Raw genomic sequence first — 115,343 nt, 5'->3', positions numbered from 1 at the left:
CAGGATCGAACACCCCGTCACCAGGGCACGTGCGATCTCCAGCCGCTTGAGCTGGCCGTAGGAAAGCTCCGAGGCCGGCCGTGCGGAATGGCCCCCAAGCCCGACACGTTCAAGCGCCGAAAGGGCCAGTTCCCGGCTCTTGGCCGTTTCCCGCCGGCTCGACGGCAGGCCGAGCAGGTCGGCCAGAAGGTTGGACGTCTCGCGCAGGTGACAGCCGGTCATGACGTTGTCGAGCGCCGTCATCTGCGGGAAGATCTGCAGGTTCTGGAACGTGCGCGCCATGCCGCGCCGCGCAAGCCGGTGGGGCGGCTCGCCGGTCACGTCCGCGCCCTCGATGCGCACATGGCCGGTGCTGGCGCTGTAGACGCCGCTCACCAGATTGAAGAGCGTCGTCTTGCCGGCGCCGTTCGGGCCGATGATCGACGTCACCTCGCCGGCGGCAGCCGAAAAGGTTACCCCGTCCACCGCCTTGATCCCGCCGAAGGAAATGCCGAGGTTTTCGATTTCGAGACGGTTCATTTCGACCTCCCGCGCCGGGCCAGACGGTTGGCAAGATCGCCCAGCGCCGGCACAAGCCCCCGCCGCATGGCGACCATGGTCGCGACCATCACGCCGCCCAGCACGATGTGCTCGTATTCGGCGACGACGGTGAGGACCTGGGGCAGGGCGGTCAGGATCAGCGAGCCGACGATGGCGCCGTAGACGGTGGTCGCGCCGCCGAGAACCGCCATGGTGACCATTTCCACGGAGTGCATGAAGCCGGCCGTGTCCGGCGTGATGTAGCCGTTGGCAAGCGACAGCAGGGAACCGGCAACCGCCGCATAGACGGCGGAGATCGCGAAGGCCACGACCTTGGCGCGCGCCACGTCGACGCCGAGCGAGGAGGCGGCGACGTCGCTGTCGTGAACGGCCCTGAGCGCGCGGCCCCACGGGCTGTTGCCGAGATTGACCGCGAGCACGACGCCGATGGTCGCGACTAGGCCTGTCAGCCAGTACCAGGCTTCCGTCGATTTCATCTTGATGCCGACAAGCGCGAACCACTGGCGCGGGTTGAAGCCGGAAACGACCATGCCGTCGGGCCCGCCGGTCAGCCACGATTCCTTCGTCAGCACCATCCAGATCAGCATGCCGAGGCCGAGCGTGGCGATGGCGAGGTAATAGCCGGAAAGCCTCAGGATCGGTCGGCCGATGACGATGGCCAGCAGTCCGGCCGCCGCCGCGCCGATGAACAGCGCCGCGCCCGACGGCACGCCGTAGCCCGGCAGCACGGCCACCGCGTAGGCGCCGATGGCGAAGAAGCCGGCATGGCCGAGGCTGACGAGGCCGACATAGCCGAGCAGGACGACGATGCCGGTGACCGAGATCGTGTTGATCCAGATGAGCGAGCCGACGCGGAAGTAGTAACTGGAGGGAAAGATCAGCGCACCCGCGACGACGAGTGCGAGTGTGATGAGAAGCGCCTTCAGGGTCGGGTTCATCATACGCGCTCCGTTGTGCGGCGTCCGAACAGGCCCTGCGGCATGACGAAGAGAACAAGAAGGATGACGATGAAGGCGGCCGCGTCCTTGTAGTCGGAGGAAATGTAGCCGGCCGTCATCGCCTCGATGAGGCCGATGGCGAAGCCGCCGACGAGTGCGCCTGCGGGCGAGCCGACGCCGCCGAGCATGGTCGCCGAAAAGCCCTTCAACGCCATCAGCACGCCTGCGTCGTAGCTGGTGAAGGTGACGGGGGTCGCGAGCACGCCGGCAAGCGCGCCGATGCCGGCCGACAGCGCAAACGACAGGTTCATCGCCCGGCCGGTGTTGATGCCGACCAGCACGGCGGCGAGCCGGTTCGATGCGGTCGCGCGGATGCCGCGGCCCGCATGGGTGTGGCCGATAAACCAGGCAAGGGCTGCGAACACGACGAGGCTGCCGCCGATGATCCAGAGACTTTGCGGCAGCAGCGTCGCGCCCAGGAAGCGCAGTGCGTCGTCGCCGGAAAAGCCCTCGTAGCGGTGGATCTGCTTGTCGAAGACAATCTGCATGACCCCGCGCAGGAAGATACTCGCGCCGATGGTGATGATCACCAGCGAGACGAGCGGCGCCTTGCCGGCCGGCTTGATCGCCAGCCGGTAGAGCGCGATGCCGACGAGCGTTCCGGCAAGAACCGCGATCGGGGCTGCGATGATCACCGGCACGCCGAGCGCGATGAGGGCGGCCGCCGTCATGCCGCCGATCACGACGAACTCTCCTTGCGCGAAGTTCACCACGCCGGACGCGTTGTAGATGAGGGTGAAGCCGAGTGCGACGGCGGCATAGATCGCGCCGACCGTCACACCCGAGAGGACGAACTGGAGGAGCTCGGACAAGGTCGCCCCGTTACTCTACCGGAACCCAGCCGCCTTCCTGGATTTCCAGCATGCGGAAAGCAGTCAGGTCGAGGCCCATATGGTCGGTGGGAGACATGGTGTAGACGCCGGTGACCCCGGCATAGCCCTTGGTCTCCTCGATCCCGTCGCGGATGTCGTTGGGATCGGTGCCCTTGGCCTTGATGGCGGCGACGACCATCTGGAAGGCATCATAGGCGTAGCCGCCGAAGGTGGACGGATCCTCGCCGTAGGCCGCCTTGTATTCCTTGATGTAGCTGACCACCGGCTGCTTCTGCGGATCATTGTCGGCGAGCTGGTCGGGGATCAGCATCGGCGTTGCCGGAAGCCGGACGCCTTCCGCCGCATCGCCGGCAAGGTGGATGAAGCTGTCGGAGGCCACGCCGTGGCTCTGGTAGAAGGGCAGCTTGATGCCGAGCTGGGCGTAGTTGCGCGTCACCACGGCCGGGCCCTGGCCGAAGCCGGGATTGACGATCGCCTCGATGCCGGCGGTGTTGGCGATGTTGGTGAGCTGGGGGGTGACGTCCGCATCGCCGGGGCCGTAGGTCTCGTCGGCGACGATTTCGACACCCGCTTCGCCGGCCACGCCAAGGCACTGCTCGCGCATCGACTTGCCGAAACCGCCGGTGCCGGAAATCAGGCCGACCTTGGACATGCCGCGCTTGGTGATGTCCTCGAAGATCTTGAGGCAGGCCATCCTGTCGGTGTGCGGTGTCTTGAAGACGTATTTCTGGACCGGATCGATGATCACGACCGCACCTGCGAGCGAGATGAACGGGATCTCGGCCTGTGTGAACAGCGGGGCCATCGCCATGGTGGCGCCGGTCGAGGAGCCGCCGATCACCGCGACGACCTCGTCTTCTTCGATGAGGCGGGTGGCGAAGGTACGCGCCTTGTTCGGATCGGCGCCGTCGTCATAGAGGACGAGCTCGACCTCTTCGCCGTTGATGCCGCCGGTGGCGTTCAACTGGTCGACCAGCATCTTGAGGGTCTTGGCTTCCGGATCGCCCAGGAACGAAGCCGGGCCGGTGACGGCCAGCGATGCGCCGATCTTGATCTGCGCGAGCGCCGGTGCAGCTGTAAGCAGGGCGAGCGCCGTCGCGCACGCGCCGAGTTTGGCAAGTGTCATTCTTTCCTCCCAAATCATCACACAACGAGTTCCCAATCTCGAAATATGTGATGTGTTATTTATTGACCGCGCGGTCGGCTTATGCAACATCTTTTTTCCAAGAGGAGTTCGAAGAGGCGATCCGGTCGCAACTTCGGCATCAGATGGGAGGTACCGGAATGAACGAGCCCGGGGCAGCGCCCGTGCTGCTGGAAGAGGTCGTCGACGGCGTCATGACGTTGACGCTGAACCGGCCGGACAAACTCAATTCGTTCACGCCTGAAATGCATGCGCTCCTGCGCGACGCGCTGGCGCGTGCGTCCGAGAGTGCCGGCGTGCGGGTGGTGCTGCTGACCGGGGCGGGCCGCGGCTTCTGCGCGGGGCAGGATCTCGGCGCCCGCCATCCCGACAGCGAAGGCGGGGCGCCGGATCTGGGCGAGACCATCGAGACGCTTTGGAATCCGACGGCCCGCGCCATCCGGGATCTGCCGAAACCGGTCATATGTGCGGTGAACGGCGTGGCAGCAGGGGCGGGCGCCAATCTGGCGTTGCTGTGCGATATCGTTCTGGCTGCCGAGAGCGCGCGCTTCATCCAGTCGTTCGCCAAGCTCGGGTTGGTGCCAGACAGCGGCGGCACCTGGACGATGACCCATCGTCTCGGCGAAGCGCGCGCCATGGCGCTGATGCTCACCGGCGAGCCGCTGCCGGCGCCGAAGGCAGAAGCATGGGGCCTGATCTGGCGCGCTGTGCCCGACGACAAGCTGATGGAGGAGGCGAGGGCACTCGCGGAAGGCTTCGCGCAAGGCCCGACCTTTGGCTACGGCCTCACCAAGCAGGCGGTTCATGCGGCCGGGCATCTGAGTTTCGACGAAAGCCTGGATCTGGAGCGCGATCTCCAGCGCCGCGCAGGCCGCAGCGCCGACTATGCGGAGGGCGTGCGCGCCTTCATGGAAAAGCGCAGCCCCGTCTTCACGGGGGGGGCCGTCATGAGCGCGAACGATCAGGCCGACGTGCTCAACGATCCGCAGGAGATCGCCGAGCGCTGCGCGCAAGCGATGTGGTCCACGGACCACGCCAGCCAGGGGCTCGGCATGGCCATCGTCGCCGTCGGCCCGGGTACCGCGACGCTCACCATGCGGGTGCGCAAGGACATGTTGAACGGGCTCGGCACCTGCCACGGCGGCTTCATGTTCGCGATGGCCGACAGCGCCTTCGCCTTTGCCTGCAACACGCACAACCAGTTCACCGTCGCCCAGCACTGCTCCATTACCTACCATGCGCCTCCGGGCGAGGGCGTGCTGCTGACGGCGACCGCGAAAGAGGTTCACCGGTCCGGCCGTTCCGGCCTCTACGACATCGCCGTCACCGGTGAGGACGGGACGCTCTATGCGACTTTCCGTGGTCATTCGCGGACAGTTCCCGGTAGGCATCTCGGCGACGGCTGAGGCGTTACGAAGAATTCAAAACAGCTCCGGGCGCCGGGAGGGTGCCGCTGAAGGGAGGGAAACCATGCTCGATACAGTCAAGACGAGGCGTGCGCCGCTCGATCCGATCGAGACCGCGTCGCGCGACGAGATTTCCGCGCTGCAGCTCAGCCGCATGAAGGACACGCTGAAGCGCGCTTACGAGGGCTCGCCGTTCTACCGGAAGAAGTTCGACGAGGTCGGCGTCCATCCGGACGATCTGAAGACGCTTTCCGATCTCGCCAAGTTCCCCTTCACGGTGAAGCAGGACCTGCGCGACAACTATCCCTTCGGCATGTTCGCCGTGCCGCAGGACCAGATCGCGCGTCTTCATGCCTCTTCCGGCACGACCGGCAAGCCGACGGTCGTCGCCTACACGAAGAACGATATCGAGATGTGGTCGGAAGTCGTCGCCCGCTCGATCCGGGCCGCAGGCGGCGCGCCGGGCGATATTCTGCACAATGCCTATGGCTATGGCCTGTTCACCGGCGGGCTCGGCGCCCACTACGGGGCGGAAAAGGCGGGCTGCACGGTCATTCCGGTTTCCGGCGGCATGACCGAGCGCCAGGTGACGCTGATCGAGGATCTGAAACCCTCGATCATCATGGTCACGCCGTCCTACATGCTCTCCATTCTCGATGCCTATCGCGCCGCCGGGCTCGACCCGCGCGCCTCGTCGCTGAAGGTCGGCATCTTCGGCGCCGAGCCGTGGACCAACGCCATGCGCGAGGAGATCGAGCAGGCCTTCGACATGGACGCGGTCGATATTTATGGCCTGTCGGAAGTGATCGGCCCGGGCGTTGCCCAGGAATGCGTGGAGACCAAGGACGGCCTGCACATCTGGGAGGATCACTTCTATCCGGAAGTCATCAACCCGGAGACCGGCGAGCCGGTGGCCGAGGGCGAGAAGGGCGAGCTTGTCTTCACCTCGCTCACCAAGGAAGCCTTCCCGATCATCCGCTACCGCACCCGCGATCTCACCCGCCTGCTGCCGGGCACCGCCCGCTCCATGCGCCGCATGGAGAAGGTGACGGGACGTTCGGACGACATGATCATCCTGCGCGGCGTCAACATCTTCCCGACCCAGATCGAGGAACAGATCCTGAAGTGTGCCGGCCTCTCGCCGCATTACGAGATCGTGCTGTCGCGTCAGGGCCGGATGGACACGATGACGGTTCGCTGCGAGTGCAAGGAAGGCGAGAGTGCGGCCCATGTCGCGGGCGAGGCCTCGCGCGAGCTGATGCACCACATCAAGAGCGTGATTGGCGTTTCGTCGCGCGTCGAGGTGGTGGAGCCGGGCGGGGTCATGCGCTCGGTCGGCAAAGCCAAGCGTGTGCGCGATGAACGTCCCGAACGCTGAAGGTGCGACTCCGGATTGAGTGGTGTGGAAGCGCTGGCTAAAAGGGGAGCTTCGCCAGTTCCGGAGTTCTCCATGTCCACCGCACTCATCGACCAGATTCTCGAAAGCTTTCCCGTTCGCGCGGGGGCTTTCATCGTCACGCTATACGGCGATGTGGTTGCCCCGCGCGGCGGCGAGGTCTGGATGGGCAACATCATCGAGGCGTGCAAGGTGGTGGGCATCGGCGAAAGCCGGGTGCGCACGGCGGTCTCAAGGCTGGTGGCCGCTGGTCAGATCGAGGGCGAGAAGGAAGGGCGCAAGAGCTACTACCGGTTGACGGAGCGGGCGAGCGACGAGTTCGGCCGGGCCGCACGGCTCATCTACCGCAGGCCGAACGTGGCGCGGCTCAAGGGCTGGCATCTGGTGCTGCTCCCGCACGGGGCGGAACGCGAGGCGCTGGTCTCCCGGCTGACGCGGCTGCGCTTCGGCATGGCGCTGCCGCATCTGGCGATCCTGCCGGACCGCGGCGAACCCCTGCCGCCGCTGGGCGCACCGCATTTCCTGGCCACCACCGAGGACGATCTCACCGAGGTCGCACGCGGCGCCTGGCACATGGAGGAACTTGAGGAACGGGTCGATCGCTTCGTGACCGGCTTCGCGCCGCTCAAGGGGATCCGCTGCGCGCCGCGCGATGCGCTGGGGCTGCGGCTATTGCTGGTCCACACCTTCCGCCAGATCGCGCTCGCCGATCCGATGCTGCCGGTGCCGATGCTGCCGCAGGACTGGAAGGGGCCGGAAGCCCGCAACCTGTTCGCGCGGCTCTATCTGGAACTGTCGCCGGCCGCCGACGCGGCAATCGCGGAGACCTTCGTCGACCGCGATGGACCACTGACCGCAGACCCGACGCGGATTGCTCGCCGGATCGCGGATCTTTCATACAGCTAGGGGCTTGCAGGCTTTCGCGCAAGCGGCCCATCCTTCGAGACGATCGCTTCGCAATCTCCTCAGGATGACGTTGAGTGTGTGGATGCTTTTGTAAAACTATCAATCAAAACAACGTCATCCTGAGGAGGGCGGAACGCCCGTCTCGAAGGATGGGCAGATTGCCCAAAAAAAGAAAACGATCTGGGGACTTGCCGCAACCGCGAACGGAAAAGGGAGGAATGATCTGACCTTAAATATGTCACACTTTTTTGGATTTATGCCTTGAAATGTGATGTAAAGAGTGTCAAATCAGCGCATGGGAGAAAGGCGTTCGTCGCGTAGGAGGCGTGACGGCGCGCAAACGGGACCGGATCGATGCCCGCCGTTCAAAGGCGCGAGGCTCGTTCAAAGGCGCGAGGCTCCGGCAGTTCATCTCCCCATTGAATTTCCTCCGGAGCGAACCGGCGGCCGTCATTCGGCGGGGCGCCGAAAATTCGGACCTCGGTAAAGGCATTCAGGCGAGGAGTTGAGGCCATGTACGCGCAGCTTGTGGAAACCGAAAAGGCCGGCGGGACGCCGGAGGAACAAGCGTTCCAGAAGCGGATAGACGACGGCATCAAGATCGAGCCCAAGGACTGGATGCCCGAGGGATACCGCAAGACGCTCGTTCGCCAGATCGGCCAGCACGCCCATTCCGAGGTCGTCGGCCAGTTGCCAGAGGGCAACTGGATCACCCGCGCGCCGACGCTGGAGCGCAAGGCCATCCTGCTCGCCAAGGTGCAGGACGAGGCGGGCCACGGGCTCTATCTCTACTGCGCGGCGGAAACGCTCGGCGTTTCGCGCGACGAGATGACGGAGCAGCTTCTCGCCGGCAAGTCGAAATACTCCTCGATCTTCAACTATCCGACGCTGACCTGGGCCGATATCGGCGCCATCGGCTGGCTGGTGGACGGCGCGGCGATCATGAATCAGGTTCAGCTGCAGCGCTGCTCCTACGGGCCCTATTCGCGCGCCATGATCCGCATCTGCAAGGAGGAATCCTTCCACCAGCGCCAGGGCTTCGACATTCTGCGCGTCCTGTGTCAGGGCACCGACGAGCAGAAGGAGATGGCCCAGGACGCGATGAACCGCTGGTGGTGGCCGTCGCTGATGATGTTCGGGCCGTCCGACAAGGATTCCGTCCACACCGCGCAGTCGATGCGCTGGGGCATCAAGCAGGCGACCAACGACGACCTGCGTCAGAAATTCGTCGACCAGACCGTGCCGCAGGCCGACTGGCTGGGCCTGAAGGTTCCCGACCCGGAACTGAAGTGGAACGAGGACAAGGGCGGCTACGACTTCGGCGAGCCCGATTGGAACGAATTCTTCAACGTCATCAAGGGTAACGGCCCCTGCAACAAGGAACGGCTGGAGGCCCGCCGCAAGGCCTGGGACGACGGCGCATGGTTCCGCGACGGGCTGATGGCGCACGCGGAAAAGAAGCGCGCAGCCAAGGTGGCAGCGGAATAGGCCGGGCAACGGCGCCGGAGATCTGGGAGAGTATCGATGAGCACTGAATGGCCCCTTTGGGAAGTCTTCATTCGCGGCCAGCACGGCCTGTCGCACCGCCATGTCGGCAGCCTGCATGCGCCCGACGCCGAAATGGCGATCCGCAATGCCCGCGACGTCTACACGCGCCGCAATGAGGGCATGAGCATCTGGGTGGTGCCGTCGGCCGAGATCACCGCCTCCTCGCCGGAGGAGGCGGGGCCGCTGTTCGAGCCGTCGGAGAGCAAGATCTACCGTCACCCGACCTTCTTCGATATCCCCAAGGAAGTGGGGGCGATGTGATGATGGATCCCTTCGTCACCTTTTGCCTCAGGATGGGCGACAACGCGCTCATTCTCGCCCAACGCACGGGCGAGTGGTGCGGCCACGCGCCGGCGCTGGAAGAGGACATCGCGTTCGCCAACATGGGGCTGGACCTCATCGGCCAGACACAGCTCTGGCTGAAGCTTGGCGGCGAGGCCGAGGGCAAGGGCCGCTCTGCCGACGATCTCGCGTTCCTGCGCACCGAACGGCAGTTCTACAACTGCCAGCTCGTCGAGCAGCCGAACGTCGACTTCGCGCATGCGCTAATGCGGCAATACCTGTTCGACGCCTGGCACCTGCCGATGCTCGACGGGTTGACGCAGTCTTCCGACGAGCGCGTGCGGGCGATTGCGGCCAAGGTCATCAAGGAAGTGCGCTATCACATCGATCGCTCACGCGATCTCGTCATCGGTCTCGGCGACGGCACCGACGAAAGTCGGGCCCGGATGCAGGGCGCGCTCGACGAGCTTTGGCCGTTCACGGCCGATCTTCTGTCGAGCGACGCGATCGACGACGAACTGATCGCCAGGGGCATCCTTCCCGATCCCGCCCCGGTCATCGAGGCGTTCAGGGCCGAGACGGCGGCGACCTTCGCGGCCGCGAGGCTCTCCGTGCCGGATACCGGCCTTACGCGCACCGGCGGGCGCAACGGCATTCACACGGAGCACATGGGGTTCATCCTCGCGGAGATGCAATATCTCCAGCGGACCTATCCCGGTGTGAGCTGGTAGGCCCATGCAAGCCTCTCTCGACACCGTGTGGACATGGCTCGGCGAGATCCCTGACCCCGAAATCCCGGTGATCTCGCTCGCCGACCTCGGCATCATCCGCGACGTCGGCTACGACGACGACAGACTGGTGGTGACGGTGACGCCGACCTACTCCGGCTGCCCCGCGACCTCGATCATCGCGCTCGATATCGAGACCGAGCTTTTGAAGCGCGGCGCGCAGAAGGTGGAGATCCGCCAGCAACTTTCCCCCGCCTGGACCACCGACTGGATCAGCCAAGAGGGCAGGGAGAAGCTGCGCGCCTTCGGCATCGCGCCGCCGGCGATGGCGGCCGCCAATTGCGCCGGCATGCTGAAGGCCCAGAACGTCGCCTGTCCCCATTGCGGGTCCGAGGATACCGAGAACATCAGCCCGCGCGGTTCCACGCCCTGCAAGGCACAGTTCCGCTGCCGCTCCTGCATGGAGCCCTTCGATTATTTCAAGGCGATCTGAGATGAGCGATTTCTATCCCCTGACCGTCACCGACATCGCCCACGACACCCGTGACGCGGTCGTCCTCACGCTGGCCCCGCGCGCGGCCGATGCCGAACGTTTCGCCTTTACGCCCGGCCAGTACCTTACCTTCCGCAAGGATTTTGATGGCGAGGAGCTGCGTCGCAGCTACTCCATCTGCGCCGGCACAGGCGAAGGCGTGCTCAAGGTCGGCATCAAGCGGGTGGGCGGCGGCGCGTTTTCCTCGTTTGCCAAGTCCGAGCTTCATGTCGGCGACACGCTGGAGGCGATGCCTCCGCAAGGCCGCTTCGGCGTGCCGGCGGGCACGAAGGCGCACCGCTATCTGGGCTTTGCCGCAGGCTCCGGCATCACGCCGATCCTTTCCATTGTCAAGTCGGTGCTGGAAGGCGATGCGAATGCCGAGTTCACGCTGGTCTACGGCAACCGCTCGGTCGCGCAAGTGATGTTCCGCCGCGAACTCGGCGACCTGAAAGACCGCTACCTCAACCGGCTCAATGTCATCCATGTCTTCTCCGGCGAGGCGCAGGAGATCGAGCTTTTCTCCGGCCGCATCGACAAGGACAAGTGCAAGGCGCTTTTCGGCCCCTGGGTGCAGCCGGAAAACGCCGATCTCGCCTTTATCTGCGGCCCGCAGGGGATGCGGGAGGAGGTCTCCGCCGCGCTTGAGGAAGCGGGCATGGCGAAGGAGCGGATCAAGTTCGAGCTCTTCGGCGCAGCCCAGCCGGGCCGTGCGAAGATGAAGGCGGATGCTGAGGCCGCGCGCGCGGCCGGCGACATGGTCAAGGCGACCATCATCATCGATGGAAATCCGCACACGTTCGAGATGCCGCGCAAGGGCCAGTCGGTGCTGGAGGCCGCGCGCGAGCACGATATCGACGCGCCGCACTCATGCTGCAACGGCGTCTGCTCCACCTGCATGGCGCGGGTGAAGTCGGGCGAGGTGGAGATGGCGCAGAATTTCGCGCTGGAGGATTACGAGGTGGAGCGCGGCGTCGTGCTGACCTGCCAGTCCTATCCGGTGAGCGACGAAATCACGATCGAATACGAAGGACACTGACATGCTCGAACGCAGCGAGCCGCCGGTACGGCTTGGGAGTTATCTCGCAGGCCGCTGGCAGGAGGGCGCTGGCGAAGGGAGCCTTGTTCACGATGCGGCGACCGGCAGGCCCGTTGCCCGCCTTGGCACCAGTGGCATCGACATGCAGGCCGCGCTTCGATACGGCCGGGAGGTGGGCTCGCCCGCCCTGCGCGCCCTGCGCATTCATCATCGTGCGCTGATGATGAAGGAAATCGGCCTGAAGCTTCTGGAGCTGAAGGAGGAGTTCTACGAGCTTTCCTATGCCACGGGCGCGACGCGGTCCGACAGCTGGGTCGATATCGAGGGCGGTATCGGTACTTTGCTGTCCTACGCCTCGCTCGGTCGCCGCGAATTGCCCAACGGCCACGTCATTCCCGACGGTAAGCCGGAGATCCTGTCGAAGGACGGCAGCTTCATCGGCCAGCATGTCTTCACGTCGATGCAAGGCGTCGCGATCCATATCAACGCGTTCAACTTCCCCGTCTGGGGCATGCTGGAAAAGCTGGCGCCCACGTGGCTTGCCGGCATGCCGGCGATCGTCAAGCCGGCGAGCCAGACGGCCTATCTCACCGAACGCATCGTGCGTCGCATTCTGGAAATGGGCGTTCTGCCCGAGGGCGCGCTGCAGCTCATCTGCGGCTCCACCGGCGACCTGCTCGACCATGTCACGTGTCAGGACGTGGTCACCTTCACCGGTTCGGCCGCGACAGCCAGGAAGCTGCGCCGCACGCCCGCGATCATCGAGAATTCGGTGCGCTTTACGGCGGAGGCCGACAGCCTCAACGCCTCGATCCTGGCGCCCGATGCGGCGCCGGGGACGGACGAATTCGACCTTTACATCAAGGAAGTCCATCGTGAGATGACGGCGAAGGCGGGGCAGAAGTGCACCGCCATCCGCCGCGCCATCGTTCCGGCCGCGCATCTCGATGCCGTCGTTGACGCGCTACGCGCGCGTATCGAAAAGACGACCATCGGCGATCCGTCGGACAAGGATACCCGCATGGGGCCGTTGGCTTCGATGGATCAGCTTGCCGACGTGCGCGCCGCCGTTCGCACGCTCAGCCGCGAGGCCGATATCGTGATCGGCGATCCCGAGACATGCCCGGTGGAAGGTGGAGCCTTCATGGCGCCGTGCGTGCTGGTCTGCAAGGACCCGCTGACCGCGACCGCTCCGCACGAGGTTGAGGCCTTCGGCCCCGTCTGCACGCTGATGCCGTATGAGAGCCTGGAGGATGCGATTGCGATCGCCAATCGGGGGGCCGGCTCGCTGGTCGCTTCGATCTTCACCAACGATGCGGATCATGCCCGCACGCTCGGCCTCGGCATCGCCCGGCTGCATGGCCGCGTCATGTTCGGAAACCGCACATCTGCGAAAACATCGACCGGTCACGGCTCCCCCCTGCCGCAACTTGTCCACGGCGGCCCGGGCCGTGCGGGTGGTGGCGAGGAACTGGGCGGTATCCGGTCCGTCTTCCACTTCATGCAGCGCACAGCGCTTCAGGGAACGCCGGACCTGATCACGGCGGTGGCCGGCAAATGGATGCCGGGCGCGACCTGCAAGAGCGACGGCCCGCATCCGTTCCGCAAGTCGCTTGCGGATCTGGAGATCGGCGACACGATCGTGACCGGCAGCCGCGTGGTGACGCTGGAGGACATCGAGCATTTCGCGAAGTTCACCGGCGACACGTTCTACGCCCACATGGACGAGGAAGCCGCGAAACGGAACCCGTTCTTCGACGGCCGCGTGGCGCATGGCTATCTGATCGTGTCGTTTGCGGCGGGCTTGTTCGTCGAGCCACACGAGGGGCCGGTTCTCGCCAATTACGGTGTCGACAACCTGCGCTTCATGGCCCCGGTCTATCCCGGCAACGCCCTTCAGGTTCAACTGACGTGCAAGCAGATCGTTGAGCGCGAGAGCGAGGATTACGGCGAGGTCCGCTGGGACTGCACCGTGACCCGCGATGGCGGCGAGGTGGTCGCGCAATACGATGTGCTGACCATGGTCGCCAAGACCTGGCCGCGCGCTTAAGGCATTGGGGCGAGGGGCCCCAAGCCCCCTCGCCGACAGGACCCCGCTATTTCCCCGGAAACAGCTCGCTCCAGCGCGCTTCCACGCGCTTGGCGACGTCCTTGTCCATGGTCAGCAACTCGCCCCATTCGCGGGTCGTCTCGCTGCCGATCTTCTTCGTCGCGTCGATCCCGAGCTTGCCGCCGAGGCCCTCCAGCACGGAGGCGAAATCGAGGTGGTCGATCGGTGTGCGGTCGATGGTCATGAGGTCGCGGGAGGGATCCATCCGTGTCGCCACGGCCCACATGATGTCGTCCCAGGAGCGGATGTCGATGTCGTCGTCCACCACGATCAGGAGCTTGGTCATGGTGAACTGCGGCAGCAGGGACCAGAGCCCCATCATCACGCGGCGCGCCTGGCCCGGATAGCGCTTGTCGATGGCGAGAACGGCGATCCGGTAGGAACAGGCCTCCGGCGGCAGCCAGAGGTCCTTGATCTCCGGGATCTGCTGTTTCAGCAGCGGCAGGAAGATGTCGGCCATGGTGTCGCCCATCACGGCAGGCTCGTCCGGCGCCCGGCCGGTGAAGGTCGTGAGATACATGGCGTTCTCACGCATCTTCATGTGCCGGGCGGTGAAGACCGGGTAGGTCTCGGGCGCGTTGTAATAGCCTGTGTGATCGCCAAATGGGCCTTCGAGCGCACTTTCGGTATGCGAGACGGTACCCTCCAGCACGATCTCGGCCCCGGCCGGCACATGCAGCGGGATGGTCTTGCAGGGAACGAGCTGCTGCCTCTGGCCGCCCAGAATACCGGCAAGCGCAAGCTCGCTGATGCCTTCCGGCGCCGGCATGACGGCGGCGAGGATCGTGGCGGGCGCGGCACCGATGACGATGGCTGCAGGGGTATCCTCGCCGGTTTTCGCCCATTGCGCGTGGTGACCGGCACCGCCGCGCATGGAGAGCCAGCGCATGATCGCGCGCTTCTCGTCGAGCACCTGCATCCGATAGATGCCGAGGTTGTACTGGGCTGGATCGTCTGCCCCCGGCGGACGGGTGACGACGATCGCCCATGTGATCAGCGGCCCGGCATCGCCGGGCCAGCAGGTCTGAACCGGCAGGCGGCTCAAATCGGGGGGTAAGTCCACATGCGGCACCGTGTCGCGCACGATCCTGGGGCGCGATTTCAGCCCCGCCCGGGCGGCCGGAAGGAGCTTGCGCGCCTCGGCCAGCGAGGCGGGCGGCTTGGGCGAACGCATCCACGCCATCATCTCGCCGAGCGCGGTCAATCCCGCCTCGTCCGTTCCCATGCCGGCCGCCACCCGGGCACGCGTGCCGAACAGGTTCGCGATCGCTGGAACGTTCGAGATCTGGCCGGAAACGAGCGGTTTGGCAAAGCGCAACACCGGTCCGCCCTCGGCGATCACGCGCCGATGGATTTCGGTCGCCTCCAGCGCCATGTCGACAGGCGCATCGATGGTGGCGACCTCTCCCTGCTCGGAGAGATAATTGATAAAACTGCGTAGGTCGGGGAAGGGGGGGAGGTGACGTCGATACATGCGTGGGGCTTCCGATTTCGGCGCACCCTGCCTTATCGGATTTAATTTCTCTTTGCGATGGCGCATTTACACCCGCCCCCCTCGAGCCTTATCGCAAGGGGGACAGGAGAGTCGCATGCTCGAACATCATTCGCCTGAGCTGCCCCGTTCCGCCCGCCGGCTCGTCGCAGCTCTTCCCTCATGGCCGTTGGAAATGGTGCTGACGCGGGCGCTGCGCGCGCTTGCCGAACGTCGCCCGGAGCTGTTCGAACGCCTGGGCGTCCATTCCCGGTGCGTCTTCGTCGTGCGCCCGACCGACCTCGATTTCGCGTTTTCCGTCGTGCCGCATCGCTGGCAGGGCCGGGTGCGTCTGGTGCGCCCGGAAACGCGCGGCGATGTGCATATCGAGGGGCCTCTGCTGAGCCTTCTGGGGCTGCTCGACGGGACGCTCGACGGCGATGCCCTGTTCTTCAACAGGGTGATCGAGGTGAGCGGGCGTACGGATGCACTGCTGGCCTTGCGCAACGCGATCGAGGAAGCCGAACTCGCCCCGTCCGATCTTCTGGGCGTGACCGGTCGTGCCGGCCGTCTCGCCGATACCGCCATCCTGCGCGCGCTCAAGGCCTTGCAGAATATGGCGGAGCCTGCCGATCCCGCGACCTCCGGAGCAATCTGAATGGCAATTGAACTCGTCTGCCCCGCCGGCACGCCGTCCGCCCTGCGCTCGGCGGTCGATGCCGGGGCGCATGCGGTCTATTGCGGCTTTGCCGACGAGACCAATGCGCGCAACTTCCCCGGCCTGAACTTCTCGCCCGCCGAAATGATCAAGGGCGTGCGCTATGCCCATGATCACGGTGCGAAGGTGCTCGTGGCGATCAACACGTTCCCGAAGGCGGGGTCGTTTGAGCCGTGGCGCAAGGCGCTGGCGGCGGCTGAGGCGGCGGAAGCGGATGCCGTGATCCTCGCCGATATCGCCGTGCTCGATCATGCCGCGATCCACCACCCGAACCTCAGGCTGCATCTCTCCGTGCAGGCGGCGGCCAACACGCCGGAAGCGATCGGGTTCTATGCCGAGACCTTCGGCGTGAAGCGGGTCGTGCTGCCGCGCGTCCTCTCGGTGGAGGAAATCGCCAAGCTCAACAAGGAAATCGATGTCGAGACGGAAGCCTTCGTCTTTGGCGGCCTGTGTCCGATGACGGAAGGCCGCTGCTCGCTTTCCTCCTATGCGACGGGCCGCTCGCCGAACCTGTCTGGCGTCTGCTCGCCGCCCGAACACGTCGAATATGTCCAGGAGGAGGACGGCACCGCCGTGCGCCTCGCCGGTTTCACGATCGACCGTTTCGGCAAGGACGAGGCGGCCGGCTATCCGACGCTGTGCAAGGGCTGCTTCGTCGCCGGCGGCAAGTCCACGCATCTGTTCGAGGATCCCGTCAGCCTGAATGCGGCCGGCCTCGTCGGCCGGCTTGCCGATGCGGGCGTCACCGCACTCAAGATCGAGGGGCGCCAGCGCGGCAAGGGCTACGTGGCGGAGGTCGTGAAGACCTTCCGCGCGGTGGTCGACGCGATCGAGGCCGGGAGCGACCCGGTGGAGGCGGAACGCCTTCTGGCCGGCCTCGTGGAAGGCGGACGCCAGACGTCAGGTGCCTACCGGAAGCAGTGGAGATGAGCGCCATGGATCAAGGCGAGAACCAAATTGGCCTGACGCTGGGCCCGGTGCTTTTCAACTGGAGCGCGGACCGCCTGCGCAAGTTCTACGAGGGGATCGCCAACAGCTCCGCCTTCGACCGGGTGCATGTGGGCGAGGTGGTGTGCGGCAAGCGCATGCCTTTCAACGATCCGGTATGGCCCGATGTCATCGCCATGCTGGAGGATGCGGGCAAGGAGGTCGTGATTTCTGCGCTGGCGCTGCCGTCGACGGTGCGTGAGCGCAAGACTGTCTCCGCGCTTTGCGAAGACGACCATATGGTCGAAATCAACGACGTGACGGCCCTGTCGCAGCGCGGCGGGAAGCCGTTTGTCGTCGGCCCCTTCGTCAACGTCTACAACGAGGGAACGGTCCGGCTGATGGCGTCGCGCGGCGCGCGCACGGTGTGCGTTCCCGTCGAGCTTCCGCTTGCCTCGCTCGCGACCATGGCGAAGAGCTGCCCGGACATCGAGTTTGAGGTCTTTGCCTTCGGCCGGCTTCCGCTGGCGCTTTCGAGCCGCTGCTATCATGCCCGCCTTCACGGGCTGCACAAGGATTCCTGCCGCTTTATCTGCGATCGCGACCCCGATGGGCTCAATGTGGACACCCTCGACGGCCAGCCCTTCCTGGCGGCGAACGGTATCCAGACGCTGTCGCACGGCGTGCAGGCCTTCTGCCCGACCGTGGAAGAGGCGGAGCGTGCCGGCATAAGGCGCCTGCGCCTGTCGCCCCACACCGTGGACATGGTGGCCGCCGGCGATGTCTACCGGTCGTTGCTCGACGGCCGGATCGAGCCCGCCGAAGCGCTCAACCGCCTGCGGGGGCTCGACCTGCCGGGCGAGCTGGTCGACGGGTACCAGCGTGGCCTCGCCGGTTGCGAGGTCGCCGGCACCGCATAAGCGGCAGCCGGCCGGGCATGTCCCGGCGAGCTGCCGTAAGGAAAGTCGGCCGGGAACTTTCTCCTGCGGAACTCGTTGCTTTTGTAGTGGCGAGCAGTGAGGAGACGTTTCTGGCCGATCATGGTTGCGCAGCCGGAAGGCGCGCAGTATCGGCCTTGATCCCGTCCGGGTAATTCTCCTGAAAACGGCCGCGAACCCGTGAAGGTTCGGGCTCATCGTTTGTCGCCACTGCCACGTCAGGGAGCAGGGGAGGCGCATCGATGATTGCCGATACGGCCACGCAGGTCCGCGCTGCCGCAAGGCGTTCGCGAAAGCCGCGCGCAAGCGGTGAAAGTGCTTCGCTCGAACGCCTTCAGCATCTTGCGGAGGCTCGCGTCGCGATCGAGCGTGTCTCCCCCGAGATCGACGGCGGCAGGTTTCCCGCAAAGGCCGTGGTCGGCCAGAATCTCAGGATTGAAGCGGATATCTTCTGCGACGGTCACGACAGGATCGGCGCGGCCGTTCTTTACCGGCACGCCGGTGAGCGCGACTGGCGCGAGGCGTCGATGGCGATTGTCGACAACGATCGCTGGGCGGCACATTTCACCGTGGAGCGGCAAGCCCCGCTCGAATTCACCATCCATGCGTGGCGCGACCTTTTCGCAAGCTGGGCGGCGGAGGTTTCCAAGAAGGCGGGAGCTGGTCAGGATGTGACCGTGGAGCTGAGCGAAGTGCGTCCGCTGCTCGTCTCCGCAATCGAAGGCGAGCGTGGCGATGACGAACATCGCGCGCAGCTTCAGGAAATCCTGCGCCAGTTCGATGCCGACGCGGACGTGAACGCCCGGTTGGCACTGCTTCTTGGAGGTGCGGTGACACGGCTTTATCGCCTTGCCGGTCCGCGCACCAATCTTACCGTCTATGACAAGGTTCTCCGCGTCTGGGTCGACCGGCCCGCTGCGGCGTTTTCCGCCTGGTACGAGCTGATGCCGCGCTCCCAGTCGGGCGACGCCGGTCGCCACGGCACCTTCGACGACGTGATTGCACGGCTGCCCTATGTGCGCGATCTCGGCTTCGATGTCCTCTACATGCCGCCGATCCATCCCATCGGTCACACCAACCGCAAGGGCCGCAACAACGCGGTGAAGGCCGAACCGGACGATCACGGCAGTCCCTATGCGATCGGGTCGGAGGAAGGCGGGCACGACGCCATCCATCCCGAGTTGGGCGATTTTGCGAGCTTTGCACGTCTGGTGAAGGCGGCGCGGGAACACGGGCTTGAGGTGGCGCTCGACTTCGCCATCCAGTGCTCGCCCGACCATCCCTGGATCAAGGAACACAAGGAGTGGTTCGACTGGCGCCCCGACGGTTCGATCCGTTTCGCCGAAAACCCGCCGAAGAAGTACGAGGACATCGTCAACGTCCATTTCTACCGGGATGCGCTGCCGTCGCTGTGGCTGGCGCTGCGCGATATCGTTCTGTTCTGGGCGGAAAAGGGCGTGCGGATCTTCCGCGTCGACAATCCGCACACCAAGCCGCTGCCGTTCTGGGAATGGATGATCGGCGAGGTGCAGGCGCGCTATCCCGACACGATCTTCCTGGCCGAGGCGTTCACGCGCCCGAAGATGATGAAACGCCTGGCGAAACTCGGGTTTACGCAGTCCTACAGCTATTTCACGTGGCGCAACACGAAGCAGGAATTGCGCGACTATCTGAGTGAACTGACGCGCGGCGAGGAGCGGCATTATTTCCGGCCGAACTTCTTCGCCAACACCCCCGACATCAATCCCTTCTACCTGCAGTGGAGCGGACGGCCGGGTTTTCAGGTGCGCCTCGTGCTGGCGGCGCTGCTTAGCGGCAATTACGGCATCTACAGCGGTTTCGAGCTGTGCGAAGCGGCCGCGGTGCCCGGCAAGGAGGAATATCTAGACTCCGAGAAATACGAGATCCGCGCCTGGGACTGGGACAGGCCCGGCAACATCCGCGAAGACGTCGCTCTGGTGAACCGGCTGCGCAACGAGCACGCGGCGCTGAAGGACTTCACCAACGTGGAATTCTACAACGCGTGGAACGACAATATCCTCTATTTCGGCCGCAGGACGCCGGATCTTCAAAGTTTCATTCTGGTCGCGGTCAATCTCGATCCTCATCATCCGCAGGGCGCCGATTTCGAGGTTCCCTTGTGGGAATTCGGCAGGGCCGATCACGAGCAGATTGCGGTTGAGGATCTCGTCACCGGCGCCCGCTTCGACTGGCACGGAAAAATCCAGCACATCGACCTGGATCCGGCAGTCCGGCCCTACGCGATCTGGCGTCTCGACGGGGAGGGAGCCACATCATGAGCGACGTTCTCATCCGTGAAAGGCCTGAGCACCAGCCTGGGCCCGTCGCCCCGCCGCGCGCCATTGGCCACGAAGCCGAATGGTACAAGGACGCGGTCATCTATCAGCTTCACGTCAAGGCGTTCCAGGATGCCTCGGGCGATGGCATCGGCGACTTCAAGGGCCTGATCGAACGACTGGATTATGTCCAGAAACTTGGCGCGACCGCGATCTGGCTGCTGCCGTTCTACCCGTCTCCGCTGCGCGACGACGGCTATGACATTTCCGACTACCGGCGCATCAACCCCGCCTACGGGTCGATGCGCGACTTCCGCCAGTTCGTCAAGGAGGCGCATCGCCGGGGGCTCAGGGTCATCACCGAACTCGTGATCAACCACACCTCCGACCAGCACCCCTGGTTCCAGCGGGCCCGCCACGCAAAGCCCGGTTCTGCGGCGCGCAATTTCTATGTCTGGAGCGATACCGACAAGGCCTATGAGGGCACCCGGATCATCTTTCTGGATACGGAGACCTCCAACTGGACCTGGGATCCGGTCGCCAAGGCGTATTTCTGGCATCGCTTCTATTCCCACCAGCCCGACCTCAACTTCGACAATCCGCAGGTGTTGCGCGAAGTCATCAAGGTGATGCGGTTCTGGCTCGACATGGGCGTGGACGGGCTCAGGCTCGATGCCATCCCCTATCTCATCGAGCGCGAGGGCACGAACAACGAGAACCTGCCGGAAACCCACGAGGTCCTGAAGAAGATCCGCGCGGCGCTCGATGAGCACTACGAGGACAAGATGCTGCTGGCGGAGGCAAACCAGTGGCCGGAGGACACGGCGCCCTATTTCGGCGATGGCGACGAATGCCACATGGCCTTCCACTTCCCGCTCATGCCCCGCATCTACATGGCGCTTGCCCAGGAAGACCGGCATCCGATCTCCGACATCGTGCGCCAGATGCCGGAGATCCCCGACAGCTGCCAATGGGCGATCTTTCTCAGGAACCATGACGAACTGACGCTGGAAATGGTTACGGAGGAGGAGCGCGACTACCTGTGGCGCACCTATGCGGAGGATACGCGGGCGCGCATCAATCTCGGCATCCGCCGCCGACTGGCGCCGCTCATGCAGAACGACCGGCGCAAGATCGAGCTGATGAATGCGCTGCTGCTCTCCATGCCCGGCACGCCCGTGCTCTACTACGGCGACGAACTCGGCATGGGCGACAACTATTTCCTCGGCGACCGCGACGGCGTGCGCACGCCGATGCAATGGACCGCCGACCGCAACGGCGGCTTCTCGCGCGCCAACCCCCAGGCGCTGTACCTGCCGCCGGTCATGGACCCGATCTACGGCTTCCAGGCCATCAACGTCGAGGCGCAGGAGGGGAACCCCTCGTCGCTGCTGCACTGGATGCGCCGCATGGTGGCTGTGCGGCGTCGGCACCGGGCGTTTGGCAGAGGAGAGATCTCGTTTCTCTATCCGCGCAATCGCAAGGTGCTGGCCTACGTGCGCGAACATGAGGGTGAGCAGATCCTCTGCGTCGCCAACCTCTCGCGTTCTCCGCAGGCCGCCGAACTCGATCTTTCCGCCTATCATGACCGTGTGCCGGTGGAACTCGTCAGTCACACGCCGTTCCCGCCGATTGGCGACCTGCCGTATCTGCTGACGCTGACGGCCTACGGCTTTTACTGGTTCATCCTGCGCGACACGTCCGCAACGCCCGATTGGCACGAGAGCCTGCCGGAGATCCAGCCGGAATTCGTCACGCTGACAGCGGCCGATGGCACGATCCAGTCGGTTCTGAAGGGACGCGAGCGCCGCAATCTGGAAAACGACGTTCTGCCATCCTTCCTGCCGCTGCAACGCTGGTTCGCCGACAAGCAGGACGAGATCCGACAGGTCAAGGTCGAGCGGCTGGGTGTGCTCGACAACCCGGACCATGGGCTGACCATCGCGTCCGTGGAGGGGGCGGGCGGCGTCTCGCGCTACTTCCTGCCGCTTTCGATGCTGTGGGGAGAGCAGAACATAAAGCCCGGAGCGCCGTTCCTCTCGCACACGCTTGCGAAGGTGCGCAAAGGACCGAAGCTCGGGGCGTTGATGGACGGTGCCTTCGACGACCGGCTTGCGCTTGCGCTGATGAAGGAGATCCGCAAGGGCGAACCGCGCGCGACGGATGCCGGCCGGATGGAATTTCAGGCGACCGACGCGCTTCGCGCCATGGACGCGCCGCAGACCGCCAGACGGATGAGCGGGGAGCAGTCGAACGTGTCGGTCGTCATCGACGATGCGATAGTGCTCAAGATTTACCGCCGTCTGCGGTCTGGGCTGCAGCCGGACGTGGAGGTCGGGCGCTTCCTGACCGAGGTCGCGGGCTTTGACGGCACGCCGCCCTATCTCGGCTCCGCCACACTCCTGGATGAGAACGGCGAGCCCGTCACGCTCGCGAGCGCCTTTGCTTTTGCCTACAACCAGGGCGATGCGTGGTCCGGCCTTCTGGAAGCGCTCACGCACGATCTGGAGCTTGAAGCCCTCTCGCAAGACGACAGGGACGAGACTTTCGCCTATCCGCTGATGCTCGGCAGCATTCTCGGGCGGCGCACGGCCGAACTCCATCTGGCCTTCGCCCATCCGACAGATGATCCGGCCTTCTCCAGTGAGCCGGTGACGGCAGACAGTCTGGAAGCGTGGAGCGACGAGACGGCCGGCGATATCGGCAAGGCCATCACGGTCATCAGGCGGTATTTGCGGAACCTGCCGGAAGACGAGGGCGACGACATGCGTGCGCTCGTGGCCGGCGAGGCGGAGCTGATGGCCCGGGTTCATGCCGTGAAGGCCATGGTGCCGGCCGGCCACATGTCGCGCATTCACGGCGACTATCATCTAGGCCAGGTGCTGCTTTGCCAGGACGACGTGATGATCGTCGATTTCGAAGGCGAACCGCATCGCACGCTGGACGAGCGGCGGCGCAAGTCCTCTCCGTTGCGCGACGTCGCGGGCATGCTGCGTTCTTTCGACTACCTGACCCATGTCGCGCTCGATCGGCGCCGGGTTATGGCCGGAACCCTCTCGGAAGCGGAGCGGCTTCGCGCGATGGGCTGGCGCAGGGAAACGACGAGCGCCTTCCTCGATGCCTATTTCGCCGTTGCAGGCGGGGAGAAGCCCGATGCCAATGCGCTGTCTCGCGCATTGCTCGATCTTTTTACGCTGCAAAAGGCCGCCTACGAGGTCGTCTACGAAGCTGCCAACCGTCCCGCATGGCTGTCCATACCCGTCAGCGGAATCCTCGATATCCTGAAGCAGGACCCGTCGTGACCATGACCACCACCACTTCCGCTCCGGCGCGCGCCGACGCTCTTTCGCCCCAACTCGACGCGACCGAAATAGAAGCCCTGGTGACCGGGGCGCATGGCGATCCGTTTTCGGTTCTGGGGATGCACGGCGGCGGCGACGAGCCGGTGAGCGTGCGTGTCTTCGCGCCCGAGGCCGACAGGGTCGAGGTCATCGATGCGCGCAACGCGCGTTCCGTCGCTGAGCTTCCCCGCGTGCACGAGGCCGGGTTCTTTGCGGGCTCCCTGCCGCGCCGCAAGTCGCGCTTTCTCTACTATCTGCGCAAGACCCACGGCGAGTGCAGCTGGGAGATCGACGATCCCTATCGCTTCCCGCCGCTTCTCGGCGATCTCGACATCCATCTGATGGGCGAAGGCAGCCATCGCCAGCTCTACCGCCATATGGGAGCCCACCCGCGCGAATTCGGCGGCGTCGACGGGGTGAGCTTCGCGGTCTGGGCACCGAATGCCGCGCGTGTCTCGGTGGTCGGCGAATTCAATGCGTGGGATGGCCGCCGCCATCCGATGCGCAAGCGTCATGATGCCGGCGTGTGGGAGATCTTCATTCCGGGCCTTTCGCGTGGCATCGTTTACAAATACGAGATCATCAGCGCATCGGGCCACCGTCTGCCGCTCAAGGCGGATCCTTTTTCCTTCGAACAGGAACTGACGCCGGCCACCGGGTCCCGCATTCACGGTCTGGTGGACCACGGCTGGGCCGACGACGCCTGGATCGCGCGCCGGCGCGAGACGATCTGCACGTCCGCGCCCGTTTCCATCTACGAGGTGCACGCCGGGTCGTGGAGGCGCGGGCCCGACGGGCGCATGCTCGACTACGACGAACTCGCCGACGACCTCATCGAGCATGTCACCGACATGGGGTTCACCCACGTCGAATTCATGCCGATTGCCGAGCATCCTTTTACGGGCTCCTGGGGTTACCAGCCTATCGGTCTCTTCGCTCCGACAAGCCGTTTCGGATCGCCGGAAGGCTTCGCACGTCTCGTCGACCGGCTGCACAATGCCGGTATCGGCGTGATCGTCGACTGGGTTCCCGCACACTTTCCCTCCGACGCGCACGGTCTCGCCCGTTTCGACGGAACCGCGCTTTACGAGCACGAGGACCCGCGCCTCGGCTTCCACAAGGACTGGAACACGCTGATCTACAATTTCGGCCGCCGCGAGGTTTCCAACTTCCTGCAGTCGAATGCCCTGTTCTGGCTCGAGGAGTTTCATGTCGATGCCCTGCGCGTCGATGCTGTCGCATCGATGCTTTATCTCGACTATTCGCGCGAGCAGGGCGAATGGGTGCCCAACATTCACGGCGGGCGGGAAAACCTGGAAGCGATCGAGCTTTTGCGATCAACCAACGGCGCGATCCGGTCGGAAGTGCCGGGAGCGTTGGCGATCGCGGAGGAATCGACCGCGTGGCCCGGTGTCAGCCGTCCGGTCGAGGATGGCGGGCTCGGCTTCGGCTACAAGTGGAACATGGGCTGGATGCACGACACGCTCGGCTACATGGCGAAGGAGCCGGTTCACCGGCGCTATCACCACCACGACATGACCTTCGGCCTGCACTACGCCTTCTCTGAGAACTTCGTGCTGCCGCTCTCTCACGACGAGGTCGTCTACGGCAAGGGATCGCTGATCGACAAGATGCCGGGCGATCGCTGGCAGAAGTTTGCGAACCTGCGGGCCCATTACGCGTTCATGTGGACCCATCCGGGCAAGAAGCTGCTGTTCATGGGCGGGGAGTTCGCCCAGGAACGCGAATGGAACCACGATACATCGCTCGACTGGCATCTTTGCGAAGAGCCGATGCATGGCGGCGTGATGCAGGTGATCCGCGATCTCAACCGGCTCTATCGCGAGATCCCGGCGCTGCATGTGCTCGATTGTGATCCGGCGGGATTTGCCTGGATCGATGGCGGAAACGCCGAACAGAGCGTGTTCGCCTATCTGAGGAAAGGGGCGGGGGGAGATGCGCCGGTTCTGGTCGTCCTGAATTTCACGCCTGTCGTGCGCGAGCGTCATCGCATCGGCGTGCCCATCGCGGGCACCTGGCGGGAGGTCCTCAACACCGATGCCGGACTCTATGGTGGCTCCAACGTCGGCAATGGCGGCGCCGTGGAGGCCGAGAGCGTGCCCGCCCATGGTCACGCGCATTCGCTGGAAATGGTGTTGCCGCCGCTGGGCGCTCTGATCCTCGTGCCTGACGATGGGAGCCGCGATGTATAGCCGCCTCAGCGGCGGCCAGCCGCATCCGCTCGGCGCCACATGGGACGGCTCCGGCGTCAACTTCGCGTTTTTCTCCAGGCATGCGGAGAAGGTGGAGCTCTGTCTGTTCGAGCACACCGGACGGCGCGAGATCCACCGCATCCCGTTGCCCGAATACACGCACGAGGTCTGGCACGGATACCTGCACGATGTCCGCCCCGGTCAGCTTTACGGCTACCGGGTCCACGGTCCCTACGATCCGGCGAACGGTCACCGGTTCAATCCGAACAAGTTGCTGCTCGACCCTTACGCCAAGGCGTATCAGGGCGAGTTGCGATGGCACGATGCCGCCTTCGGCTATCGTGTCGGCCACCAGCGCGCCGACCTGACGATGGACCGGCGGAATTCCGCGTTCGTCATGCCGAAATGCGTTGTGATCGACCCGGCGGTGACCTGGGGGCCGGACATCCGCCCTCGCATCCCGTGGGCGGAGACGATCATCTACGAGGCGCATGTGAAGGGCATGACGGCTCTCCACCCGGACGTGCCGCCCGCCTTGCGCGGAACCTTCGCCGGCCTCGCGGATCCCGCGGCCATCGATTATCTCGTGAAGCTCGGCGTTACCGCGGTGGAACTGCTGCCGATCCAGGCGTTCTTCGACGATCGCTATCTGGTCGAGAAAGGGCTGGTGAACTACTGGGGCTACAACACCATCGGCTTCTTCGCGCCTGCGACGCGCTACATCTCTCCCTATGGGGACCTGCACGAATTCAAACTGATGGTCCGCCGCCTGCACGAGGCGGGCATCGAGGTGATCCTCGACGTGGTCTACAACCACACGGCCGAGGGCAATCATCTGGGGCCGACGCTGTCCTTCCGGGGAGCGGACAATGCCAGCTATTACATCCTCGACAGCGATCCCCGCTACTATTTCGATGTGACGGGCTGCGGCAACACGCTCAACCTGAAGAACTCCCGTGTTCTCCAGATGGTGATGGACTCGCTGCGCTACTGGGTGGAAGACGCCCACGTGGACGGTTTCCGCTTCGATCTGGCGACGGCGCTGGGGCGGGAACGCGAGGCCTTCGACCAGCATGCGGTGTTCTTCGAGGCCGTGCGGCAGGATCCGACGCTGTCCGACGTCAAGCTGATCGCCGAGCCCTGGGATATCGGGCCGGACGGCTATCAGCTGGGGGCCTTCCCACCGGGATTTGCGGAATGGAACGGCCAGTACCGCGATGGCGTACGCACCTTCTGGAAGGGCGAGGAGGGCGGCATGCCCGACATGGCGCGCGGATTGCTCGGCTGGGCGCCGCTTTTCGACCATTCCGGCCGAAGGCCATGGTCCAGCATCAACTTCGTCACCGCTCACGACGGTTTCACGCTGACCGATCTCGTCTCCTACAGCGAAAAGCACAACGAGGCGAACCAGGAGGACAATCAGGACGGCCACGACGACAACCGGTCCTGGAACTGGGGGGCGGAGGGCGCCACGGACGATCCGGAAATCCTGGATCTGCGCGACCGGATGCGGCGCAACCTGCTTGCCACGCTGCTGTTCTCGCAAGGCACGCCGATGCTGCTGATGGGCGACGAGCGCGGCCGCACGCAGGCAGGCAACAACAACGGTTATTGCCAGGACAACGAGATGTCATGGCTCGACTGGAAAGGGGAGAACGAACGCGACGCACGCTTTCTGGAATTCGTGCGTGCGCTCATCCACATCCGCCGCTCTACCGCCTTGTTGCGCGAGACCTCTTTTCTGCACGGACGGCAGGTGAATGCGACACATATTCCCGATGTCGTCTGGCTTCGCCCCGACGGGCAGGAGATGGGAGAGGATGACTGGAACAACCCCCTCAGCAAGAGCATCGGCCTGCTGTTTTGCGATGAGGAACGCCGACGCCTGTTGATGCTGATCAACGCCCATCACGAGACAGTGGCCTTCACGCTGCCGGGCCGCGAAACCGCAGCGTGCTGGCGTGTGATGGTTGGGACGGCGGACGGCACGGCGTTTCCGGCCGAGCCGGAGCCCGCGGCCGATGAGGTCTTCGACCTGCCGGCGCGCTCTCTTTTCCTCCTTCAGGCGCAAGCGGAGGCGAAATGACCCGCAGCTTCTCCTATCGACGGCATTGGGGCGCGGAAATCGTCGAGGGCGGCGTCCGCGTCTCCCTGTGGGCGCCGAGGCTCGATCACCTCACGCTGGTCGCGAGAGGCCGGCCGGTCGACATGCTGCGTTCGCCGGACGGGTGGTTCTCGGTCGAAACAGACCTGCTGGGGCCGGGTGATGCCTATGCCTTCCAGTTGCCTGATGATACCGCCGTCCCGGACCCCGCTGCCCGGGCGCAGGTCGGCGATGTGCATGGACCGTCCTTGCTGGTCGATCCCACAGCCTACCGCTGGAACGTTCTGGATTGGCGCGGCCAATCATGGGAAGAGGCGGTGATCCTTGAAGTGCATACCGGGACATTCTCGCCGGAGGGAACCTTTGCGGGCATTGCCGCGAAGCTCGATCACCTTTGCGAGGTGGGGATTTCAGCCATCGAGCTCATGCCCGTCGCCCAGTTCGGCGGCAATCGCGGCTGGGGCTATGACGGAGTGCTGCACTACGCCCCCCATCCGGCTTACGGGACGCCCGACGACCTGAAGGCCCTTGTGGATGCGGCCCACGCCCGTGGCCTGATGGTGCTTCTGGATGTCGTCTACAACCATTTCGGGCCGGACGGGAACTATCTTCATCTCTATGCGCCGGAGTTCTTCACCGACGCGCGCCAGACGCCATGGGGGGCGGCGATCGCCTATGAACGCCAGCCGGTGCGCGATTTCTTCATCGACAATGCTTTGTATTGGCTGGAAGAGTACCGTTTCGACGGTCTCCGGCTCGACGCCGTCAACGAGATTCAGGACACGTCGGAAGTCCCGCTTCTGGAAGAGATTGCCAGGACGGTGCGGGCCCGCATCGGCGATCGCTCCATTCATCTGACGACCGAGGACGACCGCAACATAACCCGCTTCCACCAGCGCGACAGCGCGGGCAGGCCGCGTCTCTATACGGCGGAGTGGAACGATGACTTCCACCACGCGGCCCATGTCGCCGCAACCGGGGAGAAAGAAGGTTACTATGTCGATTATGGCGACGACCCGGTGGGTGATCTCGCAAGGGCCCTTGCGGAAGGATACGTCTATCAGGGGGAGATCTCGCAATTCTGGGAGAATGCTCCACGTGGCGAGCCGAGCGCCGATCTGCCGCCGGTCGCGATGGTCAATTTCCTGCAGAACCACGACCAGATCGGCAATCGCGCGTTCAACGAACGTCTCGCCGCTCTCGTGCCGGCAAACCGGCTCGAAGCGCTGACGGCAATTCTGCTCTTGTCGCCGCAGATCCCCCTCATCTTCATGGGCGAGGAATGGGGCGAGACCAACCCCTTTGGCTTCTTCACCGATTTCGACGGAGAACTGGCGGACGCCGTGCGCGAAGGGCGTCGGCGCGAGTTCAAGCGGTTCGAGCGTTTCGCCGATCCGGCCAACCGCGAGAAGATCGCTGATCCGAATGCGCTTGAAACCTTCGAGGCCTCCCGCATCGATTGGCGCAAACGTGAGGAACCCGCCGGCAAGGCGCGTCTCGATCTCTTCCGTCGGCTGCTTGCCATTCGCCGCAGCGAAATCGTGCCGAGGCTGGTGGGCATGAGCACACACAATGGCGAGGCGACCGTCGCCGGCAGGGCTTTCGCCGTTTCCTGGCGGCTTGGCGACGGCTCCAGCCTGATGATGACGGCCAATCTCGACGACGCGCCCGCGAAGCTTCCCGCGGGGGCTCCGGCCGGAAGGGTGCTCTATCGCAGTGACGGCGTCGATGGGGACACAATGTTGCCGCCCTGGTTCGTGTCCGTCTTCCTGGATGCGTCATGAGCGAGCGTGCTTTCGACCGCCTGTGTGAGGCTTATGGGCTTCAGCTCGGCTACGAGACAGGAACCGGCGAGACCGTGCGTTCCTCGCCCGAGGCGCGACGCGCCGTGCTGTCGGCCATGTCGGTCAGCGCGGCAACGCCGGAAGAAGTCCTGCGGAACCTGGAAGCGGCGCCGAAGCGCGACGCGGCTGACGATCCGGTCGCGGTGGCGCGCAGCTACATGCCGAACTGGCTCGCCGAGGGGCGGTGCTGGGGCGTCACCTGCCAGCTCTACGGTCTGCGCACCAAGCGCAATCACGGCATCGGCGATTTCGAGGATCTGGCGCGCCTTGCCGAACAGGTGGCTGCGGATGGCGCCGATTTCGTCGGCGTGAACCCGCTGCATGCGCTCTTTTCCGCCGATCCGGAACGCTGCAGCCCGTTCTCGCCGTCCAACCGGCTGTTTCTCAACCCGCTTTACATCGCAATTGATGCCATCCCGGGATTGCAGGAGCCGCCGCCCGTCGAAACCGAAGAGGCGGCGCGTCTGCGCGATGCGGACTGGGTGGATTACACTTCTGTGGCGAGGCTGAAGCTGGCGACGCTGCGCGCCTGCTGGGATGACCTCTGTGAAGCGCCCGCACTCTGGCAGGAGCAGGCCCGCGCCTCTTTCGACCGCTTTGTGGCCGAAGGCGGCGAGGCCTTGCGCCTTCATGTGCTTTTCGAGGCGCTTTCCGCTCATCTCGCGGCCGACTTCGGTGCCGGGTGGCGCGATTGGCCGGAGGACTACAGAAGTCCGAGAACCGATGCCGTCGCCCGGTTCGCGCAGGATCATGGTCACGAGGTCGGCTATCAGTTCTGGCTGCAATGGGTCGCGGATCGCCAGCTCGCGCGTGCCGCGGAGAGGGCGCGGGGCGCGGGAATGCGCATCGGGCTCTATCTCGATGTGGCCGTTGGAACCGCACCCGACGGTTCCGCGACATGGAGCGATCCCGATCTGGTGGTTCCGGGCGCAAATGTCGGGGCGCCGCCGGATGCCTTCTTCACCGGTGGTCAGGACTGGGGGCTCGCGCCGATGTCGCCGCGCGCGCTGCATGAACGGGACTACCAGCCCTTGCGCGATGTGCTGGAGGCCGTGTCGCGTCACGCCGGCGCCATCCGGATCGATCATGCGATGAGCCTGACCCGGCTGTTCTGGATCCCGGAAGGATTTCCCGCGACCGACGGCTGCTACGTCCACTATCCGCTGGCGTCGATGCTCCGGACCTTGAGCGACGTTTCAAACAGGTACGGGACCATCATCATCGGCGAGGATCTGGGAACCGTGCCAAAGGGGTTCGGCCGCATCATGCGGGACGCCGACCTCCAGTCCTATCGCGTGCTCTATTTCGAATGGGTTCGAAACGCATTCCGGGCAGCATCCTCCTACAGGCGGCAGGCTTTCGTGACCGTCTCCACCCACGATCTGCCTCCGTTTCGCGGCTGGTGGGCGGGAAGCGATATCGATCTTTTCCAGGAGCTCGGACTGCTCGGGCAGGGGGATGCGGATGCCCGGCGGGAGGGCCGCGCACGCGATCGCGCCGCGCTCATCGACCGGCTCCGGCGAGATCTTCCCCCGCGCTGCGCCCGGACACTCGCATCTGCGGACGTGGACGAGATTGCAACGGCCGCGCACGTCTTTCTCGCGCGCACGCCTTCGCGGCTTTTCGGCGTGCAGGTGGAAGATCTTTGCGAGGCCGCAAGGCCCGTCAACGTGCCGGGCACGTGGAAGGAATATCCGAACTGGCGTCTGCGCACTGCATCTGCGGTGGAGGAGGCGTCCGCGCGCCCCGCATGGAGGACGGTTGTCGACGCCGTGACCAGGGAGCGCGCGAAATGACCACACCATTCACGGCGACGTATCGTCTGCAATTCCGCAATGGCATGACGTTCGAGCGTGCGGCGGACCTCGCCGGCTATCTCGCCGCTCTCGGCATCAGCCATCTTTACGCCCCCCCGATCTTCGCCGCTGCCCCGGGCTCAACGCACGGCTATGACGTTGCGCGAAACGACCGCTTCGACGACGCGCTCGGCGGGGAGGAGGGGTTCGTTCGCCTGTCGGACGCGCTGAAGCGCGAGGGGCTCGGGCTCATCCTCGATTTCGTTCCGAACCACATGGCGGCAAACGAGGCCAATCCGTGGTGGCACTCGGTACTGGAATGGGGTCGACAGAGCCCGTATGCGCGGCATTTCGATATCGACTGGTCCGCGCCTCGGCTGCTCCTGCCGGTGCTGGGCGAACCCTATGGCACAATGATCGAGCGCGGCGAATTCGCCGTGACGCAGGCCCCCGGGGCGGGGGGCTTCGATCTTGCCTTTTACGACCGCACGCTGCCGCTGACGCCACCGAGCTATGCCCGGATCCTCGATCGCGTCGATCACCGGGAAGCGAAAGCGCTCGGAGAGGCTTTTGCCGAAACGACGGCCGGGAGCGCGGCGGAGCTGAAAGGCGAACTTGCCCGACTGGCAGGCGACCAGGCATTTCGCGCGAAGATCGACGAAACCCTCGACGCTCTGTCCGCGCAGGATATCCATGCCCTGCATGAAGCGCAGCCGTGGCGGCTCGCCCATTGGCGGTTGGGGCGCGAGGCGCTGTCCTATCGGCGGTTCTTCGAGATTTCCGATCTCGTCTGTCTGCGTGTCGAGGATCCCGCTGTCTTCGAGGACGTGCACGCTCGGTTGCGCGTTCTGATCGACGAGGGCCGGGTCGATGGTCTGCGGATCGATCACATCGATGGTCTTGCCGACCCGAAAGGCTATCTGGAACGGCTTCGCGGGCTCTGCCCCGGCAAGGCGTTTCCCGTGTTTGTGGAGAAAATTCTGGAGGGGAGCGAGGAGCCGCGCCGCGACTGGCCGATGAGCGGCACCACGGGATACGAGTTCATTACCGCGCTCGCCAGGCTTTTCGTCGATCGCGCGCAGCGCGCGGACATGACCGAGGCCTACGAGGGCTTCACGGGGGACCGGGTTGCCTTCGACCGCCAGATCGCGGAGTGCAAGCGGGAAATCCTGTCGCGCAATCTCGCAAGCGAACTGGATGTCCTGACCGAACGCGCGGTTGCGATTGCCTCTGGTTCCCTGAAGACGCGCGATCTCGGGCGGGATTCGTTGCGCCAGGCGATTGTCGAGTTCATTGCCGCGCTGCCCGTCTATCGCACCTACGTGGATGGCAACGGCATCGATCCGCTGGACCGCGTCCTGATCGGGCAGGCGGCGAGGTCCGCCCGGACCGCCCGCCGCATCGACAATCCCGCCGCCATCGATTTCATCGAACGTCTGGCGCTCCTCGAACCTCCGGAACCTTCGCTGAAGGACGAGGTCGAGGCCTTTGCCGTCCGGTTGCAGCAGACGAGCGGGCCGGTCATGGCGAAAGGGGCGGAGGATACGGTCTATTATCGCTACAACAGATTGATTGCGCTGAACGAAGTGGGCGGCGCCCCGGATGTCTTCGGCGCATCCTGCGAGGTCTTTCATGTCGCCATGGCTCGACGGCAGGCGAATGAACCGGACGGCTTGTCGGCCACGGCGACGCACGACACCAAACGCGGCGAGGATGCCCGGGCCCGGCTCTACGCGCTGAGCGAGATGCCGCAACAATGGTGTGCCGCGACCGAGCGATGGTCCGCAATGAACGCCGCTTTCCGCCGGCGTTTGGAGGGGGGCGTCGCGCCTGACCGGGCGGACGAATGGCTATTTTATCAGGCGCTTGCAGGCGTATGGCCGGCGGAACTGATTGGCGAGGAGCGCCCGGATCTCGAACCGTTGTGCGCGCGCATGCGCGCCTTCATGGAAAAGGCGTTGCGCGAGGCCAAGCGCCGCACGAGCTGGACCGATCAGGCAGCCGCCTATGAGGAAGCGGTCACGGAATTCGTCCGGCAGGCGCTTTCGTGGTCGACAGGTGCTGCGTTCCTGAGCGACTTCGCAGCCACCTGCGCTCCGCTCTGGCGGGCCGGTGCGCTGAACGGTCTTTCGCAACTTGCCATCAAGCTCACGGCTCCCGGAGTGCCCGACATCTATCAGGGCAGCGAGGTCTGGGATTTCAGCCTGGTTGATCCGGACAACCGCCGGCCTGTCGATTTTACAAGGCTCGCGGAAATGGCCGAAGCCTCAACGGCCACGACGGACCCGATGAATGACTGGCAATCGGGCGCGCCGAAGTTCGCGCTGCTGCGGGCCGGCTTGCGGCTGCGGGGCGAGCGTCCGGAACTCTTTTCCCAAGGCGTCTACCGGGCCCTGAAGGTGCGCGGCCGCTTTGCCGATAACGTCCTGGCTTTTGCACGGCTGAAGGGGCCGGACATGGCGATCACCGTCGTGCCGCGCCTTGCCCTGTCGCTTCTCGCGGGCGCCCGCCACCCGCACATCGAGCCATCTCGCTGGCAGGATACCGTGGTGGAATTGCCGGGCTCAGCCGCCGGCCGGGAATTCGTAGACGTCGTTACGGGCGAAACGATGGAAATCAACGGGCCTGTGGCGGTCGAGCGTATGCTCGCCCGGTTCCCGGTCGCGATTTTGGCCAGCGCCGGCTGACGAATGCGGGAGAGGCCGACAAAAGTCAGGAGAAGGAAACGCAATGTGGAGGGGGGAGGAGTGGTACGCCCAAGGGGAATCGAACCCCTGTTTCCGCCGTGAAAGGGCGGCGTCCTAACCGCTAGACGATGGGCGCACGCTGCATGTCCTCTGCCGCGTGGGCCGCAGGAACAGCTTGTGGGTCGGCTTATAGTTGCGTTTTCCGCGCACCGCAAGAGGGCACGCCACAATCCCCATGATGTTTTCCAAGGAGAAATTGACGTACCGATCGGACCGCCCTTGCGCGGCATGCGCGCGCGCCTGAGGTAAGCCCCGGGACGCACGCAAATGCGATGTCAGTCGGTGCCGGCAGGGCTCACCATTCGCCGGTGTTGCCCATGGAGGCCCAGGGTTCCTGCGGCGGCAGTGCGTCGCCTTTTTGCAGGAGCTCAATGGAAATATTGTCGGGGGAGCGGATGAAGGCCATGCGGCCATCGCGCGGGGGGCGGTTGATCGTCACGCCGTTGCTCCGCAGCTTCTCGCAGGTCTCGTAGATGTCGTCGACCTCGTAGGCGAGGTGACCGAAATTGCGCCCGCCGGTATAGGTTTCCGGATCCCAGTTGTAGGTAAGCTCCAGAAGGGGCGCCGCCTTTTCCTTGCCCGCAGCCTCATCGCCGGGGGCGGCCAGGAAGATCAGCGTGAACCGACCCGCCTCGCTTTCCGTCCGGCGGACTTCCTTCAGGCCAAACTTGTTGCAATAGAAATCGAGTGCCGCATCAATGTCGGAAATCCGGACCATCGTGTGAAGATATCGCATCATGTCTTCTCTTGATTTGGAGGAGGTTCGGGCGGATGACTGGTCTCAGGAAGGGTAGCTGGGCATCATGGCCGCCTTGAACCGGGAATTGGAAAACCGAAATACAAGATATGACCCTTGTCTGTGACATCAATGCCGGCCGGGAGAGTTTGTCCCGGCTGATCGACATGAGCCGGCAGTGCATCGTCTTTACCGGAGCCGGCATGTCGACCGAATCCGGCATCCCCGATTTTCGAAGTCCCGGCGGGATATGGTCGCGGATGGCGCCCATCGAATTCGATGACTTCGTCTCCGACGAGGCGATCCGGCTGGAGGACTGGCGCCGCCGGTTCGAGATGAACGAGCAGTTCCTGGCGGCAAAGCCCAACGCCGGACATATCGCCATCGCCACACTCGCGGGGCAGGGCAAGGTGGCCGCGGTTATCACGCAGAACATCGACGGCCTGCACCAGCGCGCGGGGTGCGCGCGAGAGAGCGTGATCGAATTGCACGGCAACGCGACATTCGGTGCCTGCCTCAATTGCGGCACACGACACGAGCTTGACGAGGTTCGCGCCATAATAAAGAGATCGGGCACCTCGCCGCGCTGCGATTCCTGCGGCGGGCTGGTCAAGTCTGCGGTGATCAATTTCGGGCAGGCGATGCCGGTCGAGGCAATGGAGCGGGCGCTCCAGCTCGCCGAATCGTGCGATCTCTTCGTTGTGGCAGGCTCATCCCTTGCCGTGCAGCCGGCGGCGTCGCTGCCGCTGGTCGCGGAGCGGCAGGGCGCGCGGCTCGTTATCATCAACCGCGATCCGACGCCGCTCGATGACGCTGCGGAACTTGTTCTGCGTGGAAATATCGGGGATTTTCTCGCGGGCATTGCGTAAAATGCCGTATTAACAATGAAAAATTTGCGATTTTTTCACGATTTGCTCTGGCGGTTCAGGACTTGAATGTTATCCTTCAAGACAGGAATCGGTTAGCCGAGCTGTTTGTAGATTACGGTGTGGATACGAGGCAGAGACCAAATGGGGGCCAAGCTAGCTTCGGACTTGCGTCCATTTGAGGACCGGGCGGAGATCGAAGAATCTCCCGTCGACGTTCTCGAGGTCGCCGGAACCATCAAATGGTTCGATGTCGGCAAGGGATACGGCTTTATCGTTCCCGACGACGGCGGCGAGGACGTTCTGCTACATGTGACCTGCCTCCGGCGCGACGGATTCCAGACGGCCTACGAGGGGGCTCGCGTGGTGTGCGAGGTGCTCAGCCGTCCGAAGGGTCTGCAGGCCTTTCGTGTCCTGTCGATGGACGAGTCGACCGCAATTCATCCCTCGCAGCTTCCCCCCTCGCGCACTCACGTTCAGGTGACGCCATCCGGCGGTTTTGAGCGGGCGACTGTCAAGTGGTTCAACCGGGTCAAGGGCTACGGCTTCCTGACGCGCGGCGATGGCACGCCGGACATCTTCGTCCACATGGAAACGCTGCGCCGCTTCGGTCTGGCCGAACTGCGCCCCGGACAGACCGTCATGGTCCGTTTCGGCGAAGGCCCCAAGGGGCTCATGGTCGCCGAAATCCGTCCGGAAGGCCCGAGCCACATTCCCCAGTCGCATTGAGTCAGACGCGGATCTGGCGAAACGGGGCGTTGCACGTGCAACGGGCGCCTTTTCTTTTCCCTTTTCAGATAACGCAGTCTGACCTCGGGCCTGGGCTGGACGGGGGCGAACCTAAGCTGCCTGGGCCAAGGCTGGCAGGTACCTTGAGTCAAAGTGCGGAGCAAATACCGACAAGACCGATTGTCCAGCAATCGAACGCGAGCATCGGCCATCTCGTCGTAACCGGATGCTGGAGCCATGGTAGGGGAAGTGGGGTGGTTCGCTTAAGTGCGGAGCGAATTCTAAGGCCGCAATAATACGAGGCTGCGCCGGCCGTCACGAAGAACACCGGCCAGTCCGTCGCCACGTATGCCCACATTAAAATAGTGTCGATAAAGATAAATGGAATTACGAGCCTGTAAGTGGGCTCCATGTTGGAAAAGAGGTTTCGATAGAGAGGGGGGAATCCTATACTTAGCTGAGCGGTTATGATCAAGTAAGTAAAGCCCAACCACGAGAGTTGGAGCAATGCTGGGTGATTCAAAGGGATGCTTCGAAGTGGGCGTAGGCAGGAATTTTACTGCGTTCTTCTAATCCGGCGTCCAGTCGAACAGTAATGTGCATTTGATCGGTCATGCACAGCGGGATGTGGCTCAGCCTGCCATTTCTGAGGGCATGACGCAATTTTCTGGATTTTTTGTTTTTACTGTTTCTGGGAGCGTAAAACAAAAATGCGGCGGCATGCCGGGGAACATGCCGCCGCGGGGGTCAGGAAATCCGTCGCGAGGTGCGGCGGATCACTGCTCAATCCGGCGCTTGACCAAAGTGGTCGTGTTCGCGCCGTCTTGAAGGGCCGTGGTCTCGTAGGACACACCGGGTTTCGTCCACGGGGAGCGGCTGGCGAGTGTCTCGCATCCGCCTCCGGCATCGGAAACGACGTCGGAGCCGCAAGCGACAGTGATTTCCATTCTCAACCGATCGCTCTTTCTGACGACGCCGTTATCGGATCCCGAGAAGCTTCCGATCGCGGCGAACGTCAGAGCCGATCCGCCGATGGCGACGGCATATGCCATGCGCCTTGCGTTGCTCTTCATTTTCGCCTCCCTGGCATTATCGCAACACCATATCATATTCCGAAGAGGAAGGCAGGAAAAAGTTTGTGTGTTGCGTTGCGACAACTGTCGTGAGGGTGAAGGAAACCTTCAGGAGGCGCTTGCGGGTTGCCGCCTTCGCTCTATTGACGATATCCCCATTGTCTCCCTGCGGAGAGGTCGATAGAGAGGACGCATGACACGCACCGCCCTTTACCCCGGATCTTTCGATCCGATCACCAACGGCCATATCGACATTCTCGGTCATGCGCTTTCTCTCGCGGACCGGGTCGTCGTCGCCATAGGCATCCATCCCGGCAAGAAGCCGATGTTCACGCTCGAAGAGCGGCGCGCCATGATCCGGGAGGTGACGGCGGCACGTTTCGGCGAGGATGCCGGCCGGATCGATGTCGTTGCCTTCGACACGCTGGTGGTGGAGGCCGCGCGCGCACACGGCGCCAACATCCTCATCAGAGGTCTGCGTGACGGCACCGATCTCGATTACGAGATGCAGATGGCCGGCACCAACGGGGCGATTGCGCCGGATATTCTGACGGTTTTTCTTCCCGCCTCGCCGGACGTTCGCCATATCGCCGCCACGCTTGTGCGTCAGATCGCGGCGATGGGCGGAAACGTTTCCCCCTTCGTGCCGGAGAACGTGGCGCGAGAGCTTGGTCGCAAGGGTACGGCGGGTTAGCGGCCTTTCGCACCGGCACCCGACATGCGGCGGTCCTTTCAACTCAAGGAGACATCTTCGTGCTGCGCACCCTTCTCTTCGCTGCCGCGCTGGCAACCGCTTTCGCGGGCGCCGTCCGCGCCCAGGACACCGACCCGGAAAACACGCTGATCCTGCAGCTGAAGTCGGGTCCGGTCGTGATCAAGATGCTGCCCGACGTGGCGCCCAAACATGTCGCCCAGATCAAGAAACTGGTGCGCGACAAGTTCTACGACGGCATCATCTTTCACCGCGTGATCGACGGCTTCATGGCCCAGACGGGCGACCCGACCGGCACCGGTGCCGGCGGATCGGATCTCCCGGACATTCCGGCGGAATTCTCCAAGGTTCCGTTCGAGCGCGGCACGGTGGGCATGGCGCGGACGAACGATCCCAACAGCGCCAATTCGCAGTTCTTCATCATGTTCGCGCCGGGCGCCTTCCTGAACGGGAAGTACACCGTTTGGGGGCAGGTCGTTTCCGGCATGGACAATGTCGACAAGATCGCCAAGGGCGAGCCGCCGGCCAATCCTGACAAGATCATCAGCTTGCGCGTAGCCGCCGACGTGAAGTAAGGCCGGTGCGATCAACGCTTCATACCGACTATCTGCAATACGAGAGGAAATGGCTTTGGCCGACATCAAGGATCCCGAAAACACGCTGCTCATGGAAACCTCCAAGGGCCCCGTCGTCATCGAAATGCGTCCGGACCTTGCTCCCGAGCACGTCAAGCGGATCAAGGAGCTGGTGCGCGAGGGCTTTTACGACGGTATCGTCTTCCACCGCGTGATCGATGGCTTCATGGCCCAGACCGGCTGCCCGCACGGCACCGGCACCGGCGGTTCCGGCAAGAAGCTGAAGGCGGAGTTTTCCAAGGAGCCGCATGTGCGCGGGACCGTCTCCATGGCGCGCGCGGCCGATCCCAATTCCGGCGACAGCCAGTTCTTCATCTGTTTTGCCGACTCGGTCTGGCTGAATGGCCAGTACACGGTCTGGGGCAAGGTCATCGAGGGCATGGAGAACGTCGACCAGATCAAGCGCGGCGAGCCCGTGCGCGATCCCGACAACATCGTCTCGGTCAAGGTCGCGGCCGACGCGGCCTGAACCTCGAACGTGGTCTGATACGGATTGTTGGCGGCGGTGCGGGATCTCTCGCGCCGCCGTCTTCGTGTCCGGCGCAAGTTGACCGCTCCGGCCCTGCGGCCTAAACAGCGGCCCTGATCCCGCGCCGCTCCCCGGCTCCGTTCCCGCGGCATGTGCCGCCCCGCAATCCAGTTCAGGCGCACCAATGCGTGTCGACGATTTCGATTTCGAGCTTCCCGAGGACCGCATCGCGCTGAGGCCCGCGCGGCCGCGCGACAGCGCCCGCCAGCTCATCGTGCATCCAGGCGGCGAGCCGGAGCTTTCCGACGACATCGTGGCCAACCTTGCCGCTCATCTGAGACCGGGAGATGCGCTCGTCTTCAACGACACCAAGGTGATCCCGGCTCAGCTTGAGGGCACGCGCGAGCGCGACGGGGCCATTGCACACATCGGCGTGACGCTGCACATGCGGGTTGCCGCCGACCGCTGGCGCGCCTTCGTGCGGCCCGCGAAAAAGCTGCGCGTCGGCGAGCGGGTGCGTTTCGGGACCCACGACGGCACGATGTGCTCCGCCGGCTTGCTCGACGCGACCGTTGCAGAAAAGGGCGAGGGCGGCGAGGTCGAGCTCGCCTTTGATCTCTCCGGCCCCGATCTCGACATCGCGATTGCGACCGCCGGCCACGTGCCGTTGCCGCCCTACATCGCCTCCAAGCGCGGCGAGGACGAGCAGGACCGCAAGGACTACCAGACCGTCTACGCGCGCCATGAAGGCGCAGTCGCTGCGCCCACGGGCGGACTGCATTTCACCGAAGATCTTCTCGCGCGCCTGCGAGCCCACGGCGTGGAGGAGCATTTCGTGACGCTGCACGTGGGGGCGGGAACCTTCCTGCCGGTGAAGGTCGACGACATCGCCGACCACAAGATGCACTCGGAGCTGTGCGAGGTGAGCGCGGAGACGGCCGAGGCTCTCAACGCGGTTCGCGCGCGTGGGGGGCGGGTCGTGGCGGTGGGCACCACCAGCCTCCGGCTTCTGGAAAGCGCGGCGACCCTGGACGGCGTCATCCATCCCATGCGCGCGCCGACGGATATCTTCATCACGCCGGGATACAGGTTCCGCGCGGTCGACATCCTGATGACGAACTTCCACCTGCCGCGTTCCACGCTGTTCATGCTGGTCTCGGCCTTCGCGGGGTTCGAGACCATGCACCGTGCCTATGCGCATGCCATCGCGAGCGGCTACCGCTTCTATTCCTACGGCGATTCCTCGCTGCTTTTCCCCCAGGAACGTACATGACCACCGAGGCCTTTTCCTTCTCCCTGCTTGCCACCGACGGCATGGCGCGTCGCGGTTTGGTGAAGACCCCGCACGGGCTCGTTCGCACGCCCGCCTTCATGCCGGTGGGCACGCAGGCGACCGTCAAGGCGATGTATCCGGAACAGGTGCGCGAGCTTGGCGCCGACGTGGTGCTGGGCAACACCTACCATCTGATGCTGCGCCCGACGGCGGAGCGCGTCGCCCGGCTTGGCGGCCTGCATAAGTTCATGAACTGGCCGCACACGATCCTCACCGATTCAGGCGGGTTCCAGGTCATGTCGCTCGCCCAGATCCGCAAGCTTTCGGAAAAGGGAGTGACGTTCCAGAGCCACATCGACGGCTCTCGCCACGAGATGACGCCGGAACGCTCCATCGAGATCCAGGGGCTTCTCGGCTCCGACATCCAGATGCAGCTCGACGAGTGTCTCAGGCTCCCCGCGCCGCGTGAAGAGGTCGAGCGGGCCATGCAGCTGTCGCTTCGCTGGGCGGAGCGTTCGCGCCAGCAGTTCGAGAAGATGGGCGGCCCGGGCAAGGGGCAGGGGCTTTACGGCATCGTGCAGGGCGGCGACGTGGCCGATCTGCGCGTGGCATCGGCCGAGGCGCTGTCGCAGATGCCGCTCGAGGGCTACTCGATCGGTGGGCTCGCGGTCGGCGAGCCGCAGGACGTGATGCTGCGGATGCTCGAGATCACGACGCCGGTGCTGCCGAAAACGAAACCGCGCTATCTGATGGGGGTGGGAACGCCCGACGACATCGTGGAATCGGTCGCGCGCGGCGTGGACATGTTCGACTGCGTGATGCCGACGCGCGCCGGCCGGCACGGACTTGCCTACACCCGCTTCGGCAAGATCAACCTGAAGAACGCCCGCCATGCGGACGATCCGCGCCCGCTCGACGAGACATCGTCGTGCCCGGCCGCGCGCACCTATTCGCGCGCCTACCTGCATCATCTGGTGCGTGCGGGCGAGGGCCTTGCCGGCATGCTGCTCACCTGGAACAATCTCGCCTATTACCAGAGCCTGATGCAGGGCATCCGCGACGCGATCGAGCAGGGTCGTTTCCAGGACTTCAAGGCAGAGGTGAAAGAAGGTTGGGCGAAGGGCGACTTGCCCGCGCTGTGATCGCCCGGGCCCGGCTGAAGGAGCGCGCGCAGGTGGTGCCGGCCGGGCAGGCTACAGCCTCCACAGCGTGACCCCGTCGGGCTTCGTCTCGCGCGGCAGGATGGCCGGGATGTCGGCGACGACGCCCACGCCGGATTTCAGGAAGCTTCCTACCAGCGCCCAGTCCGGCCGCCGGTTCGCAAAGGCATCATGCGGCACGGCGAGGATCACCGCATCGGCCGGAGCAACCGCATCGCCGGACAGCAGGTCCAGACCGTATTCCTCTCGAACCTGTTGCGGGTCCGCGAGCGGATCGATCACCTGGACGCGGACGGAGAATTTCTCCAGTTCGCGCACGAGGTTGACCACCTTGGAGTTGCGCGTGTCCGGCACGTTCGCCTTGTAGGTCACGCCCAGCACCGTGACCGTCAACGGGCCGCAACGCCCCAATGCGGCCGCCTCCTGCACGACGCTCGTCGCCACAAATCCGGCCATGTATTCGTTGATGCCGCGCCCGGCCAGAACGACCTGTGGCGTATGTCCGGCTGCCAGCGCCTTGTGGGTCAGATAGTACGGATCGACGCCAATGCAGTGTCCGCCCACGAGACCGGGCTGGAAATTCAGGAAGTTCCACTTGGTGCCGGCGGCTTCCAGCACGTCGCGCGTGTCGATGCCGAGCGTATGGAAGAGGACCGAAAGCTCGTTCATCAGCGCGATGTTGAGATCGCGCTGGGTGTTCTCGATGACCTTCGCCGCCTCCGCAACGCGGATCGACGGCGCAACGTGGATTGGCGCCGTCACCACCGAACCATAAAGCGCGGCAAGCCGTTGCGCGACCTCCGGCGTGCTGCCCGACACGACCTTTGCGATCGTCGAGAATTCCCGCGCCGGATCGCCCGGATTGATGCGCTCCGGCGAATATCCGACCTCGAAGTCCTTGCCAAAGACGAGCCCGGAACCGGCTTCCAGAACCGGTACGATTACTTCTTCTGTGGCCCCGGGATAGACGGTCGATTCGAAAACGAGGAGCGCACCCGGCTTGATCTGCTTCGCAAGCGTGCGTGCGGCTGCGACGAGAGGACGCAGGTCGGGCTGCTTGGCGCCGTCGATGGGGGTGGGGACGGCGACGATGTGGATATCGACATCGCGGAGGCTCTCCGGATCGCATGACAGGATCAGCCTGTCGTTTGCGAGCGCTTGACAGTCGATCGATCCCGTCCGGTCGCGACCGGATTTGAGTTCGGCGACGCGGGCCTCGTCGATGTCGAAGCCGACGACGGAGAAGCCGGCACTTGCGAAGGCCGCGGCCACCGGAAGGCCGACATAGCCGAGGCCGATGACAGAGAGGTGCCAACGGCGAGGATCAGACGTCATAATAGCTCCGATACCAGTCGACGAACGCCTTGACGCCGGTTTCCACCGGCGTTGCCGGCTTGAACCCGGTGGCAGTCTCAAGATCGCGCGTGTCCGCCCATGTGGCTGCCACGTCGCCCGGCTGCATCGGCATCAGGTTGCGGATCGCAGGCTTGCCGAGGGCTTTCTCGATCGCCTCGAGATAGACCATGAGCTGGACCGGCTGGGAGTTGCCGATGTTGAAAATACGATAGGGGGCCGAACTGACCGCCGGGTCCAGCGCTTCCGGATCCCAGTTTTCACAAGGGGATGCGGGCTTTTCCGCAATGCGCACAATGCCTTCGACGATATCATCGATGAAGGTGAAATCGCGCACCATATCGCCGTTGTTGTAGAGATCGACGGGCTCGCCGGCAAGGATCGCCTTGGTGAACTTGAACAGCGCCATGTCCGGCCGGCCCCACGGTCCGTAGACGGTGAAAAAGCGCAGTCCCGTCAGCGGAATCCGGAAGAGATGCGCATAGGAATGCGCCATCGCCTCGTTGGCCTTCTTCGTGGCCGCGTAAAAGGAGACAGGGTGATTGCCGCCGCGATGTTCGCTGAGGGGCATGGCACCGTCGAGGCCGTAGACCGAGGAGGTGGAGGCGAAGACGACATGCGCCGGCTGGTGGGCGCGAGCGGCTTCCAGAATGGAGAGAAAGCCGGTGATGTTTGAATCGACGTAGGCCTGCGGCGCTTCCAGCGAGTAGCGGACGCCCGCCTGCGCGGCCAGATGAATGACGCGGTCCGGCTTGTGCCGTTCGAAGAGGGACAACACCTTGTCGCGCTCTTCCAGCGATATCCGTTCCTCGATGAAGTTGTCGCTTGCCTTGAGGCGGGCAAGACGCGCTTCCTTCAGGGCCGGGTCGTAATAGCCGTTGAGATTGTCGAGACCGATGACGGTTTCTCCCGTCGAAAGCAGTCTTTTGGCCACGTGGTAGCCAATGAAACCGGCCGAGCCGGTTACCAGTACGCGTGCCATTCGAGCGAAGCTCCCGTCGATCCTGAATTTGTTTCCGGCGATCGAATTGGCTCGACTCGATCGCAAAGTGCCTGCCCGTGCAGGGGCCGGGGCGCATTGATGTGCCCTGGGCTCATCCCGATCGCGGGTTCGGACCGCATCGACCTATGCCGAGACTCGCCGAAAAATCAACGTCTGATGGTGACCGTGGATGGGGCGATACGCTAGGCGAGGATCTTGTTCCGGAAGACCCGCTCCAGAACGAGGGCAAGGAACAACCCGCCGAATGTGAAGGACAGCACGTAATCGACATTCACGAACGTGCTTTGAAAACCCGGAAAGAAGCCAGAGCGCAGCCATTCGATGCAATGCATCATCGGGTTCCAGGAGAGCACGGTGCGCACCTCGTTGGGCATGGAATCCGCCACGAAGAAGATGCCCGACAGGATGAACAGGGGGCGCGAGATGACACCCCAGATCTGCTCCCAGGCATGAAAATACGACATGATCACGCAGTTGATGATGCCGACGTTGAATCCCATGATCGCGAGCAACAGGAAGGGGATGATCACGTTGATCCAGTCCGCGTGCGGCATGGCTTTGTAGACAAAGCTGTGGGTGCCGACGATGATGGCGAAGATCGTGATCTGGGTGAGCGTTTCAAGGACCGCGCGCGAGACGAACGTATCGATCGGCTTGATGATCGGGAAGAACAGCAGCGGCTTGTTCTGCCTTATTGCGGTGCGCACCACGTTGCCGGTGTCCTTGAACGCCGAAAACGGCACGAGGCCCGTCGAAAAGAAGAGAACGAAGCTGTCGCCGACCGGCGGCACGTGCGATCCCATCGCCATGAAGATCATCGACATCATCAGCACCCAGCCGAGCGGTTCGACGAGCGCCCAGACATAACTGAGCTTCTGTTCGCCAAACTTTGAGCGCATTTCGCGCAAGACCATCGATGACGTGTTGCGAACGAAGATCTCTAGGGGTGAGCCAAGGCTGTTCATCGATTGTATGCGCTCGATCGGGTTGGTCGGTGCGGTCGTGATCGCTTTTGCGGGGCCAGTTTACACCATCCCGCGTGGCGAAATGGAAACCCTTTTCGCCGTGCTTCGCCCTCCATGCCATTGCGCAGCTGAGGGCTGCGCGGTATCAGTCCGGGCGTCGCGACGCGCACGCACGATATGCAGTCATGAAAGGCAGACTTGTGACGCACTGCAATGCCACCGTCGAGATCGGATCCGTCCGTTTTTCGAACACTCTTCCGCTCTCGCTGATCTGCGGTCCGTGTCAGATGGAAAGCCGCGATCACGCCATGGAAATGGCCTCCGCGATCAAGGAGATCGCCGAAAGTCTGGGCATGGGCCTCGTTTTCAAGACGTCCTTTGACAAGGCCAATCGCACCAGCCTTACCGGCGCCAGGGGGCTTGGCTTCGAAAAGGCGATGCCCGTTTTCGCCGAAATCAAGGAAACGCTGGGCCTGCCGGTTCTCACCGACGTTCACGAGCCCGAGCAATGCGCGGCGGTTGCCGAAGTTGTCGACGTGCTGCAGATCCCGGCCTTCCTCTGCAGGCAGACCGACCTTTTGGTCGCCGCAGCGAAGACAGGACGCGTGATCAACGTCAAGAAAGGCCAGTTCCTCGCCCCATGGGACATGCGCAACGTGGTCGCGAAACTGGTCGGTTCCGGTAATCCGAACGTGCTGCAGACCGAGCGCGGGGCGAGTTTCGGATACAACACGCTCGTATCCGACATGCGGGCGCTGCCGATCATGGCGCAGAACGGCGCACCCGTTATTTTCGACGCGACTCACTCGGTCCAGCAGCCGGGCGGGCAGGGGGCATCGTCGGGCGGGCAGCGCGAGTTCGTCCCGGTACTGGCGCGCGCTGCCGCGGCCGTCGGCGTCGCCGGCGTCTTCATCGAGACGCATCAGGATCCGGACAAGGCTCCCTCGGACGGCCCCAACATGGTGCCGCTCCATGAATTGAAGGACCTGCTCAAGACGCTGCAGGCGCTCGACGGGGTCGCCAAGGCGACCGTCTAGCGCGCGGGCTGGCGAGCGGGCCCGCCAGGCTGCGCTCGCAGCCTGGCGCATTGTTTCAGCCTCCATGCGGGGCGTAAAATCGTACCAATCCCCTGGGGGTTTTCATGCGCGTGACGATGATTGGAACCGGCTATGTTGGTCTGGTTTCCGGCGTGTGCTTCTCCGAGTTCGGTTTCGACGTGACCTGCGTCGACATCGACGAAACGAAGATTGCAACACTCAACGAACTTAAATCGCCGATCTACGAGCCCGGTCTCGATGAACTGATCGAACGCAACTACAAGGCCGGCCGGCTCACCTTCACCACGGATTTCGACAAGGCAGTGGCCGAGGCCGATGTGGTCTTCGTGGCTGTCGGAACGCCGTCCCGGCGCGGCGATGGCGAGGCGGACCTCAGCTATGTGTTCGAGGCCGCAAAGCGCATCGCCCACGCCATGCGCCCCGAGACGGTGATCGTCATCAAGTCGACTGTCGTCGTGGGAACCTGCCGCAAGGTGCACGATATCATCGCCGCCGAACGCCCCGGCGTCGCCTTCTCGATCGCTTCAAACCCGGAATTCCTGCGCGAGGGGTCCGCGATCGAGGATTTCATGCGGCCCGACCGGGTCATCGTCGGCGTCGAGGACGAGCGCGGCGAAAAGGCTCTTCGCCATCTCTACCGGCCGCTTTACCTGCGCGAAACGCCGATCATGGTGACCTCGCTGGAAAATGCCGAGATCACCAAATACGCGGCCAATGCCTTCCTGGCGATGAAGATCACCTTCATCAACGAGATCGCAAACCTGTGCGAGAAGGTTGGCGGCGACGTGCAGCAGATCGCTACCGGCATCGGTCTCGACAAGCGCATCGGGCCAAAATTCCTTCATGCCGGACCCGGCTACGGCGGCTCGTGCTTTCCCAAGGACACCAATGCGTTCGCCGCCACGGGCCGCAAGGCGGGAGCGCCGCAGCTTCTGGTGGAGACGACGATCGAGGTCAACGAGGCCCGCAAGCGTGCCATGGCCGATCGCATCCTGGAGGCGCTGGGCCCCAACCCGGCCGGCAAGGCCGTCGGTGTTCTCGGCATTGCCTTCAAGCCGAACACCGACGACGTCCGTGACGCGCCGAGCCTCGTTATCGTCCCGCGGCTCGTCGGTGCCGGCGTGAAGGTTCGCGCGCACGATCCGGAAGCGCGCGAGCAGGCTACGCCGCTGTTGCCCGGCCTGGAGTGGTGCGATCAGCCCTACGATGTCGCAAGGGATGCCGATGTCATCGTCGTGTTGACGGAGTGGAACGTCTATCGCGGCCTTGATCTCAGGCGCATAGCTGCGGCCATGGCGGGCAAGACGATCGTCGACCTGCGCAACATCTATCGTCCTCAGGACGTGGAAGATGCGGGGCTCGGCTACGTGAGCGTCGGCAAGAAAGGCATGTCCAGCGCTTGCTGACATGGCACCGATGAGGATCGGGCGGTCGGTCTTGCGACCGCCTCTGCGAACGGAATGCCGGCGACGTCAGGACGTCGGAGAGGCTTTAGGAACGGGAGTGCTTCATGACCGCTATCATCGATATTATCGGCCGCGAGATCCTCGACAGCCGCGGAAATCCGACCGTCGAGGTTGACGTCCTGCTGGAAGACGGCAGCAAGGGCCGGGCGGCTGTGCCGTCCGGGGCATCCACGGGCGTGCACGAAGCGGTCGAGCTGCGCGACGGCGGGGACCGCTACGGCGGCAAGGGCGTTCGCAACGCCGTCGAAGCCGTATCCGGTGAGATCTTCGAAGCGTTGATCGGCATGGATGCGGAGGTGCAGGTCGCGGTCGACGAAACGATGATCGATCTCGACGGAACCGCCAACAAGAGCCGGCTGGGCGCCAATGCGATCCTCGGCGTTTCGCTCGCGGTCGCCAAGGCGGCGGCCGAGGCGAGCGGGCTGCCGCTCTATCGCTATGTGGGCGGCACCGGTGCGCGGATCCTGCCTGTGCCGATGATGAACATCATCAACGGCGGCGTGCACGCCGACAATCCGATCGACTTCCAGGAATTCATGATCATGCCCGTCGGCGCCGACAGCATTGCGGAAGCCGTGCGCATGGGGGCGGAGGTCTTCCACACGCTGAAGAAGTCGCTGAAGGACGCCGGGCACAACACCAACGTGGGCGACGAGGGCGGTTTCGCGCCTGGGCTTGCCTCGGCCGACGAGGCCATCGGTTTCATCCTGAAGGCGATCGAGAAGGCCGGTTACACGCCGGGCGACGATATCTGCCTCGCGCTCGATCCGGCCTCCAGCGAGTTCTTCAAGGATGGCAAGTACCATCTGACAGGCGAGGGCAAGGTTCTGGCCCCGCAGGAGATGGCGGCCGTCTACGCCGACCTTGCCAAGCGCTATCCGATCATCTCGATCGAGGACGGCATGGCGGAAGACGACTGGGAAGGCTGGAAGGCCCTGACCGACATGGTCGGCGACAAGGTGCAACTGGTGGGCGACGATCTGTTCGTCACCAATTCCGAGCGCCTGCGCCAGGGCATCGAGAAGGGGGTCGCCAATTCCATCCTGATCAAGGTGAACCAGATCGGATCGCTGACGGAGACGCTGGACGCGATCCACACCGCGCACACCGCCGGCTACACGGCCGTCATGTCGCACCGTTCGGGCGAGACCGAGGACTCGACCATCGCCGATCTCGCCGTCGCGACCAATTGCGGGCAGATCAAGACCGGCTCTCTGGCACGCTCCGACCGGCTGGCCAAGTACAACCAGCTTATCCGGATCGAAGAAGAACTCGGCGCACAGGCCCGCTTCGCAGGCCGCTCGGTCCGCAAAAGCTGAGCACGGACGGGCGTCGAGCGCGTTCCCGCAGGGATGCCGGCCATCACATCGCGCTGGTGGCCGGTTCCCTGCTGGAGGACGCCGCTGCCGCCGCATTGCGGATCGCAGCCGCAAGGTTTTCCGGCGTTTCCGCTCCCATCAGCGCGTATTTTCCGTCGATGATGAAGCACGGAACACCCGTAACGCCCATGCGATGCGCCGTCTCGATCTCGGCCTGGGTCTCGGCGACGTCGGCGTCACTGTTCAGGAGTTCGGTAACGAGCTGCGCATCCATGCCGACCTCGCCCGCAAGTGCGATAAGGCCTTCGCGCCGGGTCAGGTCTATCCCTTCGAGGAAGTAGGCGGAAAACAGCCGCTCCACCAAGGCGTCCTGTTTGCCATCGTGGCGTGCCCATCGCACGAGCCTGTGGCAGTCGAGCGTGTTGGGAGAGCGGGCGATGCGGTCGAAGGCAAAAGTGATGCCGCTGTCCCGGCCTGCGGCGCTGATCCTGGCATAAATTGCCTGCGCGCGTTCCTCGCCGCCGAACTTCTCGCGAAGATAAAGCGCGCGATCCTTTCCGTCTGCAGGGAGGCTCGGGTCCAGCTGATAGGGGCGCCAGCGAACGTCCAGCGGCACCTCCACGAGCGTGCGGGCTTCCTCAAGCCGTCGTTTGCCGATGTAGCACCATGGACACATGATGTCCGAGATGACGTCGATCGTAAGCGTATGTCCGTGCATGCCGGAGCTCCCTTGGCATGGCTCTGGGCCGTTGCTTGCTCTCTCCTCCCGGCGTCATGTCTCGTTCTTTGTTGGCGAGATTATCGCATCTTTCGAACAATCTAGTGACTCGCGGCGCTCTGCCAATCCGGGTAAACGCAGTTTCGCAGCACGAATGATTGATGTGAGTGAGCCGTATCGCCGCGCCGCCCGGAATTATCGGGAGCGCCAGCGAGGCCGATTGCATCGCGTTGGAGCGATAACATGTTCATTAAAATGGAGTTTATGCCGCCGGGTCGAAAACCGTGACCCTTGCGGAGGCATCTAGCCGCAGGGGCGACGCACCGTTGTCGAGCGAGATCGGTGTGTTGCGAATTATCCCGCGGATGCGGCCGAGGGTGCGTTCCGTGTCTTCGGCACTGCTGTCTGGAAAGACCGTGACGAGGCCGCTGTCCTGAACGATCAGGGTCAGATCCTCGATACGGACCAGGCGCCGGATCAGCCTCAGCAACGGTCTATGAACCTCAAGTGCCTGCGCTGCGCTCAAGGTGCCGCAGTCGGCTTCGATCACCAGTCTGGTGACCGTCAGCGTCGCGTTCCGACGCGTCGCGGTCACGCTGGCGTGCTCAAGGTAACGTTGGAAGGTGCTCGCGGGAATGGTGCCGTCCGCTCCTGTCAGCGCATCCTGGCTGCGTAGAAGCATCTCCTGGGTCTGATGATCGAGGCGTCGCGTGCGGATGGCGCATGTCAACCGGACGAGCAGATCCGCGCGGGACGCTCGCAGGCTCACGACGTCGCTGGCGTGAGCCGCATAGGCCCGCTCCGCCATCGCCTTGTCGAAGTCTTCGGCGAGCACGATAATGGGCAGATCGTGGTGGACCGGATTGGACCGCAACAGCTGCAGCGTGTCGATTGCCTCGAACGGTGCCTGGTCGAGGACAACCGCGTCAAACGCCTGCCAGCCGAGATAGAGATTGGCCATGTCCGCTGTAAGGGCGGCGACGGTGTGAACCTCGGCGCCGAGAATGGATTCGATCTGGGAAAAACGGCCTCGGGTTCCGACCACCAGAATGGAGGGTCGGTCGCTGATCTGGTCGCAGGTCTCGTCTCCGGCCTGATCGCCGGGGATCTGCATGACGGGCGGGGCAACGGCGATGCCGGCCTCGCGCAGGGCGACAAGGCGAACAGCGACCTCGGCCTCCCTGGCTTTTGCGCGATTGAGCGAGCCGATCTGCCGAATAACGGCGGCAGGCGGTACCGGGTGGGTGAGAATTGCATCCGCGCGGATCGCCGCGACATCGGCGAAGGAACGGGAGGCGAGACAGACAAGCGGAATGTTTCTGTCGCCGATCGCCCGCTCGGCCGCCTCGATCCGGGAGACCAAATCCTCGTCCGACATGCCGGAGCAGTCGGCGACGACCGCGAGAATAATGGTGCTGTCGCGCAGAATGTCGTTGAGATCGGCTGGATCCGAACACGGATGCAACCGCTCGACCTCGCCGCGCAAGGCCTCCCGGAAACGCTCATCGCTGTCTGAAGCGGCATGCAGAGCTACGACTGTGCCCGTCAGCGACATCTCGCTCTTGCCCCGTCCTGTTCAACCCGGGCACAACCTGTCACCGGGCGATTAAGATGGGGCTAATAACGGGGCGCGGTGCGCGATGACTCTCCAACAGGAAAACGATCCTCCGTACGCCGATGGATCCGCACCCTAGATGGCTGTCCGCACCTCATGAAGCTGGACTTCCAGCGCCTTTCTGTTGACGAAGCCGTTGTCGGAGCGCGGGATCATATCGACCTCGACGAAACCTGCCGGTCGTCCCTGAAGGCCTATCTTGCGATCGGCGAGATAATTTTCGAAACCGGTCCGGTCGAAGGGCCTGGCGGACTTGCGCACGAGCGCTGCGTAGAGCCGTGTTCCCAGAACCGGATCCTCGGTCAGAAAGGCGGCTGCATCCTCGATCTCTTCGTATTCCCGGTAGAGCGCGTCGAGCGCGGCAAGGTCGAGGCTGACGCCTCCCACCAGGCCCGAATTGCCGAGGAACGGATTGACGTCGATATGCGTGATGCAATGCGCCTCGCCGAGCCCAATCAGCCGAGTGCGCAGAAAACCGTCGGCGGCGTCGGGCCAGTCTTCACGAGGCGCGCCCGGCCAGCCGCACTCGGGCACCATGGCGCCACGCACCAGCAGGCTGGCGGCGCCTGAACCGCGTGAGGCGCCACCGTCCGGGGTATCGAGCTTCAGTTCCGCAACCGAGATGCCACCCGCACCCTGACTGAGGCCGAGCGGCAGGGTTTGCACGTAGCTTGCTCCCTCACGCCGCTGCGCAATGGCCGCGAATTCCTGGATCAGCGTGACGTCGACAACGGTGTGGCCGGAAACGGGCTCCCCTTGCCGCTCCATGCCGGACTGCCAGACGGCGGCCAGGGTTGTGGGCGAGGTCAGGCGCTTCGCGGTGCTTGCCGCGAGCTGCCCCGGCACGACGACCAGATCCGCCTCCACGCTGGTTGCATGGCGGGTCATTCCGGAAAGGTTCTCGGGGTGATGGAGGTGCAGGGTGCCGGCCGCAAGAAGCCAGGGCACGAGACCGCATCCGAGCCCCGCGAGCCCCGTCATCGAATAGGGCAGAAGAATGCGCGCACCGTCGCCAATGCGACTTTCCAGCATGGTTGCGAGCCCGGCGGCCACCCAGTGATTGTGCGTGCGCGGGACGGGAAGAGGGCGCCCGGAGGCTCCCACCGTCCATGTCAGCGTCGCCAGATGGTCCGCAGCCTTTTCGCCCCGGACGATGTCGGCCGGAGGAATTTCGTCGCCGACCTCGGCAAGAACCGTTGAGAGGGAAATCAGCCCATCGGGCAGATCGTCGCCGAGGCCGAGCACGTAGCGCAGGCCGAAGACCTCCACTGCGGCATCGCGCATCCAGTCGGCCGCCGCCGCTCCCTCCAGCCGGTCGGTGGTGATCACCGCCTTGGCGCCCACTGTGGAAAGAGCGTCCGCGATCTCGCGTCCGCGCCAGACGAGCGGGATCGGCGAAACGATGAGGCCGGCGCGCAGAGCCGCCAGGATGATGACAGCCGCATCGGTCGTGTTCGGCAGTTGCAGGCCGATGACGCTGTCGGGCGCAAGCCCGAGCGCCTTGAACAGACCGGCAAGACGGGAAATCTCCTGGTCCGCCTCCTGATAGGTCAGGCTGCGCGCCGCGCCGCTTGTCCACGTGGCGCGGTTCGGCTCATCGACGAGCGCAATCCTGTCGGGATGCTTCTTGGCCGTCTTGCGGAACAGCGCGTCGAGCGCCACCCGGCCCCAGACGCCGGAGGCGTGATTGCGCTCGATCGTCGACGCGGACGAGAGGATCATGCGCCCCTCCTCAACAATGGGTTTGCGCTCATTGAACCGTGTCATCATGCCACCAGGTGTCCAGGCGATAGCCCGTTAGCGGGGTGATCTCGGTCGGTACGATGCGACGCCATCTGGCGATCCAGTCGGCGGGCAGATGAAAGAGCGGCACGGCATAGGACCCCGAGATCAGCACCCGGTCCAGTGCACGCACGGCAGTCACGAAATCCTCGCGCGTGCGTGCGTTCAGCAGCGCGGCGATCATCGCATCGAGCGCCGGTTCGCGCGCGCCGGCGAAATTGAACGAGCCTTCCTCGTCCGCGCTCGCAACGGACCAGCGCAGCGTCTGCTCGTTGCCGGGCGAGAGCGACGCGGTCCATGTCGCCACCGTCATGTCGTAGTCAAAGGCGATCCGCCGCCGCTCGTACTGCGCGGAATCGACCGTTCGCACGGAGACCTCGATGCCGATCCGCTTGAGCGTGCGGGCGTAGGAAAGCGCCAGCCGCTCCTCGTCGGATGATCGCGTCAGGATTTCGAAGGACAACGGCTGACCGGTCTCCTGATTGACCATCGTCCCGTTCGAGATGGTCCAGCCGGCCTCGTGCAGCATCTTGACGGCGCGCGCGAGCGGGGCCCGGTCGGTTCCGCTGCCGTCGGTGTGCGGCGGATGCCAGGTGCCGTTCATCACATCCGGCTGCACGGCATCGGGGAACGGGGCGAGCAGGGTTTTTTCCGCCGCGGAGGCGGGGCGCCCGATCGCGGAAAGGTCGGATCCGTCGAAATAGCCTTCGGTGCGCTTGTAGAGCCCGAAGTAGAGATTCTTGTTCACCCACTCGAAATCGAAAAGCTGCACGAGAGCGCGGCGCACGCGGACATCGGCGAAGATCGGCCGCCGCGTGTTGAAGACGAAGCCTGTCATTCCCGCAGGCTGGTTGTTGGTAAAGCTCTGCTTGACCACGTCGCTCTTCTCAACGGCCGGAAAGTCGTAGCTCTGGGCCCAGCGCTTGGGGTCGGTCTCGATCAGCAGGTCGACGATGCCCTTCTTGAAGGCCTCGAAGAGCGAATTGCGATCGCGGAAATATTCGAATCGGATCTCGTCGAAATTGTCGTGCCCGATCTTTGCCGGCACCTTCGCGCCCCAGTAGTCCGGATTGCGCTTGAACACGATGGAACTGCCCGGATCGACCTTGGCAACCGTGTAGGGGCCGGAGCCGACAGGAATGTCCAGCGAGGATTTGTCGAAGGTCGCGGGATCGATCGCGTGTTGCGGCAGGATGGGGGCGAGACCGATCAGCAGCGGCAGTTCCCGGTCCTTGCCATCTTCGAAGATGAGCCGCACGGTGCGCGCGTCACGGCTTTCCATGCGCACGATCTTGCGAAACCAGGTGCGGTAGTGCGGCCGGCCGGAATCGCGCAGCAGCGCCAGCGAGAAGATCACGTCCTCGGCGGTAACCGGAGTGCCGTCGGAGAATCTGGCTTCCTTGCGCAGCCGGAATTCGACCCAGTCGCGTTCCGGTGGTGTTTCCACGCTTTCTGCAAGCAGTCCGTAGACGGTGAAGGGTTCGTCGCGGTTGCGGACCAGAAGGCTCTCGTAGACGTTGTTTCCGAACTGGATATCCCACAGTCCGCGCGCCGCTACACCCTTGATGATGAAGGGGTTGAGGCTGTCGAACGTGCCCTGGACGCCATAGGTGATGCTTCCGCCCTTCGGTGCCTGCGGATTGACGTATGGAAAATGCGTAAAGCCGGCGGGCAGCGCCGGTTCGCCGTGCATCGCAAGACCTTCGGCTGGAGCGGCATGGCCCGGCAGCACGGCAAGTCCGCAGAAGAGCACGGCGATCAGGGCAAGCAGCAGGAGAGGCAGGGTGCTTGAATGCGGGCCGGGCACTTCTGTGGCCAGCGATGTTTGTGTGGCCAGCGACGTTTGGCCCGGGCGCGGCCGCCGCACCCTGTACGCGAAAGCATTTACCATAAACAGCGTCGCCGTCATGTCTAACGCACGGTCTTCTGCCCGGAGGACCGGGTATAGACCGGCGATCTGCGAAAAAAGCGTTGATTCTGACGCTCATCCTATCACACAAGGAGGCCGCCCGGTCCTTCGTAGTAGTCAGAATGACTGGCAATTGATGGAGTGAGCCGTTATTCATGCGGCGCAGGACAAGGGCAGTCACCGTCTCGCCGCAATTGCCGGCGATGGAGGGCCCAGGATTTTGGGGCGGTCCCGCTGAGCGGGGACCGGACGGGACGGCCCGCCGGGAAACAGGGAAGCAAGGACGAATTCGTATGGCCAATAGGTACTCCGGAGTTCGAGCCGTGGCGCAGGGAGCGTTCGCCGCGCTGGCCGTGCTCGGCTTCACCACCATCGCATCGGCGCAGTCCTCGGACGCGCCTGCGGCTCAACCCGGCGCCGAGTCCGCTTGGACGAAGGTTTGTAACACCGATCCCAAGAGCAAGAAAAAGATCTGCATGACTTTGCAGAACAAGGCGACCGACACCGGTCAGCTGCTCGCTCAGGTCGCCATTCGCGAGATCGAAGGCGAGGATCGCAAGTCGATGGCGGTTATCGTTCCGCCGGGAATGCTCATCCAGCCGGGCCTGCGCGTGCAGATCGATGGCGGCCAGCAGAAGGCCGGCAAGTACAACATCTGCTTCTCCAACGGCTGCGTCGGCGAGTTCCTGATCGATGATGCGTTCATCGATGCCCTGAAGAAGGGCAACAACCTCGTTCTGACGACGCTGAACCAGCAGAACAAGCCCGTGCAGCTGGAGCTGACGCTCGTCGGCTTCACCAAGGTTTATGAAGGCGCCGGCCTGAGCCCGCAGGATCTTCAGGCCAAGCAGGAAAAACTGCAGCAGGAGCTTCAGAAGCGCGCCGAAGACGCCCGTCAGAAGCTGATCGAGCAGCAGAAGAAGGCGACCCAGTCCGAGTGATCTCGGACCATCGGGGTTCTTGAAGACAAGAAAACGGCGGCGGTCCGAACGGGACCGCCGCCGTTTTCGTTTGTTGGTTATCTGAGGGCGGAGAGAACCGTCAGCCGCGCGCCGCGTTGAAGGCGGCGAAGCCGCGCTCCAGATCGGCCATCAGGTCGGCGGGATCCTCAAGGCCGATGTGCAGGCGCAGCAGCGCGCCCTCGGCATCCCAGCTGGTCGCGGTGCGGATCGACTTCGGCCGCGGCCAGGTGAGCAGGCTTTCAAAGCCGCCCCACGAATAGCCGAGCCCGAACATCTCCAGGGCATTGATGAAGGCCTCGACCGCCGCGTCCGGGGCGGGGGCGAGCTCCACCGCGAACAGGCCGCTCGCTCCATCGAAGTCCCGCTTCCAGATGTCGTGACCGGGCGCGCCGGGAAGGGCCGGGTAGAGGACGCGGGCGACGTCGTCCCTGCGCGACAGCCAGTCGGCCACCTGCAGCGCATTCTTCATGTGCCGCTCCAGCCGCACGCCCATCGTGCGCAATCCACGCAGGGCGAGGTAAATATCGTCCGGCCCCACGCACATGCCCATGTCGCCGTGCGTCTTCTCCAGTGCCTTCCACGCCCGTTCACTGGCGGCAATGGTTCCGATCATCACGTCGGAATGGCCGACGATGTACTTGGTGCCGGCCTGGATCGACAGATCGACCCCATGCTCGATCGGCTTGAAGTAGAGGGGAGAGGCCCAGGTGTTGTCGTTGAGGACGATCGCGTCGCGCTTGTGGGCCATCTCCGCAATCGCGGGAATGTCCTGCATCTCGAACGTGAGGGAGCCGGGCGCCTCGGTGAAGACGGCACGCGTCTCGGGCCGGAAGGCCGCTTCAAGGGCGTCGAGATCGGTCGGATCGTAGTAGCTGACGGAAACGCCGAAGCGAGCCAGCACCGAATTGCAGAAATTGCGGCACGGCCCGTAGACGGAATCCGCCACGAGAAGGTGGTCGCCGGCCGACAGGCACGACTGCAGCGCAACGGCGATGGCGGCAAGGCCCGACGGGGCAAGGCGTGTACCGGCCGCCCCTTCCAGCGTCGTCACCGCTTCTTCGAGCGCGTCCGACGTCGGCGTGCCGCGCCGGGCATAGGTATAGCGCTGGCCGCCGGTGGACATCGTCTCGATATCGGGGAACAGGACGGTAGAGGCATGAATGACGGGCGGATTGACGAAGCCATGGTTTTCCGCCGGATGGCGCCCGACATGGGCGAGCAGGGTGTCGGGATTTGTCTGAGTGTCTGGCTTTTTCTTGGTCATGTTCACGTTCTGTGCAAATGCAAATGGATGTTGTTTGGGCAGATGTGACGGGTCTGGAGACCGAGGCGGGAGGATGCTCTTGACCGAACTTTCCAAATGTCCTCGAATAAGTCCTTGGGGCGAATACAACCGCGCCGTATGGGTGGAGAAGGTCGTACAGGCAAGCGGGCTCGTTCTGATTGTAAGAGTTTATACTTATTCGCCCCCAATACGCTAACGCATCAACCGGGCAACAGAAAAGGCTTCAATCGATGACCAATAAATTTTTGCCGCTCGTCTTGGGAGCGGCGCTTGGAATGGCCGTTACGGCCGCCAGCGGCGCAACGCTGGACGATGTCAAGGCGAAGGGGTTCGTTCAGTGCGGCATGAGCCAGGGGTTGCCTGGCTTCTCCAATCCCGATTCCAGCGGCAACTGGTCCGGCCTCGACGTGGACTTCTGCAAGGCCATGGCCGCCGCGATCTTTGGCGACGCGTCCGCCGCGAAGTACACGCCGCTCTCCGCCAAGGAACGCTTCACCGCGTTGCAGTCGGGTGAAATCGACGTGCTGCCGCGCAACACGACCTGGACGATGACCCGCGACACCACGCTGGGTCTGAACTTCGTCGGCGTGAACTACTATGACGGCCAGGGCTTCATGGTCCGCAAGGCTCTCGGCGTGTCCTCGGCGCTGGAACTCTCCGGCGCCTCGATCTGCACCAACACGGGCACGACGACGGAACTCAACGTCGCCGACTATTTCCGTGCCAACAACATGCCCTACGAAATCGTGGCATTCGAAAAGTCGGATGAAGTCGTGCAGGCCTATGATTCCGGCCGCTGCGACGTCTATACGACCGATGCCTCGGGCCTTTACGCCCAGCGCCTGAAGCTGACCAATCCGGACGAGCACATGGTGCTGCCGGAAATCATCTCCAAGGAGCCGCTCGGGCCCGTCGTGCGTCAGGGCGACGACCAGTGGTTCAACATTGCCAAGTGGACGCTCTTCGCGATGGTCAACGCGGAGGAACTCGGCGTGACGAAGGCCAATGTCGACGAGATGAAGTCGTCCGACAATCCGGCGATCAAGCGGCTGCTCGGTCTTGAGGGGTCCTTCGGCGAGAACCTCGGTCTGTCGAACGACTGGGCCTACAACATCATCAAGGCCGTGGGCAATTACGGCGAGAGCTTCGACAACAATGTCGGGCCCAAGACGCCGCTCGGCATTTCCCGAGGCCTCAATGCGCTGTGGTCCAAGGGCGGGATCATGTACGCCCCGCCGATCCGCTAGCGGTTCTTCGCGCCCGGCCGGAAGCCAACCGGCCGGGCGTCTCGTATCCGGGCACACGTCAAGCAAGCTGGGCTGATGGGGGGCGGTCGCGAATGCGGCCGGGCACCCTTTGGGATGGCGTATGCCGAATTGCGGGAGCACATGGCCGGCCGCAACCTCATTCGGGGCGGGGCGGGGCGGGGTGGAGCGGCCAAGGAAGCGATGAGGAAGGCCGGTTGAGCGGCGCCCGGCGGCAGTCTCCCTGTCGATCGACATGACGTGGAAACGCCGTCGCAGCAAATGGGCGAGAACAATGGCTATTCAGGAGCATTCTTCGACGGATTTTCCGTCGAGTGGATCCGTCTTGTATGATCCGCGAATTCGAAGCGTATTCTATCAGCTGGTGGTGGTTTTGATCGTCGTCGCCCTCGGGTGGGAGATCATTTCCAATACGCTCGCCAACCTGGAGCGACAGAGCATCGCCTCAGGCTTCGGCTTTCTCCAAGACACGGCCGGCTTCGGCATCATTCAGACGCTGATCCACTACACGGAGACGTCGGATTATGGCCGCGCTCTCCTCGTCGGTCTTCTGAACACGGTCCTCGTGGCGTTCATCGGCGTGGCCCTCGCGACGATCATCGGCTTTGTCGTCGGCGTCGCCAGGCTCTCCAGCAACTGGATCATTTCAAGGCTCGCCTATCTCTATATCGAGATTTTGCGGAACATCCCGCTGTTGTTGCAGATCTTCTTCTGGTACTTCGCCGTGCTGCGCGCCGTTCCCTCGCCGCGAAACAGCATCATGTTTCTCGACAGCATCTTCATCAACAATCGCGGGATCTACGGGCCGAGAACGGTCTTCGGTGAAGGCGCCCTCGCGATTGGGGTCGCGTTTCTGCTGGCCATCGCCGCCGCGATCGCCTTGCATGTCTGGGCGCGCAAGCGGCAGGAGGCCACAGGCGAGCGGTTTCCGTCGGGACTGGCGGCGCTCGGACTGATCGTCGGCCTGCCGCTCGTCGCCTTCTTTGGGGCCGGCATGCCGGTGTCCATCGAGTATCCGCAGCTGCGCGGCTTCAATTTCGTCGGTGGACTGCAGCTCACGCCGGAATTCGTGGCGCTGTGCCTGGCTCTGTCGATCTACACCGCATCCTTCATCGCTGAAATCGTCCGTGCCGGCATCCTTGCGGTGAGTCACGGGCAGACGGAGGCGGCGAGCGCACTGGGGCTGCGGCCGGGCCCGACGCTTCGCCTTGTCGTCATTCCTCAGGCCATGCGGGTCATCATTCCGCCGCTGACCAGTCAGTATCTGAACCTTACCAAGAACTCGTCACTGGCGGTGGCCATCGCCTATCCCGATCTCGTCTCGGTCGGCGGCACTGTGCTCAACCAGACGGGGCAGGCGATCGAGATCATCGGAATCTGGATGATGGTCTACCTGTCGCTGAGCCTCATCACGTCGGCATTCATGAACTGGTACAACCAGCGCATGGCGCTGGTGGAACGGTAGGAGGACGCAATGGCTGCAACCGACGTTCATTACGTCCGCACCGATCTGGCTCCGGTTCTGCCGCCGCCGCGGGCGACAGGCGGCTTGCTCGGCTGGATGCGGGAGAACCTGTTCTCCTCCATCGGCAACACGATCCTGACGCTCATCGGCGTCATGATCCTGTGGCTTATTTTTGAGCCGCTTATCAGGTTCGCGCTGATCGATGCCGTATGGAGTGGGGCGAACCGCGAGGCGTGTCTTGGTCATTCAGGCGCATGCTGGCCCTACGTGGCGGACTATTTCTCGCAATTCATCTATGGCCGATATCCGGTCGACGAACGGTGGCGGGTCGATATCGTCTTTGCCGCCTTCGCCTTCGGGCTTGTGCCGATGCTCGTTCCGGCCGCGCCCTTCAAGGCCGCCAATGTGGCCTACATGCTGCTGGTGTTTCCGGTCGGCGCCTTTGTCCTGCTGACTGGCGGGCACCTGAGCGTGTCCGGCTTTCTGCTGCCGGGCTTCGTGATGGAGCCGGGGCCATTGAAATACTGGGTCGACCTCGTCCTCCTCTTCGCGATCATCGCAGGGATCACATTCGGGCTGTCCCGTGTTTCCGACAACTCGCCCGTCCGGCCTCTCGCGATCGTGGGGGCGGTCTTTCTCCTCGCGGTCGTCATCTCTTTTGTCACGCAGGTCGATTTCGGCCTGAGTGAGGTGGAGACACCGGTCTGGGGCGGGCTGCTGGTGACACTGGTCATCGCGGTCACGGGCATCGCCGCCTCCCTGCCGCTCGGGATCGTTCTGGCACTCGGGCGACGCTCGGACATGCCGATCGTCCGTCTCGTCTCGATCGTCTTCATCGAGTTCTGGCGCGGCGTGCCTCTGATCACCGTGCTGTTCATGTCGTCGGTGATGCTGCCGCTGTTCCTGCCCGAAGGGGTGACCTTCGACAAGTTGCTGAGGGCTCTCATCGGCGTGGCGCTGTTTGCCTCCGCCTACATGGCCGAGGTCGTGCGCGGCGGTCTGCAGGCGATCCCGAGAGGGCAATACGAAGGCGCCCAAGCGCTGGGACTACGCTACTGGCAGATGATGGGGCTCATCATTATGCCGCAGGCCCTGAAGCTGGTCATTCCCGGTATCGTGAATACTTTCATCGGGCTGTTCAAGGACACCACGCTGGTGCTAATCATCGGGCTGTTCGATCTTCTGGGCCAGATCCAGTCGTCCTATACCGATCCGACCTGGGCGACGCCGACGCAAAGTCATACCGGTTATCTTTTCGCGGCGGCGATCTACTGGACTTTCTGCTTCTCGATGTCGCGCTATTCCATATTCATGGAAAAGCGGCTGCACACCGGGCACAAGAGATAACGGCCGGCGGGCCGGCAACCAACCTTTGAGGGTGAACACATGAGTGAAACGGCAGCCATGACCGCCGACGCCAAGCCGAAGATGGAAGTGTCCGAAACGGATGTCGCCATCGAGATCATCGGAATGAACAAGTGGTATGGCGATTTCCACGTCCTGAAGGACATCAACCTGAAAGTGATGCGGGGCGAGCGGATCGTCGTCTGCGGGCCGTCGGGCTCCGGCAAGTCGACCATGATCCGCTGCATCAATCGTCTCGAAGAGCACCAGAAGGGTCAGATCATCGTCGACGGGATCGAGCTCACCAACGACCTGAAGCGGATCGACGAGATCCGCCGCGAGGTTGGCATGGTGTTCCAGCACTTCAATCTCTTCCCGCACCTGACGATCCTGGAAAACTGCACGCTCGCCCCGATCTGGGTGCGCAAGATGCCGAAGAAGCAGGCGGAAGAGGTCGCCATGCACTATTTGGAGCGGGTGAAGATCCCCGAGCAGGCGCTCAAATACCCGGGCCAGCTTTCCGGCGGCCAGCAGCAGCGCGTGGCCATCGCCCGCTCGCTGTGCATGAACCCGCGCATCATGCTGTTCGACGAGCCGACATCGGCGCTCGATCCGGAAATGATCAAGGAGGTGCTCGACGTGATGGTGGGCCTGGCGGAAGAGGGCATGACCATGCTGTGCGTGACCCACGAAATGGGCTTTGCACGCCAGGTCGCGAACCGGGTCATCTTCATGGATGCGGGCCAGATCGTGGAAGAGAACGCCCCCGAGCCGTTCTTCACCAACCCGCAGCATGAGCGCACCCAGCTGTTCCTCAGCCAGATCCTGCACTGAGAAAGCCGCTGATAAGTCCCGATCGTATCCGGTAGATACTCAACTTCCGGATGCTCGTCTTTCGAAGACCGCTTATGCAAGTCTGCTCTTGAGTGAGTTGCATGGGGCGATTCTCAAGTTGTTTTCGAAAGGGCTGAATATGCGGTTTTTGAGGGGTGGCACGCGCGTGGTTGTCGCCGGGATTGGTATCGCGGCGGCATTTCTGCTTGCGGGATGCGTGACTGGCCGAAGTGGTCCCGATATTTCGAAATACGCTTTCATGTACACCGATTGCGTCCAGAAGAACGGTGGCAAGGTGACGTCGTTCAAAGTGAACGCAAATGGGGGGCATTCCCTCGCGTTCGACGACTTTCAGTCTGAAAACGACTATTCGGACGAGCAGTTGGCCGCCATGCGGGCATGCTACGAGCAGCGGGTCGCGGCCGCGAACTGACCGTTCCAAAGGGCTGTGTCGTCAGACCGCTCCATATCGTCGAGGCGTCAGGAGGGCCGCGTTTGCGCGGCCTTTTCCTTTGAGGCGGGAGCGCGGGTCGGCCCTGCTCCTGCGCGCCGCCCGGAACCGGGAAAAGGGGTATAGGGGGAGGCTATGGGCCTCAAAGGAAATTCGGATTAACGGCGAAGAACTTCCCTGACCGAGACTTCGGCCACGTCACGCTTGCACAAAAACAAGAGCGGACATCTTCTGGGGAGGGGATAAGTCATGCGGCTTTCGGCACGCCTTGGCGCGATGAGCCAGGAGCGGATCGTCTTTCTGATAACGATCTGCATGTTCGTGGTCTTCTCGCTGACGCTCGACAATTTTCTTGCCACCGACAACATTCTGGCACTTCTGCGCTCCGTCGCGGTCCTGGGCATTCTCGGGCTCGGAATGCTGGTGGTCGTGCTGGGGCGCGGGATCGATCTCTCCATGGTCGCCAACATGGCGATTTCGGTTGCCTGGACGATCCAGCTGGTAAGCGTCGGCATGCCGCTTGGCTGGGCGCTGACGACCGGGCTCGGTTTCTCGCTCGCCATGAGTGCGATCACCGGTGTGCTTGTCGCCTATGCCGAGATCCCGGCGATCTTCGCGACGCTCGCCATGGGAACGTTCATCTACGGTTTCGGCCGGGCGCATCTGATCACGGGTACCGACGTCGTGTACCTGCCGGCTGAATTCGACTGGGCGAGCGCGATCGGTCAGGGGAAGCTTGCCGGCATCCCGGTGCCGATCCTTCTTGCGATTGCGATGGCCATCATCGCCTACTTGTTCCTGCGGTATTCGAAGCTCGGCTGGAACATCTTCAACATCGGCGACAATCTGCCGGCGGCACGTATCACCGGCATTCCCGTGCGCCCGGTCATCGTCCTGAAATACGTGCTGAGCGGCGGGGCGGCCTATGTCGCGGGGCTGATCACGGCGACGGCCGTGCAGTCGATGAACACGCGCATGGTCAATTCCAACATGATCTATGACGTGATCCTGATCGTCGTGCTCGGCGGTGTCAGCCTGTCGGGCGGACGCGGCAGCGTGCGTAACGTCATCGTCGGCACGCTGCTCATTGGCGTGCTGGTCAACGGCATGACGATCATGGACATCCAGTACACCATCCAGAACGTCATCAAGAGCCTGATCCTGCTGGTGGCGATCGTCGCCGACAGCCTGATCAATCCGCGTGACGAACAGACCGGACAGCAGGGAGATATCTGACACGCGCGGTGCGTCCGATCGCCTTGGGAGGGGCGGGGCGTGCTTCGTCAAGCTGGCGGCCCGGCTGCACTGGGCCGCATTGGGAGGAAAGAACCATGAAATTGAATCGATTGAAGAAGCTGGCGTGTGCCGCCGTGGCCGCGCTGCCGTTGACCGTGGCCGCCGTCCACGCCCAGGAACCGAACGATCCGTTCCGCGGTCCCGCGCTTGAAGCGCTCAAGGGCAAGTGGATCGCCTATCTGCCGATTTCCGCCGGCTTCGATCTCGCCCAGGCCTGGGGCGGCGTGGTGAAGACGGAAGCCGAGCGCTACGGCATGAAGTTCACCATCCAGGATCCGAACTGGTCGACCGACGCCATGTCGCAGGGCATGACGTCGCTGATCGCGGAAAAGCCGGACGTCATCGTCACTCAGAACCCGGATACCCAGTCGCTCGCCCGCCTGATGATGCAGGCCCAGCGCCAGGGCATCACGGTCATCCAGCTCAACATGCAGGGCGCCGTCCAGACGGATGCGTTCGTCGGTCCGGATTTCATCGCGCTCGGCCGTCAGGTGGCCAACATGATGGTCTCGAAATGCGGCGGCGACAGCAATACCTCGCACAAGATCTCCATCGTGCAAGGCGTTCTGACCGGCGGCGTCTCCTACTTCCAGATCCAGGGCATCATGGAAGTGCTGAACGAACATCCCGAGATCAAGATCGTCTCCAGCCAGGCGGCCGACTGGGATGCCTCCAAGGCGCGCGCGGTGACGGAGACGGTGCTTCAGCAGAACCCCGATCTGTGCGGCATCATCGATGTCTGGGACGGGCAGGCGATCGGCACGGGCTCGGCGGTCAAGCAGGCCGGCATGTCCGACAAGGTCTATGTCGTGACCTCTGGCGGCGGCGCGAAAAGCACCTGCGATCTGCTGCGTGACGGCACCTTCTCGGCGGTCGTCAACTACGATGCTCCCGGCATGGGGCGCGATGCCTGGACCGCGATCATGGTCGCCATGCAGAATGGCGGCGGCGGCAAGATGAAGACGCAGATCTACTCGCCCAGCTTCGTGATGACGAAGGACAACGTGGACGAGGCCTCCTGCTGGAACCCGGAAAACTACGCCAAGCTGCTTCGCTAGCTTCGCAATTGCACGAGCGTTGTCGCGGGCCGGGAGGGAACAGCCCGCGGCAACGTGCGCCCCATCAGGCCATCCGGCCCATCAAAACAACAAGCACTACCACTCGGGGAGGGACGGCGCGTGTCGCTGGCAACGAACCTCAAGAAGATGCGCTATCGCTATTTTCCGGACCATGTTGTCGGGGAAATGCTGTCCAAGAACTGGATCGACAACGCGATCCCGTTCACGATCATGGTCGTCGTCGTGCTGGTCTTCGGCGCGCTTCTTCCCAACTTCTACTCGGCCAGTAATCTGGGCATTCTCGGACGCCAGTACGGTGAACTGGGGCTTGTCGTGCTGGCGATGACCACCGTCATTCTCGTCGGTGGCATCGACCTGTCGGTGGGCTCCAATTTCGCCCTCGGCAACTTCCTGATGCTCTACTGTCTGAACCTGGCGCATTTGCCGGTCGGCGTCTCCGCACTGATCGTCGTCGCCGTGTGCGGTGGCGTCGGCCTTATCAACGGCCTGCTGGTCGGATACCTGCGATTGCGCGCGTTCCTGACGACGCTGGTCACATTGATCATCGTGCGCGCCGTGGTCGATCTCCTGCTGCTGGAATATGCGCAGGACATGTCGATGAGCTTCTATTCCTCGACACTGTGGGACCTGATGGGCCTTGGCGGCCTCGGCCAGATCCCGTTCAGCTTTCTCGTCCTCGCGGTCATAGCCGTTATCGGCCATATCGTGCTGAGCCGGTCCGGTCCCGGCTGGCGGCTGCTCGCCATCGGCGGCTCGCGCCGGTCCGCCTACAACATGGGCCTGCCGGTGCGGCGCATCGTGTGTTCGGCCTATGTGGTGTCGGGCATGCTGGTGGGGCTTGCCGGGATTCTCTATGCCGCGCGGCTGTCAGGCGCCGGATCCGATACCGGCATGGGGCTGGAGATTTCAGCGCTGACTGCAGCGATCCTCGGCGGCAACAGTCTCGGTGGTGGCCGAGGGTCGGTCGCCAAGGCGCTTATGGGGGCGCTGACGGTGCTGGTGCTGACCAACGGCGTCCTGCGCCTCGGGCTGAACAGCGGCTCTGGTCCGATGGTGCTGGGCCTGGCGCTTCTCTTCGCCGTTTTCATAGACGTGCGCTGGCTGAAGAACCGGCACAAGCTCTTGAACAAGGTCTACGTCTCGCCGACTCTCATGGAGATGCCCGAACCGCGTTCCACCAGCGAAGGTCCGCTCACCGTCAACGACCGGCTGAGCGATGTCGAGGTGATCGCGCTCGGCGAGGTGGAAAGCCCGGAAGACGTCATTCTCGATGAGGACGACTACCTCTATTCCGGCTCCCGCCACGGCGACATCATCCGCTACGCTCCGCCCGACTACAAAACCCACGAGGTCTACGCCCATATCGGGGGTTCGCCGCTTGGGATGAGTTTCGATCAGGATGGCAACCTGCTCGTCTGCGTCGGCGGCATGGGCCTCTATATGGTGCGCAAGGCGGATCGCAGCGTTCATCTCGTTACCGATGAGACCAACCGTTCGCTCTTTTCCGTCGTTGATGACAGTCGGCTCCGGCTTGCCGACGATCTCGACATCGCCCCCGATGGCAAGATCTATTTTTCGGAAGCCACCATCCGGTACGAGATGCACGACTGGCCGGTCGATGCGCTGGAGAGCCGGGGCAACGGCCGCATCATCTGCTACGACCCGAAGACCAGGCGCACCCGTACGCTGATCCGCAATCTGGTCTTCCCGAACGGCGTCTGCACCTCCCACGATGGCAAGTCGGTCCTGTTTGCCGAAAGCTGGGGTTGCCGGATCAACCGATACTGGCTCGAAGGCCCGAAGAAGGGCCAGCTCGAAGTCTTGCTCGACCGTCTGCCCGGCTATCCGGACAACATCAACCGGGCGTCGGATGGCACCTACTGGGTGGCGATCATGGGCATGCGTTCGCCGGCGCTCGATCTGGCGCTGCGCATGCCCTCCTTCCGCCGCCGCATGGCGCGGCGTACGGCCGCCGATCAGTGGCTTTATCCCAACCTCAACATCGGCTGCGTCGTCCGTTTCGATGACAACGGCGAGATCCTTGAATCGCTGTGGGATCGCAAGGCCGCGAACCACCCGATGATCACCTCGATGCGCGAGCACAAGGGCTGGCTCTATCTCGGCGGCATCACCAACAACCGCATCGGCCGTATTCGGCTTGAGGGCCGTGACGAGAGCTGGAGCGGCTGGTCGAGCTACTGGCGCCCAACCAGGGCCAAGGGGAGGTCCGCGGCATGACGAACGCACTCTCCCGGTTCACCGATCGGCTCTTGGGGCGCGCATCGGCCGCCGTCACCGTGCCGGCACTCGACGGCGCGCTGAAACCCAACAACGTGCTGGAGGATCTTGCCCCCGGCATTGCGGGCGAGACGCCGGACAACGTCGTCATCTGGCAAGGCGCCCCGTTGTGGTCCGATGGACGGCGCCTAGTCACGCAGGACGGCATGCGTCTCGATCTCGGCTCGGCGGTCACGGCGCTGGCCGCCAATGGGAGCCGCCTTGCGGTTGCCACCCAGGAAGACGGGATGCACCTCCTTGATCTGGACCTGAGGGATGTCTCGCCGCAATGGACGCGGGCTGTCCGGAACATCACCGCTCTTGCTTTTGCCCCTGACGGCGGGCTGTGGTTCTGCATGGGATCCGCCCGCAATGCGCCGGAAGACTGGCGGCGGGATCTGATGGAGAAGAGCCGCTCCGGAGTTGTGGGGCGCGCCGACCCGGAAAGCGGCGATATTCTGATCCGCGCAGAACGTCTGGGCTATCCCAACGGCCTTGTCGTCGATCCTAACGGCGATGTCGTCCTCTCGGAGGCATGGTCGTCGCACCTGCTGAAAATCCCTGCCAGAGGCGGGGCGAATGAAATCGTGCTCGACGAGATTCCAGGCTATCCCGGCCGCATCGTGACGCGTGAAAAGGGCGGCTACTGGCTCTCGATCTTCGCGCCGCGCAGCCAGCTCATCGAATTCGTTCTGCGCGAGCCCGGCTATCGCAAGGCGATGCTGCGAGAGGTGGAGCCGCAATACTGGGTCGCTCCCGCCTACAGGAGCGGCGACAGCTTCATGGAGCCCTTGCAAGGCGGGGCATTGAAGCAGATGGGCATTCTGAAGCCCTGGGCGCCGACGCGTTCCTACGGGCTCGTCGTGGAACTCGATTCAAATTTCGTTCCTCTGCGAAGCTTCCACAGCCGGGCCGGCGGGCGGCGCCATGGCATCACATCTGCTGCCGAGGCGGGCGGCAAGCTCTGGCTGACCAGCCGCGGGGCCGGCGAGGTTCTGACGATTGATCTGGGCTCGGAGGGGGAAAGCGCATGACGACGACGCCGCTTGTCGAGCTTCGCGACGTGACGAAGGAATTCCACGGCAATCCTGCCATCAAGAACGTCAACTTTGAGCTCTATCCGGCTGAAATTCATTCGCTTTTGGGGGAGAACGGGGCGGGCAAGTCGACGTTGACCAAGATCATCGCCGGCGTCCACGAGCCCACTTCAGGCGAGGTGTTGTTCAACGGCGGAAAGGTGAATTTTGCCAATCCGCAGGAGGCCATGGAAAACGGCATCGCCATGGTGTTCCAGGAAACGAGCCTCGTGCCCTCGCTCACCGTCGCGCAGAACCTCGAACTTGGTAACGAAAAACTGCTCAGCCGCTTGAGAGGACTCTACATTTCGGCCCAGCAGTTTCTGCAGTCACTGAATTTCGACGTCGATCCAACGATGCAGGTCTCGCAATTGGGGGCGGCCCAGAAACAGATGGTCGAGATCGCCCGCGCCGTGCGCCACCAGGCCAAGGTCATCATCTTCGATGAGCCGACGGCGACGCTGACGCCGGAGGAAAAGCACCACTTCTTCGCGCTGGTGAACCGGCTGAAGAAGGATGGCGTGTCGATCATCTTCATCAGCCACGCGCTGGAAGAAGCGCTCGCGGTCTCCGACCGCATCACCATCCTGCGCGACGGCGAGCATGTGGTGACCGACGACGTCTCCGCCTTCGACCGCGACAGCATCATCCGACACATGGTCGGCCGAACGCTCTCGCACGAGATCTACGGCGAGGCGGGCGAGACGCGGCGGGCGCGGCCGATGGGGCGGCGGGTGCTTTCCGTCCAGAACCTCTCCATGGGCGGCATCGTGCGCAACACCTCGTTCTCGGTGTTTGAAGGCCAGATCACGGGTGTCTTCGGGCTGATCGGCTCGGGGCGGACGGAGACCTTCAAGATCATCTCGGGGGTGCTGAAGCGTGACTTCTTCCATGGCGGAGAGGTGCGGCTCAACGGCAAGCCGGTGCGTTACCGCGTTCCCCGGCCGGCGATCCACGACGGCATCGTCTACGTGACGGAGGACCGCAAGCTGGAAGGCTTCTTTGAGACCAAATCCATCGCGCAGAACATCTATTCCGGCCTTCTGGGCGCGGATCTGAACAAGGCACCGGTCATCAGCTACAGGGAAATGACGGAGCTGGCCGAAGTCTGGACGAAGCGGCTCAATGTCAAGGCGATCGACAACAATTCGCGGGTGATCGAGCTCTCGGGCGGTAACCAGCAGAAGGTCGTCGTGGCCAAGGCGCTGGTGCAGAAGCCGAAGCTGATCATTCTCGACGAACCGACGCGGGGCGTGGATGTCGGGGCGATTTCCGAGATCCACCATGTCATCAACGAGTTGGCCGACAGCGGCATGTCGGTCGTCGTCATTTCGTCCTATCTGCCCGAAATCCTGAAGCTCTCCGACCGTGTGCTGGTCTATCGTCTGGGACGCGTGGTTGAGGAGTTCTCGGTCGAGGAAGCCACGGAAGAGAAAATCATGTACGCGGCGGTTCACTGAGCCGGATCGCGAAGGGAGGAATTTTCATGAAGATCAAGGCTGCGGTTCTTGAGGAGATCGGGCGTCCAGGCCCCTATGCGGAGACCCGCCCACAGACGATCGGCGAGATCGATCTGGAGGGCCCGCGCGAAGGCGAGGTGCTGATCAAGATCGCCGCCGCCGGACTTTGCCATTCCGATCTGTCGGCCATCAACGGCGACCGGCCCCGCCAGCTGCCGATGGTGCTCGGCCACGAGAGCGCCGGCGTCGTTCAGGCTGTCGGGCCGGGTGTCGACCAGTTCGAGCCGGGCGATCACGTCATTACGGTCTTCGTGCCGAGCTGCGGCCACTGCGCGCCGTGCCGTTCCGGTCGGCCGGCGTTGTGCGAGCCGGGCGCGGCCGCCAACGGCAAGGGCGAACTGATCGGCGGCGGCACGCGCCTTTCCCGTGACGGCCAGCCCGTCTACCACATGACGGGCGTTGCCTGTTTTGCCGAGTACGCGACGGTTTCGCAGAACTCCATCGTCAAGATCGCCTCGGACATTCCGCTCGACGTCGCCGCGCTGATGGGCTGCGCGGTGCTGACGGGGGCGGGCGCCGTATTCAATACGGGCGATGTGAAGCCCGGCTGCTGCACGGCCGTCGTGGGTCTCGGCGGCGTCGGGCTTGCCGCGGTCATGGCGGCGCGCGCGGCGGGCGCCGACAAGATCATCGCCGTCGACCGACTGCCGGAAAAGCTGAAGATCGCGAAGGAACTCGGCGCGACGCACGCGGTCAATTCGGCTGAAGAGGGAGCGCTGCAGGAGGTGCGCGACCTCACATCCGGCGGTGTCGATACGGCGATGGACTTCACCGGAAACGTCCACGCGCTCCGTTTTGCCTATGACGCCACGCGTCGCGGCGGGGCGACGGTGACGGCTGGGCTTCCGAACCCCAAGGCGATGCTGGAAATTCCAGCGGTGAGCCTGACGGCCGAGGAACGCACGCTGAAGGGCAGTTATCTCGGCTCCGGCGTGCCGAGCCGCGATATCCCGCGCTTCCTCGCGCTCTATGCGCAAGGTCGCCTGCCGGTGGACCGCCTGATGACCCACAAGATCCGTCTGGAGGACATCAACAAGGGCTTCGACCGTCTGCACGCGGGCGAGGCGATCCGTCAGGTCATCACGTTCGACTGAGCCACAAGAAACAACAAGAGGGAGGACGACATGGAGCGTATCCGGCAGCGCCAGAGCTACAAGTGTTTCATCGGTGGTGCATGGGTGTCGGCCGCGTCGGGCCGGACGTTTGAGACCGACGATCCATTCACCGGTGAGGTCTGGGCGGATATTCCCCGCTGCGATGCCGAGGATGTCGACCGTGCGGTAGCTGCAGCGAACCATGCGCTGGAGAAGGGCGAATGGGCGACGATGCACCCGTCCGCCCGGGCCCGGCTCATGCACCGGCTTGCCGACCTGCTGGAGCGCGATGCCGATCATCTGGCCCGCATCGAGGTCCAGGACAACGGCAAGCTCTACGCCGAGATGCGCGGCCAGACAGGCTATATCCCGAACTGGTTCCGCTATTTCGCGGGGCTCGCCGACAAGATCGAGGGCGCGGTCATCCCGATCGACAAGCCGGACATGTTCACCTACACGAGCCATGTGCCGGTGGGCGTCGTCGCTGCGATCACGCCGTGGAACTCGCCGCTGCTGCTGACCACATGGAAACTGGCGCCAGCACTTGCCGCCGGCTGCACGGTGGTGCTGAAGCCGTCCGAATTCACTTCCGCCTCGACGCTCGAATTCTGCCGGCTGATCGAGGAGGCCGGCTTTCCGGCAGGCGTCGTCAACGCCGTGACCGGGTATGGTGCGGAGGTTGGCGCGCCGCTGACCGAGCACAGGCACGTGCACAAGGTCGCCTTTACCGGCGGCGATGCCAGCGGCCGCCACATCGCGCGCGCCGCGATGGGCACCTTCAAGCGCCTGACGCTGGAGCTTGGCGGCAAGTCGGCCCAGCTCGTCTTCCCCGATGTGGACGTGAAGGCGGCGGTGCGCGGGGTCGTGTCCGGCATTTTCGCAGCCACCGGCCAGACCTGCATCGCCGGCTCGCGCGTGCTGGTGCATGAGAGCATCCACGACGCCTTCGTCGAGGAATTCGTCGCGCTGGCGAAAACCGCAAGGATCGGCGATCCGATGGACGCCGCGACGCAGGTCGGCCCTGTCACCACGAAGCCGCAGTTCGAGCGGATCCTCTCCTGTATCGACATGGCGAAGAAGGAAGGCGCTGAGTGCGTGCTTGGCGGAGGCCCTTCCGCGCGAGCCGAATGCGGGGACGGGCGCTTCATCGAGCCGACGGTCTTCACCGGCGTCGTCAATTCCATGCAGATCGCCCAGCAGGAGGTGTTTGGTCCCGTCCTGTCGGTCATTCGCTTCTCTGATGACGAGGAAGCCTACGACATGGCCAACGATACCGACTATGGCCTGGCCGCAGGCGTTTGGACGAAGGACCAGCGGCGCATGTTCCGGGCGGCGAAGCGGCTGAGGGCCGGCAACATCTGGACCAACTGTTACCGCGCGGTCTCCTACATGGTGCCCTTCGGCGGCTTCAAGTCCTCCGGCATCGGCCGTGAGAGCGGACAGGAGGCGATCAACGAATATCTGGAAACCAAGTCGATCTGGATGGACTACGGCGACGGTCCCGCCAATCCGTTCGTCATGCGGTAGGCGAGGGCGCGCGCATCGATCGATCTCTCCGCCGTTATCACCCGGCGCAGTCCGGGTGATCCCGCGTTCTCAGCGCATGCCGCAACCGGAAGTGGATTGCCCGGATAAAGCCGGGCAATGACGGAGGAAAGAGCGGGGCGCCAGGCTTTATAACGTGGCGCGTTGCGAGCGCTGCCTGCACCCGCACGCGTCAGGACGATAATAAAACACCCCCTTTGGAGAATCCTGCGTGTATTGTCGTTCTTCGGAACGAGTCAAACGGACCGTTTTCCGTCGGGCAGGTTCCCGGCCGCGATTCCGCAGGAGCGAATGCAGACGTCTTGAATATCCGCCAACTTCGCTATTTCATCGCCATCGCCGAGGCGCGCTCGCTCTCGGCCGCAGCGCAAAAGATTGGCGTGGCGCAACCCTCGCTGTCCCAGCACCTCATCAACATGGAAGAGGAACTGGGCGTGCGGCTGGTTGACCGCTCGCCACGCGGATCCGTGCTGACGCCTGAAGGGCGGGTCCTGCTGCGCCATGCCTACGACATCTGCAACAGCCTTGAGCGATGCATTAGCGAGATCCGGGATCTGGGTCTGGTCGTTCAGGGAACGGTCAAGTTCGGCATGCCGCCCTCGGTTTCCATGGTCATGTCCGTGCCGCTGGCCGAGACGGTTCGCATCGAGCTGCCATCCGTGCGTCTGCGCGTGAGCGAGGCCATGAGCGGCTTCATCAAGACCTGGATCGATGACGAGACGGTCGAGATCGGTTTTCTCTACGACCTGAAGGGCAGCGAGCATCTGCACGCCACGCACGTGCTGAACGAACACCTCTATTTCTTCTCCGCGCCCGATGCCTGGCCGCTTTCCTCGCCACCCGGCGCTCCGGTTCGAATGCGCGATCTGGAAGGACTTGAAATGGTTCTTCCGGGCGAGCCGCATGGCCTCAGGCGCATCGTCGAGGTCTATGCCGCAAAATCGGGCGTGTCGCTCAATGTGGTGACCGAGCTCGACGCGATGACCCAGATCAAGGAACTGGTCGCGCGCGGCTCCGGCTACACGATCTTCGCCCCGGCTGCCGCACACGATTTCGTCACGGCGCGCAGGCTGGTAAAGGCGCCGGTTGTCGACCCGGTCATATCGCGGCCCGTCTATCTCGTTCGCAATCCGGCCAAGTCGATGACGCGCGCCTGCGCGGAGGTCGAGGCCATCACGATCAAGGTCGCGCGCGACATGGTCATGCGCGGCGTGTGGGAAGGCGAGTTGGTCTCGGCCCCCGAATAACCGATGGGGCCTGTCGTCAGGTGGCGTTCGCCTGCATTGTCGTCACGTTCGTATCGCCGTTTCGCACGCGCAGCTCCAGCCGGTCGTCGCCCTTGCGCGCCTCCACGATGGCCGGTGCGCCGCAGATAAGCGGGGAGAGGCCGCGGTAGGCGAAGGTGCGCGGCGGACGGCCAAGAAGGCTGGTCGCCATGTTCTGCATCCAGGTTGCCTGCAACGGGCCGTGCACGACGAGGCCCGCATATCCCTCCACGCCCGTCGCGTAAGGGTGATCGTAATGGATGCGGTGACCGTTGAAGGTCAGGGCGGAATAGCGGAACAGAAGCGTCGAGGTCGTCTCCACCGTCGCCTGCCGAACCGTTTGCCAGGCGTCTGCCTGTGGCGGTGCCGGCTGAGGCTTTGCGGGATCGGGATCGTCGCGGTAGACGATCATCTGCTTTTCCCGGATGCGCGTTGCGCCGCCCGCGCTGTAAACGTGTTCCACCGTCACGAAGCCGAGATCGCCGCTGCGCCCGCTCTTGAAGCGGATGTCGGTGATTGTTGAGACTCGGGTGACGGTGTCGCCGGTCCTCAATCCTTCCGCGATCGTCATTTCGCCGCTCGCCCACATGCGGCGCGGAAGCGGCAGTTTGGGCAGGAACAGGCCGGTCCTCGGATGGCCGTCGCGGCCCAGATCGGCCGATGGATAGGCATCCGGCGCAAGACACCAGTGAACGCCCGGCAGGTCGTCCCCATCGGCCAGCATCGCATCCAGCGTCAGCCGGTAGTGTTCGGCGAGCCGTTCGCTGACCGTATCCGTCGCCGTGCGCTCAAATCCGATCCACTCGTCGTAATCGCTCATGCTGCATCTCTGATGATATGTCCGATCGCACCCGCATCCATGTCGTCAAGATCGTGGATCAGGGCTTGCAAGGCACCCGCCTCGGTGCCGATGAGGGCCTTCGCCTTGGCCAGAAGCTTCTCTTCCAGCACGTCCGCAGGCAGGGGGCGCGCAAGATCGTGTGCGAAGGCGAGCGTCTCGCCGTCCCGCATCTCGATTTCGCCCGCAGCCTGCATGTCATCGATGCCTTCGTCGGCAACGACCTCGACGCGCCGGGCGAAGTCTGCGAGTGACGGGTCGGCCGCGAGCGCGTCCGTATAGACGGTATCGACCCCGGTCGCACGATCATCGACAACCATGCCCGCAAGCCAGCGGTAGCTGAATTTGACTTCGAGCCCCGTCGCGGGCGCGGGAATGTCGCAGACCCTCAGCCAGCGCGGATTTGTCCGCAAGGTGATGCGCTCGACGGTCTCGAGGGACGCCGGGTGCGCGGCGAACGTGTCCAGAAGCCCCTCGATCATCGCGTGGGTGCCGTGGCAACACGCGTGGAACTTGTATTTCACGTCATCGAAGAGAAAGGCGGAGACGGGCGCGAGGTCCGGCACGGCCGCATCCGTATGGGTGGGGAGGAAACCCTGGGGGCCGTTCAAGCCATCAGCACAGGAAGTGAAGCCCATCCGCGCCAGGCTCGCGCATTCGATGCCATTGGAGGCGGCGATGCCGGCATTGTAGGGCTTGCCCATCGTTCCGAACTGCGACTTCAGCCCGGAGGCGCGCGTGGCGCATAGACCGATCGCGGCCCGCGTCTGCTCCCGGTTAAGGCCATAAAGTCGGGCGGCGGCGATCGTTGCGCCGAAGGCGCCTGCCGTCGCTGTCTGATGAAAGCCGCGGTTGTAGTGCGCCGTGCCGAGCGCGACACCGATCCTTATCGCGGCCTCCGCACCGGCCAGAAAGGCTTCGACCACGCTCTGTCCGTCGGCCCCCGTTTCCTCACCGACCGCCAGCGCGGCGGGGTAGATCCCTACCGAGAGATGGCCCACGTGCGCGAAATGGGTGTCGTCGTAGTCCAGCGCATGGCTGGTGGCGCCGTTGACCAGCGCGGCCATGCGGGCCGGATACCGTCCGCCTCCGAAGATCGACGCGGAAGGATGCCCGCCTTCGTGGACCGCCAGTTCGCGCAGCTTCGCCGAAAGCGGCTCGCGTGTGCCGGCCCGGCCGCAGACGGCCCAGTCGAAAAGCGAAAGACGGGCGAGCCGCAGGCTGTGCGGCGGCATCTGCGAACGCGGAAGGGTGCCCAGGTCGAGCACCGTCTCGATGAGGCTCACGTCTTTCCCCCTCGTGTCGTCGCCTCTGTCGGGCTCGGTGCCGACGCGCGATCTTGTGAGCGATAAACCCTGTTGCGCGAAGACTAGGGGGAAAGGCGGCGCCACCGGGCATAGAAAAATTCTATGGCGGGTTGCGCGAGAGCCTATCGACCGGGCGCGTGCCGACCCGAGTGGTCTCCGGCCCGCTTGAGGCCGGAGACGGTTCGAGAACCTCAGTATTCCTTTTCGAAATAGATGCCCGCCTTCGAATTTCCGTCCTCACCGACCTCGCCGCGTGCCCGCAGCGTCTTGTTGATGTCGAGGTCGATCGTGACGCGACCGGAATCGGAGGCTGTTCCCTGCTGAACTCCCAGCCGAAGCTTGTCGCCAATATTCTTGCCGAGATTGACGGACGTATTGTTTTCCTCGTCCGTGGTCAGGTTGATGCTGTCCACGCCGAGGCTCTGGCGCAGCCGGTCGAGCGGATCGTTGCCGCCGAGCGTCGCGACCGCGCTTGCCAGCTGGGCGATCTGTCCGGCTGACAGGTTCGACAGGCTTTGTCCGAACAGGAGCTGGGCGAGGATCTCATCCTGCGGCATTTCCGGCGACGACGAGAAGGTGATCTTCGGATCGGATGCATTGCCTGTGACAGAGACGGTCACCTCCGCTTCCGAGGTCGAGGTCGTTGCCGCGAAATCGAGGCGCGGATCGAAGCTTCCGAGGAAGCTGATCGTGCCCTTTGTGAACGTCAGCTGGCGCGAGAGAACGCCGAGCGTGCCCCTGCGCAGGGTGAAGCCGCCGGAGGTCACCGGTGACGCGCTCGTGCCCTTGATCTGGACCGTTCCGCCAAGTTCTGCCTGCAGACCACGACCGCGCACGAAGATCTGACCGGGCGCCTGAACCGCCAGGTCGAGTTGAATGGCGCCGCCGCCGCCACTGTTGCCGCCTTCTTCGCCGTCCAGTTCACGTGTCTGCTGGCGCACATCGGCCGGAGCGTTGACATGTTTGACTGAAAGCGGGGAGATCTTTCCGGCAATCGTCTCCGGAATGGTGATGTCTGTCCGCTTCAGCAGGATCTTGCCGGAAAGGGCGGGCGAGCCGGCAAGTGGCCCGACGAATTTCAGGTCGGCATCGAAATTGGCCTTGACGATCGCCCCGTCCTGATACGTGCCGTTCTTGATCGTCAAGGAGAAATCGGCGGGCATGCCCTGGCCGAGCCCAAGGGTGCCGCTGCCTGACAGCGCGCCGCCGCCGAGCTCGCCGGAAAGCGACGTCACTTCCAGCTGTTGCGGAGAGAAGCGGGCATTGACGTTCAAGGACTTGATGGTCACGCCCGTGTCGAGCCCGACCGCGGTGAGGCCCGAGCCGGAGATCGTGCCGCCGTATTGCGGTTGTGCGATCGTGCCGCCGATCGTCATGTCGAGATTGGCGGTGCCATCGAGCCGGAGGCCGGCATTCAGCAGGCGGCGCTGCGCGAGCGAAAGCGGCAGCGCACCGGCGACCTTCATGTCGAGCGCGGCCGGCTTCGCGCCAAGGTTGACCGAGCCTTTGGCCGTCAGCTGGCCACCTCCGATGGAGGCCACCGTGGTCTGGGTAATCCGCTTGTTTTCGTAGCGCCCGTCGCTCTTCACCGTCATCGCAGGCAGATTGTAGGCTGCGATCTGGGCGGCGCTGGCTCCGGACCACGTGAGATCCCACGTCGCCTTCGGATCAGAGGCGGCACCGGTGGCCTGAGCTTTGCCCGACAGGGTGCCCTCCAGCCCGAGGCCGGGGGAGACCGCGTCAGCAAGACGAACCGGAACGGCATCGAGACGCACGTCGACATCGAGCTCCGACCCGGCCTTGCCTGAAACCGCCACCGTGCCGTTGCCAAGCGTCAGCACCACGTCCTGCAGGTTCGCCGTGCCATTCTCGACAAGGATCTTCGTCTGTTTGCCGAGCCCGGTTTCAAGTCCCTTCCAGGAGCCGCCGGCTTTGGCAAGATTGATCGCGAAGCCGTCGTCCTCGGGGCTCAGCGAGCCATCAAGCTCCAGATTTCCGTCATCAAGCGTTGCCTTTGCGGAAAAGTCCGTCACGTCCCCGTCGTGGTTGGCGCGACCGGAAAGGCTGGTGACGGTAATTCCACCCTGATGAATATCGCGTGCCGTCACGGTGCCCTCGATGCGCGGGGTCGCGAGCGGATCGGTGACGGTCGCGTCCAGATCGGCTGCGGCGATCGTCAGATCGGCGCGCTTGAGGCTCTTTGCCCGAACCGAGATGCGGGCGGTATCGACATTATCTGTCCGGGCAATGTTCACATGCGCGGAGAGCGATCCCGCCAGATCCTGCAGGAGGAGGGGAGCTATTTCGGAGAGATCCGGCGCGGTCAGATCGATCGCGCCGCTCGGGCTGCCATTGGCATCAAGAGCAAGATGACCGGCAAGGCGGGTGCTTGCGGCGTCTACGGTAATGTCGTTGAGGTGGCGCGTGCTGTCCGTATCGCTCACCAGAGTGGCGGAGGCCGAAAGCGGCTGGCCGCGGAACCTGGCATTGAGTTCGGCCTGGCCCTGCGGGCGTCCCTCCGGCGCCGTGCCCTTGACGGTGGCGATAAGTCCCTCGACCGCTTCGCCCTGCATGAGGAGCCGATCGCTTTCAAGACGCGCATCGAGTTCGGGCGAGGCAAGGGTGCCCGAGACACTCGCCTGAAGGGTCAGCGGCCCCGAAACGCGTTCATCGAGAGGTTTCAGGTCCAAAACGCGGATCGAGGCTTCACCTGAAATGGTGTCGAGATCGGTCTTGCCCGAGGCCTCGGCTTCGAGCCCCGAGCCGGAAAGGGTTGCATCCGATAGCTCCATCATGCCGGACTCCGCGCGGGACACGGTCGCGGTCAGGTTCGTCTCGCCGGTCAGGAGCGCGCTCAGGCGCTCGTCGTCCGTTTTGAGGTTTGCGGCCATGGCGCGGAGCTTCAGCGTCCCGGTTTCGCGTGTCGGATCTCCCTCGATATTGACATGCACCCGTGCATCGCCACCAAGAGGGCGTTGGATCAGGCCGGAGAGTGCCGCCATGTCGGGAACCTGGATGTCCCCGGCGAATTTCGCGTCATTCGGGGCATAGGTCCCCGAAAGGGTCGCGGCGGCGACTGCGGTGCGAAGTTCAAGGCCCTGAAGGTCGAATGCGGAGCCGGCCTTGAGCGTGCCTTCGGCAGCGAGGTGTGCCGGCCCGGTCAGCGGCTTGAGGTCGGCTGACGCGAGCGCGCCCACATTGGCATCGACCTTCACAGATATCGGCACGTTCAGGCTCGCCGGGCGCAAATCGGCTTCGTTGCCTTCTGCGCTGAACGAAAGCGCGTCGAGCCGTCCTTGAGAGGCGGAGAGGCCGGTCCCCTTCAGTGTCGCATGCCAGTTCGCAGCCGAAAGCGTACCGGTGGCGCGGGCTGCAAGCTGGAGAGTGTCCGCGGACAATCTGGAGGCGTCTTCGCCCCAGCTTGCCGGGCGCTGCAGATTGCCCTCCACCTTTGCCGAAAGCTCTCGACTGGTTTTGTCATAGCTGCCCGTTGCCGAAAGGGTGAGCGCGTCCGAGGTCATGTCGAAATGGCCGCCGAGCGGCGTGTAATCCTCGGCCAGGTTCGCAATTCCCTTCACATGAAGGGAGCCGGCCAGCACGTCACGCATCGCCGGCGGCAGGATATCGGCAAGTGCCCCGTCGAGCGCCAGGGCGAGTTGTCTGTTGGCATCGTCCCGCGTCAGGTCGAGCCGGCCCGTAACCGTCTGGCGCTGGTTGAGGGCCACCGAAAGGCGACCATGCCAGGAATCGAGCCGGCCTTCGCCGGAAAGCGTCGCGTCAACGGCGGGAAGCGCGTCGATGCGCAGCAAGCGGGCGATCAGCCCGCCTGCCGGTTCCGATGCGCGCAGGTCGATGCGCAGGAAGGGATTGTCCTGCACATAGCCGACGGCGGCGTCGAACCGGCCGGAAATGTCGTCGTCGCGCTCCACATGGATCGCCGCCTCGACGATCGCCGGCTCCGCGCGCAGGCGGACGCTGGCTCGGGCGGCCAGTCGCACCGGGGTGCCTGCGACGGGTGCCGCGAGTTGGACTTCGTCGAGGACGATCTGAGGAATGTCGACATCCACCGGCAGTCCGCTGCCCTGCGAGGCTGTCTCCGAGCTAGTATCTTCATCGTCGGCCGGCGTTTCCGGCCGACGGGCGACGTCGATCTCCTCCACGCGGACCGAGCCGATTGAAAGCCGCCCCTTGAGCAGCGCCAGCGGCGACCACGCGGCACGGATGCCGTTGGCCTTGAGCCAGGTTCCGGCGGTGTCTCCAACCGCGAGCGAACCCGCGTGGATCGTACCGTCCCAATCGACGCGCAAGGCTTCGAGTTCGACGGAGCGCCCTTCGACCGTGAGCGCCTGCGAGATCTTGCGCTGCGCGAAGGTGCGGGCGGCATCCGTCTGCAAGGCGGCAAGCAGAGCGACGGGTGCCAGCACGACGAGACACAGCAGTGCGGCGATGACAATGAGGATACGGCGCATGGTTCCCTTCAGCCGATGAGTCGCCACCACAGTTTATCAGGCCCGGGGCGCCTTATGGCTCGATGTCGGTCTTGGTTTTCGTCGGTCAGAGCCGGTCAATCGCAACCTGACATAACGGCACAACAAGGAAGAAAAGCGGCAGTTGCAGTGTTCGGCGGCTCCGGTTGTAGCCACGCCCGTTCTCAGAATGCCTGGCTCAACCCGAGATACACAGCAAAACTGGGGTCGTCCGGCCCGGGATCGAGCGGGACGGCCACGTCGAGACGCAAGGGGCCGATCGGCGTGTAGTAGCGAAGCCCCACGCCGGTCCCGATTTTCAGCGGCTCTGAGAAATCCGGGATTTCGCTGGTATAGGCAGCACCGACATCGATGAAGGGCACGACGCCGATCGTGTCTGTCACCTTGATGCGAGCCTCGGCGGAGGCTTCCAGATAGCTCAGTCCGCCCACGGTCTCCGTGCCGGACGACGTCTCGACCCGCGGGCCAATGTTCCGGTAGGCGTAGCCGCGCACGGATCCGCCGCCACCAACGTAATAGCGCCGGCTCGGCTGGATGTCGCTCAGCGAAGCGCCGACGACACTGCCGCCTTCCACCCGACCGGCGAGCACGAACCTCTTGGCGTCATCAAGGGCGCGGTACGCCGAGGCCTCGCCCTTGACAAAGGTCATCAGTCCCCCGGTTTCGACGTCATAGGCCGGCTCGAGCGTGCCGGAAATGCGAAAACCTGTCGTGGGGTCCAGAATGTTGTCCCGCGTATCCCACGAGATCTCCCCGAAGACGCCGAAAAGCGCATAGTTGCCGGAACCGAGTGCATCCTGTTCCCGGGCGTAAGAGACCTCCGAGCCGAGCGCGGCGGTCAGCGTGTCGCTGAGATCCTTGCTTGCGCGGATCTTGCCGTAGACCGCCCGGGATTCATATGTTTCCGGCTTTTCCTGCTTGGCTCCGACCGTGGAACTGAAGCTCGTTGCCGGACCGAAGGCCCCCGGTTTTGTGAAGGTGACATGAGCGTCGTATTCGAGATCATCCGCGGCGCCGTTCGTCAGCCGGCCGACAGAGCCTTCGATGGAGAGTTGCTCGGCCCGGCCAAACAGATTGCGATGTCGCCAGTAGGCCTCAAGCCCCACGCCTTCCGTGCTCGACCATGAGGCGCCGCCGCCGACGAGAGAGCGTTTGCGTTCGGCAACCTCGATCGTGAGCGGCAGGTGCCCGTCCGCATCGAGCGTGTCTGCCTCCACGACACGCGCGCTGGAAAAGATACCGAGATCCCGAAGGTTCTTTTCCGCGCGGCGCAAGGTTTCGGGCGTGTAAGGCGCGCCTTCCGGGATGTCCGCCTGCTGCAGGATGAAATCGGTATCCGTGCGTTTGGCGCCGGAGACTGTCGCCGTGCCGAAAACGGCCTTCGGGCCGGTGGCTGCATGGAGCGTGACATCGACCGTCTTTGTCGCGTGATCGGCAACGACGTCACGGCCCGTGACCTTTGCAAAGGGGTATCCACGCCGCTTCAGCACGGCCACGATTGCCGTTTCAGCGTCGAGGATCGTGTCGGAGCGCGCCGGAGCTCCCTTGATGAGGCCGTAGGTAACCGCGTCCAGTCGCGGAACGTCGCTGCCGCCATCAAGGCGTATGGCCGTTTCGCCGAAGGAGAAGCTCGGGCCCGCCGTCACCTTGATGGAGACATGGACCGGCTTTCCAGCCCGATGCGGAAACGTACCGTCTTTGACGACCTGCGCGAGCGGCCGGCCTGCGATCGAGATTTCCACGAGGCCGCCGTAGCGCGCCGCGGTGTAAAGACGTGCGAGAAGCTGTTCCTGGTCCGCAAGCGCGCGGGCTATCAGGCCCGGTTCTCCGGAGGGGGGCGTATCCTGCTTTGCAACAAGCGCCGAATTGCTCTCCAGCTCATCCTTGAGATCGGCGTTGCCACCCGAGAGCTGAAGTGTTGCCTCGTAGGGCAGAGGATCGGGAACCGGTGTCGCGGCGTCCTCTTCCGATTCGAAGAACTTGTAGCCAAAAAGCTCGAAGGCGGATGCTGTCGACGCGAAGGGCAAGCCGGCGGCGAGCGCAACGAGCGCGGCGGCGATCGGGCGGAGCAAGCGGCGAGCTTCGCTTCGCGGGTGTTCCCGCCTGTTCTGGTCCTGCCGCCGAAGCGTCATGCGGATACGCTCTACTCATTCAAGGCGCACGACAAGGGATGTGCGTGCAATGGCTTGCCGGTCGGAATGCTGCTCAGCGCGACGACACGGAGGAAACCGCATGCTCGTTCGAGCCTCTTCCGCTATAATGAATGAAAAGTCTCTATCAGGTCTTACCCGGCCTGCAAAGGCGAGGGGCGGTCCAGGAGCGGTCCTATGACGCGCTCGAACTTTGGCTGTAACCATTGAAACTCGGCTGCAGATCGCCTATTCCGAATATGAGAGAGATCGAACCAGGTGGTTTGAACCGGATGCCGGTTCGTTAGGGAGCAACCATGCGACTGACGCTTCAGGCAAATTATGCTGTCCGCACATTGCTTTATTGCGCGGCGAACCCTGACAAGCCGAGCAAGGTTCCGGAGATTGCGGCAACCTACGGAATTTCCGAAACGCACCTTTTCAAGGTGATGAAGATTCTCGTCGACAACGGCTTCATCAAGACCCTGCGCGGCCGCAATGGCGGCATTCTGCTGGCCCAGCCCGCCGACGAGATGTCGCTTGGTGCCGTCATTCGAGCTGCGGAGGAGAACTTCTATCTCTCCGATTGCTTCGATCCCGGCAAGCGGGACTGCCCGCTCATAACGTCCTGCGAGTTCAATCGTGTTCTGTACGAGGCGCTGGCTGCGTTTTTCGACGTTCTCGACAGTTACACGATCGCGGATATCGCCCGGAACCGTCAGAACCTGCGCTCCCTGTTGAGCATTGAGGTTGCCGCGCATCCGATGCTGGAAGCGGCCGATCTTTCCTGACACGGCGCCCGTTCGCATAATTCAGCCTCGAAAAATGCCGGTGCGATGCGCCGGCTTTTTCATTTCCGGATCGGGTCGCAGGCCCCTTTGGACATAGATACACAAAATAAAACTTGACTACAAAACTCAACTTAAATAGACATGTTGTCGGGCGCTGTCGCTGGCTGTCCTGTTCGGTCTTTCTCCCATTTCTCCGATCCATGCCAGCGGCGGCGCCTTCTTTTTCGCGGATCGTTGATCTGTCCTGCGTTTGATCGCATGCCTCCCACCGCATCGTTGTCTCATGAACCCGGCCTCAGCGTGATCGCGTGTACGGATTTGCGCTTTCCGGTTTCCCCATCCGTCTCTCCGGCCTACACTTTTGCCTGACGCAACGCTTGTAACGGGTTGCGGTGCGGCTCGGATACGGGGGAGGAGACCGTGACGGAGATTCGCAGTGAAGCCGTCGGCCGGATGCGTCGGGCCGCGACGCCCGAAAAGGTGCCCCTGTGGCTGCGTGGATGGTCGGTGGATGCGACGCCGCCCACGGTGGAGGGCATCTCGTCGCTCGGCGGCCATATCGACGCTGGTTCTGAAATCTATCTCAGTTCTCTGCCCCGGGTTGCGCATGCGGATCAGATCGCCGCGGCCGTCGCCGTTCGTCGGGCCGGCTTCGAACCGGTCCTGCATCTGGCGGCGCGCAAGTTTTCAAGCGAGCAGGAACTGGCGGATCATCTTGGAGCGGCAGGTGAGGGCGCGGGCGTGCGCAAGGCGGTCGTTGTCGCAGGCGATATCGATGCGGTACGCGGTCCGTTCGGCTCAAGCATTGACCTGATTGGCGCTCCGGCTTTCGCGTCATCCGCAATCGTGGAAGTGGGGTTGGGTGGGTACCCGGAAGGACATCCCTTCGTGCAGAGCGGCGACCTCGCAAGCTCGTTGGCCGCAAAGATCGCGGCGGTGCAAGCCGTCGGCATGGTGCCCTTCGTGGTCAGCCAGTTCTCGTTCGATGCCGCACGGATCTTGCGTTGGCTCGCATGGCTTCGCACCTTTGCTCCTGCAACTCCGGTAAAGCTTGGCGTTGCGAGCCCGACACGGCCGGAGACGTTGATGAAGATCGCGCTTCGATGCTGGGTCGACATGCCCTCCAGCGGGCTCAAGGCTGCTCCGGATCACGTCATCGCCGACCTGGACGAGGGGCTCAAGGCGCATCACGAACAGGGGCCGGTGCAACTTCACCTCTATTCGTTCGGAGCGCTCCTGCGTACCGCCAAATGGGCCACGGCGGCAACGCGCACGGCCGAACTTGCGCGCGAGGCGTGAGGTCGGGAAATGTGGTTGCGGATCGGGCCTTGAGTGTTTCCAGCGCGCTTATCGTTCAGACGGGATCGTCTGAACGATAAGAAATCGCTCAAGATCAATATCTTGAGTATCTCCTGATCAGATGGCCTAAATCTGATCGGGATATGCTCTAGCGCGCAAGCCGGTTGAGCTTGTGCTGCAAATCGTTCCTCGGCTTGTTGCCAAGCGCCCGCAGGCCGCCGAGCTGGCGCCTGAACTCGTCGGTGACGTCGTTCGCTTCCTGGAAATCCCGCACCACATGCGGGGTAATCAGGATCAGCAGTTCCGTGCGCTTGTCGATGTCGTCCTTGTGACGGAAGAGATTGCCGACGACGGGGACATCGCCCAGAACCGGCACCTGCGACTTCGTCACCTCGGCCCGTTGCTGGATAAGTCCGCCGAGCGCCAGGCTGTCGCCATCCTTCACCACCACCGTGGTGTTCACCTTGCGCTGGCGGATCGTCGGACTGTCGATGCCGGACGTCGTCGTCTTCACGACGTCGGAGACTTCCTGCTCGATATCGAGAATGACGCGCCCGGAATCGTTCACCCGCGGCACGACGGTCAGGATGATGCCCGTGTCCTTCAGCTCGATGGTGTTGACCACTGTGTTGATGCTGCTGGTGTCGATCGCCTGCTGAACGGCGATGGGAACCTGGTCGCCAATGCGCAGGACGGCCTTGCGGTTGTCGAGCACCATCAGGTTGGGCGAGGAGATGACGTTGACGTCCGTGATGCTCGAAAGGGCGTTGAGCGCAACCGTCGCCTGGCCGCCGGAAAACAGGAAAGAAAAGCCGGGAAACGCCGAGCCGAAGTTCCCCGTGCTCGCCTCGGTGAGGGCGACGCTGTAGTTTCCGCTCTCGAAGAACCAGCGCAGACCGAACTTGAGTTCGTCGGTCAGCGTCACCTCCGCGATCGTGGCCTCCAGAAGCACCTGATTGGGCAGCGAATCGAGCCGCTTCAGCATTCCCAGGATCGCGTTGTACTCGTCGGGCGTCGCATAGATGAGAATGGCGTTGTTCGATTCATCGGCGACGACGCGAATACCCTCGGTGCTCTCGGTCGAACTTTTCGCGACCCCGGTTGCGGTAAAGCTCGCAGGCGTTGCCGCAGCAGGATTGACGAGCCCGGATCCGACAGAGGTCGCCGTTGACTGCCCCAGTCCCGAGCCCGTCGAGGTGGTTGGCGCAGCCGTATTGGTACGCGCGCTTGCCGCGGTTTCGAAGGCTGCGTTGACACGCGAGCTGCCGCCGTTCTCCGTGCTTGTTTGCGTGGCGCCGGATTTCTTGGCGTTCGGATCGGTGAGGATATTGGCAAGAAGCGTCGCCAGTTCACTCGCCGCGCGATTCTGGATCGAATAGACGAATAGCTGCCGTTTGGTGCCGCCTGCGATACGGTCGAGCCGCTCCACCCATTTTTCCGCTTCGCCCAGATACCGCGGTCGTGCCGAGATGACGAGGATCGAGTTCAGCCGCTGGTTCGGCACGAAGCGCACGACGCCCTTGAGCGCGCCGCCATCGCCGGTGGCGAATATCGTGTCGAGCTCGGTGACGATCGCCTCGGGATCGGCGTTCTTCACCGGCAGCAGGGCAAACGACATGCCTTTCATCTGGTCGATGTCGAAGAGGTTGATGGCATCGAGCGCGGTGGCCAGTTCGCGAGGATTGCCGCCGAGGATCAGCACATTCCGTCGCTCGTCGACGTGAAGGATCTTGTCAGCGCCGACGATCGGCTGAAGTAGGCGCTGCATTTCGCGCGCCGATACGAACTCCAGTGGGACGACCTTCGCCGTCAGACCGATGCCGCGCGCCGTTTCGTGCCCGGGAGCGGGATTGTTGACCGCGAGCACGCCGGGGGCGTTGGCGGGCACAACCCGGACCAGATCGTCCGCGACGACGATGGCGGCTCCCGAAAAGCGCAGCAACGCGTCGAACGTGTCGAGCAACGCGCTCTTGCGAATGGCATTTGTGGTCTGGATGGTGACGGTGCCGTTGACGCGCGGATCGATGATGTAGTTGCGGCCGAGGATGTCGGAAATGACGACCTTCGCGGCGGAGGCGATACTGGCGTTGGCGAGATTGAGATGCACGCGGTCATCGTCGACCACCGAAAAGGGGGCGCTCGCCGTCGTGCCGACGAATTGTGCGGTTCCGGGGTAGAGTTGGGCGCTCGGGGAATAGGCGCGCACCGCGCTGCGGGCCGCCACGTTCGCAGGAAGATGGGATCGGCTGAAGCCGCTGGGCGTCACGTCGCGCGCCCTCGGGTCGGCCGCATTGTCGGCGATGTCACCTGCGCAGCCGCCAACGATCGCAAGGGTCAGCAGCCCGACAATCGGCGCGATCAGTCGGCGCGCTGTCCCAATGCCAAAGCCCAAACCCCTATACTCCCCGCACGCGTCCCCATCCAATTCGGAACCCAACGGCAAGGCATAGGCGTTTCCCTGCGTCGTGTGGGATCAATTCGCGCTTTTCCACATGGCATCAACAGAAAAGATCCGCAAAGCGCAGCAAAGAAAGAACATATCGTAAGAACTGCGTAGCTACCGGTTCGTGGGAACGGAGCGGCAGGCCCGGGCCTGTCCGACGTCACGGTCGGCGAACGTCACGAGCTGGTGCAGGACGCGACTTGTCTCTCGCCGGCACCCGCGAGCCATCCGTCATAAGGTGGAGGGAGGCTCTCGGACCGGAAAGGGTGCCCGTTCCAGAAGAGGATATGATAGGCCGGCATATGCCCTGGCCTGATTTCGACCGCGGCCGTTGCGCGATACCCGCGTCCGGGGGCGGTTCGGGCGATAACGTCGATCTCGAACTTCAACCCATCCGCGGACGAGGCGTAGGCGATGTCCTTTGCAATGCCGGTCCTTGCGAGCCGTGTTCTGAGGGCCTGCCGTGCCGATGCCTCGTCCAGTGACGGGCGCTTGCTGTAGACGGTGAGATCCGGCGCGATGTGCGCGTAGAGATCCCGGTCGACGCCGGGCAATTGGGCGAATTCCTGCACCATGCGGAAACCGTCGTTCCGTCGCCGGCTCTCAATGGCAGAAATGAGTGCTGCCGATTTTTCCGGGTCTGCCTGCTTGTCGAAGAGGGCCTGGAGCAGGTCCCGCGACGCGGTGTTGAGGTCGATGCGGCCGGCGACATCCTGCGCGACCATGAACAGCTGGGTGCCGTTGTCGAGCGTGCAGGCATACGGGGTGCCATCGGCAGGGCGACGATGGCTTTCCTCATGCGCGGCGTTGTCGAGAAGCGACGCAACGATCAGAGCGATGCCAGCTTCCGCCGACAGCTCGCCCTGGGCGGCCTGCACTTCGCGGGCGACGCGAGACGTTCGGTTCTGGACCACACTCGCAAATCCCACCAGAATGCTCGCAAGCAGGGTCAGGCTCAGGAGCACGGTGAGAATCGAAAAGCCGCGCTTGGCGTGTCTGTGACGTCCCGACAGGGCCGGAAGGTGGCTTTGCACCAGGGTTCTGAGATCTTTCATCAGGTTTGGCAGGCCGTCCTTCACCATGGCAGTCTCTCAGCGGCAAGGCATACCAGAGACCGGCGCTGAGAAACACGGTCTGGCGCGCTCGTGGCAGTACGCGAGATATGCCAGCTTTCGGCTGGCCCACGCATTCGGTGCTCTTGCCGCGGGATTGGCCACAGTCGGCTGGTTCGTGCGGGGGCCGTTTCCGGCGGAAGTCACTATCGCCAGCGCCGTATTGGGGGCCTTGCTTTGCTGGGGCGCCGCTGTCGATATCCGGACCTTCATCATACCCGACCGCGTGAGCCTCGGGCTTGTCCTTCTCGGTCTCGCCGCAACCTGGCTCGTCAATCCAGCGGATCTGACGACCCACGTGCTCGCAGCGGCTATTGCCGGCGCCTTGCTATGGGGCGTCGCGGCGAGCTACAGACGATATCGCGGCGTCGACGGTCTCGGATTCGGCGACGTGAAGCTCTTCGCAGCCGCAGGGGCCTGGATCGGACCGGAAGGGCTCCCAGGCGTGCTGCTGATCGCCTCGCTCACGGCAATCTTCGCGATGCTCGTCAGACAGATGATGAGGGGGCGCAGCGTCATGAAGAGGCGGATCGCCTTCGCGCCGTTTCTGGCGTTGGGCATCTGGATCGTGTGGATATTCGGCCCCGTGGCCTGGGTCGGATAGCGCCTTGGAGGACAAATGGTCGACGAGAATGAGCCCGCGCGCGCAGAGAAGAAAACCATCCGCCGTCTTTCGCGCGGACGCAGAGGGCGGCGCGGCTTTTCGCTCCTTGAAGTGCTGGTGGTGCTCGCGATTATCGCGCTGGTGGCCAGCGTCGTCGGGCCGCGCGCGATCTCCTATTTCTCCCGCGCCAAGACCAAGACGGCCGCGCTGCAGATCAAGGAAATAGAGAGTGCGCTTGAGCTCTATTTCCTCGATACTGGGCGGTATCCGGGCGAGGATGCCGGGCTGTCGGCACTCGTTTCGGCGCCGCCTGCGGAAACGCGCTGGAACGGCCCCTACCTCAAGCAGGCCTCGGCCCTGACCGATCCGTGGAACCGCCCCTACCGCTATCGCTATCCGGGACAGCATGCGGAGTTCGATGTCTATTCCTTCGGCCGTGACGGCTCGGAAGGCGGCACCGGAGAGGATGCTGACATCGGCAACTGGTAGGCAGTCTCCGGAGGGTCATGGGCGAGTCCGCCGCCTTGGGCCGGATCCTAGTGAGCTCTCGGCCGGATGGTCAGCGTCCGGTTCGTCGTGGCGCCTTCGTCCTGGAAGGTGAGGGAGACTTCGATGAGGTCCGGCAGATGGGGCTGGTCCTCCCAGTCGATCTGCCAGCGGACCTGATCCTGATCGAGTTGGCGGCCGAAGTAGCGCACTGAAAATCCCGTCAGATGTTGCAGGATTTCGCGCTCCTGCGGTTGTGCGGGGCCCGAAAAATCCGGCGAAAAGCCAACGGTCAGATGGTCCTGACCGGGAAGCCTGGAGAACGAGATCCGCCACGGCTGGTCTGCCGCAAAGCCCGGCGCCGCTCGCAGCGTGACGATCGATATGGCGTCTGTCTGCCCCTGAAACGCAGACCGGGCGCCGGCGGTCCTTGGGAACATGAGAGACTGAGATAGGCTGTCGCGCAAGAAGCCCAGCTCGCTCAGCCGGCGACCGTTGTCCGAAACGCTGCTCGCACGCTCCCACACCCGGTTGCCGAAGGCAAGCGAGCCCGCGATGAAGCTTGCGATCACGCCGAGCAGCGCCATTGCGATCAGCAGTTCCATCACCGCGAATCCGGCGCGAGGATCCTCCATCCGCCTCAAGAGCCGGCCCTCCCGCGCTCCACACGCATCGTCTGCAACCGAAGAATTGGCGTGACGAACCGGTCATCGTCCTTTCTGTAGGCCGCTATCTCGATGCGGTAGAGCCGTGCCGTCCCGCCCGCCCCACGGGAGGCGAAGACCTCGTTGACCGTCAGTACGCGTTTGAAATCGTCATCAAGCGGCGCGGTATCGCTGCCGGGGGTGAGTGCGGGGCCGGCCAGCAATTCGTCGAGTTCCGACTGCATCCGGTCCAGAACGCGCGCGGCCGCTTCGGCGCGCGTCAGTGTCATCCCGGCGGAGCCGACGAGCCGGTAGGCTGCTGCCAGCATGACCGCGAGGATCGCAAAGGCTATCAGTGTTTCCAGCAGGATAAAGCCGCTGCGCCGTTGCTTGCCTGTCCGGTGCTGTCTGTGCATCAGAACGCCAGATCGTTGACGCTGAGAACCGCGTCCATGATGACGAGAATGAAGCTCCCGACGCCCAGGCCGATGACAAGGGTAAGGATCGGCGGGACCAGCTGGAAAATCATCTGGATCTGACGGCTCGCTTCGCTTTCCAGAACCTTTCCGACATGATCGAGCATGTCGGGCAGGGTGCCAGTTTCCTCGCCGATGCGCACCATTCTGCGCGCGAGCATGGGAACGTGAGGGGCCTCCTGCAATGTGGTGGCGAAGCTCTCGCCGTTCCGGATCGCCTCGACAGAGCGGTCCAGCGATGCGCGGTAGCTGCGGCTTGCAAGCGTGTTCTGCGTGGTCTCAAGCGCCTGTTCCAGCGGGACGCCGTTACGCAGCATGGTACCGAGAGTTCGCGAAAACCGCGCGATCTCGATATTGGCCTTGAGCGTTGAAATGACAGGCGTCGCAAACACGAGCCGTTCCAGGCCGGCGCGCACGCTCTCTGTTCGTAACGCCCGCAACAGCACGACAGCAAGGAGCGCGAGCCCGATGAGGATGGCGATCCAGTTCGCCTCAATCGTCTCCTTTGCGGCGGTAACGAACGCGATGATCGCGGGCGTCGGTCTTCCCGAATTTTCAAACAGCGGCGCGACGGCCGGCACGAGAACGGTTGCGATGACGATCACAACCACGATTGATGTCGCAAAAAGGATTGAGGGATAGAGAAGCCCGGCGCGGATGCGGGCCCTGGTTTCCTGTTCGTGTTCCAGATGTCCGGCAAGCTCGCTCAACACCGCCGCAAGAGCGCCGGAACGCTCGCCCGCCAGAACGAGGCTGCGATAGGCCGGCGGCGCGAAGCCCGGCACGCGCTCGAGTGCCTGGGAAAGGTCGGCTCCGTTCAGGATTGCATCGTGAACCTTGGCGAGAGCCGCGCGCGCCGAGCCCCGCTTCTCGCCGTCGCGGGCGATGGCGATGGCATCGATGACGGGAACATGGGAGGACGTCAGGCTCGCCATCATCCTTGTGAAGCGGACGAGAAGCTTGGCGTCAGTTGCGGTTGCCGCGTCGCGCGCGGCTTTGCGCGAGGGCGAACCTTCCGCGATTTCAACCGGCACGAGACCGCGTTCGCGCAAGGTGGCAAAGGCGGCCGTCTCGGTTGCCGCCTGCAATTCGCCGGAGACGAGTGCGCCGGTTGCGGAATATGCCTTGTAGGCGAAGTCGGCCATGCCCGGAAAATCCCCTAGATGCTGCGCCCGGCGACGCTCAGGACCTCTTCCAGAGATGTTCGTCCCTCCCGCGCAAGTCGCAGGCCGTCGTCGACCAGCCGGTCGTAGCCTGCGGCCCGCGCCGCTGCGGATATTTCGGCTTCCCCGTGACCGGCATTGATATGATCGCGCACCGCAGGATCAACCGGAACGAGCTCGCAGATGACCTTTCGGCCGGAATAGCCCGTGCCCCGGCACGCGGGGCATCCGACCGGCATGCGGTAGGCCCCTCGCGTCCCGGCAGCCTCATCGGCATCGCGGATCGTCGCGGGCAGCCGGTCGCGGTCGAGCGGCATGCTGCAGGAGGGGCAGAGAATTCGCACAAGGCGCTGCGAGAGCACCGCCCGCACGCAGGCCGCGACCAGATAGGGGGGCGTGCCCATTTCGATCAGTCGCGTTATCGCCGCCGAAGCGTTGTTCGTGTGCAGGGTGGACAGGACGAGGTGGCCCGTGAGCGAGGCGCGGATCGCAATCTCGGCGGTCTCGAGATCCCGGATCTCGCCGATCATGACGATGTCGGGATCCTGGCGCAGGATCGAACGCAGCGCAGAGGCGAAATCAAGCCCTATGTCGGACTGGACCTGAACCTGATTGATGCCGGGCAGGCGGATCTCGACGGGGTCCTCCACCGAGATGAGTTTCTTTTCGCGCGCATTGAGCTGGCGCAGGGCGGTGTAAAGGGTCGTCGTCTTGCCCGAGCCGGTCGGGCCGGTCACGAGAAATATCCCGTTCGGGTTCGACAGGATGTCCGCGAGGCAGTCCTGAAGGCGGGGCGTGAAACCGAGCGTGTTCCAGTCGAGCCCGGTCTCGTCGCGCCGCAGCAGTCGGATGACCGTGCTCTCGCCGTGCATGGTCGGGAGCGTGGATATGCGCAGGTCCGTATCCCGACCGCGGATGGTGATCGTGACGCGCCCGTCCTGCGGCAGGCGGCGCTCGGTGATATCCATGCGCGCCATGATCTTCACGCGTGAGACGATGGCGGCGCGATCCTCGTCGTGGATCGTCTCCAGATCGTGGAGGTGACCGTCGATACGCAGCCGTACCAGCAATCCATGCCGCTCCGGCTCCAGATGAACGTCGGAGGCGCCGCGCTCCAGCGCTGCGGAGAGGATCGCGTTGACGTGCTGGATGATCGGGCCTTCGCTGGCAAGCGCCCGCAAATGCTCCACATCGGACCGGCTGACCGCGATGCCGGTGGGGGCCCGCGTGTCGGCCTGTACCGAAACGGGCTCGTAGAGCGATTTCAGGAGATCCGCGATTTCCTTGCGGCTGGCCGCGACCGGGTGGATCTCCTCGTCGAGCAGATATCCGATCGCCGAAAGCGCCTTGCGATCGATCGGATCCGCCATCGCGATGTGCAGCCGGCCATCCTTCCGAAACAGCGGGACGACGGAATTGGTTTCCAGAAAGCTCATGGACAAAAGATCGTCCAGGATCGGTGCATCAGGCGCCATCTGCGCTTCAAACCGCGGGATGTTCAGCCATCGCGCCCAAAAATGAGCGAGCTCGCTGTCGCTCAGCAGGCCGAGTTCGGTCAGAACGGTGTCGAACCGTGCCGAGGTCTGGACCTGCGCGCGACGTGCGCGCTCCACCGCGGCACTGTCCAGTATCTCCATTTCCAGCAACGCGGCGGACATGGTATCAACGAGGCTCGCATGGCTTGATCCGACCTGATTCAACGGTGATGTGCTCCTGTTCCAGTTCACAGCCCTGTCACGTCTTGCCGAATGCTCCGAATGGCTGCGGCGCGTGACCGGGGGATTCGATATCGTGCCGGCTTCGCGCCAGTAGATCATAACGCACATGGCCAGACTAACTGACAATTCCTCGATGCCGGCGCTGCAGAACGCGGTGTTATGGTTCTGGTCATGGTGGTATGGCGAACTGGCGGCGGTGTTTGCCCCTTTTTGCCGCTTCTGGCGGCCCGGTCGGGCCGCGGGAACCCCGATCAGACTGACCCGTGGCGAGGCGGGCGAGGGCGAGGCTGCCTCTGGCCAATCCGTCACGATGGAGGCCGACAGCTGGCACGTTCTCGCGCAAGGTCTCAAGGCCGCTGGCCGCGACGGGCGCCCGCTGATCCTCGATCTCGCCGAAGACCTCGTCCTGCGGCGGCACGCGACCTATCCGGTCGGCGCGTTGGCGAAGCTCGATGACATCGTCGCGCTCGATATCGAGAAGTCGACGCCCTTTTCCCGGGATACGGCTGTCTGGAAATGGCATGTCACCAGCCGTTCGGGCGGCATGGCGGATGTCGAGACGGTTGTGCTCCGTCGCGATCTGGTTCTGTCCGTTCTGTCACTGGCATCAAAGGCCGGTCTGGTCGTTGGCGAGATCGTCTTCTCGGCGATGCCGGGACAGCGCGCGTTGCAGCTCCTGAAGCTGGAGACACCGACGGATCGCTCGCGCATTCGCTGGCGCCGGGCGAATGCGGGTCTTTTGTGTCTCGTGCTTCTGCTTGCGGCGGCTGTGGGCGGGGTCTCCTACTGGAAACGGCAGGGGGCGCTTGAGGTGGCGAATGCGCAGCTCGCGGATGTGAAGGCGCGCGCCATCCGTTTGCGACGGGCGCAGGCCGAAGCCGTGGCCGAATACGATGCAAGCGTGGCGCTGATGCGCGAAAAGATGCGCACGCCGTCGGTCAATCTCGTCTGGAACGCCTTGTCGGAGGCGTTGCCGGATACCGTTTTCCTGAGCGCTTTGGAACTGACGGGGCAGAGCGGGCGCATTAGTGGGTTCGCACGCTCCGCAGCGCCTCTGATTGAAAGGCTCGAAGGGCTCGATCAACTGTCGGACGTGACGTTCGCGTCTCCTGTCATGATCAATCCCGACGACCGGCTGGAGCGCTTCGACATCACCTTCACGCTGGCACCTGATGTCGGGGATCTTGCCGCTGCACCCGCGACGCAAGGGGCACGCCATGACTGATATGGCCGTGCAGCTCCGCGTCGTCGGTAGCCGTCTCGCCGCGTTGGTTCTGCTCGGCCTCCTCGTCTGGAGCATCGTCGGGCTGGTCGCATGGCCCGCCTATCGAAATTATCGCGAACTCGGCGATGAGTTGCGGGATGTGCGGATACAGATGGGCCGGGTCGAGGTGATCCTCTCGTCCTCCTCGCAGGTGCCGGTCGCCGGCGACAGCTCGGGGCAGGGCTGGCGCGGGCAAAGCCGCTCCATCGTCGCGGCGAAGGTGCAGGAGTTTCTGCAAGGAGAGGCCCGAAATCACGGCGTGAGCATCATCAGCATCTCACCGCTCCAGAAGCGCCCCTTCGAGCGCTTCGATGCAATCGGCCTTCGCATCGAATGCGAAGGCGAGATTGGGGCGGTGCGGGATCTGATCGGCACGATGGAGAATGCGCAGCCGTTTCTGTTCATCACAGGCGCGGATCTGCGTCGGCAGCAGATCTTCGGAGCGCGCCAGCCGGGCCAGAAGCTGCCGCTCGCAGCCAGGTTCGATGTTTATGCCCCGTTCGTTGAGGAGGGGACATGACCGCCCGCCTCATTCCGGGTCTGACGGCCTTGCTTCTCCTCGTCGCCGCCGCCGCTCTGGGCAGCGTTCTGGCCGACCGTCTGGCCGGTGAGGTCGACATCTCGCCGATCATCATGACAGCGGCGGACAAGACCCGTGACGGGGACGTCTCATCGCCCCTTCCCAAGTGGCGTGGGCACGATCCCGCCGAACTGACGGCGATTGTCGATGCTCCGCTGTTCATCGAGGGCAGGCGCATGCCGGACGATCTGGCAAACCCGGAGCCCGAAGTCGTGGAAGCCGCGCCGCCGCAGGTGGAAGAGGCGCCGCCAGTCGAGGTGGAGGAGCCGGATCTGCAACTCGTGGGCGTGCTGATCGCGCCGGGCGCCAGCAAGGCCCTGATCGCTGACAATGCCACTGGTCGGGAACGCTGGATCTCCGAGGCCGAGAAGCTGGGCGACTGGATCGTCGAGACAATTGCCGATGATCACCTCGTCTTGCGTCATCAGGACGAGAACCGCCGGATCGATATGCGGCGCTAGGGGGAGAGCCGGCGGGTATCACTTCTCCGGTGCGCCCGTTTCCACCCGATCGCTCAACCGTTATGCTGCGCCCGCAAATATTCCTCTCTGCGGTTCCTCAATGCGTATTCATTCCAGCGCCCTGCAATATTTCGATGCCGTCCGCCGGGCGGGCTCCATCCGCGAGGCCGCACGCCGGCTCAATGTGGCGTCATCGGCGGTGAACCGGCAGATCCTCAAGCTGGAAGCCGAGATCGGAACGCCGCTCTTTGATCGGAACCCGTCCGGCGTCACCCTGACGTCCGCTGGCGAGATCCTGGCCCATCACGTCATCGTCGTTTTGCAGGATCTCGACCGGACAAGCGCCGAGATCGAGGCGCTGAAAGGGGCGCGGGTCGGCCATGTCGGGATCGCGGCGGTCGAAAGCGTCTGCCCTGCGCTGCTTCCCTCGGTGCTGAGCGGGCTGCGGGAACGGGCGCCGCGAATTACCGTCGAGGCGAAAATGATGGGGTCGGCCCTGATCCCGGAAACGCTGGAAGCGGGGCTGGCCGATGTCGGCATCGCCTTCAACCTGCCACGCTATCCGGATTTGCGGCAGGTCTATGTGGCGAGTTTCAAACTCGGTGCGATCATGGCGCCGGATCATCCGTTGGCGGCGCGCGAGGAGGTCAATTTCGCGGCCTGCAGCGACTATCCGCTTGTCTTCGCCGCCAATGACCTGTCCATCCATCAGCTTCTGGCGCCGGTGGTGCGTCAGGCCAACCGGTCGGTCGAGCCGGTCATGCGCACCAACTCGATCGAGCTGATGCATCAGCTCGCGTTGAAAAAGCCCGTCATCGCGTTTCAGACGCCGATCGGGCTGGAAAAGCTTATCGCCGCCGGCGATCTCGTCCATGTGCCGCTTGCCGGGCCGGTCTGGAGCGATCTTGGTGTCTACGTGCGCGCGGGCCGCTCGCTGCCGGCGCCGGTCGATCTCTTTCTCCAGATCCTGACCACAGAATTGCAGGAACGCGAAAGGTTCGAGCAGAACCGGGGCCGCTGACGTTGGCGCGAGGCAGTCCCGCATGCGCCCGCAGTCCGATTTGATCCACCCTGCGACCACGCACTTGCCATGCGCGCAACGCGACGCCGGATGAGACGTTGGGCCGAGCAAGGTTATTTGAAACAACAGGTTATGATCATTTCCGGAATCTCGTTCGCAACCAACATGGTGCAGCCCGACAATCCGCTGCCGGCCGGTCGAAGCGGTGAGGGCAAGCTCAACGGCAATGCCGCATATTTCGGCAATCGATGATGCGCGTCTGGGCGATGCCGACCTGGCATCAGGCTAGGCGAAAAACGGTTCTTTTGCGGTCACTCGCGACATAATAGCGTTTTCCGGTCTTCGCAGTTCCGGGAACCTTCCATGTCCGCCACGGCCTCTCTCGCTGCTCGCCAGATCGACACCGCCGCACTTCCCGTGGTCGATGTATCCGGGCTTTCGTCTTCCGATGCCGATAGCAGGCGCGCGGTGGGCGATGCGCTGCGTCGGGCCTGCCTCGACAAGGGGTTCTTCTATTGCGCCGGCCATGGCGTGCCGCAGGGCCTCATCGAGGCGGCATTCGCCGAGACGAAGGCGTTTTTCAATCAGCCTGTCGAACGGAAGATGGCGATTGAAAAGTCGCTGTCGCGTTGCAATCGGGGTTACGAGGTTCTCGGCGGGCAGACGCTCGAGGCCGGCGCGCCGCCCGATCGCAAGGAAGGTTTCTATATCGGCGTTGAACTGCCCGAGGACGATCCCCGCGTGCGGGCCGGCCGGTTCAATCGGGGGCCGAACCAGTGGCCGGACGACCTGCCGGGCTTTCGTCCGACCATGGTCGCGTATTTCGCTGCCCTTCAGGAGCTCGGAAGTCGCCTGATGCGCGGGCTTGCCCTGTCTCTTGATCTTCAGGAGGAGCATTTCGCTCCCTATTGCCGCGATCCGCTGGCAACCCTTCGCCTGCTGCACTATCCGCCCCAGCGCGGCGATGCGGAAACGGGCGAAAAGGGGGCTGGCGCACACACCGATTTCGGCGGGTTGACCATCCTGCTGCAGGATGCTGTCGGCGGTCTCCAAGTCTATGACAACGATGAGGGACTGTGGATCCATGCCGACCCGATCCCGGGCACGTTCGTCTGCAATCTGGGCGACCTGATTCAGCGCTGGACCAACCGGCGCTACCGCTCGAACCTGCACCGGGTCGTCAACGCGTCGGGTCGCGAACGGTATTCGATCCCGTTCTTCCACGTCGGCAATCCGGACTACGAGGTCAGGTGCATCCCCACCTGCCTTAACGAAGGCGACGTGCCGCTCTATCCGCCGATCACGGTGGAGGAACATCTCCAGGCCATGTACCGCAAGACGTACCGATGATGGTGGCGGCGGCAAGCGGCGACCCTGTCGTCCTGATCCATGGAGCCTGGCAGGGGAGCTGGGCCTGGGAGGCCTTCATACCATTTCTGCAGGAGGCGGGTTTCACGGTTCATGCGGTGGACCTTCCCGGCAATGGCCGCGACGGGACGGATCCGGCGGAGATCACGCTCGATCATTACCTCGATTATTTCGATCGCTTGCTGGCAGAGATAGGGCGGCCGCTTTCGCTTGTCGCCCATTCCGGCGGAGGCGCGATAGCCACCGCCCTGGCCGAACGTCATGCGGAACGGATCCGGCGCATCGTCTATGTGGCCGGCATGATGCTGCCGTCGGGCGTGTCGTTCGGAGAGGTGCAGGCCGAGGTCGACGGGCCCGGCGCCGTTGCTTCGGGTGTCACGGGTGAGCTCTCATGGTCGCCCGATGGCCGGGTCAGCACCGTGCCGCGCGCCGCGGCCACCGCGATCCTCTTCAGCGACTGCCCGCCGGATCTGGCCGCGGCGGCTGCGGCGAGGCTCACACCGCAAGGCGAGGGCGGGCGGGCCATTCGCGTGAGCACGACCCCGGAGCGCTTCGGGCGCATCCCCCGACTTTATGTGGAGGCGACCGAGGACCGGTCGGTCCTCATCGCCGTGCAGCGCCGCATGCAGCAACTCGTGCCGGGCGCGACCGTCATCTCTCTGCCGACCGGCCACGCGCCGCAGGTGAGCGCGCCCCATCTTCTAGCCGAGGCAGTCCTGCCGTTTTTGCTGGACGGCGGAACACGGCCGGCAAGCGACGAACTCCCCTTGAGCCAATCAACATCCTTCGCAGACGGAGCCTCCAGATGAAATCGCGTTTCCTGAAATCGGTTCTCGCAACGGCGGCGATCCTTGCCGCATCCGCCCGGATGGCGAGCGCCGCCGATCCCGTCACGTTCATGATCGACTGGCTTCCGGCCGGCGACAAAGCGCCGATCTACTACGGCGTTCAGAAGGGCATCTTCGCGGATGCCGGTCTGGACGTGACGATCGCGATCGGCCGCGGCTCGTCCGATGTCGTGACGAAGCTCTCGACCGGTGCGGCCGATATCGGAAGCGGCGGTCTCTCCGCCCTTCTTCAGGCTGTGGCGACGGCTGAGGCCCCCGCCCGGGCCGTCATGACGCTCTACACAAAGCAGCCGGATTCCCTCTTCACCACGACCGACAGCGGCATCGAGAAGCTCGCCGATGTCGCCGGCAAGAAGGTTGCCACCGCCACCTTCTCCTCCTCCAACGTAGTCTGGCCACTGGTGCTTCAGGCCAATGGTGTGGATCCGGCGTCCGTTCAGCTCATCAAGGTCGATCCGGGCGCTCTGGCGCCGATGCTGGCCACGGGGCAGGTCGACGCAACGATCAACTGGATGCCGGTCGCTCCGATCTTCGCGGGGCCGCTGAAGGAAGCCGGCAAGACCTTCAAGGCGCTGCCCTGGTCGGATTACGGTTTCGATGGCTACGGCCTGTCGCTGTTCGCCTCGCAGAAAATGATCTCCGAGCGACCGGAAGTCCTGAAGCGCTTCGTAGCGGCCTTCAAGAAGACGGTTGAAATGGCGATCAAGGATCCGGACGGCGCGGCCGCAGCCGTCAAGGCGATGGTGCCGGAGATCGACGAAACCACGGCGGCGGAGCAGTGGAAGGCCTCCATACCGCTGATGGTCAACGATATCTCGGAAAAGGATGGTCTGGGCGCCATTGAGCCGGGGCTGCTGAAGGCGACCTGGGGCTGGGTCGCCAAGTCCCAGGGCATGGCACCGGATGCGCTCGATCCCGAGACCGCCGTCGATCGCAGCTTCCAGTAACAATTCAACACCAGAGGGAGCCGGCGGGCGGCAAGCGCTGTCCGTCGGCATTTCCTTGCGTCAGGGGATTTTCATGACGGTCACCCCACCTGTCATCCGGTTTTGCGACGTCGAGCAGATCTTCACCGGCAACGACGGACGTCCGATCCACGCGCTGACCGGTCTCGATTTCGAGATCGCCCGGCATGAATTCGTTTCGGTTCTGGGGCCGTCGGGATGCGGAAAGTCGACGCTTCTGCGCCTCGTTTCCGGGCTCATCCATCCAAGCGAAGGGGCTGTCGAGATCTACGGCATGAAGGTGAGCGAACCGCGCGACGAGATCGGCATCGTTTTCCAGAAGCCGACTCTGCTGCCGTGGTTTAATGTCCTCAACAATGTCACGTTTCCGATGCGCCACAAGTATGGCCGCGTTCGCGGCGAAGACGAGGCGCGGGCCCGGGAATTGCTGGCTCTGGTCGGCCTTGCCGACTTTGAGAAAAAGCGCATCGACGAGCTCTCCGGTGGCATGCAGCAACGGGTGGCGATCGCTCGCGCGCTTCTTCTGGATCCCGATATCCTGCTGATGGACGAGCCGTTTTCCGCGCTGGACGCATTGACCCGGGACGAGATGAGCTTCGAGCTGCTGCGCATCTGGTCGGAACGACCGAAGACGGTGCTCTTCATCACCCATTCCATACCGGAAGCGCTTCTGCTGTCCGACCGTATCATCGTGATGTCGGAGCGGCCGGGGACGGTGCGCGAGGTGATTGACGTGCCCTTTGGCCGTCCGCGCACGATGGAGACGCTGTCGGACCCGGCCTTCACCGAACTTGCCAACCACATTCGCGGAGAACTCTTCTCCAAACCTGCCGCCGCATGAGGGGAATGGCTTCGTGAAGACCATCGTGAGCTTTCTGGATCGGTTTGCGCCCGTCCTTGCCGTTATCGGCGTTCTGGCCCTGTGGCAGGCCGGGACCTGGCTTTTCGCCATCCCGTCATTTCTGTTGCCGTCGCCCACGCGTATCGTCGCGGCGGGATTCGGTGTCGATCCGGCGGTCTGGATCGGTCATGTCTGGGCGACGTTGCGTGTCGCCGTCATGGGGTATGTGCTGGCCATCGTCGTGGCGATCCCGCTCGCCATCGGACTTGCCATGTCGCGCCTGCTGTCGCGCACGCTCTATCCGATGCTGGTGGTGATCCAGTCCACGCCTATCGTCGCGGTCGCGCCGATCATTGTCGTGACGCTCGGGGCGGGAGACATGCCCAGGGTGGTGATCACATTTCTCATCACCTTCTTCCCGATTGTCGTTTCAACGACCACCGGGCTCCTCGCCACGCCGGAGGAACTGATCGAATTGTCCCGCTCGCTTCGCGCCGGTCGCACGCGGGAGATCTTCCATATCCGGCTGCCCTATGCGCTGCCGTTCCTGTTCTCGGCGCTCAAGATCTCGACCACGCTCGCGGTCATCGGAGCGGTGGTTGCGGAGTTCGTTGCCGCGGAAAAAGGGCTCGGTTTCTTCATCGCCTTCTCCACCTCCTTCTTCAAGATCCCCCAGGCTTTCTCCGGGCTCGTCATTCTGGTTCTGCTGTCGCTGACGCTCTTCCGCATCGTTGGCTTCGTCCAGAAGCGCTTCGCGCCCTGGTCGCTTCCGAAATCCGAAAGGTAAGCTGATGTCGAAGTTCGACGAGACCCGCGACGAAGACCACCTTCGCCACGCCATCGCGGTTGCCGAGCAGGCGCGCAAGGATGGAGACCATCCTTTCGGCTGCATTCTCGTCGGTCCCGACGGAGACGTGCTCATGGAACAGGGCAATGCCTATTCGGCCGAAGGGGGAGACCTGACGGCCCATGCGGAAAAGGTACTTGCAAGCCGGGCCGCAAAGAGGTGGAAGCCCGATTTCCTGTGCCAGTGCACGATGTTCACATCCGCCGAGCCCTGCGCGATGTGTTCGGGCGCCGTCTACTGGGCCGGAATCGGACGGGTCGTCTATGGTCAGAGCGAGCGCTCGCTCAAGGAAATGACCGGCGATCACCCGGAAAACCCGACGCTCGATCTTCCGTGCCGCACGATTTTTTCAGCCGGTCAGCGACAGGTTGTGGTCAAGGGACCGTTTCTGGCCGAGGAAGCGGCCCGGGTTCAGGCGGATTTCTGGAACGACCACAACGGTTGATCCGGGACTTGCCCATTCGGAGGAAGTCTCATAACGGCGGATATTGGGCCGAGCCGGGTTGTGCGCCCGGCTTGCCGGCGTGGCGGCTCCCGCGAGAAGAGCGCAGAGCACACGGCCGAATGATTTGTCTGCCCGGCCGCTCGCATTGGTTGCAGAGGGCATTTTTGACGCACCACTTCGCGGGCCATTCGGTGCGATAAAAGTTGATTTTAAAAGTCATGTTTTATAGACCTCCGCGGGAATACGTCGCGCGGCGAAGCGAAATGACGTTCGGCTTCCTTGGAGCGGGTGCGCCTGCACGGCTTCGGCTGCCGGGTGTCAGGACGACCGGCTCCGCGGTCTTGCGCGGCAGGACGGAGTGCGTCGCAGTCGGGTGCGGGCATGCGGTCCGAAACGACGCCCCGGGGCCAAGAAGGAAAACGACATGGCAAATTCCGCAGTTGCAGACCAATTGGTTGCCGAGACAAGGGTCGAGGTTTCCGAACCGGCCGTTTTGCTGGAGCGACTGGCAGATCATTTCTCCGAGCATGGCGACGTCACAAAGGAGGAGTGCAAGGCACGTCTCGCATTTCATTTCGGCACAGCCGAACTGGAGATTGACGGCGGGTATCTGAATGTCGCCGCGACGGCCTCGGATGCGAGCGGGCTCGCATTCGTGAAAGTGGCGCTTGCGGAGCATTTGATCGAGTTTTCAGAACCGGAGACGCCTGAAATCCGGTGGACGGGCGATTGCGCCGCAGGCTCGCCGGTGCCCTATCTTCGCCGCATGACGGTCGAACGCGTGGAGCAGATTACCCCACGTATGCGCCGGGTGCGTTTGTCAGGAGACGATCTTGAGCGCTTTACCCGGGAAAGCATGCATATTCGCCTGCTTTTCCCGCCCGAAAAGGGAGGCGCGTATGGTTGGCCGGTTATGGGAGAAGACGGTCGTCCGGCATGGCCGGAAGGCCTGCCGAAGCCGATTGCGCGGGTCTACACGATCCGGCGCATCGATGCCGATGAAGGCTGGCTGGATATCGACATGGTCCTGCATGAGGGAGACGGATATCCCGGGGCCGGCTTTGCCGAAAACGCGAAGCCCGGCGACGAGATCGGGATTACCGGACCCGGCGGCGGGACCTACGGCCAGGCGACGCGATATCTCCTGGCAGGCGACGAAACGGCGCTTCCCGCAATCGCCCGCATTCTCGAGGAACTCCCGGAGACGGCCAGGGTCACGGCCATTGTCGAGATTGCAGATGCCGCCGAGGAGCAGGTGCTTGTGTCCAAGGCCGATGTCGATCTGACATGGGTGCATCGCGACGGGTTGGAGCCCGGCACGACGGATCTTCTGGAGCGTGCCGTGAAGGCCGTGGACTGGCCCGAGGCCGATCCGGATACCTACGTCTGGATCGCCTGCGAGCAAGCGGCCGTTCGCAAACTGCGCTCCTATTTCCGAAAGGAGAAGAAGATGCCGCGTGCAAACCACATGGCGGTCGCCTATTGGCGGCGCGGTGTCGCCGGTGAGCATGCCGGCGAAAAGGACGGTTGAGCCGCGAACAGCCCACCTGTGGAACTGCTCAACCGCTTGTATAAAAAGGACAATCTTTGGTAGGGATGCCGCTCAGGAGGAAGGCGCGAAAGGGGCGCTCTCGCGCGTTCTGCGTTTGCGCCTGTCGGAACGATTGGCCAGTTCGCCGGCGGCCAGTTCGATGATCTCGGCGGTAATCGCGTCCTGGCGGACATGGCGTTCGCGTGCCTTCAATTCGCCGAGCTGTCTTTCGATCTGACTACGGGCCTGTGCCATTGCGCTCATCCGGGCCTCGTTTTCGGCCACGAAGGAATGCAGCGCCGCATTGCACAGGAGCGCGTGGACGTAATCGGCGCCCAGCGTTTCGAGCAAAGCGGCGGCCGGCAGGTTCGTCAGGGGCGGCAAGGTCTCCGGCGATGAAGCAATGAGCGAGAAGTCGATCGGGAAGAGCGCACGCCGCACGACGCGGACCTCTCCCGTGTCCCAGGTACTGAAAACCACATCCAGCCGGCCAAGTGCACCTGCATTGATACGGGCGTAGAGCGTATTGCAGATGGCGTTGGCAAGCTTCGGGATCGCGGGCGAATGCGCGGGGAGGGCGTTCGTCCAGGCGGGCGCGATGTTGCGCTCCGTTGCGAGCGCCCGGCCGCGGCTGCCGACGAGATAGAGGTCTGCCCCGCCGGCATCGGCAGAGACCGCGTCCAGCACGCGTTCGGAAAAGGCGCCCGCAAAGCCTTGTTCCGCGCAAAAGACGACCAGGGCGGCCCGCTCGTTTCCGGCGTGGGCATTCTCCGGCCCTGGCGCGACCTGCGGGACGATCCGGCCCATGGCCGCCGTGATCGTGGAGGTATAGCTGTCGACGGCGCGGATCTGATCGCGCGCTTGCTGGACACGTACCGCAGCGATCCCGCGCATGGCGTTCACCACCGCATCGAGTTGATGCACTCCGGCAATGCGCGCGCCGATTTCCTCGAGTTTTTCGCTCATGAGCCAAAGCGCTCCGCGAGCTGTTTCAGGACATCGAGAAGGCGCTCTCGGTTTTCTGCGTCCAGCGTGCCTTCCTTCTCGATCTGCTCGACCGCATCGCGGGCCGCCTTGTCGAGTTCTGCCGGCAAGGCCGCCCGGAATTCCGGCACTCTGTCTGGCGCGACCGTATCCAGAAATCCTTCCTGGACCGCGGCGACGAGGGCGACCTCGTCGACGAGGCGCAAAGGGGCGTGTGGCGGTTGGCGGAGAATGGCGCGGATGCGTTCGCCGCGCGTGAGCTGGTCGCGCACTCTTTTGTCCGGTACGCCGCCGAAGCGGGTGAACATCTCCATTTCGAGGAACTGGGCGTAGTCGAGGCGCAGGGACTTGGCTTCGTCGCGCAAGGCGGGAGCCTGCGTCTTGCCGCCGACACGGCTTACCGACAGGCTCACGTCCACGGCCGGTTTCTGTCCTTCCTGAAAGAGCTTGGCATCGACCACGATCTGACCGTCGGTGATCGAGATCAGGTTCGTCGGGATATAGGCGGACAGGTTGCCGGCGTCGGTCTCCGCGATGGGAAGGGCCGTCAGCGACCCCCCGCCTTGCGCATCGCTGAGTTTTGCCGCTCTTTCCAGCATCCGCGCATGCACATGGAAGATGTCGCCGGGATAGGCCTCGCGACCCGGCGACTGGCGGGTGAGCAGCGCGATCTCGCGATGGGTTGCTGCGTGCTTGGTGAGATCGTCGATCACAATCAGGGCATGCTGCCCTCGGTCCCGGAAGTATTCTGCCATCGTGAAGCCCGCGAAGGGGGCGAGCCATTGCAGGCCGGGAGGGTTTGCGGCTCCGGCAACGACGGTGACGCAGCGCTCAGGTGCGGCGAGCGTCTGGATCGCATCAATCGCCCGGCGCACGCTGGACGTCTTCTGGCCAACGGCGACATAGACGCAGATGATGTCGCTCGCCTTCTGGGCGATGATCGTGTCGATGGCGACGGTCGTCTTCCCGATCGCCCGGTCGCCGACGATCAGTTCCCGCTGGCCGCGTCCGAGCGCGAAAAGCGTGTCGATGGAAAGGAGACCCGTCTGCACCGGTGCGGTCACCAGCTCGCGGTCGATGATGGCCGGTGCCGGTCTGTCCGCGGGATGGAACTCGGCGGTTTCGATTGCGGGCTTTCCATCGAGCGGACGGCCGAGCGGGTCGACGACGCGGCCGAGCAGGCCGGGACCGACGGGAACGCGCACCACTTCGCCGGTCCCGCGCACGATGTCGCCGGCTTCGATCGTTGCTGCCTCGTCTAGAAGAACGCAACCGATAAGATCCCTGTCGAGTGTCTGCGCAAAGCCGAAGGCCCCCTTGTCGAAGCGCAGCAGTTCATCGAGCCGCGCCTGGGGCAGCCCGGAAATGAGCGCGACGCCGTCGGCGACCTCCTCGACCCTGCCGATCTGCTCCGCCTGCGGCCCCAGTTCGGCTGCGGCGATCCGCGAACGAGCATTGTCGAGCCACGAAGCGGGAGCTTTCTGTTCAGTCATGGGCAAAGCTCTCCTCTATGCGGGCGAGATCCGCACGCCAGCTGTTGAGGATGGAAAAGTGCTCGGCGTAAAGCTCCATGCCTTCGATCAATGCCGGATCGACGGAGAAGGTGATTTCGGGCGTGCACCCGAGTGCTTCGGCGATCCGCCGACGGCATTCGGTTTCCTCGTGCGGATCCAGAACGACGGCGCTGGTCAGGCGCAGATTGCTTCCGCGCTCGCCAACCGATTGGCGAAGTTCGGAAGGAAGTGCCGCGATTTCGGCAACGAGTGCATCGAGGAAGACGGCTTTCACCAATGGTCCCCGCAGCCGGGCGGCGAGTTTCGCCGCGATGTCGAGCGCCAGGGCGCCGGCTTCATCGCGGGCCTCTTTTCTGGCGGCATTGCGCGCGGCTTCGATGTCGTCTCGGGCCTTGTCCCTGATCTGCCGCGCCTGCCGTTCCGCGTCGGCGAGTATTGTCTGGCGCACCTTTTCCGCCTCGGCGCGGGCCGCTTCGAGGCTCGCGGCCCGTTCTTGCGATATGCCGGCTCTGATTTCTTCGATTTCGGCCTGCTCGGCTTCGGCGGCTCTGGTCTGTTCTTGCGCATCGCGCAGCGCGGCCGCCGTCGCTTCCTGTCGCTCGGCGATGACGCGCGAGACAGGCTTCCAGAGAAAGCGGTGCAGGATCCAGACGAGGATGAGGACATTGACCGCCTGAATGGCGAAGGTCCACCAGTCAAAGGTCATGGTGTCAGGAAATCAGCGGGTTGGCGAAGAGAAGCAGCAGCGCGATGACGAGGCAGTAGATCGCCATCGTCTCGATCATGGCGAGACCGACGAAGAGCGTGCGCGAGATCGTGTTGGCCGCTTCCGGCTGCCGGGCGATCGCGTCCATGGCGGCGGCCACCGCGCGCCCTTCCGCAAGCGCCGGTCCGATCGCACCGAAGGAGACGGCGACGGCCGCTCCGATGATCGATATGAATGCCAGCCAGTTCATCAAGGAGATCCTTTCTCTGCATTCGAATGGTCCGTGCCGCCTTCCGCCGACGCAGCGGTGATGAAGACGAGCGCGAGGATGGCGAAGATGTATGCCTGAACGGCCCCGGTCAGCAGGTCCAGCGCCATCAGAGGAACGGGCACCAGCAGTCCCGCAAGAGACGCGACGATGCCGACGACGAAAACGCCGCTCATGACGTTGCCGAAGAGGCGCACGAACATGGAGAAGACGCGCGTGAGGCTCTCCAGAATGTTGAGCGGGATCATCACCGGATTGGGATAGGCGAAGCTTTTCAGATACCCGCCGAGGCCGTTGGCGCGGACGCCGAACCAGATCACCGAGACGAAGACGAGAGCGGCAAGCGCAGCATCCGTTTCCAGATGGGCGGTCGGCGGCTCCACGCCCGGAACGAGGGACATCCAGTTGGCCGCGAGGATGTAGACGAAGAGGGTGCCGATGAAGGCGCGATAGGTCTGCGCCGGCGCGCCTGAAGCCTCCCGGATCTGGAGGTCGAGTGCCTCGACAACGAGTTCCAGCGCGCTCTGGAACCGTCCCGGATTGTGGCTGAGCCTGCGCGTGGCGATGCTGCATCCAATGCCCAGCAAGAGCATGATGCCCCAGGTGACAAGCACCGCCTCGGTGATCGGGACCGGGCCCAGATGGAAAAGAGCAGGCGTCGCAAGGGGGGAGTTCATGGAGAGCTCCGGCTGATGCGACGAACGATGAACCACCGGGCGACGACGAGGCCCATTGCCGTGACGAGAAGCGGCAGGGCGCCTGCCCGGCTGACGAAGGTGAGGCAGAGGGCGAGGACGGCAAAGCGGGCGACCGTCAGGGCCGCCGCCGCAAGGCTGGCCTTTTCTGAAAACAGTCGCGCGCTTATCCGGAGCGTGGAGAAATAGGCCGCGCCGAGTGCCGCCCCGAAAACGAAGAAGACCGCGAGCGCCGGCAGCGTTTCGACCGTGACTGTTGCGATGGGAAGGTCCGGGATCATGCGGCGTTCATCCACTTCCAGGCAAACCAGCAGCCGAGGCCTAGCCCGATCATCAGGAGAGGGGCCGTCCAGAAGAGACCCGTCTCGAAGGTCCGATCGAGCCAGCGGCCCGCGAAGATGCCGATCAGCATCGGGGTTACGACGATCCAGCCGAGCACGCCGATCTGGGCGAGCCGACGGGAGACCGGCACATCTTCGTGCCGGTTCCGGTCCCGCTTCTGGCGCAGGCGAACCTGGCTGACGAGCTTTTCGTCCTCTTGCCGCCGAACCATCATATCGTGTCCGTTCCTGCGGCCGCGCCCCGGCTTGCACGCGCGACGAGCCGGCGGATCATGTCGAGATGGAGCCGGGTCGCCTCCACGTTCTGTGTGCGCTCCTCGTCAAGCTCCTTATGAAAGCGTTCCAGCACCACCTGATCGAGCGTTGCGAGATCGTCGCCGGCAACCGCTTCCCGCGTCGCGATCGAAACGGCAGAGCCATGCGCGACGGTCAGAACGCCCCCGCGAACGGCGCAGAACCCCCACGTCTGGTCCTTCCGCATCCAGCGGACCACGGAGATCGCGAGACTTGTCAGGAAATCGGCGTGGCCGGAGAGGATGCCGAAGCTTCCGCTGGCGTCTTCGGCGCGTATGGAAACGACGGCCTCCTCATCGACCACGACCTGCAGCGGAGTGACGATCGCAAGCTTCATGTCACCGCCTCCTGTCCGGCTCGGGCGGCATCTTCCTTGCGACGCGCGTCTTCCAGCGTTCCGACCATGTAGAGCGAGCTCTCGGCCCAGTCGTCGGCTTCTCCATCGAGGATCGCCCTGCATCCGGCGAGCGTGTCCTGACGGCTGACGCTGACGCCGGGCGTACCGGTAAAGGCCTGGGTTACGAAGAAGGGCTGCGCAAAGAAGCGCTGCAGCCGCCGGGCGCGTCTGACGATGAGCCTGTCGGCGGTCCCCAGTTCCTCAACGCCCAGAAGCGCGATGACGTCCTGCAATTCGTGGAAGCGCGCCAGCGTTTCGCGTGCGCGGCCGGCGATCTCGTAGTGCTCCGGCCCCACGACCAGCGGGTCGAGCAGGATCGAGGAGGAGGCGAGCGGGTCGACCGCAGGATAAAAGCCCTGCGAGGCCAGCGCACGCGACAGCATGATCATGCAGTCCATGTGGCTGGAGATCGTCGTTACGGCAGGATCGGTGAAATCGTCGGCGGGCACGTACACCGCCTGGATAGCGGTGACCGCGGCTTGCGCAACCGACGCGATCCTTTCCTCCAGGGCCGCGACCTCGCTTGCAAGTGTCGGCTGATAGCCGACGCGCGACGGCAACCGACCGAGAAGACTTGAAACCTCCGCCCCGGCCTGCACGAAGCGGAAGACGTTGTCCATCAGCAGCAGCACGTTGCGATGACGTACGTCGCGGAAATGCTCGGCGATGGTGAGCGCGGTCAGCGGCGCCCGCCAGCGCGCGCCCGGCGGTTCCGCCATCTGCCCGTAAACCAGCACCGTTCGTTTCAGAACCCCGGAGCCACGCATCTCGGTCAGGAGTTCATGGCCCTCCCGGGAGCGTTCGCCGATCCCCGCAAACACGGAAATACCCTGGTATTTCTCGACCATGGCATGGATCAGCTCCATCACCAGAACGGTCTTGCCGACGCCGGCTCCGCCGAACATTGCGGCCTTGCCGCCCTGGGTGAGGGGGGTGAGCAGGTCGATCACCTTGATGCCGGTCTCGAACACTTCCGTCGTGGAGCGCTCGTCCTTCAGCAGCGGCGGCGGATTGTGGATGGGGCGCCGGGCGATGTCCTCGGGAAGCGGTTCGCCCCTGTCGCCGATAGTGCCGACCACATCGATGAGCCGGCCGAGAACCTCGTCGCCGACAGGGACGGAAACCGGAGCGCCCGTCGAGAGAACTCCGGTTCCCCGGGCAAGGCCAGCGGTCGCCTGCAGCGCGACGCACCGCACCGTCGCCAGGTCGAGATGCGCATGAACTTCAAGCAACAGCGGTTCCGGATAATCCCATTGGACGACCAGCGCGGTGTCGACCGCGGGCAGGTTGCCTTCGTCGAATTCGACATCGACGACGGCGCCTCGGACAGAGACGATCGTGCCGTGAAGGGAGGCCTCGTCCATATGACTACCGATTGCCGGGCGGCTCGATAAGGGATTGTCGCGCAATCGTGCCAGGACTGCAGGGCTGGGCCGGGAACCGCCGGAACTGAAAATTCTTTAACGGTCGCAACCATGCATCCGCGCGCTATTGCCCCTAGGGGAGCGCTTGGAGAGGTTCATGTCAATGCGTTTGATGCGGTGCAGTAAATATTGGCAAAAACAACAGGGCCGGAAGAGGCTCCGGCCCTGTCTTTGTCCGTATCGTGCCCGGACCATTTGTCCGGAACGTGCGGTCTTCGAAAATCCTGATGCCTGCCGGGCCGAGGGACCGACAGCGTCGGCCCGGCAGACCTTGTCGCGTTGCTACTGCGCGGCAGCCGGCGCGACGAAGGCGGTCACTTCCGGCACTTCGCCGGTATACTTCTCGAACTGCACCATGCAGGTGTGGGCCGAGGTGGCCTGGGCGAGGCGGGATGTGCCGATGTCGAGGGTCAGCACGTTCGGATCGCCGTACTTGCACAGCGTGTTCGGGTCGCTGACGTCCTCGGGATCGTACCAGGCGCCTTCCTGGACCTGGATCACGGAGCGACGGATGTCGTCAGAGACCTTCGCCCCGGCGAGGATCTGGCCGCGGCCGTTGAAGACCCGGACGATGTCGCCGTCCTTGATGCCGCGCTCGGCCGCATCCTCGGTGTTGATCAGGCAAGGCTCGCGCCCGGCCACCGCATAGATTTCACGCACCTTCGTGGAGCAGAGCTGGGAGTGCATGCGCCAGTCGGGATGGTTGGAGCTGAGGTGGACGGGGTAGGTCTTGTCCTCCATGCCGAGCCATTCGGCCGGTTCGATCCACGACGGATGCGGAGGGCAGTCGTCGTAGTTCATCTTCTCGATGTACTTTGAGAAGATCTCGATCTTGCCGGTCGCCGTCGGCATCATGTTCATCAGCGGATCTTCGCGAAAATCCGCATAACGAACGCGACGGAGGTTTTCTTCAGGCACCTCGAACTCGACGATGCCTTTTTCCCAGAAGGTGTCGAAATCGGGCATCTCGACGCTCTTCTTTGCAGCCATCTCCCTCGCCTGTTCGTAGATCTCCTTGATCATGTCCTGCTCGGACTTGCCTTCGGTGAACTTGTCCTGAACGCCCAGACGGCCCGCGAGATCGGTGAAGATGTCGTAGTCGTTGCGCGCCTCGAAGACCGGATCAATGATCTTGGCCATGCGAAGAATGGCCTTGTTGGCCACCGAACCGATACGGTCGATGTCGTTACGTTCCGCCGTCGTCGTGGCGGGCAGCACGATATCGGCGAAGCGCGCGGTCGCCGTCCACTGGAAGTCCTGAATGACGACCGTGTCGAACTTCTTCCAGGCTGCGCGCATGCGGTTGCGGTCCTGGTGGTGGTGGAACGGGTTGCCGCCGGTCCAGTAGGTCATCTTCACATCCGGATAAAGATGCGTCTCGCCATTGTGCTCGAACGGCTTGCCGGGATTCTCCAGCATGTCGACGATACGGGCGCAGGGGATCGTCTTGGCACCCTTTTCCTCAGGCCACTCCTTGTTCTCGGCGCGCTTGCCGGGATTGACCGAGGAACCGAGGGCAGGGCCGTTCGACTGGGGCGCGCCGGGGTTGTCGAGATGATAGCGCTGGCAGAAGCCACCGCCGGGCAGGCCGATCTGGCCGACCATGCAGGCCATGGTGATGAACATCCACGGCCACTGCTCGCCATGATGCTGGCGCTGCGGGGTCCAGCCGGAAACCAGCATCGTGCGGCCGGCGACGAAGCTGCGGGCAAGCTCGCGGATCTTGTCGGCGGGAACCTCGCACTGCTCGGCCGCCCACTCCGGCGTCTTCTCGATCTTGTCCCAGCCGTTGCCCTTCAGGTACTCGGCGAATTCCTCGAAGCCGAAGGTGTAGTTCTCGATGAAGTCCTTGTCGTAGATGTCCTCGCTCAGCAGCGTGTGGCAGATGCCGAGGGCGAGCGGAATGTCGGCATGCGGGCGCGCGGCGATCCATTCGCCGTCGGTCGCCTTGCAGAGTTCGCCGCGCAGCGGATTGATGAAGAGCTTCTTCATCTTGTTCTTCTTCAGTTCGTCGAAGAAGAGATGCTCGCCGTGATCCGGCGGGGAGTAGGCGATGCGGTTGTTCTTCCAGGGATCGCAGGCCCAGAATACGATCTGGTCTGTGTTTTCCAGGATCGACAGGTAGCTCGTCTGGGGGCCTTCGGCGTCGATCTGGCCCATGATGTAGGGCATGATGCCCGCCAGCGCGCCCTTGGAATAATCTCCCGTGGAGAAGACGGCGCCGCCCGACAGGTTCATCAGCTTCTTCAGCATAGCCTGCGAGTTGTTGGCGCGGCCGGAGCTTTGCCATCCGTAGGTGCCGGAATAGATCGCCCAGGGACCTTCGTCCTTCTGGAGGCGCTGGATTTCCTTGGCGACAAGGTCCAGGGCCTGATCCCACGACACGCGCACGAAATCGCCGGCACCGCGGCTGTCGCGTTCCGCATTCGGACCCTTCTCGAGATAGGCGCGACGGACCATCGGATACTTGATGCGGCCCGCGTTGTAGACGACGTCCTGCACGCCGTGGACCGCCTGGTTCGGGAAGGGATCCTTGTCCCAGGGACGCAGGCTTACGAAGCGACCGTCCTCGACCTTGCCGTAAAAGGCACCCCAGTGCGACGCGGAGAGAACCTCCTTGGACTTGTCTGCTGCAAAGGCGCGCGTCACGCCGCCCGGCAACACCGAGCCCGCGGCACCGAGTGCGGCGAGCGAGGCGGAGGATGTGAGGAATCGTCGGCGTGATAGGGACGGGGACCACGAATTCTTGGTCGACATCGACAGCTTCTCCAGTTTTTTTGCGAAGTCCGGAACCGAGGGCTTCCGAAGGAGGATTTTCCGCCGATGGAGCGCTGTGCGACTGGGTGGTCGTTCGCCCTTGGGCGCGATACCGGGCCTCGATAGTCGACCGGCATTATCACCGGCCGGGTCCGGGCCGGCTGCATGCCGGCCCGGTATTCGTCGTCTGCGCTATTCCGCAGCCACGGGAGCCGTGAAGACATTCACCTCGGGCGGCGTGCCGGTGAACTTCTCCACGTCTGCTGCCGCGGAGTGTCCGCAATTGCCTTGGGCGAGCTTCGAGGTGCCGACATCGAATGTCAGGACGTTTACGTCGCCATAGGCATCGAGCGAGCCTTCCTCGAGGGGAGCCGACGGATCGTACCAGCCGCCTTCGGAGACGCGCAGGACACCGGGGGCGGTGTCGTCAGAGATGCGTGCCCCTGTCAGGATCTGGCCACGGTCGTTGAAGACGCGCACGAGATCTCCGTCTGAAATACCGCGTTTGGCCGCATCGTCAGGATGGATCACGCACGGTTCGCGCCCCTTGATTGCGTAGCTCTTGCGCAATTCCGTTCCGCACAACTGCGAGTGAAGCCGGTCGTTGGGGTGAGAGGCATTCACGTGCAGCGGGTACTTCGTTCCCTCGACGCCCGTCAGTTCGCGCGCGGGCATCCAGGTGGGATGAGCCGGGCAATCGTCGTAGTTCATCTTCTCGATTGCCTTGGAGTAGATCTCGATGAGCCCCGTCGGCGTTCCCAGCGGGTTCAGCAAGGGATCGTCGCGGAATTCGGCGAAGCGGACGAATTCCTTGTTGGCCTGCGGCACGTCGTAGATGACCGAGCCGGCTTCCCAGAAGTCTTCGAATGAGGGGAAGTCGATTTGCTTCGTCTGTGCCGTCGAGGACGCGGTCTGGTAGAGGCTCTTGAGCCAGTCCATTTCCGACTTGTTCTCGGTAAACTCCGCTTCCTTGCCGAGCTTTGCGCAGATGGCGGAGAAGATGTCGAAGTCGCTGCGGGCCTCACCGATCGGATCCACGATCTTCTTCATCGCGACGATGCCCTGGTTCGAATACGAACCGATCTGCTCCACGTCGTTTCGTTCATAGGATGTCGTCGCGGGCAGGACGATATCCGCGTGGCGGGCTGTTGCCGTCCACTGGAAGTCGTGGACGATGAAGGTCTCCACCTTCTTCCAGGCCTTGACCATGCGGTTGCGGTCCTGATGGTGCGCGAACGGATTGCCGCCCACCCAGTAGATCAGCTTCGTGTCGGGATAGGTCGCCTTCGAACCGTTGAAGTCGAACTCTGCTCCCGGATTTTCGAGCATGTCGACAACGCGAGCGACAGGAATGCTTGACGCGCCGCTGGAGGCGAGCCATTCGGGAGCATTCTCCTTGCTCTGCTTGCCATCGCCGATGCCGGGCAAGGAGACGCCGTTGGCGGTCGGCGTGCCGCCGCTGCAATAGTGGTAGCTGAGGCCGAAGCCGCCGCCCTTGGTGCCGATCTGGCCGAGCATTGCGGCAAGGGTGACCAGCATCCAGTGGGCCTGTTCGCCGTACTGCATGCGCTGGATGGACCAGCCGCTTGCCAGCATCGTCGTGCCGCCGGCAAACAGTTTCGCGAGTTCCTTGATCTTGTCGGCGGGGATGCCGCAGATTTTGGCGGCCCAATCAGCGTCTTTCGGCGTGCCGTCGGCATCGCCGGTCAGATAGGGCAGGAACTTGTCGAAGCCGTAAGTGTAGGTGGACAGGAACTCCTGGTCGTGCAGCCCCTCGCTGTAAAGCGTGTGGGCAATTCCGAGCATCAAGGCGACGTCCGTTTGCGGCTTGGGCGCCAGCCATTCCGCGTCCATCATTTTCGCGGTTTCCGAGTGGAACGGATCGATGCAGATGACCTTCTTGCCGGTCGCCTTGTAGGCCTTCAGGTAATCGTAGACGCCATGATCGGGGATCAGCCAGTCGATCTGGCATGTCTTCACCGGATCGGCGGCCCAGAAGACCAGCGTATCGGTGTTGTCGATGAGCAGGGGCCACGAGGTTTGCTGCGAATAGACCTCAAGTCCGCCGACGACGTGCGGCATGATCACCTGAGAGGCGCCGGTCGAGTAGTCGCCCGTGCCGCTCACGTATCCGCCGAGCACGTTCATTGTACGTGCGACGAGCGTGCGGCAGTTGTGGAATTTGCCGGGGCTTTTCCAGCCGTAAGAGCCAGCGAAGACGCCCGAGGGGCCGGATTCGGCCTGAACGCGCTTGATCTCGTTGGCGACAAGCTCGATGGCCTTGTCCCATGAGACGCGCACGAAATCGTTGGCGCCGCGACTGTCGCGCTCGGCCTTCGGCCCATTTTCCAGATACGAGCGACGAACCATCGGATATCTGATGCGGCTCGCGGAGTACATGGAATCGAGCACGCCGGGCAGCTGGTGGCTGGGATGGGGATCCTTTTCCCAGGGATCGATCTTCACGGCACGACCGTCCTTCACGGTCATGTTGAAGACGCCCCAGTGGCTGCCTCCCTGAATTTTCTGTTCGCCTGCTGCGAAGGCCCTGGTGGCGCCCATCGGCATCATCGAGCCGGCCATTCCGACCGCTGCCAGGGATGTGGAGGCGGTCAGAAAGCGTCGGCGCGTAAGCGTGCACGATGCGGGGTTTTTATCGGTCATTACTACTTCTCCTCATTAGTAGCAGGACGTCTCTCGGGCGTCTTCGAAACGGGGGCGTTCCGAATAAGAGAGCAAGGTCTGCTGGTCCTCACCCTCGGTTCTCGTTTTCACTTTCAGTCTGTTTCGTAAGGGACTTTTGTCGCGAGCCGGCCGGGAGGCCGGCCGCAAGTTCGG

At 63.8% G+C, this 115,343-nt stretch carries 95 protein-coding genes, 1 tRNA gene and 1 pseudogene (1 of these 97 running past the window's edge); 60 read left to right on the top strand and 37 right to left on the bottom strand.

Annotated features, from left to right (window positions below):
- The 4 genes in view from V2L18_RS17475 to V2L18_RS17460 are tightly spaced (at most 10 nt apart) and all read right to left on the bottom strand, a layout consistent with a single transcriptional unit that may run on beyond the window.
- A protein-coding gene (locus V2L18_RS17475; protein WP_336179584.1) for an ABC transporter ATP-binding protein crosses the window boundary here: on the bottom strand, positions 1-519 show its 5' portion. Its footprint begins 270 nt before the window's first position; the window shows 519 of its 789 coding nt (coding positions 1-519); the start codon lies at positions 517-519; its stop codon lies beyond the left edge, outside the window.
- Positions 516-1,478, bottom strand: a complete 963-nt coding sequence (locus tag V2L18_RS17470) for a branched-chain amino acid ABC transporter permease (protein WP_336179583.1) — start codon at positions 1,476-1,478, stop codon at positions 516-518. Before V2L18_RS17470 ends, V2L18_RS17475 begins: the two co-directional genes overlap by 4 nt.
- Positions 1,478-2,350 (bottom strand): branched-chain amino acid ABC transporter permease, encoded by an 873-nt coding sequence (locus V2L18_RS17465; RefSeq protein ID WP_336179582.1) that lies wholly within the window; start codon positions 2,348-2,350, stop codon positions 1,478-1,480. Before V2L18_RS17465 ends, V2L18_RS17470 begins: the two co-directional genes overlap by 1 nt.
- Before the next feature lie 10 nt (positions 2,351-2,360).
- The gene (locus tag V2L18_RS17460; RefSeq protein ID WP_336179581.1) at positions 2,361-3,497 is read right to left on the bottom strand and encodes an ABC transporter substrate-binding protein; all 1,137 of its coding nucleotides are present in this window, start codon (positions 3,495-3,497) and stop codon (positions 2,361-2,363) included.
- A 158-nt stretch (positions 3,498-3,655) separates the two neighbouring features.
- Between V2L18_RS17460 and paaG the strand changes: the two are divergent.
- The 10 genes and pseudogenes from paaG to paaZ form a co-directional block, all read left to right on the top strand.
- Positions 3,656-4,453: pseudogene (paaG, locus tag V2L18_RS17455) on the top strand (2-(1,2-epoxy-1,2-dihydrophenyl)acetyl-CoA isomerase PaaG); the annotation flags it as partial.
- A gap of 9 nt (positions 4,454-4,462) precedes the next feature.
- Positions 4,463-4,921 carry a hydroxyphenylacetyl-CoA thioesterase PaaI gene (gene paaI, locus V2L18_RS17450; RefSeq protein WP_336179778.1) on the top strand — a complete coding sequence of 153 codons (459 nt, stop codon included), beginning with the start codon at positions 4,463-4,465 and terminating at the stop codon, positions 4,919-4,921.
- Positions 4,922-4,985: 64 nt separating this feature from the next.
- On the top strand, positions 4,986-6,299 hold the full coding sequence (gene paaK / locus V2L18_RS17445) for a phenylacetate--CoA ligase PaaK (protein WP_336179580.1): 1,314 nt from the start codon (positions 4,986-4,988) through the stop codon (positions 6,297-6,299).
- Positions 6,300-6,371: 72 nt separating this feature from the next.
- Positions 6,372-7,223, top strand: a complete 852-nt coding sequence (locus V2L18_RS17440; RefSeq protein ID WP_336179579.1) for a PaaX family transcriptional regulator C-terminal domain-containing protein — start codon at positions 6,372-6,374, stop codon at positions 7,221-7,223.
- Between the two features lie 513 nt (positions 7,224-7,736).
- Positions 7,737-8,711, top strand: a complete 975-nt coding sequence (gene paaA / locus V2L18_RS17435) for a 1,2-phenylacetyl-CoA epoxidase subunit PaaA (RefSeq protein ID WP_336179578.1) — start codon at positions 7,737-7,739, stop codon at positions 8,709-8,711.
- A gap of 36 nt (positions 8,712-8,747) precedes the next feature.
- Positions 8,748-9,032: a 1,2-phenylacetyl-CoA epoxidase subunit PaaB gene (gene paaB, locus V2L18_RS17430; RefSeq protein WP_336179577.1), complete on the top strand. Its 285-nt coding sequence runs from the start codon at positions 8,748-8,750 to the stop codon at positions 9,030-9,032.
- Complete coding sequence (gene paaC / locus V2L18_RS17425; protein WP_336179576.1) at positions 9,032-9,784, top strand: 1,2-phenylacetyl-CoA epoxidase subunit PaaC; 753 nt, start codon at positions 9,032-9,034, stop codon at positions 9,782-9,784. Before paaB ends, paaC begins: the two co-directional genes overlap by 1 nt.
- 4 nt (positions 9,785-9,788) lie before the next feature.
- Positions 9,789-10,274 carry a 1,2-phenylacetyl-CoA epoxidase subunit PaaD gene (paaD, locus tag V2L18_RS17420; protein WP_336179575.1) on the top strand — a complete coding sequence of 162 codons (486 nt, stop codon included), beginning with the start codon at positions 9,789-9,791 and terminating at the stop codon, positions 10,272-10,274.
- Between the two features lies 1 nt (position 10,275).
- Positions 10,276-11,352: a ferredoxin--NADP reductase gene (locus V2L18_RS17415; RefSeq protein ID WP_336179574.1), complete on the top strand. Its 1,077-nt coding sequence runs from the start codon at positions 10,276-10,278 to the stop codon at positions 11,350-11,352.
- A gap of 1 nt (position 11,353) precedes the next feature.
- Entirely contained in the window at positions 11,354-13,402 is a 2,049-nt protein-coding gene (paaZ, locus tag V2L18_RS17410) for a phenylacetic acid degradation bifunctional protein PaaZ (protein WP_336179573.1), read from the top strand.
- Positions 13,403-13,448: 46 nt separating this feature from the next.
- On the opposite strand, the gene V2L18_RS17405 is transcribed toward paaZ, so the two are convergent.
- A complete protein-coding gene (locus V2L18_RS17405; protein WP_336179572.1) occupies positions 13,449-14,936 on the bottom strand; it encodes a UbiD family decarboxylase in 1,488 nt (495 codons plus the stop codon).
- A 115-nt stretch (positions 14,937-15,051) separates the two neighbouring features.
- Between V2L18_RS17405 and V2L18_RS17400 the strand changes: the two genes are divergently transcribed.
- The 10 genes from V2L18_RS17400 (at position 15,052) to treY (ending at position 33,798) form a co-directional block, all read left to right on the top strand.
- Positions 15,052-15,591: an SCP2 sterol-binding domain-containing protein gene (locus V2L18_RS17400; protein WP_336179571.1), complete on the top strand. Its 540-nt coding sequence runs from the start codon at positions 15,052-15,054 to the stop codon at positions 15,589-15,591.
- On the top strand, positions 15,592-16,581 hold the full coding sequence (locus V2L18_RS17395; RefSeq protein ID WP_336179570.1) for a peptidase U32 family protein: 990 nt from the start codon (positions 15,592-15,594) through the stop codon (positions 16,579-16,581).
- A complete protein-coding gene (locus V2L18_RS17390; protein ID WP_336179569.1) occupies positions 16,578-17,498 on the top strand; it encodes a U32 family peptidase in 921 nt (306 codons plus the stop codon). Before V2L18_RS17395 ends, V2L18_RS17390 begins: the two co-directional genes overlap by 4 nt.
- 260 nt (positions 17,499-17,758) lie before the next feature.
- Positions 17,759-19,816, top strand: a complete 2,058-nt coding sequence (locus V2L18_RS17385; RefSeq protein WP_336179568.1) for an alpha-1,4-glucan--maltose-1-phosphate maltosyltransferase — start codon at positions 17,759-17,761, stop codon at positions 19,814-19,816.
- Positions 19,813-23,115 carry a maltose alpha-D-glucosyltransferase gene (gene treS / locus V2L18_RS17380; RefSeq protein WP_336179567.1) on the top strand — a complete coding sequence of 1,101 codons (3,303 nt, stop codon included), beginning with the start codon at positions 19,813-19,815 and terminating at the stop codon, positions 23,113-23,115. The genes V2L18_RS17385 and treS overlap by 4 nt, the downstream gene beginning before the upstream one ends.
- Positions 23,116-23,117: 2 nt before the next feature.
- Complete coding sequence (glgB, locus tag V2L18_RS17375; RefSeq protein ID WP_336179566.1) at positions 23,118-25,367, top strand: 1,4-alpha-glucan branching protein GlgB; 2,250 nt, start codon at positions 23,118-23,120, stop codon at positions 25,365-25,367.
- Positions 25,360-27,453 (top strand): glycogen debranching protein GlgX, encoded by a 2,094-nt coding sequence (gene glgX, locus V2L18_RS17370; protein ID WP_336179565.1) that lies wholly within the window; start codon positions 25,360-25,362, stop codon positions 27,451-27,453. The genes glgB and glgX overlap by 8 nt, the downstream gene beginning before the upstream one ends.
- Entirely contained in the window at positions 27,450-29,255 is a 1,806-nt protein-coding gene (treZ, locus tag V2L18_RS17365; RefSeq protein WP_336179564.1) for a malto-oligosyltrehalose trehalohydrolase, read from the top strand. The genes glgX and treZ overlap by 4 nt, the downstream gene beginning before the upstream one ends.
- Positions 29,252-31,111 carry a 4-alpha-glucanotransferase gene (gene malQ, locus V2L18_RS17360; protein WP_336179563.1) on the top strand — a complete coding sequence of 620 codons (1,860 nt, stop codon included), beginning with the start codon at positions 29,252-29,254 and terminating at the stop codon, positions 31,109-31,111. The genes treZ and malQ overlap by 4 nt, the downstream gene beginning before the upstream one ends.
- The gene (treY, locus tag V2L18_RS17355) at positions 31,108-33,798 is read left to right on the top strand and encodes a malto-oligosyltrehalose synthase (protein WP_336179562.1); all 2,691 of its coding nucleotides are present in this window, start codon (positions 31,108-31,110) and stop codon (positions 33,796-33,798) included. Before malQ ends, treY begins: the two co-directional genes overlap by 4 nt.
- A 61-nt stretch (positions 33,799-33,859) precedes the next feature.
- On the opposite strand, the gene V2L18_RS17350 is transcribed toward treY, so the two are convergent.
- Together V2L18_RS17350 and V2L18_RS17345 are read right to left on the bottom strand one after the other, a co-directional pair.
- Positions 33,860-33,934, bottom strand: a tRNA-Glu gene (locus V2L18_RS17350).
- Between the two features lie 219 nt (positions 33,935-34,153).
- A complete protein-coding gene (locus V2L18_RS17345) occupies positions 34,154-34,594 on the bottom strand; it encodes a VOC family protein (RefSeq protein ID WP_336179777.1) in 441 nt (146 codons plus the stop codon).
- A gap of 110 nt (positions 34,595-34,704) precedes the next feature.
- On the opposite strand from V2L18_RS17345, the gene V2L18_RS17340 reads away from it, so the two are divergent.
- Both V2L18_RS17340 and V2L18_RS17335 read left to right on the top strand, forming a co-directional pair.
- Positions 34,705-35,463, top strand: coding sequence for an NAD-dependent deacylase (locus V2L18_RS17340; RefSeq protein WP_336179561.1), 759 nt, complete (start codon positions 34,705-34,707; stop codon positions 35,461-35,463).
- A 141-nt stretch (positions 35,464-35,604) separates the two neighbouring features.
- Positions 35,605-36,189, top strand: coding sequence for a cold-shock protein (locus V2L18_RS17335; protein WP_336179560.1), 585 nt, complete (start codon positions 35,605-35,607; stop codon positions 36,187-36,189).
- Positions 36,190-36,965: 776 nt separating this feature from the next.
- On the opposite strand, the gene V2L18_RS17330 is transcribed toward V2L18_RS17335, so the two are convergent.
- The gene (locus V2L18_RS17330; protein WP_336179559.1) at positions 36,966-37,262 is read right to left on the bottom strand and encodes a hypothetical protein; all 297 of its coding nucleotides are present in this window, start codon (positions 37,260-37,262) and stop codon (positions 36,966-36,968) included.
- 193 nt (positions 37,263-37,455) lie between these two features.
- Between V2L18_RS17330 and coaD the strand changes: the two genes are divergently transcribed.
- The 5 genes from coaD (at position 37,456) to tgt (ending at position 41,493) form a co-directional block, all read left to right on the top strand.
- Complete coding sequence (gene coaD / locus V2L18_RS17325) at positions 37,456-37,956, top strand: pantetheine-phosphate adenylyltransferase (RefSeq protein WP_336179558.1); 501 nt, start codon at positions 37,456-37,458, stop codon at positions 37,954-37,956.
- Between the two features lie 89 nt (positions 37,957-38,045).
- Positions 38,046-38,549 carry a peptidylprolyl isomerase gene (locus V2L18_RS17320; protein WP_336179776.1) on the top strand — a complete coding sequence of 168 codons (504 nt, stop codon included), beginning with the start codon at positions 38,046-38,048 and terminating at the stop codon, positions 38,547-38,549.
- Positions 38,550-38,604: 55 nt separating this feature from the next.
- Positions 38,605-39,078 (top strand): peptidylprolyl isomerase, encoded by a 474-nt coding sequence (locus tag V2L18_RS17315; protein ID WP_336179775.1) that lies wholly within the window; start codon positions 38,605-38,607, stop codon positions 39,076-39,078.
- A gap of 184 nt (positions 39,079-39,262) precedes the next feature.
- Positions 39,263-40,351, top strand: a complete 1,089-nt coding sequence (queA, locus tag V2L18_RS17310; RefSeq protein ID WP_336179557.1) for a tRNA preQ1(34) S-adenosylmethionine ribosyltransferase-isomerase QueA — start codon at positions 39,263-39,265, stop codon at positions 40,349-40,351.
- Complete coding sequence (tgt, locus tag V2L18_RS17305) at positions 40,348-41,493, top strand: tRNA guanosine(34) transglycosylase Tgt (RefSeq protein WP_336179556.1); 1,146 nt, start codon at positions 40,348-40,350, stop codon at positions 41,491-41,493. Before queA ends, tgt begins: the two co-directional genes overlap by 4 nt.
- A gap of 51 nt (positions 41,494-41,544) precedes the next feature.
- Here the strand turns inward: tgt and V2L18_RS17300 are convergent, their stop codons facing one another.
- The 3 genes from V2L18_RS17300 to V2L18_RS17290 all read right to left on the bottom strand — a co-directional run bounded on the left by V2L18_RS17300 (position 41,545) and on the right by V2L18_RS17290 (position 44,781).
- Complete coding sequence (locus V2L18_RS17300; protein WP_336179555.1) at positions 41,545-42,846, bottom strand: nucleotide sugar dehydrogenase; 1,302 nt, start codon at positions 42,844-42,846, stop codon at positions 41,545-41,547.
- Positions 42,836-43,846: an NAD-dependent epimerase gene (locus V2L18_RS17295; protein WP_336179554.1), complete on the bottom strand. Its 1,011-nt coding sequence runs from the start codon at positions 43,844-43,846 to the stop codon at positions 42,836-42,838. The genes V2L18_RS17300 and V2L18_RS17295 overlap by 11 nt, the downstream gene beginning before the upstream one ends.
- A 203-nt stretch (positions 43,847-44,049) precedes the next feature.
- Positions 44,050-44,781, bottom strand: coding sequence for an ABC transporter permease (locus V2L18_RS17290; RefSeq protein WP_336179774.1), 732 nt, complete (start codon positions 44,779-44,781; stop codon positions 44,050-44,052).
- 236 nt (positions 44,782-45,017) lie between these two features.
- Here V2L18_RS17290 and kdsA point away from each other — a divergent pair, with 236 nt between their 5' ends.
- From kdsA to eno, 3 genes are all read left to right on the top strand, one after another.
- Positions 45,018-45,869: a 3-deoxy-8-phosphooctulonate synthase gene (gene kdsA, locus V2L18_RS17285; RefSeq protein WP_336179553.1), complete on the top strand. Its 852-nt coding sequence runs from the start codon at positions 45,018-45,020 to the stop codon at positions 45,867-45,869.
- Between the two features lie 104 nt (positions 45,870-45,973).
- Positions 45,974-47,296, top strand: a complete 1,323-nt coding sequence (locus tag V2L18_RS17280) for a UDP-glucose/GDP-mannose dehydrogenase family protein (protein WP_336179552.1) — start codon at positions 45,974-45,976, stop codon at positions 47,294-47,296.
- A 104-nt stretch (positions 47,297-47,400) separates the two neighbouring features.
- A complete protein-coding gene (eno, locus tag V2L18_RS17275) occupies positions 47,401-48,675 on the top strand; it encodes a phosphopyruvate hydratase (protein WP_336179551.1) in 1,275 nt (424 codons plus the stop codon).
- 43 nt (positions 48,676-48,718) lie between these two features.
- On the opposite strand, the gene V2L18_RS17270 is transcribed toward eno, so the two are convergent.
- The 4 genes from V2L18_RS17270 to V2L18_RS17255 all read right to left on the bottom strand — a co-directional run bounded on the left by V2L18_RS17270 (position 48,719) and on the right by V2L18_RS17255 (position 54,597).
- Positions 48,719-49,393, bottom strand: coding sequence for a DsbA family oxidoreductase (locus V2L18_RS17270; RefSeq protein ID WP_336179550.1), 675 nt, complete (start codon positions 49,391-49,393; stop codon positions 48,719-48,721).
- 262 nt (positions 49,394-49,655) lie between these two features.
- Positions 49,656-50,948, bottom strand: a complete 1,293-nt coding sequence (locus tag V2L18_RS17265) for a hypothetical protein (RefSeq protein ID WP_336179549.1) — start codon at positions 50,946-50,948, stop codon at positions 49,656-49,658.
- Between the two features lie 135 nt (positions 50,949-51,083).
- A complete protein-coding gene (locus tag V2L18_RS17260; protein WP_336179548.1) occupies positions 51,084-52,730 on the bottom strand; it encodes a class I adenylate-forming enzyme family protein in 1,647 nt (548 codons plus the stop codon).
- A gap of 28 nt (positions 52,731-52,758) precedes the next feature.
- Positions 52,759-54,597, bottom strand: a complete 1,839-nt coding sequence (locus V2L18_RS17255) for an extracellular solute-binding protein (protein WP_336179547.1) — start codon at positions 54,595-54,597, stop codon at positions 52,759-52,761.
- 425 nt (positions 54,598-55,022) lie between these two features.
- Between V2L18_RS17255 and V2L18_RS17250 the strand changes: the two genes are divergently transcribed.
- Positions 55,023-55,640 (top strand): invasion associated locus B family protein, encoded by a 618-nt coding sequence (locus tag V2L18_RS17250; protein WP_336179546.1) that lies wholly within the window; start codon positions 55,023-55,025, stop codon positions 55,638-55,640.
- 100 nt (positions 55,641-55,740) lie between these two features.
- Here V2L18_RS17250 and metC read toward each other — a convergent pair whose 3' ends face one another.
- Positions 55,741-56,925, bottom strand: coding sequence for a cystathionine beta-lyase (metC, locus tag V2L18_RS17245; RefSeq protein ID WP_336179545.1), 1,185 nt, complete (start codon positions 56,923-56,925; stop codon positions 55,741-55,743).
- A gap of 251 nt (positions 56,926-57,176) precedes the next feature.
- Between metC and V2L18_RS17240 the strand changes: the two genes are divergently transcribed.
- The 13 genes from V2L18_RS17240 to V2L18_RS17180 all read left to right on the top strand — a co-directional run bounded on the left by V2L18_RS17240 (position 57,177) and on the right by V2L18_RS17180 (position 73,439).
- Positions 57,177-58,193, top strand: coding sequence for an amino acid ABC transporter substrate-binding protein (locus V2L18_RS17240; protein WP_336179544.1), 1,017 nt, complete (start codon positions 57,177-57,179; stop codon positions 58,191-58,193).
- A 292-nt stretch (positions 58,194-58,485) separates the two neighbouring features.
- Entirely contained in the window at positions 58,486-59,676 is a 1,191-nt protein-coding gene (locus tag V2L18_RS17235; RefSeq protein ID WP_336179543.1) for an amino acid ABC transporter permease, read from the top strand.
- A 9-nt stretch (positions 59,677-59,685) separates the two neighbouring features.
- A complete protein-coding gene (locus V2L18_RS17230; RefSeq protein ID WP_336179542.1) occupies positions 59,686-61,023 on the top strand; it encodes an amino acid ABC transporter permease in 1,338 nt (445 codons plus the stop codon).
- Between the two features lie 39 nt (positions 61,024-61,062).
- Complete coding sequence (locus V2L18_RS17225; protein ID WP_336179541.1) at positions 61,063-61,854, top strand: amino acid ABC transporter ATP-binding protein; 792 nt, start codon at positions 61,063-61,065, stop codon at positions 61,852-61,854.
- Positions 61,855-61,942: 88 nt separating this feature from the next.
- A complete protein-coding gene (locus V2L18_RS17220) occupies positions 61,943-62,287 on the top strand; it encodes a hypothetical protein (protein ID WP_336179540.1) in 345 nt (114 codons plus the stop codon).
- 267 nt (positions 62,288-62,554) lie between these two features.
- The gene (locus V2L18_RS17215) at positions 62,555-63,541 is read left to right on the top strand and encodes an ABC transporter permease (protein WP_336179539.1); all 987 of its coding nucleotides are present in this window, start codon (positions 62,555-62,557) and stop codon (positions 63,539-63,541) included.
- A 95-nt stretch (positions 63,542-63,636) separates the two neighbouring features.
- Positions 63,637-64,659, top strand: a complete 1,023-nt coding sequence (locus V2L18_RS17210; RefSeq protein WP_336179538.1) for a sugar ABC transporter substrate-binding protein — start codon at positions 63,637-63,639, stop codon at positions 64,657-64,659.
- A 147-nt stretch (positions 64,660-64,806) separates the two neighbouring features.
- Positions 64,807-66,918, top strand: a complete 2,112-nt coding sequence (locus V2L18_RS17205) for an SMP-30/gluconolactonase/LRE family protein (protein WP_336179773.1) — start codon at positions 64,807-64,809, stop codon at positions 66,916-66,918.
- Positions 66,915-67,991, top strand: a complete 1,077-nt coding sequence (locus tag V2L18_RS17200) for a strictosidine synthase (RefSeq protein ID WP_336179537.1) — start codon at positions 66,915-66,917, stop codon at positions 67,989-67,991. Before V2L18_RS17205 ends, V2L18_RS17200 begins: the two co-directional genes overlap by 4 nt.
- Entirely contained in the window at positions 67,988-69,493 is a 1,506-nt protein-coding gene (locus tag V2L18_RS17195; RefSeq protein ID WP_336179536.1) for a sugar ABC transporter ATP-binding protein, read from the top strand. The genes V2L18_RS17200 and V2L18_RS17195 overlap by 4 nt, the downstream gene beginning before the upstream one ends.
- A gap of 26 nt (positions 69,494-69,519) precedes the next feature.
- The gene (locus tag V2L18_RS17190) at positions 69,520-70,647 is read left to right on the top strand and encodes a zinc-dependent alcohol dehydrogenase family protein (RefSeq protein ID WP_336179535.1); all 1,128 of its coding nucleotides are present in this window, start codon (positions 69,520-69,522) and stop codon (positions 70,645-70,647) included.
- 30 nt (positions 70,648-70,677) lie between these two features.
- The gene (locus tag V2L18_RS17185) at positions 70,678-72,174 is read left to right on the top strand and encodes an aldehyde dehydrogenase (protein WP_336179534.1); all 1,497 of its coding nucleotides are present in this window, start codon (positions 70,678-70,680) and stop codon (positions 72,172-72,174) included.
- A 320-nt stretch (positions 72,175-72,494) separates the two neighbouring features.
- Positions 72,495-73,439: a LysR family transcriptional regulator gene (locus V2L18_RS17180; protein WP_336179533.1), complete on the top strand. Its 945-nt coding sequence runs from the start codon at positions 72,495-72,497 to the stop codon at positions 73,437-73,439.
- Between the two features lie 16 nt (positions 73,440-73,455).
- On the opposite strand, the gene V2L18_RS17175 is transcribed toward V2L18_RS17180, so the two are convergent.
- The 4 genes from V2L18_RS17175 to V2L18_RS17160 form a co-directional block, all read right to left on the bottom strand.
- The gene (locus V2L18_RS17175) at positions 73,456-74,277 is read right to left on the bottom strand and encodes a MaoC family dehydratase N-terminal domain-containing protein (protein ID WP_336179532.1); all 822 of its coding nucleotides are present in this window, start codon (positions 74,275-74,277) and stop codon (positions 73,456-73,458) included.
- A complete protein-coding gene (locus V2L18_RS17170) occupies positions 74,274-75,581 on the bottom strand; it encodes an MmgE/PrpD family protein (protein ID WP_336179531.1) in 1,308 nt (435 codons plus the stop codon). Before V2L18_RS17170 ends, V2L18_RS17175 begins: the two co-directional genes overlap by 4 nt.
- Before the next feature lie 212 nt (positions 75,582-75,793).
- Positions 75,794-80,071 (bottom strand): translocation/assembly module TamB domain-containing protein, encoded by a 4,278-nt coding sequence (locus V2L18_RS17165; RefSeq protein WP_336179530.1) that lies wholly within the window; start codon positions 80,069-80,071, stop codon positions 75,794-75,796.
- A gap of 182 nt (positions 80,072-80,253) precedes the next feature.
- Positions 80,254-82,161, bottom strand: coding sequence for an autotransporter assembly complex family protein (locus tag V2L18_RS17160; RefSeq protein ID WP_336179529.1), 1,908 nt, complete (start codon positions 82,159-82,161; stop codon positions 80,254-80,256).
- A gap of 374 nt (positions 82,162-82,535) precedes the next feature.
- On the opposite strand from V2L18_RS17160, the gene V2L18_RS17155 reads away from it, so the two are divergent.
- Together V2L18_RS17155 and V2L18_RS17150 are read left to right on the top strand one after the other, a co-directional pair.
- Entirely contained in the window at positions 82,536-83,009 is a 474-nt protein-coding gene (locus V2L18_RS17155; RefSeq protein ID WP_336179528.1) for an Rrf2 family transcriptional regulator, read from the top strand.
- 420 nt (positions 83,010-83,429) lie between these two features.
- Positions 83,430-84,308, top strand: a complete 879-nt coding sequence (locus V2L18_RS17150; RefSeq protein ID WP_336179527.1) for a methylenetetrahydrofolate reductase — start codon at positions 83,430-83,432, stop codon at positions 84,306-84,308.
- 148 nt (positions 84,309-84,456) lie between these two features.
- On the opposite strand, the gene gspD is transcribed toward V2L18_RS17150, so the two are convergent.
- Together gspD and V2L18_RS17140 are read right to left on the bottom strand one after the other, a co-directional pair.
- Positions 84,457-86,700, bottom strand: a complete 2,244-nt coding sequence (gene gspD / locus V2L18_RS17145) for a type II secretion system secretin GspD (RefSeq protein WP_336179526.1) — start codon at positions 86,698-86,700, stop codon at positions 84,457-84,459.
- 227 nt (positions 86,701-86,927) lie between these two features.
- Complete coding sequence (locus tag V2L18_RS17140; RefSeq protein WP_336179525.1) at positions 86,928-87,833, bottom strand: type II secretion system protein GspK; 906 nt, start codon at positions 87,831-87,833, stop codon at positions 86,928-86,930.
- Between V2L18_RS17140 and V2L18_RS17135 the strand changes: the two genes are divergently transcribed.
- Together V2L18_RS17135 and gspG are read left to right on the top strand one after the other, a co-directional pair.
- Complete coding sequence (locus V2L18_RS17135; protein ID WP_336179524.1) at positions 87,832-88,467, top strand: A24 family peptidase; 636 nt, start codon at positions 87,832-87,834, stop codon at positions 88,465-88,467. The two genes, V2L18_RS17140 and V2L18_RS17135, sit on opposite strands and share 2 nt — an antisense overlap.
- Before the next feature lie 15 nt (positions 88,468-88,482).
- Complete coding sequence (gspG, locus tag V2L18_RS17130; RefSeq protein ID WP_336179523.1) at positions 88,483-88,956, top strand: type II secretion system major pseudopilin GspG; 474 nt, start codon at positions 88,483-88,485, stop codon at positions 88,954-88,956.
- A gap of 47 nt (positions 88,957-89,003) precedes the next feature.
- On the opposite strand, the gene V2L18_RS17125 is transcribed toward gspG, so the two are convergent.
- From V2L18_RS17125 to V2L18_RS17110, 4 genes are read right to left on the bottom strand one after another with little or no spacing between them, the layout of a single operon-like run.
- Positions 89,004-89,558 (bottom strand): type II secretion system protein GspJ, encoded by a 555-nt coding sequence (locus V2L18_RS17125; protein ID WP_336179522.1) that lies wholly within the window; start codon positions 89,556-89,558, stop codon positions 89,004-89,006.
- Positions 89,559-89,593: 35 nt separating this feature from the next.
- The gene (locus V2L18_RS17120) at positions 89,594-90,013 is read right to left on the bottom strand and encodes a prepilin-type N-terminal cleavage/methylation domain-containing protein (RefSeq protein WP_336179521.1); all 420 of its coding nucleotides are present in this window, start codon (positions 90,011-90,013) and stop codon (positions 89,594-89,596) included.
- Positions 90,013-91,218, bottom strand: a complete 1,206-nt coding sequence (locus V2L18_RS17115; RefSeq protein ID WP_336179520.1) for a type II secretion system F family protein — start codon at positions 91,216-91,218, stop codon at positions 90,013-90,015. Before V2L18_RS17115 ends, V2L18_RS17120 begins: the two co-directional genes overlap by 1 nt.
- A gap of 14 nt (positions 91,219-91,232) precedes the next feature.
- Positions 91,233-92,936, bottom strand: a complete 1,704-nt coding sequence (locus V2L18_RS17110; RefSeq protein WP_336179519.1) for a GspE/PulE family protein — start codon at positions 92,934-92,936, stop codon at positions 91,233-91,235.
- Positions 92,937-93,060: 124 nt separating this feature from the next.
- Here V2L18_RS17110 and V2L18_RS17105 point away from each other — a divergent pair, with 124 nt between their 5' ends.
- The 12 genes from V2L18_RS17105 to V2L18_RS17050 all read left to right on the top strand — a co-directional run bounded on the left by V2L18_RS17105 (position 93,061) and on the right by V2L18_RS17050 (position 103,125).
- Positions 93,061-94,179 (top strand): PilN domain-containing protein, encoded by a 1,119-nt coding sequence (locus V2L18_RS17105; RefSeq protein ID WP_336179518.1) that lies wholly within the window; start codon positions 93,061-93,063, stop codon positions 94,177-94,179.
- 1 nt (position 94,180) lies between these two features.
- The gene (gene gspM / locus V2L18_RS17100) at positions 94,181-94,738 is read left to right on the top strand and encodes a type II secretion system protein GspM (protein WP_336179517.1); all 558 of its coding nucleotides are present in this window, start codon (positions 94,181-94,183) and stop codon (positions 94,736-94,738) included.
- A complete protein-coding gene (locus V2L18_RS17095) occupies positions 94,735-95,259 on the top strand; it encodes a hypothetical protein (RefSeq protein ID WP_336179516.1) in 525 nt (174 codons plus the stop codon). Before gspM ends, V2L18_RS17095 begins: the two co-directional genes overlap by 4 nt.
- Before the next feature lie 100 nt (positions 95,260-95,359).
- The gene (locus tag V2L18_RS17090) at positions 95,360-96,280 is read left to right on the top strand and encodes a LysR family transcriptional regulator (RefSeq protein ID WP_336179515.1); all 921 of its coding nucleotides are present in this window, start codon (positions 95,360-95,362) and stop codon (positions 96,278-96,280) included.
- A gap of 90 nt (positions 96,281-96,370) precedes the next feature.
- Positions 96,371-96,532: a hypothetical protein gene (locus V2L18_RS17085; protein ID WP_336179514.1), complete on the top strand. Its 162-nt coding sequence runs from the start codon at positions 96,371-96,373 to the stop codon at positions 96,530-96,532.
- Between the two features lie 111 nt (positions 96,533-96,643).
- Positions 96,644-97,630 carry a 2-oxoglutarate and iron-dependent oxygenase domain-containing protein gene (locus V2L18_RS17080; RefSeq protein WP_336179513.1) on the top strand — a complete coding sequence of 329 codons (987 nt, stop codon included), beginning with the start codon at positions 96,644-96,646 and terminating at the stop codon, positions 97,628-97,630.
- The gene (locus tag V2L18_RS17075; protein ID WP_336179512.1) at positions 97,627-98,457 is read left to right on the top strand and encodes an alpha/beta hydrolase; all 831 of its coding nucleotides are present in this window, start codon (positions 97,627-97,629) and stop codon (positions 98,455-98,457) included. Before V2L18_RS17080 ends, V2L18_RS17075 begins: the two co-directional genes overlap by 4 nt.
- A complete protein-coding gene (locus V2L18_RS17070; protein WP_336179511.1) occupies positions 98,454-99,443 on the top strand; it encodes an ABC transporter substrate-binding protein in 990 nt (329 codons plus the stop codon). Before V2L18_RS17075 ends, V2L18_RS17070 begins: the two co-directional genes overlap by 4 nt.
- Before the next feature lie 73 nt (positions 99,444-99,516).
- Positions 99,517-100,302 (top strand): ABC transporter ATP-binding protein, encoded by a 786-nt coding sequence (locus tag V2L18_RS17065; RefSeq protein ID WP_336179510.1) that lies wholly within the window; start codon positions 99,517-99,519, stop codon positions 100,300-100,302.
- 13 nt (positions 100,303-100,315) lie between these two features.
- A complete protein-coding gene (locus V2L18_RS17060; RefSeq protein WP_336179509.1) occupies positions 100,316-101,089 on the top strand; it encodes an ABC transporter permease in 774 nt (257 codons plus the stop codon).
- Positions 101,090-101,093: 4 nt separating this feature from the next.
- Positions 101,094-101,594, top strand: coding sequence for a nucleoside deaminase (locus tag V2L18_RS17055; RefSeq protein WP_336179508.1), 501 nt, complete (start codon positions 101,094-101,096; stop codon positions 101,592-101,594).
- A 424-nt stretch (positions 101,595-102,018) separates the two neighbouring features.
- On the top strand, positions 102,019-103,125 hold the full coding sequence (locus V2L18_RS17050; RefSeq protein ID WP_336179507.1) for a siderophore-interacting protein: 1,107 nt from the start codon (positions 102,019-102,021) through the stop codon (positions 103,123-103,125).
- A 72-nt stretch (positions 103,126-103,197) separates the two neighbouring features.
- Here the strand turns inward: V2L18_RS17050 and V2L18_RS17045 are convergent, their stop codons facing one another.
- The 11 genes from V2L18_RS17045 to torA (V2L18_RS16995) form a co-directional block, all read right to left on the bottom strand.
- Entirely contained in the window at positions 103,198-104,091 is an 894-nt protein-coding gene (locus V2L18_RS17045; protein ID WP_336179506.1) for a F0F1 ATP synthase subunit gamma, read from the bottom strand.
- On the bottom strand, positions 104,088-105,602 hold the full coding sequence (locus V2L18_RS17040; protein ID WP_336179505.1) for a F0F1 ATP synthase subunit alpha: 1,515 nt from the start codon (positions 105,600-105,602) through the stop codon (positions 104,088-104,090). The genes V2L18_RS17045 and V2L18_RS17040 overlap by 4 nt, the downstream gene beginning before the upstream one ends.
- Positions 105,595-106,329: a F0F1 ATP synthase subunit delta gene (locus tag V2L18_RS17035; RefSeq protein WP_336179504.1), complete on the bottom strand. Its 735-nt coding sequence runs from the start codon at positions 106,327-106,329 to the stop codon at positions 105,595-105,597. The genes V2L18_RS17040 and V2L18_RS17035 overlap by 8 nt, the downstream gene beginning before the upstream one ends.
- A gap of 4 nt (positions 106,330-106,333) precedes the next feature.
- Positions 106,334-106,579 (bottom strand): F0F1 ATP synthase subunit C, encoded by a 246-nt coding sequence (locus V2L18_RS17030; RefSeq protein WP_336179503.1) that lies wholly within the window; start codon positions 106,577-106,579, stop codon positions 106,334-106,336.
- Positions 106,579-107,274: a F0F1 ATP synthase subunit A gene (locus tag V2L18_RS17025; protein WP_336179502.1), complete on the bottom strand. Its 696-nt coding sequence runs from the start codon at positions 107,272-107,274 to the stop codon at positions 106,579-106,581. Before V2L18_RS17025 ends, V2L18_RS17030 begins: the two co-directional genes overlap by 1 nt.
- Positions 107,271-107,573 (bottom strand): ATP synthase subunit I, encoded by a 303-nt coding sequence (locus V2L18_RS17020; RefSeq protein WP_336179501.1) that lies wholly within the window; start codon positions 107,571-107,573, stop codon positions 107,271-107,273. The genes V2L18_RS17025 and V2L18_RS17020 overlap by 4 nt, the downstream gene beginning before the upstream one ends.
- Complete coding sequence (locus tag V2L18_RS17015) at positions 107,570-107,845, bottom strand: AtpZ/AtpI family protein (protein ID WP_336179500.1); 276 nt, start codon at positions 107,843-107,845, stop codon at positions 107,570-107,572. The genes V2L18_RS17020 and V2L18_RS17015 overlap by 4 nt, the downstream gene beginning before the upstream one ends.
- Complete coding sequence (locus V2L18_RS17010) at positions 107,845-108,264, bottom strand: F0F1 ATP synthase subunit epsilon (protein WP_336179499.1); 420 nt, start codon at positions 108,262-108,264, stop codon at positions 107,845-107,847. Before V2L18_RS17010 ends, V2L18_RS17015 begins: the two co-directional genes overlap by 1 nt.
- Positions 108,261-109,688 carry a F0F1 ATP synthase subunit beta gene (gene atpD / locus V2L18_RS17005; RefSeq protein WP_336179498.1) on the bottom strand — a complete coding sequence of 476 codons (1,428 nt, stop codon included), beginning with the start codon at positions 109,686-109,688 and terminating at the stop codon, positions 108,261-108,263. The genes V2L18_RS17010 and atpD overlap by 4 nt, the downstream gene beginning before the upstream one ends.
- A gap of 342 nt (positions 109,689-110,030) precedes the next feature.
- The gene (gene torA / locus V2L18_RS17000) at positions 110,031-112,505 is read right to left on the bottom strand and encodes a trimethylamine-N-oxide reductase TorA (RefSeq protein ID WP_336179497.1); all 2,475 of its coding nucleotides are present in this window, start codon (positions 112,503-112,505) and stop codon (positions 110,031-110,033) included.
- Positions 112,506-112,697: 192 nt separating this feature from the next.
- A complete protein-coding gene (torA, locus tag V2L18_RS16995; protein ID WP_336179496.1) occupies positions 112,698-115,169 on the bottom strand; it encodes a trimethylamine-N-oxide reductase TorA in 2,472 nt (823 codons plus the stop codon).
- Positions 115,170-115,343 lie beyond the last annotated feature (174 nt).

The sequence above is a fragment of the Breoghania sp. JC706 genome (assembly GCF_037026715.1).
Classification (GTDB): domain Bacteria; phylum Pseudomonadota; class Alphaproteobacteria; order Rhizobiales; family Stappiaceae; genus Breoghania.
Note: the sequence above shows the minus strand (reverse complement) of the source record. Positions and strands in the feature narration are given on the sequence as shown.

Excerpts from the sequence above, each read along its gene's own strand:
- V2L18_RS17105 (WP_336179518.1), top strand. The coding sequence starts at position 93,061 with ATGGCCAGACTAACTGACAATTCCTCGATGCCGGCGCTGCAGAACGCG.
- V2L18_RS17330 (WP_336179559.1), bottom strand. The coding sequence starts at position 37,262 with ATGAAGAGCAACGCAAGGCGCATGGCATATGCCGTCGCCATCGGCGGA.
- V2L18_RS17030 (WP_336179503.1), bottom strand. The coding sequence starts at position 106,579 with ATGAACTGGCTGGCATTCATATCGATCATCGGAGCGGCCGTCGCCGTC.
- V2L18_RS17055 (WP_336179508.1), top strand. The coding sequence starts at position 101,094 with ATGTCGAAGTTCGACGAGACCCGCGACGAAGACCACCTTCGCCACGCC.
- V2L18_RS17390 (WP_336179569.1), top strand. The coding sequence starts at position 16,578 with ATGAGCGCCATGGATCAAGGCGAGAACCAAATTGGCCTGACGCTGGGC.
- V2L18_RS17400 (WP_336179571.1), top strand. The coding sequence starts at position 15,052 with ATGCTCGAACATCATTCGCCTGAGCTGCCCCGTTCCGCCCGCCGGCTC.
- glgB (WP_336179566.1), top strand. The coding sequence starts at position 23,118 with ATGACCACCACCACTTCCGCTCCGGCGCGCGCCGACGCTCTTTCGCCC.
- V2L18_RS17265 (WP_336179549.1), bottom strand. The coding sequence starts at position 50,948 with ATGTCGCTGACGGGCACAGTCGTAGCTCTGCATGCCGCTTCAGACAGC.
- V2L18_RS17460 (WP_336179581.1), bottom strand. The coding sequence starts at position 3,497 with ATGACACTTGCCAAACTCGGCGCGTGCGCGACGGCGCTCGCCCTGCTT.
- V2L18_RS17125 (WP_336179522.1), bottom strand. The coding sequence starts at position 89,558 with ATGGAACTGCTGATCGCAATGGCGCTGCTCGGCGTGATCGCAAGCTTC.
- V2L18_RS17175 (WP_336179532.1), bottom strand. The coding sequence starts at position 74,277 with ATGAGCGATTACGACGAGTGGATCGGATTTGAGCGCACGGCGACGGAT.
- V2L18_RS17210 (WP_336179538.1), top strand. The coding sequence starts at position 63,637 with ATGAAATTGAATCGATTGAAGAAGCTGGCGTGTGCCGCCGTGGCCGCG.
- V2L18_RS17225 (WP_336179541.1), top strand. The coding sequence starts at position 61,063 with ATGAGTGAAACGGCAGCCATGACCGCCGACGCCAAGCCGAAGATGGAA.
- V2L18_RS17070 (WP_336179511.1), top strand. The coding sequence starts at position 98,454 with ATGAAATCGCGTTTCCTGAAATCGGTTCTCGCAACGGCGGCGATCCTT.
- V2L18_RS17340 (WP_336179561.1), top strand. The coding sequence starts at position 34,705 with ATGACCCTTGTCTGTGACATCAATGCCGGCCGGGAGAGTTTGTCCCGG.
- paaD (WP_336179575.1), top strand. The coding sequence starts at position 9,789 with ATGCAAGCCTCTCTCGACACCGTGTGGACATGGCTCGGCGAGATCCCT.
- V2L18_RS17115 (WP_336179520.1), bottom strand. The coding sequence starts at position 91,218 with ATGGCCGACTTCGCCTACAAGGCATATTCCGCAACCGGCGCACTCGTC.
- V2L18_RS17200 (WP_336179537.1), top strand. The coding sequence starts at position 66,915 with ATGACGAACGCACTCTCCCGGTTCACCGATCGGCTCTTGGGGCGCGCA.
- paaZ (WP_336179573.1), top strand. The coding sequence starts at position 11,354 with ATGCTCGAACGCAGCGAGCCGCCGGTACGGCTTGGGAGTTATCTCGCA.
- V2L18_RS17235 (WP_336179543.1), top strand. The coding sequence starts at position 58,486 with ATGGCTATTCAGGAGCATTCTTCGACGGATTTTCCGTCGAGTGGATCC.
- V2L18_RS17075 (WP_336179512.1), top strand. The coding sequence starts at position 97,627 with ATGATGGTGGCGGCGGCAAGCGGCGACCCTGTCGTCCTGATCCATGGA.
- V2L18_RS17020 (WP_336179501.1), bottom strand. The coding sequence starts at position 107,573 with ATGATCCCGGACCTTCCCATCGCAACAGTCACGGTCGAAACGCTGCCG.
- V2L18_RS17215 (WP_336179539.1), top strand. The coding sequence starts at position 62,555 with ATGCGGCTTTCGGCACGCCTTGGCGCGATGAGCCAGGAGCGGATCGTC.
- V2L18_RS17205 (WP_336179773.1), top strand. The coding sequence starts at position 64,807 with ATGCGCTATCGCTATTTTCCGGACCATGTTGTCGGGGAAATGCTGTCC.
- metC (WP_336179545.1), bottom strand. The coding sequence starts at position 56,925 with ATGACCAAGAAAAAGCCAGACACTCAGACAAATCCCGACACCCTGCTC.
- malQ (WP_336179563.1), top strand. The coding sequence starts at position 29,252 with ATGAGCGAGCGTGCTTTCGACCGCCTGTGTGAGGCTTATGGGCTTCAG.
- V2L18_RS17015 (WP_336179500.1), bottom strand. The coding sequence starts at position 107,845 with ATGGTTCGGCGGCAAGAGGACGAAAAGCTCGTCAGCCAGGTTCGCCTG.
- V2L18_RS17395 (WP_336179570.1), top strand. The coding sequence starts at position 15,592 with ATGGCAATTGAACTCGTCTGCCCCGCCGGCACGCCGTCCGCCCTGCGC.
- paaB (WP_336179577.1), top strand. The coding sequence starts at position 8,748 with ATGAGCACTGAATGGCCCCTTTGGGAAGTCTTCATTCGCGGCCAGCAC.
- torA (WP_336179496.1), bottom strand. The coding sequence starts at position 115,169 with ATGACCGATAAAAACCCCGCATCGTGCACGCTTACGCGCCGACGCTTT.
- V2L18_RS17095 (WP_336179516.1), top strand. The coding sequence starts at position 94,735 with ATGACCGCCCGCCTCATTCCGGGTCTGACGGCCTTGCTTCTCCTCGTC.
- V2L18_RS17045 (WP_336179506.1), bottom strand. The coding sequence starts at position 104,091 with ATGAGCGAAAAACTCGAGGAAATCGGCGCGCGCATTGCCGGAGTGCAT.
- V2L18_RS17280 (WP_336179552.1), top strand. The coding sequence starts at position 45,974 with ATGCGCGTGACGATGATTGGAACCGGCTATGTTGGTCTGGTTTCCGGC.
- V2L18_RS17470 (WP_336179583.1), bottom strand. The coding sequence starts at position 1,478 with ATGAACCCGACCCTGAAGGCGCTTCTCATCACACTCGCACTCGTCGTC.
- V2L18_RS17120 (WP_336179521.1), bottom strand. The coding sequence starts at position 90,013 with ATGCACAGACAGCACCGGACAGGCAAGCAACGGCGCAGCGGCTTTATC.
- V2L18_RS17065 (WP_336179510.1), top strand. The coding sequence starts at position 99,517 with ATGACGGTCACCCCACCTGTCATCCGGTTTTGCGACGTCGAGCAGATC.
- V2L18_RS17165 (WP_336179530.1), bottom strand. The coding sequence starts at position 80,071 with ATGCGCCGTATCCTCATTGTCATCGCCGCACTGCTGTGTCTCGTCGTG.
- V2L18_RS17415 (WP_336179574.1), top strand. The coding sequence starts at position 10,276 with ATGAGCGATTTCTATCCCCTGACCGTCACCGACATCGCCCACGACACC.
- torA (WP_336179497.1), bottom strand. The coding sequence starts at position 112,505 with ATGTCGACCAAGAATTCGTGGTCCCCGTCCCTATCACGCCGACGATTC.
- V2L18_RS17010 (WP_336179499.1), bottom strand. The coding sequence starts at position 108,264 with ATGAAGCTTGCGATCGTCACTCCGCTGCAGGTCGTGGTCGATGAGGAG.
- V2L18_RS17190 (WP_336179535.1), top strand. The coding sequence starts at position 69,520 with ATGAAGATCAAGGCTGCGGTTCTTGAGGAGATCGGGCGTCCAGGCCCC.
- V2L18_RS17270 (WP_336179550.1), bottom strand. The coding sequence starts at position 49,393 with ATGCACGGACATACGCTTACGATCGACGTCATCTCGGACATCATGTGT.
- treS (WP_336179567.1), top strand. The coding sequence starts at position 19,813 with ATGAGCGACGTTCTCATCCGTGAAAGGCCTGAGCACCAGCCTGGGCCC.
- V2L18_RS17035 (WP_336179504.1), bottom strand. The coding sequence starts at position 106,329 with ATGACCTTTGACTGGTGGACCTTCGCCATTCAGGCGGTCAATGTCCTC.
- paaI (WP_336179778.1), top strand. The coding sequence starts at position 4,463 with ATGAGCGCGAACGATCAGGCCGACGTGCTCAACGATCCGCAGGAGATC.
- V2L18_RS17040 (WP_336179505.1), bottom strand. The coding sequence starts at position 105,602 with ATGACTGAACAGAAAGCTCCCGCTTCGTGGCTCGACAATGCTCGTTCG.
- V2L18_RS17335 (WP_336179560.1), top strand. The coding sequence starts at position 35,605 with ATGGGGGCCAAGCTAGCTTCGGACTTGCGTCCATTTGAGGACCGGGCG.
- tgt (WP_336179556.1), top strand. The coding sequence starts at position 40,348 with ATGACCACCGAGGCCTTTTCCTTCTCCCTGCTTGCCACCGACGGCATG.
- eno (WP_336179551.1), top strand. The coding sequence starts at position 47,401 with ATGACCGCTATCATCGATATTATCGGCCGCGAGATCCTCGACAGCCGC.
- V2L18_RS17290 (WP_336179774.1), bottom strand. The coding sequence starts at position 44,781 with ATGGTCTTGCGCGAAATGCGCTCAAAGTTTGGCGAACAGAAGCTCAGT.
- V2L18_RS17140 (WP_336179525.1), bottom strand. The coding sequence starts at position 87,833 with ATGGTGAAGGACGGCCTGCCAAACCTGATGAAAGATCTCAGAACCCTG.
- V2L18_RS17345 (WP_336179777.1), bottom strand. The coding sequence starts at position 34,594 with ATGCGATATCTTCACACGATGGTCCGGATTTCCGACATTGATGCGGCA.
- queA (WP_336179557.1), top strand. The coding sequence starts at position 39,263 with ATGCGTGTCGACGATTTCGATTTCGAGCTTCCCGAGGACCGCATCGCG.
- V2L18_RS17260 (WP_336179548.1), bottom strand. The coding sequence starts at position 52,730 with ATGATCCTCTCGTCCGCGTCGACGATCGAGCGCAATCACGCCTCCGGC.
- V2L18_RS17295 (WP_336179554.1), bottom strand. The coding sequence starts at position 43,846 with ATGGCACGCGTACTGGTAACCGGCTCGGCCGGTTTCATTGGCTACCAC.
- V2L18_RS17155 (WP_336179528.1), top strand. The coding sequence starts at position 82,536 with ATGCGACTGACGCTTCAGGCAAATTATGCTGTCCGCACATTGCTTTAT.
- V2L18_RS17300 (WP_336179555.1), bottom strand. The coding sequence starts at position 42,846 with ATGACGTCTGATCCTCGCCGTTGGCACCTCTCTGTCATCGGCCTCGGC.
- treZ (WP_336179564.1), top strand. The coding sequence starts at position 27,450 with ATGACCCGCAGCTTCTCCTATCGACGGCATTGGGGCGCGGAAATCGTC.
- V2L18_RS17135 (WP_336179524.1), top strand. The coding sequence starts at position 87,832 with ATGGCAGTCTCTCAGCGGCAAGGCATACCAGAGACCGGCGCTGAGAAA.
- V2L18_RS17195 (WP_336179536.1), top strand. The coding sequence starts at position 67,988 with ATGACGACGACGCCGCTTGTCGAGCTTCGCGACGTGACGAAGGAATTC.
- V2L18_RS17230 (WP_336179542.1), top strand. The coding sequence starts at position 59,686 with ATGGCTGCAACCGACGTTCATTACGTCCGCACCGATCTGGCTCCGGTT.
- gspG (WP_336179523.1), top strand. The coding sequence starts at position 88,483 with ATGGTCGACGAGAATGAGCCCGCGCGCGCAGAGAAGAAAACCATCCGC.
- paaA (WP_336179578.1), top strand. The coding sequence starts at position 7,737 with ATGTACGCGCAGCTTGTGGAAACCGAAAAGGCCGGCGGGACGCCGGAG.
- V2L18_RS17025 (WP_336179502.1), bottom strand. The coding sequence starts at position 107,274 with ATGAACTCCCCCCTTGCGACGCCTGCTCTTTTCCATCTGGGCCCGGTC.
- V2L18_RS17240 (WP_336179544.1), top strand. The coding sequence starts at position 57,177 with ATGACCAATAAATTTTTGCCGCTCGTCTTGGGAGCGGCGCTTGGAATG.
- V2L18_RS17185 (WP_336179534.1), top strand. The coding sequence starts at position 70,678 with ATGGAGCGTATCCGGCAGCGCCAGAGCTACAAGTGTTTCATCGGTGGT.
- atpD (WP_336179498.1), bottom strand. The coding sequence starts at position 109,688 with ATGGACGAGGCCTCCCTTCACGGCACGATCGTCTCTGTCCGAGGCGCC.
- coaD (WP_336179558.1), top strand. The coding sequence starts at position 37,456 with ATGACACGCACCGCCCTTTACCCCGGATCTTTCGATCCGATCACCAAC.
- V2L18_RS17090 (WP_336179515.1), top strand. The coding sequence starts at position 95,360 with ATGCGTATTCATTCCAGCGCCCTGCAATATTTCGATGCCGTCCGCCGG.
- glgX (WP_336179565.1), top strand. The coding sequence starts at position 25,360 with ATGTATAGCCGCCTCAGCGGCGGCCAGCCGCATCCGCTCGGCGCCACA.
- treY (WP_336179562.1), top strand. The coding sequence starts at position 31,108 with ATGACCACACCATTCACGGCGACGTATCGTCTGCAATTCCGCAATGGC.
- paaK (WP_336179580.1), top strand. The coding sequence starts at position 4,986 with ATGCTCGATACAGTCAAGACGAGGCGTGCGCCGCTCGATCCGATCGAG.
- V2L18_RS17405 (WP_336179572.1), bottom strand. The coding sequence starts at position 14,936 with ATGTATCGACGTCACCTCCCCCCCTTCCCCGACCTACGCAGTTTTATC.
- V2L18_RS17385 (WP_336179568.1), top strand. The coding sequence starts at position 17,759 with ATGATTGCCGATACGGCCACGCAGGTCCGCGCTGCCGCAAGGCGTTCG.
- kdsA (WP_336179553.1), top strand. The coding sequence starts at position 45,018 with ATGAAAGGCAGACTTGTGACGCACTGCAATGCCACCGTCGAGATCGGA.
- V2L18_RS17080 (WP_336179513.1), top strand. The coding sequence starts at position 96,644 with ATGTCCGCCACGGCCTCTCTCGCTGCTCGCCAGATCGACACCGCCGCA.
- V2L18_RS17440 (WP_336179579.1), top strand. The coding sequence starts at position 6,372 with ATGTCCACCGCACTCATCGACCAGATTCTCGAAAGCTTTCCCGTTCGC.
- V2L18_RS17050 (WP_336179507.1), top strand. The coding sequence starts at position 102,019 with ATGGCAAATTCCGCAGTTGCAGACCAATTGGTTGCCGAGACAAGGGTC.
- V2L18_RS17085 (WP_336179514.1), top strand. The coding sequence starts at position 96,371 with ATGAGACGTTGGGCCGAGCAAGGTTATTTGAAACAACAGGTTATGATC.
- paaC (WP_336179576.1), top strand. The coding sequence starts at position 9,032 with ATGATGGATCCCTTCGTCACCTTTTGCCTCAGGATGGGCGACAACGCG.
- gspM (WP_336179517.1), top strand. The coding sequence starts at position 94,181 with ATGGCCGTGCAGCTCCGCGTCGTCGGTAGCCGTCTCGCCGCGTTGGTT.